The organism is Palleronia pelagia, from assembly GCF_900110115.1.
In the GTDB taxonomy this organism is placed as follows: domain Bacteria; phylum Pseudomonadota; class Alphaproteobacteria; order Rhodobacterales; family Rhodobacteraceae; genus Palleronia; species Palleronia pelagia.
In genome coordinates this window covers 167,762-279,658 of record NZ_FOCM01000006.1, presented here as the reverse complement: position 1 = coordinate 279,658, position 111,897 = coordinate 167,762, and the positions used below count along the sequence as shown (strand labels likewise).

General features: G+C 68.2%; 111 protein-coding genes (1 of these 111 running past the window's edge). 64 read left to right on the top strand and 47 right to left on the bottom strand.

The genetic code is table 11. The features are described from left to right. The 5 genes from BMX96_RS14310 to BMX96_RS14290 form a co-directional block, all read right to left on the bottom strand. On the bottom strand, positions 1–885 hold the 5' portion of the coding sequence (locus BMX96_RS14310) for a glycerate kinase type-2 family protein (protein ID WP_091846109.1). 390 nt of this gene lie to the left of the window's left edge; the window shows 885 of its 1,275 coding nt (coding positions 1–885); the start codon lies at positions 883–885; the stop codon falls past the left edge of the window. A gap of 3 nt (positions 886–888) precedes the next feature. After that, positions 889–2,190, bottom strand: a complete 1,302-nt coding sequence (gene preA, locus BMX96_RS14305) for an NAD-dependent dihydropyrimidine dehydrogenase subunit PreA (RefSeq protein WP_091846108.1) — start codon at positions 2,188–2,190, stop codon at positions 889–891. 56 nt (positions 2,191–2,246) lie between these two features. Next, a complete protein-coding gene (locus BMX96_RS14300) occupies positions 2,247–3,035 on the bottom strand; it encodes an Fpg/Nei family DNA glycosylase (protein ID WP_091846107.1) in 789 nt (262 codons plus the stop codon). Beyond that, positions 3,028–4,398, bottom strand: a complete 1,371-nt coding sequence (locus tag BMX96_RS14295) for an NAD(P)-dependent oxidoreductase (RefSeq protein WP_091846106.1) — start codon at positions 4,396–4,398, stop codon at positions 3,028–3,030. The genes BMX96_RS14300 and BMX96_RS14295 overlap by 8 nt, the downstream gene beginning before the upstream one ends. 95 nt (positions 4,399–4,493) lie before the next feature. After that, positions 4,494–5,774, bottom strand: a complete 1,281-nt coding sequence (locus BMX96_RS14290; protein ID WP_091846105.1) for an NAD(P)/FAD-dependent oxidoreductase — start codon at positions 5,772–5,774, stop codon at positions 4,494–4,496. Between the two features lie 82 nt (positions 5,775–5,856). Between BMX96_RS14290 and BMX96_RS14285 the strand changes: the two genes are divergently transcribed. Then, positions 5,857–7,215: an ABC1 kinase family protein gene (locus BMX96_RS14285; protein WP_091846104.1), complete on the top strand. Its 1,359-nt coding sequence runs from the start codon at positions 5,857–5,859 to the stop codon at positions 7,213–7,215. 32 nt (positions 7,216–7,247) lie between these two features. Here the strand turns inward: BMX96_RS14285 and BMX96_RS14280 are convergent, their stop codons facing one another. From BMX96_RS14280 to BMX96_RS14260, 5 genes are all read right to left on the bottom strand, one after another. Next, positions 7,248–7,799, bottom strand: a complete 552-nt coding sequence (locus BMX96_RS14280; RefSeq protein ID WP_091846103.1) for a PqiC family protein — start codon at positions 7,797–7,799, stop codon at positions 7,248–7,250. Position 7,800: 1 nt separating this feature from the next. Beyond that, the gene (locus tag BMX96_RS14275) at positions 7,801–10,656 is read right to left on the bottom strand and encodes a PqiB family protein (protein WP_091846102.1); all 2,856 of its coding nucleotides are present in this window, start codon (positions 10,654–10,656) and stop codon (positions 7,801–7,803) included. Then, complete coding sequence (locus BMX96_RS14270; RefSeq protein ID WP_073128045.1) at positions 10,653–11,291, bottom strand: paraquat-inducible protein A; 639 nt, start codon at positions 11,289–11,291, stop codon at positions 10,653–10,655. The genes BMX96_RS14275 and BMX96_RS14270 overlap by 4 nt, the downstream gene beginning before the upstream one ends. Then, the gene (locus BMX96_RS14265; RefSeq protein ID WP_091846101.1) at positions 11,258–11,896 is read right to left on the bottom strand and encodes a paraquat-inducible protein A; all 639 of its coding nucleotides are present in this window, start codon (positions 11,894–11,896) and stop codon (positions 11,258–11,260) included. The genes BMX96_RS14270 and BMX96_RS14265 overlap by 34 nt, the downstream gene beginning before the upstream one ends. A gap of 121 nt (positions 11,897–12,017) precedes the next feature. Continuing rightward, entirely contained in the window at positions 12,018–13,016 is a 999-nt protein-coding gene (locus BMX96_RS14260; RefSeq protein WP_091846100.1) for a calcium-binding protein, read from the bottom strand. A 264-nt stretch (positions 13,017–13,280) separates the two neighbouring features. On the opposite strand from BMX96_RS14260, the gene BMX96_RS14255 reads away from it, so the two are divergent. The 4 genes from BMX96_RS14255 to BMX96_RS14240 all read left to right on the top strand — a co-directional run bounded on the left by BMX96_RS14255 (position 13,281) and on the right by BMX96_RS14240 (position 18,870). Beyond that, the gene (locus tag BMX96_RS14255; RefSeq protein ID WP_091846099.1) at positions 13,281–14,243 is read left to right on the top strand and encodes a TAXI family TRAP transporter solute-binding subunit; all 963 of its coding nucleotides are present in this window, start codon (positions 13,281–13,283) and stop codon (positions 14,241–14,243) included. A gap of 224 nt (positions 14,244–14,467) precedes the next feature. After that, positions 14,468–17,110 carry a TRAP transporter permease gene (locus BMX96_RS14250; protein WP_091846098.1) on the top strand — a complete coding sequence of 881 codons (2,643 nt, stop codon included), beginning with the start codon at positions 14,468–14,470 and terminating at the stop codon, positions 17,108–17,110. Between the two features lie 13 nt (positions 17,111–17,123). After that, complete coding sequence (locus BMX96_RS14245) at positions 17,124–17,546, top strand: universal stress protein (RefSeq protein WP_091846097.1); 423 nt, start codon at positions 17,124–17,126, stop codon at positions 17,544–17,546. After that, positions 17,530–18,870, top strand: coding sequence for an aspartate aminotransferase family protein (locus BMX96_RS14240; protein WP_091846096.1), 1,341 nt, complete (start codon positions 17,530–17,532; stop codon positions 18,868–18,870). Before BMX96_RS14245 ends, BMX96_RS14240 begins: the two co-directional genes overlap by 17 nt. Positions 18,871–19,081: 211 nt before the next feature. Here BMX96_RS14240 and BMX96_RS14235 read toward each other — a convergent pair whose 3' ends face one another. Then, positions 19,082–19,318, bottom strand: a complete 237-nt coding sequence (locus BMX96_RS14235) for an Lrp/AsnC ligand binding domain-containing protein (RefSeq protein ID WP_091846095.1) — start codon at positions 19,316–19,318, stop codon at positions 19,082–19,084. Between the two features lie 112 nt (positions 19,319–19,430). Here BMX96_RS14235 and BMX96_RS14230 point away from each other — a divergent pair, with 112 nt between their 5' ends. Beyond that, positions 19,431–20,174 (top strand): SDR family NAD(P)-dependent oxidoreductase, encoded by a 744-nt coding sequence (locus tag BMX96_RS14230; protein WP_091846094.1) that lies wholly within the window; start codon positions 19,431–19,433, stop codon positions 20,172–20,174. Next, entirely contained in the window at positions 20,174–21,370 is a 1,197-nt protein-coding gene (locus BMX96_RS14225) for a pyridoxal phosphate-dependent aminotransferase (RefSeq protein ID WP_091846093.1), read from the top strand. Before BMX96_RS14230 ends, BMX96_RS14225 begins: the two co-directional genes overlap by 1 nt. On the opposite strand, the gene BMX96_RS14220 is transcribed toward BMX96_RS14225, so the two are convergent. Continuing rightward, on the bottom strand, positions 21,365–22,165 hold the full coding sequence (locus BMX96_RS14220; RefSeq protein WP_091846092.1) for an endonuclease/exonuclease/phosphatase family protein: 801 nt from the start codon (positions 22,163–22,165) through the stop codon (positions 21,365–21,367). The genes BMX96_RS14225 and BMX96_RS14220 overlap by 6 nt on opposite strands. Before the next feature lie 25 nt (positions 22,166–22,190). After that, on the bottom strand, positions 22,191–22,436 hold the full coding sequence (locus tag BMX96_RS14215; RefSeq protein WP_073128034.1) for an accessory factor UbiK family protein: 246 nt from the start codon (positions 22,434–22,436) through the stop codon (positions 22,191–22,193). Positions 22,437–22,532: 96 nt separating this feature from the next. Here BMX96_RS14215 and lgt point away from each other — a divergent pair, with 96 nt between their 5' ends. The 5 genes from lgt to BMX96_RS14195 all read left to right on the top strand — a co-directional run bounded on the left by lgt (position 22,533) and on the right by BMX96_RS14195 (position 26,351). Continuing rightward, entirely contained in the window at positions 22,533–23,423 is an 891-nt protein-coding gene (gene lgt, locus BMX96_RS14210; RefSeq protein ID WP_091846091.1) for a prolipoprotein diacylglyceryl transferase, read from the top strand. Then, positions 23,420–24,496: a class I SAM-dependent methyltransferase gene (locus BMX96_RS14205; RefSeq protein ID WP_091846090.1), complete on the top strand. Its 1,077-nt coding sequence runs from the start codon at positions 23,420–23,422 to the stop codon at positions 24,494–24,496. The genes lgt and BMX96_RS14205 overlap by 4 nt, the downstream gene beginning before the upstream one ends. Beyond that, a complete protein-coding gene (gene pgeF, locus BMX96_RS14200; protein ID WP_091846089.1) occupies positions 24,486–25,244 on the top strand; it encodes a peptidoglycan editing factor PgeF in 759 nt (252 codons plus the stop codon). Before BMX96_RS14205 ends, pgeF begins: the two co-directional genes overlap by 11 nt. Before the next feature lie 116 nt (positions 25,245–25,360). Then, positions 25,361–25,495, top strand: a complete 135-nt coding sequence (locus BMX96_RS20085) for a hypothetical protein (protein WP_269085888.1) — start codon at positions 25,361–25,363, stop codon at positions 25,493–25,495. An 88-nt stretch (positions 25,496–25,583) separates the two neighbouring features. Beyond that, on the top strand, positions 25,584–26,351 hold the full coding sequence (locus BMX96_RS14195) for a Hint domain-containing protein (protein WP_091846088.1): 768 nt from the start codon (positions 25,584–25,586) through the stop codon (positions 26,349–26,351). 76 nt (positions 26,352–26,427) lie between these two features. Here BMX96_RS14195 and BMX96_RS14190 read toward each other — a convergent pair whose 3' ends face one another. Then, complete coding sequence (locus BMX96_RS14190; protein WP_073128031.1) at positions 26,428–26,928, bottom strand: Lrp/AsnC family transcriptional regulator; 501 nt, start codon at positions 26,926–26,928, stop codon at positions 26,428–26,430. A 179-nt stretch (positions 26,929–27,107) separates the two neighbouring features. Here BMX96_RS14190 and trxB point away from each other — a divergent pair, with 179 nt between their 5' ends. The 3 genes from trxB (at position 27,108) to BMX96_RS14175 (ending at position 30,758) form a co-directional block, all read left to right on the top strand. Continuing rightward, positions 27,108–28,109, top strand: a complete 1,002-nt coding sequence (gene trxB / locus BMX96_RS14185) for a thioredoxin-disulfide reductase (protein ID WP_091846087.1) — start codon at positions 27,108–27,110, stop codon at positions 28,107–28,109. Positions 28,110–28,174: 65 nt separating this feature from the next. Next, positions 28,175–28,630, top strand: coding sequence for an AMP-binding enzyme (locus BMX96_RS14180; RefSeq protein ID WP_330220647.1), 456 nt, complete (start codon positions 28,175–28,177; stop codon positions 28,628–28,630). 76 nt (positions 28,631–28,706) lie between these two features. Continuing rightward, positions 28,707–30,758, top strand: coding sequence for a bifunctional sulfate adenylyltransferase/adenylylsulfate kinase (locus BMX96_RS14175; protein WP_091846139.1), 2,052 nt, complete (start codon positions 28,707–28,709; stop codon positions 30,756–30,758). 48 nt (positions 30,759–30,806) lie between these two features. On the opposite strand, the gene BMX96_RS14170 is transcribed toward BMX96_RS14175, so the two are convergent. The 9 genes from BMX96_RS14170 to BMX96_RS14130 form a co-directional block, all read right to left on the bottom strand. Further along, positions 30,807–31,898, bottom strand: a complete 1,092-nt coding sequence (locus tag BMX96_RS14170) for a mandelate racemase/muconate lactonizing enzyme family protein (RefSeq protein ID WP_091846086.1) — start codon at positions 31,896–31,898, stop codon at positions 30,807–30,809. Positions 31,899–31,972: 74 nt separating this feature from the next. Next, positions 31,973–34,000: a M3 family metallopeptidase gene (locus tag BMX96_RS14165; RefSeq protein WP_091846085.1), complete on the bottom strand. Its 2,028-nt coding sequence runs from the start codon at positions 33,998–34,000 to the stop codon at positions 31,973–31,975. A 64-nt stretch (positions 34,001–34,064) separates the two neighbouring features. Further along, positions 34,065–34,832 (bottom strand): amino acid ABC transporter permease, encoded by a 768-nt coding sequence (locus BMX96_RS14160; protein WP_091846084.1) that lies wholly within the window; start codon positions 34,830–34,832, stop codon positions 34,065–34,067. Further along, on the bottom strand, positions 34,833–35,621 hold the full coding sequence (locus tag BMX96_RS14155) for a transporter substrate-binding domain-containing protein (RefSeq protein WP_175481753.1): 789 nt from the start codon (positions 35,619–35,621) through the stop codon (positions 34,833–34,835). A gap of 72 nt (positions 35,622–35,693) precedes the next feature. After that, on the bottom strand, positions 35,694–36,725 hold the full coding sequence (locus BMX96_RS14150; RefSeq protein WP_091846082.1) for a HesA/MoeB/ThiF family protein: 1,032 nt from the start codon (positions 36,723–36,725) through the stop codon (positions 35,694–35,696). Further along, a complete protein-coding gene (gene dut, locus BMX96_RS14145; protein ID WP_091846081.1) occupies positions 36,725–37,198 on the bottom strand; it encodes a dUTP diphosphatase in 474 nt (157 codons plus the stop codon). The genes BMX96_RS14150 and dut overlap by 1 nt, the downstream gene beginning before the upstream one ends. Next, positions 37,195–38,418: a bifunctional phosphopantothenoylcysteine decarboxylase/phosphopantothenate--cysteine ligase CoaBC gene (gene coaBC, locus BMX96_RS14140; protein ID WP_091846080.1), complete on the bottom strand. Its 1,224-nt coding sequence runs from the start codon at positions 38,416–38,418 to the stop codon at positions 37,195–37,197. The genes dut and coaBC overlap by 4 nt, the downstream gene beginning before the upstream one ends. Positions 38,419–38,461: 43 nt before the next feature. Then, positions 38,462–39,274, bottom strand: coding sequence for a ChaN family lipoprotein (locus BMX96_RS14135; protein WP_236737079.1), 813 nt, complete (start codon positions 39,272–39,274; stop codon positions 38,462–38,464). Next, the gene (locus tag BMX96_RS14130) at positions 39,271–40,149 is read right to left on the bottom strand and encodes an RNA polymerase factor sigma-32 (RefSeq protein ID WP_091846079.1); all 879 of its coding nucleotides are present in this window, start codon (positions 40,147–40,149) and stop codon (positions 39,271–39,273) included. The genes BMX96_RS14135 and BMX96_RS14130 overlap by 4 nt, the downstream gene beginning before the upstream one ends. Before the next feature lie 118 nt (positions 40,150–40,267). On the opposite strand from BMX96_RS14130, the gene cobU reads away from it, so the two are divergent. From cobU to BMX96_RS14110, 4 genes are all read left to right on the top strand, one after another. Next, complete coding sequence (gene cobU, locus BMX96_RS14125) at positions 40,268–40,792, top strand: bifunctional adenosylcobinamide kinase/adenosylcobinamide-phosphate guanylyltransferase (RefSeq protein WP_091846078.1); 525 nt, start codon at positions 40,268–40,270, stop codon at positions 40,790–40,792. Further along, entirely contained in the window at positions 40,789–41,355 is a 567-nt protein-coding gene (locus BMX96_RS14120; RefSeq protein WP_091846077.1) for a histidine phosphatase family protein, read from the top strand. The genes cobU and BMX96_RS14120 overlap by 4 nt, the downstream gene beginning before the upstream one ends. 59 nt (positions 41,356–41,414) lie before the next feature. After that, positions 41,415–42,098, top strand: coding sequence for a glutathione S-transferase (locus BMX96_RS14115; protein WP_091846076.1), 684 nt, complete (start codon positions 41,415–41,417; stop codon positions 42,096–42,098). Positions 42,099–42,171: 73 nt separating this feature from the next. Continuing rightward, on the top strand, positions 42,172–43,680 hold the full coding sequence (locus BMX96_RS14110; protein WP_091846075.1) for a YifB family Mg chelatase-like AAA ATPase: 1,509 nt from the start codon (positions 42,172–42,174) through the stop codon (positions 43,678–43,680). A 5-nt stretch (positions 43,681–43,685) separates the two neighbouring features. On the opposite strand, the gene BMX96_RS14105 is transcribed toward BMX96_RS14110, so the two are convergent. The 3 genes from BMX96_RS14105 to BMX96_RS14095 are packed head-to-tail and all read right to left on the bottom strand — an operon-like array spanning position 43,686 to position 45,435. Beyond that, positions 43,686–44,792 (bottom strand): class II histone deacetylase, encoded by a 1,107-nt coding sequence (locus tag BMX96_RS14105; protein ID WP_091846074.1) that lies wholly within the window; start codon positions 44,790–44,792, stop codon positions 43,686–43,688. Next, positions 44,789–45,037 (bottom strand): hypothetical protein, encoded by a 249-nt coding sequence (locus tag BMX96_RS14100; RefSeq protein ID WP_073128007.1) that lies wholly within the window; start codon positions 45,035–45,037, stop codon positions 44,789–44,791. The genes BMX96_RS14105 and BMX96_RS14100 overlap by 4 nt, the downstream gene beginning before the upstream one ends. Positions 45,038–45,069: 32 nt before the next feature. Continuing rightward, positions 45,070–45,435 carry a thiol-disulfide oxidoreductase DCC family protein gene (locus BMX96_RS14095; RefSeq protein WP_091846073.1) on the bottom strand — a complete coding sequence of 122 codons (366 nt, stop codon included), beginning with the start codon at positions 45,433–45,435 and terminating at the stop codon, positions 45,070–45,072. A gap of 75 nt (positions 45,436–45,510) precedes the next feature. On the opposite strand from BMX96_RS14095, the gene BMX96_RS14090 reads away from it, so the two are divergent. Both BMX96_RS14090 and BMX96_RS14085 read left to right on the top strand, forming a co-directional pair. Beyond that, positions 45,511–46,248: a M48 family metallopeptidase gene (locus BMX96_RS14090; RefSeq protein ID WP_091846072.1), complete on the top strand. Its 738-nt coding sequence runs from the start codon at positions 45,511–45,513 to the stop codon at positions 46,246–46,248. 94 nt (positions 46,249–46,342) lie between these two features. Then, positions 46,343–46,624, top strand: a complete 282-nt coding sequence (locus BMX96_RS14085) for a hypothetical protein (RefSeq protein WP_091846137.1) — start codon at positions 46,343–46,345, stop codon at positions 46,622–46,624. A 33-nt stretch (positions 46,625–46,657) separates the two neighbouring features. On the opposite strand, the gene BMX96_RS14080 is transcribed toward BMX96_RS14085, so the two are convergent. From BMX96_RS14080 to BMX96_RS14040, 9 genes are all read right to left on the bottom strand, one after another. After that, a complete protein-coding gene (locus BMX96_RS14080) occupies positions 46,658–48,289 on the bottom strand; it encodes a thiamine pyrophosphate-binding protein (RefSeq protein ID WP_091846071.1) in 1,632 nt (543 codons plus the stop codon). After that, a complete protein-coding gene (ade, locus tag BMX96_RS14075) occupies positions 48,286–49,992 on the bottom strand; it encodes an adenine deaminase (protein ID WP_091846070.1) in 1,707 nt (568 codons plus the stop codon). The genes BMX96_RS14080 and ade overlap by 4 nt, the downstream gene beginning before the upstream one ends. A 42-nt stretch (positions 49,993–50,034) precedes the next feature. Further along, on the bottom strand, positions 50,035–51,060 hold the full coding sequence (locus BMX96_RS14070) for a Gfo/Idh/MocA family protein (RefSeq protein ID WP_091846069.1): 1,026 nt from the start codon (positions 51,058–51,060) through the stop codon (positions 50,035–50,037). 22 nt (positions 51,061–51,082) lie between these two features. Further along, complete coding sequence (locus tag BMX96_RS14065; protein WP_091846068.1) at positions 51,083–52,321, bottom strand: aminopeptidase; 1,239 nt, start codon at positions 52,319–52,321, stop codon at positions 51,083–51,085. Between the two features lie 54 nt (positions 52,322–52,375). Further along, positions 52,376–53,239, bottom strand: a complete 864-nt coding sequence (locus tag BMX96_RS14060; protein ID WP_091846067.1) for an HpcH/HpaI aldolase/citrate lyase family protein — start codon at positions 53,237–53,239, stop codon at positions 52,376–52,378. Positions 53,240–53,263: 24 nt separating this feature from the next. Next, the gene (locus BMX96_RS14055) at positions 53,264–54,193 is read right to left on the bottom strand and encodes an ornithine cyclodeaminase family protein (protein WP_091846066.1); all 930 of its coding nucleotides are present in this window, start codon (positions 54,191–54,193) and stop codon (positions 53,264–53,266) included. Positions 54,194–54,287: 94 nt separating this feature from the next. Then, positions 54,288–55,466 carry an acyl-CoA dehydrogenase family protein gene (locus BMX96_RS14050; protein ID WP_091846065.1) on the bottom strand — a complete coding sequence of 393 codons (1,179 nt, stop codon included), beginning with the start codon at positions 55,464–55,466 and terminating at the stop codon, positions 54,288–54,290. Positions 55,467–55,482: 16 nt separating this feature from the next. Beyond that, a complete protein-coding gene (locus BMX96_RS14045) occupies positions 55,483–56,232 on the bottom strand; it encodes an SDR family NAD(P)-dependent oxidoreductase (protein WP_091846064.1) in 750 nt (249 codons plus the stop codon). After that, the gene (locus BMX96_RS14040) at positions 56,225–56,683 is read right to left on the bottom strand and encodes a MaoC family dehydratase (protein WP_073127995.1); all 459 of its coding nucleotides are present in this window, start codon (positions 56,681–56,683) and stop codon (positions 56,225–56,227) included. The genes BMX96_RS14045 and BMX96_RS14040 overlap by 8 nt, the downstream gene beginning before the upstream one ends. A 117-nt stretch (positions 56,684–56,800) precedes the next feature. Between BMX96_RS14040 and BMX96_RS14035 the strand changes: the two genes are divergently transcribed. Continuing rightward, on the top strand, positions 56,801–58,000 hold the full coding sequence (locus tag BMX96_RS14035; RefSeq protein ID WP_091846063.1) for a CaiB/BaiF CoA transferase family protein: 1,200 nt from the start codon (positions 56,801–56,803) through the stop codon (positions 57,998–58,000). Between the two features lie 7 nt (positions 58,001–58,007). Here the strand turns inward: BMX96_RS14035 and BMX96_RS14030 are convergent, their stop codons facing one another. Together BMX96_RS14030 and BMX96_RS14025 are read right to left on the bottom strand one after the other, a co-directional pair. Next, positions 58,008–58,712: an FG-GAP repeat domain-containing protein gene (locus BMX96_RS14030; RefSeq protein ID WP_091846062.1), complete on the bottom strand. Its 705-nt coding sequence runs from the start codon at positions 58,710–58,712 to the stop codon at positions 58,008–58,010. After that, positions 58,712–59,035 (bottom strand): 2Fe-2S iron-sulfur cluster-binding protein, encoded by a 324-nt coding sequence (locus BMX96_RS14025; RefSeq protein WP_073127992.1) that lies wholly within the window; start codon positions 59,033–59,035, stop codon positions 58,712–58,714. Before BMX96_RS14025 ends, BMX96_RS14030 begins: the two co-directional genes overlap by 1 nt. A gap of 120 nt (positions 59,036–59,155) precedes the next feature. On the opposite strand from BMX96_RS14025, the gene BMX96_RS14020 reads away from it, so the two are divergent. Together BMX96_RS14020 and BMX96_RS14015 are read left to right on the top strand one after the other, a co-directional pair. Then, a complete protein-coding gene (locus BMX96_RS14020; protein WP_073127991.1) occupies positions 59,156–59,554 on the top strand; it encodes an OB-fold nucleic acid binding domain-containing protein in 399 nt (132 codons plus the stop codon). A 75-nt stretch (positions 59,555–59,629) separates the two neighbouring features. Beyond that, entirely contained in the window at positions 59,630–60,157 is a 528-nt protein-coding gene (locus tag BMX96_RS14015) for a peptidoglycan-binding domain-containing protein (RefSeq protein ID WP_091846061.1), read from the top strand. Between the two features lie 6 nt (positions 60,158–60,163). Here the strand turns inward: BMX96_RS14015 and BMX96_RS14010 are convergent, their stop codons facing one another. The 4 genes from BMX96_RS14010 to BMX96_RS13995 form a co-directional block, all read right to left on the bottom strand. Then, on the bottom strand, positions 60,164–61,165 hold the full coding sequence (locus BMX96_RS14010; protein ID WP_091846060.1) for a nuclear transport factor 2 family protein: 1,002 nt from the start codon (positions 61,163–61,165) through the stop codon (positions 60,164–60,166). A gap of 139 nt (positions 61,166–61,304) precedes the next feature. Then, positions 61,305–62,186, bottom strand: a complete 882-nt coding sequence (locus BMX96_RS14005; protein WP_073127988.1) for a carbohydrate ABC transporter permease — start codon at positions 62,184–62,186, stop codon at positions 61,305–61,307. Between the two features lie 3 nt (positions 62,187–62,189). Continuing rightward, on the bottom strand, positions 62,190–63,212 hold the full coding sequence (locus BMX96_RS14000; protein WP_091846059.1) for a carbohydrate ABC transporter permease: 1,023 nt from the start codon (positions 63,210–63,212) through the stop codon (positions 62,190–62,192). A gap of 69 nt (positions 63,213–63,281) precedes the next feature. Beyond that, positions 63,282–64,520, bottom strand: a complete 1,239-nt coding sequence (locus tag BMX96_RS13995) for an ABC transporter substrate-binding protein (protein ID WP_214606854.1) — start codon at positions 64,518–64,520, stop codon at positions 63,282–63,284. A gap of 238 nt (positions 64,521–64,758) precedes the next feature. Between BMX96_RS13995 and BMX96_RS13990 the strand changes: the two genes are divergently transcribed. The 12 genes from BMX96_RS13990 to BMX96_RS13935 all read left to right on the top strand — a co-directional run bounded on the left by BMX96_RS13990 (position 64,759) and on the right by BMX96_RS13935 (position 74,924). Further along, positions 64,759–65,811: an ABC transporter ATP-binding protein gene (locus BMX96_RS13990; protein WP_091846057.1), complete on the top strand. Its 1,053-nt coding sequence runs from the start codon at positions 64,759–64,761 to the stop codon at positions 65,809–65,811. Further along, a complete protein-coding gene (locus tag BMX96_RS13985) occupies positions 65,808–66,296 on the top strand; it encodes an ester cyclase (RefSeq protein ID WP_091846056.1) in 489 nt (162 codons plus the stop codon). The genes BMX96_RS13990 and BMX96_RS13985 overlap by 4 nt, the downstream gene beginning before the upstream one ends. 4 nt (positions 66,297–66,300) lie before the next feature. Beyond that, entirely contained in the window at positions 66,301–67,605 is a 1,305-nt protein-coding gene (gene hisD / locus BMX96_RS13980; RefSeq protein ID WP_091846055.1) for a histidinol dehydrogenase, read from the top strand. After that, complete coding sequence (locus tag BMX96_RS13975; RefSeq protein WP_091846054.1) at positions 67,602–68,255, top strand: hypothetical protein; 654 nt, start codon at positions 67,602–67,604, stop codon at positions 68,253–68,255. The genes hisD and BMX96_RS13975 overlap by 4 nt, the downstream gene beginning before the upstream one ends. Continuing rightward, positions 68,252–69,016 (top strand): SDR family NAD(P)-dependent oxidoreductase, encoded by a 765-nt coding sequence (locus BMX96_RS13970; protein WP_091846053.1) that lies wholly within the window; start codon positions 68,252–68,254, stop codon positions 69,014–69,016. The genes BMX96_RS13975 and BMX96_RS13970 overlap by 4 nt, the downstream gene beginning before the upstream one ends. Further along, entirely contained in the window at positions 69,013–70,029 is a 1,017-nt protein-coding gene (locus BMX96_RS13965; RefSeq protein ID WP_091846052.1) for a LacI family DNA-binding transcriptional regulator, read from the top strand. Before BMX96_RS13970 ends, BMX96_RS13965 begins: the two co-directional genes overlap by 4 nt. Continuing rightward, positions 70,017–70,991: a nuclear transport factor 2 family protein gene (locus tag BMX96_RS13960; RefSeq protein WP_139210108.1), complete on the top strand. Its 975-nt coding sequence runs from the start codon at positions 70,017–70,019 to the stop codon at positions 70,989–70,991. The genes BMX96_RS13965 and BMX96_RS13960 overlap by 13 nt, the downstream gene beginning before the upstream one ends. Positions 70,992–70,995: 4 nt before the next feature. Continuing rightward, positions 70,996–71,445 (top strand): SRPBCC family protein, encoded by a 450-nt coding sequence (locus BMX96_RS13955; RefSeq protein ID WP_175481752.1) that lies wholly within the window; start codon positions 70,996–70,998, stop codon positions 71,443–71,445. Then, positions 71,442–72,392 (top strand): cupin domain-containing protein, encoded by a 951-nt coding sequence (locus tag BMX96_RS13950; protein ID WP_091846049.1) that lies wholly within the window; start codon positions 71,442–71,444, stop codon positions 72,390–72,392. The genes BMX96_RS13955 and BMX96_RS13950 overlap by 4 nt, the downstream gene beginning before the upstream one ends. Next, positions 72,392–73,024 (top strand): class I SAM-dependent DNA methyltransferase, encoded by a 633-nt coding sequence (locus BMX96_RS13945; protein ID WP_091846048.1) that lies wholly within the window; start codon positions 72,392–72,394, stop codon positions 73,022–73,024. The genes BMX96_RS13950 and BMX96_RS13945 overlap by 1 nt, the downstream gene beginning before the upstream one ends. 96 nt (positions 73,025–73,120) lie before the next feature. Then, complete coding sequence (locus BMX96_RS13940) at positions 73,121–73,771, top strand: HAD family hydrolase (RefSeq protein WP_091846047.1); 651 nt, start codon at positions 73,121–73,123, stop codon at positions 73,769–73,771. 37 nt (positions 73,772–73,808) lie between these two features. Next, complete coding sequence (locus BMX96_RS13935; protein WP_091846046.1) at positions 73,809–74,924, top strand: cobalamin-independent methionine synthase II family protein; 1,116 nt, start codon at positions 73,809–73,811, stop codon at positions 74,922–74,924. A 37-nt stretch (positions 74,925–74,961) separates the two neighbouring features. Here the strand turns inward: BMX96_RS13935 and BMX96_RS13930 are convergent, their stop codons facing one another. Further along, the gene (locus BMX96_RS13930) at positions 74,962–76,278 is read right to left on the bottom strand and encodes a GH1 family beta-glucosidase (RefSeq protein ID WP_214606855.1); all 1,317 of its coding nucleotides are present in this window, start codon (positions 76,276–76,278) and stop codon (positions 74,962–74,964) included. 135 nt (positions 76,279–76,413) lie between these two features. Next, entirely contained in the window at positions 76,414–79,863 is a 3,450-nt protein-coding gene (smc, locus tag BMX96_RS13925; protein ID WP_091846044.1) for a chromosome segregation protein SMC, read from the bottom strand. Between the two features lie 330 nt (positions 79,864–80,193). Here smc and dprA point away from each other — a divergent pair, with 330 nt between their 5' ends. After that, positions 80,194–81,600 (top strand): DNA-processing protein DprA, encoded by a 1,407-nt coding sequence (gene dprA / locus BMX96_RS19970; RefSeq protein WP_407944670.1) that lies wholly within the window; start codon positions 80,194–80,196, stop codon positions 81,598–81,600. A 639-nt stretch (positions 81,601–82,239) separates the two neighbouring features. Next, the gene (gene topA / locus BMX96_RS13915; protein ID WP_091846043.1) at positions 82,240–84,975 is read left to right on the top strand and encodes a type I DNA topoisomerase; all 2,736 of its coding nucleotides are present in this window, start codon (positions 82,240–82,242) and stop codon (positions 84,973–84,975) included. Here the strand turns inward: topA and BMX96_RS13910 are convergent. Then, positions 84,972–86,060 carry a Hint domain-containing protein gene (locus BMX96_RS13910; protein ID WP_091846042.1) on the bottom strand — a complete coding sequence of 363 codons (1,089 nt, stop codon included), beginning with the start codon at positions 86,058–86,060 and terminating at the stop codon, positions 84,972–84,974. The two genes, topA and BMX96_RS13910, sit on opposite strands and share 4 nt — an antisense overlap. Before the next feature lie 157 nt (positions 86,061–86,217). On the opposite strand from BMX96_RS13910, the gene BMX96_RS13905 reads away from it, so the two are divergent. From BMX96_RS13905 to BMX96_RS13880, 6 genes are all read left to right on the top strand, one after another. Next, positions 86,218–86,934 carry a CoA transferase subunit A gene (locus BMX96_RS13905; RefSeq protein WP_091846041.1) on the top strand — a complete coding sequence of 239 codons (717 nt, stop codon included), beginning with the start codon at positions 86,218–86,220 and terminating at the stop codon, positions 86,932–86,934. Next, positions 86,934–87,557: a 3-oxoacid CoA-transferase subunit B gene (locus tag BMX96_RS13900; RefSeq protein WP_091846040.1), complete on the top strand. Its 624-nt coding sequence runs from the start codon at positions 86,934–86,936 to the stop codon at positions 87,555–87,557. The genes BMX96_RS13905 and BMX96_RS13900 overlap by 1 nt, the downstream gene beginning before the upstream one ends. A gap of 79 nt (positions 87,558–87,636) precedes the next feature. Then, a complete protein-coding gene (locus BMX96_RS13895) occupies positions 87,637–87,927 on the top strand; it encodes a GNAT family N-acetyltransferase (RefSeq protein ID WP_091846039.1) in 291 nt (96 codons plus the stop codon). A gap of 88 nt (positions 87,928–88,015) precedes the next feature. After that, positions 88,016–89,017: a lysylphosphatidylglycerol synthase transmembrane domain-containing protein gene (locus BMX96_RS13890; RefSeq protein WP_091846038.1), complete on the top strand. Its 1,002-nt coding sequence runs from the start codon at positions 88,016–88,018 to the stop codon at positions 89,015–89,017. Beyond that, positions 88,998–90,305, top strand: coding sequence for an FAD-binding protein (locus tag BMX96_RS13885; protein WP_091846037.1), 1,308 nt, complete (start codon positions 88,998–89,000; stop codon positions 90,303–90,305). The genes BMX96_RS13890 and BMX96_RS13885 overlap by 20 nt, the downstream gene beginning before the upstream one ends. Continuing rightward, positions 90,302–91,036: an SDR family NAD(P)-dependent oxidoreductase gene (locus BMX96_RS13880; protein WP_091846036.1), complete on the top strand. Its 735-nt coding sequence runs from the start codon at positions 90,302–90,304 to the stop codon at positions 91,034–91,036. The genes BMX96_RS13885 and BMX96_RS13880 overlap by 4 nt, the downstream gene beginning before the upstream one ends. Positions 91,037–91,393: 357 nt before the next feature. Here the strand turns inward: BMX96_RS13880 and BMX96_RS13875 are convergent, their stop codons facing one another. After that, positions 91,394–92,242, bottom strand: coding sequence for a lytic transglycosylase domain-containing protein (locus BMX96_RS13875; protein ID WP_407944669.1), 849 nt, complete (start codon positions 92,240–92,242; stop codon positions 91,394–91,396). Between BMX96_RS13875 and BMX96_RS19670 the strand changes: the two genes are divergently transcribed. The 16 genes from BMX96_RS19670 (at position 92,241) to BMX96_RS13800 (ending at position 104,419) form a co-directional block, all read left to right on the top strand. Further along, the gene (locus BMX96_RS19670) at positions 92,241–92,489 is read left to right on the top strand and encodes a hypothetical protein (RefSeq protein WP_175481751.1); all 249 of its coding nucleotides are present in this window, start codon (positions 92,241–92,243) and stop codon (positions 92,487–92,489) included. The genes BMX96_RS13875 and BMX96_RS19670 overlap by 2 nt on opposite strands. Positions 92,490–92,559: 70 nt before the next feature. Continuing rightward, positions 92,560–92,757 (top strand): Flp family type IVb pilin, encoded by a 198-nt coding sequence (locus BMX96_RS13870; RefSeq protein ID WP_091846035.1) that lies wholly within the window; start codon positions 92,560–92,562, stop codon positions 92,755–92,757. A 241-nt stretch (positions 92,758–92,998) separates the two neighbouring features. Continuing rightward, positions 92,999–93,196, top strand: coding sequence for a Flp family type IVb pilin (locus BMX96_RS13865; RefSeq protein WP_091846135.1), 198 nt, complete (start codon positions 92,999–93,001; stop codon positions 93,194–93,196). Positions 93,197–93,300: 104 nt separating this feature from the next. After that, positions 93,301–93,495, top strand: a complete 195-nt coding sequence (locus BMX96_RS13860) for a hypothetical protein (RefSeq protein ID WP_091846034.1) — start codon at positions 93,301–93,303, stop codon at positions 93,493–93,495. Between the two features lie 199 nt (positions 93,496–93,694). Beyond that, a complete protein-coding gene (locus tag BMX96_RS13855) occupies positions 93,695–93,892 on the top strand; it encodes a pilus assembly protein (RefSeq protein WP_073127958.1) in 198 nt (65 codons plus the stop codon). A 107-nt stretch (positions 93,893–93,999) separates the two neighbouring features. Then, on the top strand, positions 94,000–94,212 hold the full coding sequence (locus BMX96_RS13850) for a hypothetical protein (RefSeq protein WP_091846033.1): 213 nt from the start codon (positions 94,000–94,002) through the stop codon (positions 94,210–94,212). 151 nt (positions 94,213–94,363) lie between these two features. Next, positions 94,364–95,215, top strand: a complete 852-nt coding sequence (cpaB, locus tag BMX96_RS13845) for a Flp pilus assembly protein CpaB (RefSeq protein WP_091846032.1) — start codon at positions 94,364–94,366, stop codon at positions 95,213–95,215. Positions 95,216–95,413: 198 nt separating this feature from the next. Further along, a complete protein-coding gene (locus BMX96_RS13840) occupies positions 95,414–96,862 on the top strand; it encodes a type II and III secretion system protein family protein (protein WP_091846031.1) in 1,449 nt (482 codons plus the stop codon). A 5-nt stretch (positions 96,863–96,867) separates the two neighbouring features. Next, positions 96,868–97,536, top strand: coding sequence for an OmpA family protein (locus tag BMX96_RS13835; protein ID WP_091846030.1), 669 nt, complete (start codon positions 96,868–96,870; stop codon positions 97,534–97,536). Between the two features lie 190 nt (positions 97,537–97,726). Next, entirely contained in the window at positions 97,727–98,986 is a 1,260-nt protein-coding gene (locus BMX96_RS13830; RefSeq protein WP_091846029.1) for a CpaE/TadZ family protein, read from the top strand. A gap of 14 nt (positions 98,987–99,000) precedes the next feature. Beyond that, a complete protein-coding gene (locus BMX96_RS13825; protein ID WP_091846028.1) occupies positions 99,001–100,476 on the top strand; it encodes a TadA family conjugal transfer-associated ATPase in 1,476 nt (491 codons plus the stop codon). Positions 100,477–100,481: 5 nt separating this feature from the next. Next, positions 100,482–101,447 (top strand): type II secretion system F family protein, encoded by a 966-nt coding sequence (locus BMX96_RS13820; RefSeq protein WP_073127951.1) that lies wholly within the window; start codon positions 100,482–100,484, stop codon positions 101,445–101,447. A 10-nt stretch (positions 101,448–101,457) separates the two neighbouring features. Continuing rightward, positions 101,458–102,435, top strand: a complete 978-nt coding sequence (locus BMX96_RS13815) for a type II secretion system F family protein (protein WP_091846027.1) — start codon at positions 101,458–101,460, stop codon at positions 102,433–102,435. 7 nt (positions 102,436–102,442) lie between these two features. Beyond that, entirely contained in the window at positions 102,443–103,006 is a 564-nt protein-coding gene (locus tag BMX96_RS13810) for a tetratricopeptide repeat protein (protein ID WP_236737077.1), read from the top strand. Positions 103,007–103,045: 39 nt separating this feature from the next. Continuing rightward, positions 103,046–103,900 (top strand): tetratricopeptide repeat protein, encoded by an 855-nt coding sequence (locus BMX96_RS13805; protein ID WP_091846026.1) that lies wholly within the window; start codon positions 103,046–103,048, stop codon positions 103,898–103,900. A 21-nt stretch (positions 103,901–103,921) separates the two neighbouring features. After that, a complete protein-coding gene (locus BMX96_RS13800; RefSeq protein ID WP_073128092.1) occupies positions 103,922–104,419 on the top strand; it encodes a prepilin peptidase in 498 nt (165 codons plus the stop codon). Here the strand turns inward: BMX96_RS13800 and BMX96_RS13795 are convergent. Then, positions 104,395–106,047 (bottom strand): hypothetical protein, encoded by a 1,653-nt coding sequence (locus BMX96_RS13795; RefSeq protein ID WP_091846025.1) that lies wholly within the window; start codon positions 106,045–106,047, stop codon positions 104,395–104,397. The two genes, BMX96_RS13800 and BMX96_RS13795, sit on opposite strands and share 25 nt — an antisense overlap. Before the next feature lie 128 nt (positions 106,048–106,175). On the opposite strand from BMX96_RS13795, the gene BMX96_RS13790 reads away from it, so the two are divergent. After that, positions 106,176–107,483, top strand: coding sequence for an ATPase (locus BMX96_RS13790; RefSeq protein ID WP_091846024.1), 1,308 nt, complete (start codon positions 106,176–106,178; stop codon positions 107,481–107,483). An 18-nt stretch (positions 107,484–107,501) separates the two neighbouring features. Here BMX96_RS13790 and BMX96_RS13785 read toward each other — a convergent pair whose 3' ends face one another. Then, positions 107,502–108,152 carry an NAD(P)-dependent oxidoreductase gene (locus tag BMX96_RS13785; RefSeq protein ID WP_175481750.1) on the bottom strand — a complete coding sequence of 217 codons (651 nt, stop codon included), beginning with the start codon at positions 108,150–108,152 and terminating at the stop codon, positions 107,502–107,504. Between the two features lie 65 nt (positions 108,153–108,217). On the opposite strand from BMX96_RS13785, the gene BMX96_RS13780 reads away from it, so the two are divergent. Genes BMX96_RS13780 through BMX96_RS13770 form a run of 3 tightly spaced genes read left to right on the top strand, consistent with a single transcriptional unit; the run spans position 108,218 to position 111,772 of the window. Then, positions 108,218–110,665 (top strand): ligase-associated DNA damage response DEXH box helicase, encoded by a 2,448-nt coding sequence (locus BMX96_RS13780; protein WP_091846022.1) that lies wholly within the window; start codon positions 108,218–108,220, stop codon positions 110,663–110,665. Between the two features lie 37 nt (positions 110,666–110,702). Then, positions 110,703–111,371 carry a ligase-associated DNA damage response endonuclease PdeM gene (pdeM, locus tag BMX96_RS13775; RefSeq protein WP_091846021.1) on the top strand — a complete coding sequence of 223 codons (669 nt, stop codon included), beginning with the start codon at positions 110,703–110,705 and terminating at the stop codon, positions 111,369–111,371. Next, positions 111,368–111,772 (top strand): PaaI family thioesterase, encoded by a 405-nt coding sequence (locus BMX96_RS13770; protein ID WP_091846020.1) that lies wholly within the window; start codon positions 111,368–111,370, stop codon positions 111,770–111,772. The genes pdeM and BMX96_RS13770 overlap by 4 nt, the downstream gene beginning before the upstream one ends. Positions 111,773–111,897: the final 125 nt, after the last annotated feature.

Below are 111,897 nucleotides of genomic sequence, written 5' to 3'. Positions count from 1 at the left end.
GCGCGCGATCGCGGCGTGAACCTGGCCCACGTCCCGCGCCTCGCCCTCGATGGCGTCCGACAGGATCACGGCGTCGTAGCCCGCTTCGCGCGCCCGCGCCACCGCGGCTTCGAGCGAGATGCTGGCCGAGGCGACCACATGGACCTCGTTCCCCGCGAATACGTCGTCGCCCGGCGCTGGCGCGCGGGCGGCGCCGGTTTCCAGGTGGCCGCGGATGATCTCGGGCAGGTCGATCCCGTAGCTTTCGATCAGCGCGCGGGTCTCTTCCAGCGTGACAGCCGACGGTACCGTGGGCCCCGACGCGACCTCGGCCGGATCGTCGCCCGGCACGTCCGACACGACCAGCGACACGACCCGCGCCGGATGCGCGGCGGCGGCGAGGCGCCCGCCCTTGATCCGGCTGGCGTGCTTGCGGATGGCGTTCATCACGCCGATGGGCGCGCCCGAGGCCAGAAGCGCCTCGTTCAGCGCGCGTTCATCGTCGAGGTCCATCCCCTCGGGCGGCATCGGCAAAAGGGCCGACCCCCCGCCGCAGATGAGCGCGACGACCAGGTCGTCCGGACCAAGCCCTGACACCGCGTCCATCAGCGCCCGTGACGCCTCGAGACCGGCCGTGTCGGGCACGGGATGCGACGCCTCCATCACCCGGATGCGGCCTGCGTCGGTGGCGTAGCCATAGCGCGTGACGACGACGCCGGTCAGGTCGTCCTCCCACGCCGCGTCGAACGCCGCCGCCAGCTGCGCCGCGCCCTTGCCGCAGCCCACCACGACCGTGCGTCCCTTGGGCGGCGCGGGCATGGCGCGTGCGATGGCGCGGGCGGGGTCCGCCGCGGCGACGGCCGCGTCGAACAGCTCCGTCAGCAGACGGCGGTCGGCGTCATCCACCCGTCACTCCGCTGCTTGCGCCGCGGGGTTGTTCGGGTGCGTCGTCCAGTTGGCATAGTCGCCCACGGTCTTGCCGGTGCGCGGGTCGACTGCGCCCTTGGGCAGCTCTTCCATGGTGATGCAGTTCTCGACTGGGCAGACATCCACGCACAGGTTGCAGGCCACGCATTCCTCGTCGATCACGGTGAAGGTGCGGTCGGGCGACATGGCGATGGCCTGGTGGGACGTGTCCTCGCAGGCGGCGAAGCAGCGACCACACTTGATGCAGTCGTCCTGGCTGATCCGCGCCTTGGTGACGTAGTTCAGGTTCAGGTACTGCCAGTCGGTGACTTTGGGCACCGCGCGGCCCACGACCTCGGCGACCGAGGCGTAGCCCTTTTCGTCCATCCAGGCCGACAGGCCCGCTTTCATCTCTTCCACGATGCGGAAGCCATAGGTCATGGCGGCGGTACAGACCTGCACGTTGCCCGCGCCGAGGCTCATGAACTCGGCCGCGTCGCGCCAGGTGGTGATCCCGCCGATGCCGCTGATCGGAAGGCCGTGGGTTTCGGGATCACGGGCGATCTCGGCCACCATGTTCATGGCGATGGGCTTCACCGCCGGGCCGCAATAGCCGCCATGGCTGCCCTTGCCGTCGATAGAGGGCTCGGGCGACATGGTGTCGAGATTGACAGACGTGATCGAGTTGATCGTGTTGATCAGGCTGACCGCGTCCGCACCGCCGTTCTTCGCCGCCTGGGCGGGCTTGCGGATGTCGGTGATGTTGGGGGTCAGCTTCACGATCACGGGGCGGTCGTAATACTGCTTGCACCAGCGGGTGACCATTTCGATGTATTCGGGCACCTGCCCCACCGCGCTGCCCATGCCGCGTTCGGCCATGCCGTGGGGGCAGCCGAAGTTCAGCTCGATCCCGTCGGCGCCCGTTTCCATCACCCGCGGCAGGATCGCCTTCCAGGCGCTTTCCTCGCAGGGCACCATGATCGACGCGATCAGCGCGCGGTCGGGATAGTCCGACTTCACCCGCGCCATTTCCTCGAGGTTCACCTCGAGCGGGCGGTCGGTGATGAGTTCGATGTTGTTCAGTCCCAGAAGCCTGCGGTCCGCGCCCCAGATCGCGCCGTAGCGCGGGCCGTTCACGTTGACCACGGGCGGGCCCTCGGCGCCCAGCGTCTTCCACACGACACCGCCCCAGCCGGCCTCGAAGGCGCGGCGGACGTTGTATTCCTTGTCGGTGGGCGGGGCCGAGGCCAGCCAGAAGGGGTTGGGGCTCTTGATGCCCACGAAATCGGTCGTCAGATCAGCCATGTCAGGCCCTCCCGTTCATCAATTCAGAACGCGCCCCGGATCCGGGCCGCGCAGTATCACCCCCCGGTCTGGTGGTCCGGGCAGAAATAGGACGTGCGCCCACCCACCTTCGTCTTCCCGATGGCGCCGTCGCAGATCCCGCAATCGGCACCCTCGTCACGGCGGTGGATCAGCCAGTCGGCGGGCAGCTTCGAATAGACGGCATCGGTGTCCACCACGGCCTTCAGCGTGTCGCCGACGACGCCGTGCAGTTGCCCGATCCGGCCCGCGTCCAGGTCGCAGGCCCGCGCATCGGGCAGGATCCCCGCGCGATAGAGCGACTCGTCCGCCCAGAGGTTGCCGACGCCGGCCAGCTTCGATTGCGCCAGCAGGGCGGATTTGACCGCCCCGCGCGTCCCGCCGATCACGTCGGCGAACGCGTTGTCGCCGATGGTCAGCGCATCTGGGCCAAGCCCGCGTTCGGCCACGTAATCCTCGACACCCTCGACTACGACGATCTCGCCGAACTTGCGCGGATCGCGGAAGGTCAGGCGGGTGCCGCCCTCGAACGCAACCGTCAGCCGGATGTAGTCGGCGTCGACCTCGTCCGCGTCCATGACGCGGATCGATCCGGCCATGCCAAGGTGGATCATCATCCAGGGTCCGCCCTGCGTGCCCGCGAAGATGAACTTGCCGTGCCGCGTGGCGGTGGAGAATTGCGTGCCCGTGAACCGGTCCAACGCCGCGCGGTCGGGCAGGTCCATATGCGTGATGTCGTCGCCGTAGGTCACCGCCTCGATCGTGCGGTTGAGCGCGCCGCGTTCGATCCGGCGGCGCGCGGCCTCGACCTCGGGAAGTTCAGGCACGCGCCGCTTCGCCGATCACGGCGCCGGTTTCGGGCGCCGCGACGCCCATGAGCGTCGCGTGGATATCCTCGGCCGCATCGCGCCCCTCGGCCACCGCGACGACGGTCAGATCGTCGCCCGGCGTGCAGTCGCCGCCGGCCCAGACACCTTCGACCGAGGTGCGGCCGGCGCCGGTCACGGCGATCTTGCGGCCGTCGAGCGCGAGGCCCTCGAAGGTCAGCGTCTGGCCGATGGCCTTGAACACCTGGTCGGCGGGCAGGCGCAGCGTCTCGCCCGTGCCCTTGAGGCCCGATCCGTCGTCGGCGGTGTATTCCAGCTCGATCTCGGCGGCCGCGCCGTTGCCATGGATCGCCACCGGCTGCGCGTTGCAGATGATGCGCACGCCCTTCGACGTGGCCAGGTCCTGCTCGAATTCCGAGGCGCCCATGCGGTCCTTGCCGCGACGATAGGCGATGGTCACGTTCTCGGCGCCCAGCAGCTTGGACTGCACGGCGGCGTCCACCGCCGTCATGCCGCCGCCGATCACCACCACGTTGCGGCCCACGGGCAGCTTGGCCAGGTCGTCGGCCTGGCGCAGCGCGGCGATGAAGCCCACCGCGTCCTGCACACCGTCGCGCTCGGCCCCCGGCGCGTCGAGATCGTTCACCCCGCCAAGGCCCACGCCCACGAAGACGGCGTCGAACTCGGCCTTCAAACCGTCCAGCGTGATGTCGCGGCCCAGCGCGTGGCCGGGCTTCAGCTCGATCCCGCCGATCTGGCACAGCCAGCCGACTTCGCGCGCGGCGAAATCGTCGGTGGACTTGTAGGCGGCGATCCCGAACTCGTTCAGCCCGCCGGGCTTGTCCTTGGCATCGTAGAGCACGACATCATGCCCGCGCATGGCCAGCCGGTGGGCGCAGGCCAGGCCCGCAGGCCCGGCGCCGACCACCGCCACGCGCTTGCCCGTCGCGGGTGCGCGGTCGAAGGGGTGGCCTTGCCGCGCCATCACGCTGTCGGTCGCGTGGCGCTGAAGCCGGCCGATCTGCACCGGCTTGCCCTCGGCCGCCTCGCGCACGCAGGCGCCTTCGCACAGGTCCTCGGTCGGGCAGACCCGCGCGCACATGCCACCAAGGATGTTCTGGTTCAGGATGGTGCGCCCCGCGCTTTCGGGCTGGCCGTTGGCGATCTGGCGGATGAACAGCGGGATGTCGATCTCGGTCGGGCACGCGGTCACGCAGGGCGCGTCGTAGCAGAAATAGCACCGGTCGGCGGCGACGCGCGCCTCGTGCATGTCCAGCGGCGCGTGCAGGTCGGCGAAGTTCTCGGCGATCTCGTCGGCGGACAGGCGGCCTGCGGCGATACCGGGGGTCAGGGGGTTGGACATGCGCGCTCCTCAACGGCTGGTTCGGGATCGAGCTTTGCACGAAAAATTTTTTTATCAAACGGTAAATTTTGGGCAGGATGTGAACGGCCCATTGGCTAGCCCCTCCCCCGCCGCAGCATCGCCGTCGCGTGCACGGCGCCGGCCCCCAGCTCGAACGCGGCGGCCCGGCCGCGCGCGAACGGTTCGTCGTGCGAGGGCACGGGCGTCAACGGCAAGTGGGCGGGATCACGGGCGAGCAGGGCCCGCGCGGCCAGCGTGCCGAACGCGGTTCCGGGCCCGATGCCCCGGCCGGAATAGCCGAACACGGCCAGCGCCTCCGGCCCGAACGCCACGATTTTCGGAACGTGGTCGCCGGTCATCGCGATGCGCCCCGACCACGCATGGGCGAAGGGCAGGTGGGCGGCCTCGGGGAACAACGCGGCGAGCTTGCGGCGCGCCCAGGCCCGGTGAATGCGACCGCCGGGCAGCGACAGGTCGCCGATCCCGCCGAGGATCAGACGGCCCGCGCCGTCCACCCGGAAACTGCTCATCACCCGCGCGGTGTCCCAGCAGCCCTCGCCCCCGGGCAGAATCCGGTCCCGCAAGTCCTCGGGCAGCGGATCGGTGGCGAATTGCGAGTAGCCCACCGTGACGAAGCGCGGGCGCACCGGCCCGCTCAGGTCGCGGTGATAGGCGTTGGTGGCCAGAAGGACGGCCCGCGCGGTGACGGTGTGTCCGCTGACCTCGAGCCGCCAATCCTCCCCCTGGCGGGCGATGCGGCGCACCGGGCTTTGCACGTGGATCTCCGCCCCGGCGGCGGCCGCCGCGCGCGCCAGGCCGCGGGCGTAGGCCAGCGGCTGGATCGTGCCCGCCCGCGGATCGAACAGCGCCCCGGCAAGGCCGGTCGCGCCGGTGCGCCGGGCGGTCTCGTCCGAATCCAGCAGCCGCAGCGGCGCCCCCAGCCGGTTGCCCTGCGCCAGCCGGTCGCGCAGTCCGTTCAACGCCCCGGGCGCGTGGGCGCAATGAAGCGTCCCCGCCCGCCGCGCCGCGCAGTCGATGCCGTGGCGGTCGATCAGGTCGAACACCCGGTCCGGCGCGCCCGCCAGCAGGTCGACCAGCCATCCGGCCTCCTCCGCGCCGATGGCGTCGGCGATGGCGTCGGGCGGCAGCCAGAGCCCCGCGTTCACCAGCCCCACGTTGCGGCCCGATCCGCCGTCGCCGATCTCGCCCGCCTCGAACAGGGCAACCGATGCGCCCTGCCCCGCGGCCTCGAGCGCGGCGGAACAGCCGGTGAAACCGCCGCCGATCACCGCCAGGTCGACGCGCATATCGGTTTGCAACGACGTGCCCGGCGCGGGTTCGGCGCTGCTGTCGTGCCAGAGCGTGTCGGGCGGCATGGCGGGCTCCGGGGCTGCGACCGTTTGCGGCTGGCGGGCCGCGTGGTCCGGGATAGATCAGTGCCAGACCACAGGAGACCCTATGTCCGAGGATTTCAACGGCAATACCGGGCGCGCCGTGCCCGCCGACCGGCTATCGCGCCTGTTCGGCATGGGCCGCATGTCCGGTGGCATGGCGGGCCGGGCGCTGGCCTCGGGCGCGGGACAGGTGGCGCGCGGGCGGCGCCCCCGGCTGAACGACCTGTTGATGACGCCCGCGAACGCCAAGGCCCTGACGGACGAGCTGTCGCGCATGCGCGGCGCGGCGATGAAGGTGGGGCAGCTCATCTCGATGGAGACGGCGGACCTGCTGCCGCCCGAGCTGGCCGCGATCTTCGCCCGGCTGCGCGCCGACGCGGACCCGATGCCGCCGAAACAGCTACGCCGGGTGCTGGAGGACAACTGGGGGTCAGACTGGCAGAAGCGGTTCCGCCGTTTCGACGTACGGCCCATCGCGGCGGCCAGCATCGGGCAGGTGCACCGCGCGCAGACGAAAGACGGGCGCAACCTGGCGATCAAGGTGCAGTATCCCGGCGTGCGCGGCTCCATCGACAGCGACGTGCGCAATATCGGCGGGCTCATGCGGATGCCGGGCGTGGTGCCGCGACAGATGGATCTCTCGGGGCTGCTGGACGACGCGCGACGGCAGCTGCACGAAGAGGCGGATTACATCCGCGAGGCCGAGGCGCTGGAACGGTTCCACGGGCTGCTGGGCGACGATCCGGAGTTCGTCGTGCCCCGTTTGCAACCGGACCTGTCCACGCGCGACATCCTGGCGATGGACTACATCGAAAGCCAGCCGCTCGACGCGGTCGAGACGGGACCGCAGGAGACGCGCGACACGATCGCCGCGCGACTGATCGCGCTGGTTCTGCGCGAACTGTTCGACCTCGGCTACATGCAGACCGATCCGAACTTCGCCAATTACCGCTGGCAGCCCGACACCGGCCGGATCGTGCTGCTCGATTTCGGGGCGACGCAAGCGCTGTCGCCCGCGTTGGTCGCCGCGTACCGCGCGCTGATGGAGGCCGGTTTCGCTCGCGACCGTGCCGCCGAGAGCACGGCCATGCAGGCGGTGGGCATCTTCGGCGCGGATGATCCCACGCGCCACCGCGAGACCATCCTCGACATGTTCGAGACGGCATTGGAGCCGGTGCTGAGCGACCGGCCCCACGATTTCGCCGGTTCGGACCTGCTGGGCCGGCTGCGGCGCAAGGGCATGTCCATCGGCGCCGAGCGCGATTTCTGGCACGTGCCGCCCACCGAAACCCTGTTCGTGCAGCGCAAGGTGGCCGGCACCTACCTGCTGGCCGCGCGGCTGGGGGCCAACGTGGCCCTTCGGCCGATCGTCGAGCGGTTCCGCCAGGCGCAGGACCGGCGGGCCGGGAAGCCGCCCCTTTAGGTATTTCTGGAAAGATGAAGAGGGTCGGAGCCCTAGAGCCCGTCGCGCGCGATCATCCGGGCCAAATCGTCGATGACCCGGGCCTTGGCGGCGGCGATGGCCGTGGCATTGGCCGCGGCGTAGGGCGCCGACAGGTCGAAGCGGCGCGCGGTGTCGCGGCGGGTCCCGTCGGGCGAGGCCACGAAATACTGCCCCGCGATGCGGAACTGGCCGTCCGCGCCCGCCAGCGCGCGCGAGAAGCGCACCTCGACCCGGGCCGCGGGTGGTTCGTAGAACGGCCAGGGCTCGGCCGCGACGCGGGCGCGGGTCAGCCGGGCCAGGCCAAGCGCGAGGCCCTCGGTAAAGGCCCGCTCGGGGTCGTCCGCCCAAAGCAGGTTGTCGTCGCTGACCAGCGCGCCGGTCTCGTCCTCGACGAAGATCACCTCCTGGCTGGCATAGGTGGGCAGCGACACGTCGCGCACCTCGACCGATCCCGAAGACACCGCGATGCGGTCGGTCTCGGGCACCGGTGGCAGCTCGTAGCGCAACGGCGTGCCACCGCATGCGGCGAGCGTCAGGACGAGGGCAAGGGAGATACGGGTCATGTCAGCGTCCAAACAGCAGCGAGTTGGGGGAACGTTCGATCTGGCGGGCGAGCGAGTCGATGGACTGGGCCGCCTCCTGCACTTCGCGCAGGGTGGCGCGGGCCTGCGAGCCCAGCTGGCCATTGGCCTCGTAGCCCTGCAGAACCTCGCCCGACTGCACCAGCAGGCGCGACGTGGTGGTCAGCAGCGCGGGCAGCTGGTCGGCGGCGCGGCGGATCGCGTCGGCGGCCTGCTCGGCCGAGGCCATGGTCTGGTTCGCGTTCTCGATAAGCCCGCCGTCCTGGATGGTGATCAGCACGCGCTGCACCTCGTTCAGGGCATCGGCCAGGGCGCCCGGCAGCCGCTGGGTATCGTCGCTGGACACCAGCGTGTTGGCCGAGGCCACCAGCTCGGACACCTGCGCCGACAGCTCCTGCACCGGGATGGTCGCCGCCTCGGAGGACAGCGTTTCCAGGTCCTCGGCGATGCGGTTGGCCCGGTCGATCAGCTCGGGCGTCTGGTCCGTGGCGTTGGCGACCGAGGTGGCCGCGCGCTGCGCCTCGGTCAGGACCTCCTGAAATTGCAGGGTCAGGTCGGTGACCGAGGTCTCGGCGGTGGCGAGCGTCCGGGTGGCCTGTTCGAGCAGCCCCGACTCCTCGATCTGGGCCAGCGTGTCGCGCAGGACGAACAGCGTGTCGTTCACCTCGCCCGGGAGCGCCTGCACCTCGGCGCCGGCGACCAGCGTGTCGATCCGGCCCACCAGGCTTTCGGCATTGGCGACCACGTCGCCCAGGGGCATCTCGTTCACGCTGCGCACCAGGGCCGCCACTTCGGCGGCCGCGGTGTCGGCCGTGGACAGGACCTGCGGCAGGTCGGCGGTGGCCTCGGTCACGGCCGCGGCCGCACGCTCGGCCTCGGCCAGCGCGGATTGCAAATCGGCGGTCAGGTCGGTGAGCGCACCCTCGGCAGTGGCCAGCGTCTGGGTCGCCTGGGGCAGAAGCCCGCTTTCCTCGACCTGGGTGAGCGTGTCGCGCAGGACGGCAAGCGTGTCGTTCACCTCGCCCGGAAGCGCCTGCACCTCGGCGCCCGTGATCAGCGTATCGATCCGCGCGATCAGGTCGTTCACGTTGTTCACCGCCACGTCCAGCGGCAGCTCGTTCACCGACACCACCAGTGACTGGACCTCCTGCGCGACGCCATCCGCGCTCTGGACCAGTTGCGGGAAATCGGCGGTCGCGACCACGACAGCGTCGGCGGCCTCCTCGGCCGCGGCCAGCGCTTCGGTCAGTTGCTCGACCGCGCCGGCGGCCTGAAGCTCGGCCACGACGCCACGCAGGTCGGTGGCGGTTTCGTTCAGGGTGATCATCAGCTCGTTCGCCTGGTTCGGGATCGACTGGATCCCGTCCGAGGCGATCAGTCCCCGCACGGCGGCCAGAATCCGAAGGATCTCGTCCGGGGTTTCCTGCACGCCGTCATCGTTCACCAGTCGCGTGACCGACGACATGAGCGAATTCGCGTTGTCCAGAAGCTCTTCGATGGGCAGCGCATTGATGCGGTTGAACACGCCCTGCGCCGTATCGGTGAAATCCGACAGGTCGGGCGCGATCGACGGGATCTGCGGATAAGGTTCGGCGTCGAAATCAAGCTCGGCGTCGGCCTGCGACTGGGTCTCGACCAGCGCGATCTGCAAACCGCCCAGGATCGAGGCGGATTGCAGCTGCGCCCGCAGCCCGCGCGCCACGGCGAAATCGAAAAAATCGTAGACGTCGTCCTCGGTGGCGCCGCCTTCCAGGCCAAGCTTGCCGGGCCGGATCTCGATCGTCGTCAGCAGGCGGATGTCACGGTCGCCGAACCGCGCCTCGTCCACGAGACCCGTCAGCGCGGTGACCGAGCCCACGACGATGCCGCCAAAATCCACGTCGGCGCCCTGCTCCAGCCCCGGCACGCTTTCTTCGAACACGATGGACAGGTTCACCGGCTCGCCGTCCGAACTGTCGGAAAAGACCGAGCTGCGGGCGGTTTCCTCGTCGCCAAACAGGCGGAAGACCGTGTCCTCGGCCACATGCTCGCCGCCCGAGACGGGCGTGTCGAAGCTGATCCCGCCCGAGACCAGCGAAGCCAGGGACGACACGCTCAGCTGCGCGCCCTGCGCGCCGAAACTGAAGGTGAAGCCCGAGGTGTCCCAGAACCGCGTGGCGGTCGAGATCAGGCGCGACTGCGGCGCCTGCACGAACGCGTCGGCGATGACCGACGCGCCATCCTCGCTCAGACGCAGGTTGGCGATCTGCCCGACCGAGATGCCGCGGTAGTAGATCTCGGTGCCCTCCGACAGGCCCTCGACCGACTGGCCCCGCAGCTGGAACGACACGCCGTCGCGGCCGTAAGGCGCCAGCGGCGCCTGGGGGCGTCCGTCGAAGCGGGACTGCGGCGCGCCGATATCGCTGTCCCAGCTGGCCTCGATGTAGACGCCGCTCAGAACGGTATCGAGCCCCGACACGCCGCGCGCCGAGACCTCGGGCTTGACCACCCAGAACTCGGCATCCTCGTCCAGGTAGGCGGCGATTTCCTTGTCCATGCGGATCTGGGCCACGACCTGTTGCAGGTCCTCGGTGAAATCCAGCGCCTCGACCACGCCCACCGCCACGTCGCGATAGCGCACTTCGGTCTCGTCGGTGCTGATGCCCGATGCATCCTCGAAGACGACCTCGATCAGGGGGCCCCGGTCGTTGACGTTCTGCCAGACCACCAGCAGCGACACGATCAACGCCAGGATCGGCACCAGCCAGACGATCGAGACACGGTTCAGGATCGACCGCTTCGCGCGACGCATTTCGGGCTCGGCCGCACCCGGCGACTCGGGGGAATTGCTGTCACTCATCTCGCGCGGGGGTCCTCGTCGGTGTCCCAGATCATCCGGGCGTCGAAACTCTGGGCGGCCAGCATCGTGAAGATCACCGACAGCGCGAAGGTGAAGGCGGCGGGGCCAGGATTGATGGCTGCCGCTACGTTTAGCTGTACCAAGGCCGACAGAATGGCAACAACGAAGACGTCTATCATGGACCAACGGCCGATGAATTCCACGAATTCATACAATTTGTGGCGGCGATGCGGCTCCATCGTCAGGGGCTTGGCGACCGAGTAGGCCAGCCAGCCGATGGCGATGAACTTGCCAACCGGGATCATCACAGACGCGATGAAAATGATGAGCGCGATGCCCACCGCACCGTGCAGCGCAAGGTCCAGCGCGCCCTCGACGATGGTCGACTCGGTCTCGGTGAACAGCACGCGCGTGCGCAGCATCGGATAAAGGTTGGCGGGGATGTAGCAGATGATGCCCACCGTCAGCCACGCCCAGACCCGCTGGAGCGATCGGTAGTCGCGCGACCTTAAGTCGCTGCCGCACCGGCCGCAGACATCGGTGCCGGCGGGCCAGACGCGGGTGCAGCGGGTGCAGGCGACCAGCCCCGCGCGCCGGGCGCTTACGAGCTTTTCTTGTCTTCCAGCGTCTTCCATATGGTCCATCTGCACATCGATCCGTCCTGCAGCACGATCACCACCACCAGCGCCGCGAACATGAAGAAGGCCGGTCCGTAATCCACGCGGGCAAGGTCGCTGACCTTCACCAGCGCCACGGCGACCCCGATGACGAAGATCTCTGCCATGGACCACGGGCGCAGGTCCTCGGACCAGCGGAACGCGGCGCGGGCACCGGGCCACGGCTTGCGCCCGAAGGCCAGCGGCCCCAGCACGTAGATCACCAGCGCGGCCCGCAGCACAGGGATCAGCACGATCAGCGCAGCGGTGGCGAAGGACAGCGCCACCATCCAGCCGCCATCCATGAAGGCCAGGGCCGAGTCGAAAACCGACGCCGCATTGGAAAAGCCCTGCGCGTCGATCGACAGGAACGGGAAGAAGGTCGCGCCCAGCATCAGGATCATCACCGTCAGGGCCAGCGCGATGACCCGGATGAACGCCCCGTCCTTCGGGGCGATCAGCACGTGGTGGCACCGCGAGCAGGTCACCCGCTCGCCTATTCCGGGCATGCGCGCATGATAGAGCGTGTCACAGACAGGGCAGGCAATCAGCTCGTCCAGGTCTTCGGTCCGGTCTTGCGGCATGGTTCAACAGGTCCAGTCGGGCGTAGGGTGGCAAGTTGGCCGCCAATTCCGAACGTTATAACCGGCACCTGCCGAAAGGCCACCCGCGCAGCGATCACCATCCTGCACGGGCGGAATCGCCTCAGAAGGCCACTTCGTCCTGTTCCACGACGGCGATGTCACCAAGACCCAGCCTCTGCGCCACGCCCTGCAGCAACAGCGTCGCGCCCGAGCCCAGGTCGATCTCGACGCCAGCCTCTGTCAGGCGCTGGGTGTCGATATAGCTTTCCAGGCTGTTCTCGGCCTCGGCGCCAGGCGGGAAGAACAGCAGCACGAAATCCTCACCCACGGTAAAGTCGGTGACCGTGATCTGCGCGCCGGGCGCAACGTCTTCGCCACTTTCGGCCATGGCGAATACATCCAGCCCCAAGCCGCCCGTGCCGGTGTCACCGCCTTGCAGCAGCAGCAAGTCGTCGCCGCGTCCGCCCTGAAGGGTGTCGGGCGCCATGTCCTCGACGAATTGGGATCCGCCGCCCTGGTCCAGCGGAACATCAAGGTCGCCGCCGTAAAGATAGTCGTCGCCTTGCGCGCCATTGATGAAGTCGGCGCCGGCACCGCCGACCAGGAGATCTCCGTCGGTCGACCCGGTGATACGGTCGTCACCCGCGTCGCCGTTCGCGGCGAAGAATTCGCCTTCAATTCCGGCGATGGTGTCGTTGCCGTCGCCGCCGGTGACGTAGTCGAAGGGCGGATTGGGGAGAATCGCATCACCGTTCGCATCCGTCTCGAACGGCGTATCGGGCGAAGTCGGCGCGCCCGGGATCAGCAGGTCGTTGCCCTGCCCCCCGTCGATCCGGTCCCAGCCCTCGCCGCCGTCGATCCGGTCATTGCCCGGCCCGCCGAAGAGGCTGTCGTCACCGGTGCCCCCTTCGACCGTGTCGGCGCCCGCATCCGCATCGATGCGGTCGTTGCCGCCCAGACCGAGCAGAAGGTCGTTGCCGGTGCCGCCTTGCAGGACATCCGCACCGTCTGTCCCCTCCAGATCACGGTCGGCGTCGCGCGGCTCCGGGTCGTCGTCGCCATCGAAAATCGCAAAGCCAAGAACCGCCAGAAGCCCGGCGGCGAAAACAACCCCGATCATTCCAAAAATCCCCCACGGATCAACTGCTTATGCTAGTGGGCAAGTCTCGATCCACGTCAAGAGAATTCGGTGGCGGTTTCCGAAACGCCGGGCGCGCGTTTGGAAACAATCGTGCCGTCGGGCATGCCAGACAGGCAGTGCGCTCCGGGTGGCAGCCGAAACCAAGGACTTGCCCACCGGGAAAACTCTGCCATCCTTAAGGGTATCGGGGCGCGCCAGAAGGCGGGCCCCCTGAAAAAGACGTAAGCGAAACAGGGAGACACCATGTCCTATCTCAGAACAGCTGCCATCGCCGCCCTGACCGTCGGCCTGGCCGGCCCCGTGGCCGCGCAGGAAGAGACGTTCATCACCATTGGCACCGGCGGTGTGACCGGCGTCTACTATCCCACCGGCGGCGCGATCTGCCGGCTGGTGAACCGCGGCCGCGCCGACCACGGCATCCGCTGCTCGGTCGAATCGACCGGCGGCTCGGTCTTCAACGTGAACGCCATCCGCCAGGGCGAGCTGGAATTCGGCGTCGCCCAGTCGGACGTGCAGAGCCAGAGCTATAACGGCGAAGGCCAGTTCGAAGAAGCCTTTGAGGGCCTGCGCGCGGTGTTCTCGGTCCACCCCGAGCCCTTCACCGTCGTCGCCCGTGCCGGGGCCGGCATCGAGACCTTCGACGACCTGGAAGGCAAGCGGGTCAACATCGGCAACCCCGGCTCGGGCCAGCGCGCGCTGATGGAGCGCCTGATGGCCGAGAAGGGCTGGACCACCGACGACTTCGCCCTCGCCTCCGAGCTCCAGGCCGCCGAGCAGAGCCAGGCGCTGTGCGACAACAACATCGACGCGATGGTCTACTCGGTCGGTCACCCGTCCGGCTCGATCCAGGAAGCCACCACCGCCTGCGACTCGGTCCTGGTCGAAGTGGCCGGCCCCGAGGTCGAGAAGCTGGTCGAGGAAAACGGCTACTACCGTGTCGCCACCATCCCCGGCGGCATGTATCGCGGCAATGACGAGGACACGCAAACCTTCGGCGTCGGCGCGACCTTCGTCACCTCGGACGCGGTCAGCGAAGACGTGGTCTACGAGGTCGTGAAGGCGGTGTTCGAGAACATCGACCAGTTCCGCAGCCTGCACCCGGCTTTCGCCAACCTCGAGCCCCAGCAGATGGCCAATGACGGCCTGTCGGCGCCCATCCACCCGGGTGCCGCGCGCTACTACGAGGAAGCCGGCCTGGCCGAGTAAGGCGCGCCGCGACCTTCGACACTTCCTGCAAGGGGGCGACTTCGGTCGCCCCCTTTCGCGTTCCGGAGAGGCGCCCAAATAACCGGCACCGGCGAAAAACACCCGCGTCTTCCCTGTGAGCCTTGTTTTGCGGTCCCTTTTCCCTTCCGGTCACGTCTTTTGACGTTAAGCTTAACGAGTCGCGCCCAGAACGAAGGCGCGAGACAGGGAAAGAGGGACCACACATGGCCGATCAGCAGAGCAGTGACCGCCAGTTCACGGACGAGGAACTTCAGGATCTCGTCGCCTCGTCGGATGCGGGCGCGCGCACGCCCAATGCGAAGGGCGTCGCGCTTCTGATCGGGGGGCTGTCGCTGGCCTGGTCGCTGTTCCAGCTCTGGATCGCGCAGCCGCAGCTGTGGTTCGGCGGGTTCAGCTGGGTCACGGTCCTGAACTCGTCCCAGACGCGGCCGATCCACCTGGCCTTCGCGCTGATCCTCGCCTATCTCTGCTATCCCGCGTTCAAGTCCAGCCCGCGCGACCGCGTGCCGCTGGCTGACTGGGTGCTCGGCATCGTGGCGACGGCTTGTGCGCTCTACGTGTTCTGGTTCGCCGACTACCTGGCCGAGACCGCACGCTCGGGCCTGCCGACACAGACGCAGGTCATCATCGGCTCCATCGGTATCGTCCTGCTGCTCGAAGCCTCGCGCCGCGCCCTGGGCCCCGCGCTGACCATCGTCGGCGCGATCTTCCTGGCCTACGCCTATTTCGGCGAGGGCTGGCTGATTCCCGACCTCATCGCGCACGAGGGCCTGTCCTTCACCGCGCTCATCAACGCGCAATGGCTGGATACGGCGGGTGTCTTCGGCATCCCGCTGGGCGTGTCGACGGCCTTCGTGTTCCTGTTCGTGCTGTTCGGCTCGCTGCTCGACAAGGCCGGCGCCGGCAACTACTTCATCCAGCTCGCCTTCGCGGGGCTCGGCCACCTGCGCGGCGGACCGGCCAAGGCGGCGGTCGTCGGATCGGCCATGACCGGCCTGATCTCGGGCTCGTCCATCGCCAACGTGGTGACGACCGGCACGTTCACGATTCCCCTGATGAAGCGGGTGGGCTTCACCAGCGAACAGGCCGGCTCGGTCGAGGTGGCCTCGTCGGTGAACGGCCAGATCATGCCCCCGGTCATGGGCGCCGCGGCCTTCCTGATGGTGGAATTCATCGGCATTTCCTACGTGCAGGTCATCAAGCACGCCTTCATCCCTGCCGTGATCTCGTACATCGCGCTGGTCTACATCGTCCACCTCGAAGCGCTGAAGAAGGACATGAAATCGCTGGGCGAAGGCGCCTCGCTGCTGCGCATGGCGCTGAACTTCGCCATCGGCTTCGCGATCTTCGGCGCGGGCTTCACCGCCCTGATCTACCTGCTGAACGGGCTGAACGCCGTGGTGCCGTCGCTGGTCGCGCCCATCGCCATGATCGGGCTCGGCGTCGTCTATGTCTACCTGGTGTGGGTGGCCGCGCGTCAAACCGATCTCGACCCCGAAACGCTTGAAGAAAAGGGCGGCGAGATCAAGCTGCCCAAGGTGGCCGATGTCTGGAAGACCGGCCTGCACTACGTGCTGCCGATCCTTGTCCTCGTCTGGTTCCTGATGGTCGAACAGCAAAGCCCGGCCAAGTCGGCTTTCTACGCCACCGCGCTGATGCTGTTCATCATCATCACGCAGAAACCGCTGAAGGCCATGTTCCGCAAGGGCGAGTCGGTCGCGGCCGCGACCTCCGAAGGGTTCTATGACCTGATCGATGGCCTGATCGCCGGCGCGCGCAACATGATCGGCATCGGCGTCGCGACCGCCGCCGCCGGTATCATCGTGGCGACCGTGACGAAGACCCCGATCGGCACCGAACTGGCCGCGCTGGTCGAACAGCTGTCGGGCGGCGTGCTGATCATCATGCTGGTGCTCGTCGGCCTCTTCAGCCTCGTGCTGGGCATGGGCCTGCCGACGACCGCGAACTACATCGTGGTCAGCTCGCTGATGGCGGGCGTCGTCGTCAGCCTTGGCGCGCAGGAAGGGCTGATCGTGCCGCTGATCGCCGCGCACCTATTCGTGTTCTACTTCGGCATCATGGCCGACGTGACACCACCTGTGGGCCTGGCCAGTTTCGCGGCAGCCGCCGTGTCGGGGGGCGACCCGATCAAGACCGGCTTCACCGCGTTTTTCTACAGCCTGCGGACGGTCGCCCTGCCCTTCCTGTTCATCTACAACCCGACGCTGATCCTATACGGCGTCGACCTGGGCACGACGGCGGGCATCCTGCAGGCGTTGTTCGTCTTCATCGTCGCGACCTTCGCCATGCTGCTGTTCGCCGCCGCGACGCAGGGCTATTTCCTGGCCAAGTCCAACATCTTCGAGTCGATCCTGCTGCTGCTGGTGGCCTTCACCTTCTTCGTGCCGAACTTCTGGCTGAACCAGGTGAGCCCGCGCTTCGCCGACATTCCGCCCGCGCAGTTCGAGCAGGCGCTGGCCGATGCCGAACCGGGATCGCGGATCCGGGTGAGGATCTCGGGGCCGGACTTCAATACCGGCGACATGACCGAGACCACGCTGCCGATCGATGTGGCCGAGGGCGACCCCTCGACCCGCGTGCAGGAAACGGGCCTGATGCTGCGCCCGGGCGAGACCGAGGGCGCGCTGGAAGAGCCTATGTTCGGCACCAGCGTGCAGGAGCAGCTGAGCAATTTCGACTTCTACGCCGACGACCCCGTGCGCATCAGCCAGGTGCTGGCCCCGCGTGACCGGATGCCGGCGCAGATCTTCTACATCCCCGCATTGCTTGTGCTGGGCCTGGTGATCGTGTTGCAACGCCGCCGCCAGACCAAACCCGCCTTCTGATAGGGATACATCCATGTCACAGACCATCCTGCTGCCCGTCGATCTGTCCTCGTCCCCCTCGTGGGAACACGCGCTGCCCAAGGCGCTGGAGATGGCGAAGGGCGGCACGCTGCATGTCGTCACGGTCATCCCGAACTTCGGCTCGTCGATGGTGGGCGGCTATTTCTCCGACAACTTCATGGAGCAGGCCCTGCACGAGATCGGCGAGGATCTGACCAAGTGGGTCAACGCCAACATCCCGTCCGAGCAGGACGTGAACCCCCACGTAGTGCACGGCCGTATCTACGAGGAGATCATCAAGGCGGCCGAAAACCTGGACGTGGACACGATCGTCATGGGCACGCCGCCGCATCACATGACCGAGTACCTGCTGGGCCCCAACGCGGCCCGGGTCGTGCGCCACTCGAAGAAGTCGGTCTATGTCGTCCGCGGCTGACAGCGCGGTCTTCGGCCGCTCCTCCGCCACGCTGCCCACGGCGAGCCACGGCGAGGGCGTCTACCTCTACGACACCGACGGGCGGCAATACCTGGACGGGTCCGGCGGCGCGGCGGTGTCGTGTCTGGGCCATTCGGACGAGAAGGTGCGCGCGGCCATCCACGGGCAGCTGGACAAGCTGGCTTTCGCCCATACCGGATTCTTCACCTCCGAGCCGGCCGAGCGGCTGGCCCGCAAGCTGGTCGACAACGCGCCGGGCGACATCGCCCGCGCCTACCTGCTGGCCGGCGGGTCCGAGGCGGTCGAGGCCGCGCTGAAACTCGCGCGCCAGTATTTCCTGGAGATCGGCCAGTCGGGCCGCCACCGCGTCATCGCACGGCGGCAGAGCTATCATGGCAACACGCTGGGCGCGCTGGCGGCCGGCGGCAATGCCTGGCGGCGCGAGAAATACGCGCCCCTGCTGATCGAAGTGAGCCACATCGCGCCCTGCTTCGCATACCGCGAAAAGCAAGCGGACGAGAGCCTCGAAGCCTATGGCCAGCGCGCCGCGAACGAGCTCGAGGCCGAGATCCAGCGGCTGGGTCCCGACAGTGTCATGGCGTTCATCGCCGAGCCCGTGGTGGGTGCCACGTCGGGTGCGGTCGATCCCGCGCCCGGCTATTTCAAGCGCATCCGCGAGATCTGCGACACCCACGGCATCCTGCTGATCCTCGACGAGGTGATGTGCGGGATGGGGCGGACGGGCAGCCTGTTCGCCTGCGAGCAGGATGCCATCGCCCCCGATATCGTCACTATCGCCAAGGGCCTCGGCGCGGGTTACGCGCCCATCGGCGCGATGCTGGCCTCCGAGCGAATCTACCGCGCCATCGCCGACGGCTCGGGCAGTTTCCAGCACGGCCACACCTATCACGGCCACCCGCTGGCCGCCGCCGCCGGGGGCGCGGTGCTGGAACGGCTAGTGGATGACGGGCTGGTCGCAGGCGTCCACGGCAAGGGCGACCGGCTGGTTCAGGCGCTGCAGGCGCGGTTCGGTCAGCATCCCCATGTGGGCGATATCCGCGGTCGCGGCCTTTTCCGCGGGGTCGAGCTGGTCGAGAACCGCGAGACCAAGGCCCCGTTCGAGCCGAGCCGCAAGATCAACGTGAAGGTCAAGAAGGCCGCCATGGCCGAAGGCCTGATCTGTTATCCCGCGGGTGGCACGGTCGATGGCAAATCAGGCGACCACATCCTGCTGGCCCCGCCGTTCATCATCAGTGACGACCAGATCGACGAACTGACCGACAAGCTGGGCCGCGCCATCGACACCGCCATCGCCGCGGCCTGATCGCCGCCCCGCCACGGGCTTGCGCGCGGGCATGCAGGCGGTCCTCAGAGGTATTTGAAGACCAGTGATGAAAGCGACCGCCGCGCCGTTTCGGGCGGTGTTCTGCCTGCTAGCGTTGCACCGTGAGTATTTGAAGACCAGTGATGTGGAATTGCGCCTCGTCGGTCGGACAGGAGCCGCGACGGGAGCGACAGGGTCGGCCGCCGCCGGATCAGAAGGCCCGGAAGGTCAGGGTCGTCAGCGTCCGCTCGATCCCATCGATATCCAGCAGGTGATCGTTGATGTACTTGCCCACGTCCTGGCCCTTGGGGATGTAGAGCTTCATCAGCAGGTCGAAATCGCCCGAGGTCGAGTAGAGCTCGGATTGCAATTCGCGCAGGACGATCTCTTCGGCCACCTTGTAGGCCGTGCCGGGCCGGCACCGGATCTGGACGAAGACGCACTGCATCGGTTGGCTCCTTTTCCCTGGTCGCGGCATTTGACCATTCGCGCGCCGGGGTGACCAGCCCCCTTCCATGCGCCCGCGGAATGGTATTTGGTATACCAAAAGGAGGCACCAGATGATGACATTCGATTTCGAGGGACAGACAGCGGTCGTGACGGGCGGCGCGCAGGGGATCGGGCTTGCCGTGGCGCAGGTCCTGTCGAGCGCCGGCGCGAAGGTCGCCCTGTGGGACCGCGACGCCGACCTGGTGGCCGAGGTCGCCCGCAGCATGGACGGCTGCGAAGGCTTCGGCGCGGACGTGGCCGACTGGGACAGCGTGTCGGAGGCCATGGCCGCGACCGAGGACGCGCTGGGCGCAGTGTCGATCTGCGTGAACTCGGCCGGGATCGCGGGCAGCAATTCGCCGCTGGCCGATTACGATGTCGCCGAGTTCCAGCGCATCGTGAACGTGAACCTGATGGGCACCTTCCACGTCAACCGCGCCGTCGTGCCGGGCATGCGCAAGGCGGGCTACGGGCGGATCGTCAACATCGCCTCCATCGCCGGGAAAGAAGGCAACCCCAACGCCAGCGCCTATTCCTCGTCGAAGGCCGGCGTGATCGGGCTGACCAAGTCACTGGGCAAGGAGCTGGCCGACATGGACATCGCCGTGAACTGCGTGACGCCGGCCGCCGCGCGCACCCGCATCTTCGACCAGATGAGCCAGGAACATATCGACTACATGCTGTCGAAGATCCCGCGCGGCCGGTTCCTGGAGCTGCCCGAGGCGGCGCAGATGATCGGTTTCCTGTGCTCGCGCGAGAACAGCTTCACCACCGGGGCGGCGTTCGACCTGTCGGGCGGGCGGGCCACCTACTGATGACGTTCCAGCCCGATTTCGCCCCGTCGCTGTCGCGGCTGGGCACAGAATCCGCGTTCGAAGTGTTGGCCCGCGCCGCCCGCATGCAGGCCGAGGGGCACGATGTCATCAACCTTGGCATCGGTCAGCCCGATTTCCGCACGCCCGACCATATCGTCGAGGCGGGCCGCAAGGCGCTGGCGGACGGCGCCCACGGCTACACGCCCGCCAACGGCCTGCCCGCCCTGCGCGAGGCGGTGGCGGCGGATCTCGAGGCGCGGCACGGGCTGGGCGGCGACACGGCGGTTCATCCCGACAGCGTGGTGGTCCAGCCGGGCGGCAAGCCGACCATGTTCTTCGCCTGTCTCATGTTCGGACGCCCGGGGGTCGAGATCCTGTATCCAAACCCGGGCTTCCCGATCTACGAAAGCGTCATCAACTACACCGGCGCGACACCCGTCCCCATCGCCCTGAAGGAAGAGAACGGCTTCGCCTTCGACGCCGACACGGTGCTGGGCCAGATCACCGACCGCACGCGGCTGATCATCATCAACTCGCCCGCCAATCCCACGGGCGGCGTCACGCCGAAGGCCGAGATCGACAAGCTGGTCGCGGGCCTGCAGGACCACCCGCACGTGGCGCTGATGTCCGACGAGATCTATTCCCAGATGCTGTATGGCGGGCGGGCGCACGTCTCGCTTCTGAGCTACCCCGAGATCCGCGACCGGCTGATCCTGCTGGACGGCTGGTCCAAGACATACGCCATGACCGGCTGGCGGCTGGGCTTCGCGATCTGGCCCGACAGCATGGTCGATCACGTCACGCGGCTGTGCATCAACGACCATTCCTGCGTGAACGCCGCCACCCAGCACGCGGGGATCGCCGCGCTCAAGGGGCCGCAGGACGCGGCGCGGGACATGGTGGCCCAGTTCGACCGGCGCCGGACGCGCATCGTGGAATTGCTGAACGCCGTGCCGGGTATGCGCTGCGCCGATCCGGGCGGGGCCTTCTATGCCTTCCCGAATATCGAGGGCACGGGCCTGTCGGCGCGGCAGGCGCAGGACCTGTTCCTGTCCGACGCGCATGTCGCGACCGTGGCGGGCACGTCGTTCGGCGCCCATGGCGAGGGCTACCTGCGCTTCAGCTACGCGAACTCGATGGAGAACATCAAACGGGCGATCGAGCGGATCGGAACGCTGCTGGCCGACCGCTCATAGCTCCAGCTCCAGCGGGCAGTGGTCCGACACCTCGGGCGCGCGGACCACGTCGAACCGGCGCACGGCATCGGGATCGTCCACCAGCATGTAATCGGCGAATTTCCCGGGCTTCGTGTAATGCGAGGTCCGGGTGCCGTCATGCCCGCCAGCCGTCACCAGCTCGGTCACGCCGTCGGCGCGCAGGATTTCGAGCGTCTCGCTGTCCGGCAGAACGTTGAAATCCCCGCAGACCACGCGCCGGTCGCCGGGGCGCGACAGCTGGCGCGACATATCCCGCAGGCGCGCTGCCTGCGTCGCGCGTTCGGGCGTGTCCATCTTGCCGGCCAGATCGCGCAGCCCGTGCATGTGCACGACGCTCACCGACCGGCCGAGATCGCCATCATGGACTCGCACGCCGTGGGCGCTGCGCGAGCGGGGATGCTCGCCGTAGCCGTCGTGCGCGTAATCCTTGTGAACGAAGCCCTGGACCTGCCCGATGATGGGCCGCGCCCGGTGCACGAACGTGGCCAGCCCCCAGAACGACGGGATCGCCGTCTCGCCCTGCCACAGAACACCGCGCGCGGCGGGGCAGAAGACGGCTTGGTGATCCGGCAAGGCCGCGCAGAAGTCGCGAAAGAAATTCGCGCGCTGCGGCAGGACGTGATCGCCGTCCCGGTAGGTCAGCCAGTCGGCGTCGGTATCGGGCGAATGCACGACCTCCTGCAGGCACAGGATATCGGGCGGCGCCTCCGCCAGCCACGGCAAGAGGTGGTCATGCAGCGTGCCGCCCCAGCCATTGAGACAGGTGATGCGCATCGGCCGGAACGGTCCCGCGAAAGGCTCAGTCGCCCTTGCCTTCCATCGCGTCGAGCCGCGCCTTCAGCGCGGCGTTCTCTTCGCGGGCCTTCTGGGCCATGGCGCGCACGGCGTCGAACTCCTCGCGCGTCACGAAATCGCGATCGGCCAGCCAGCGGTCGATCATGCCCTTCATGGCTGTCTCGGCCTCGTCCCTCGCGCCCTGGGCCACGCCCATGGCGTTGGTCATCAGCTGGCTGAGGTCATCGAACATCTTCGAGCGGGTTTGCATGGCGGCGGTCCTTTCGCGTGCTTTCACCCGATATGGCCCCGGCCGCGCGGATTCTCAACCTTGACACTTCCCGCACCCTCGGGCTCAACACCGGCCATGGTTTTCGCGATCCCCTTCCCCGACATCTCGCCCGAGATCTTCTCGATCGACCTGGGTGGGTTCACCTTCGCGCTGCGCTGGTACGCGATGGCCTATGTGGTGGGCATCCTGTTGGGCTGGCGCTTGGCGGTGATGGCCGTGCGGCGCGATCCCCTGTGGGCCGGCGACCGCGCACCGATCGAACCGGGCCGGGTCGAGGACCTGATCACCGCCGTGATCCTCGGGATCCTGATCGGCGGGCGGCTGGGGTTCGTCCTGTTCTACCAGCCCGGATATTACCTGGCGAACCCCGCGCAGATCCCCGCGATCTGGCAGGGGGGCATGTCGTTTCACGGCGGGATGCTGGGCATGGCGGCGGGCGCCGCCTGGTTCGCCCGGCGCAACGGGATGGCGTGGATGTCGGTGCTGGACCTCCTGGCGCTCGGCACGCCGCCCGGCCTGCTGCTGGGGCGCATCGCCAACTTCATCAACGCCGAGCTGTGGGGGCGGCCCACCGACCTGCCCTGGGGCGTGATCTTCCCGGGCCCCGCCGCGCAGGATTGCCCCAGCGTCACCGGCCCTTGCGCGCGGCACCCCTCGCAGCTCTACGAGGCGGGGCTGGAGGGGATCGTCCTGGGCGGGCTGATCCTGCTGGCCGTGTTCGCGTGGCGCTGGCTGAAGCGGCCGGGCCAAGTCACGGGCCTGTTCCTCATGGGCTACGGCGCGGCGCGCATCTTCGTCGAGCTCTTCCGCCAGGCCGACGCGCAGTTCATCACCCCCGACAACCCCATGGGATACGTGGTTCAGATCGGCGCTGCGGGCCTTTCGATGGGACAGCTCCTGTCGCTGCCCATGGTGGCGCTGGGCGCGGCCTTCTGGCTGCGCGCCCGGACGCGGGCGGCCGCATGACGACACCGCTGGCCGAGCGTCTCGTCCGCCAGATCCACGCCACCGGGCCGATCACCGTGGCGGATTACATGACCGCCTGCCTGATGCACCCCGAGCATGGGTACTACACCACCCGCGATCCGCTGGGCGCCGCGGGCGATTTCGTGACCGCGCCCGAGATCAGCCAGATGTTCGGCGAGCTGGTGGGCCTCGCGCTGGCCCAAGCGTGGCTGGACCGGGGCGCCCCCGAGGCGGTGCTGGTCGAGCTCGGACCCGGGCGCGGCACGCTGATGGCGGACCTCCTGCGCGCCACGCGTGGCGTTCCCGGCTTTCGCGACCGCGTGAAGGTCTTGCTGGTCGAGGGATCCCCCCGTCTGCGCGCCGCGCAGGCCGAAACCCTGAAGGATTCACCGGTCGAGTGGGTCGATACCCTGTCAGACCTTCCACCCAAGCCGATTTTCCTCGTCGCCAACGAGCTGTTCGACGCCCTGCCCGTCCGCCAGTTCCTGCGCGACGGCGACCTGTGGCGGGAACGGCTGGTCGCGGTGCGCGGCGGCGCGCTGGCCTTCGGTCTCAGCGACCCCGCGCCCATGGCGGACCTGGCGCCCCGCCTCGACGACACGGCCGACGGCGACATGGTCGAAACCTCCGGCCCCGCCCGTGCGCTTGCGGCCGAGATCGGTGGCCACGTGGCAGACCACGGCGGCACGGCGCTGATCGTCGATTACGGGGCGGAAAGGTCGCTGGGGGACACGTTCCAGGCTCTGCGCGCGCATCGGAAGGTCGATCCGCTCGCCACCCCCGGGCAGGCCGACCTGACCGCGCATGTGGATTTCGGGGCGCTGGCGGACGCGGCCCCCTGCGCGGCGACTGCGGCGGTGCCGCAGGGCGTCTGGCTCGAGCGGCTGGGCATAACCGCCCGGGCGCAATCGCTGGCGCGCGGTCTCACCGGCGAGGCGCTCGACACCCACGTGGCCGCGCACAGGCGGTTGACCCACCCCGACGAGATGGGCACCCTTTTCAAGGTGATGGCCTTGCACGATGCTGCGGGTCCGCCTCCCGGTCTTGATCCCTTCGTGCCAGATGACGCTTGAAATCCTCACCTCCGACCTCCTGCAGCCCTTCCGCCACGGCTTTTTCACCCGGGCGGGCGGCGCGTCGTCGGGCGTGTTCCACGGGCTGAACTGCGGGTACGGCTCGTCCGACCAACACGATATCGTGCGGATCAACCGCGACCGCGTGGCCCACGCGATGGATGTGGCGCCACCGGCGCTGACAGGGGTGCACCAGGTCCATTCGCCCCGCGTCGTGCATGTGGACGAGGTCGACCCGACGGCCCCGCCCGAGGCCGACGGCATCGTCAGCACCCGCGCCGATCGGGCCATCAGCGTGCTGACCGCCGATTGCATGCCGATCCTTCTGGGCGACCCCGAGGCCAGCGTCGTCGGCGCGGCCCATGCCGGCTGGCGCGGCGCGCTGTCCGGCGTGATCGAGGCGACGCTCGACGCCATGGAGGCGGCCGGCGCCCGGCGCGAACGGATCGCCGCCGTCATCGGCCCCAGCATCAGCCAGGCATCCTACGAGGTCGGCCCCGAGATGTTCGACGACATCACCGCCGACGCCCCCGAGACGCAGCGCTTCTTCGCCGCGGGCGCGGGCGACAGGATGCAGTTCGACCTGCCGGGATACGGGCTCTGGCGGCTGCGGCGCGCAGGGGTGGGGCAGGCCGAATGGGTGCGCCACTGCACCTATGCGGACCCGGTGCGTTTCTTCTCGTATCGTCGCTCCACGCACCGGCAGGAGGCCGATTACGGCCGCCTGATCGCGGCGATCCGGGCCTGACACGGCGCACGGGACGGCACGGTCTCACCGCCGAATGGTCGCCCAGACGTCCAGAAACCGCCCCAATTGACCCGCATCTTTTCAAGGCAAACCGGCTCGATGAGCCACTTGAAAGGATGCCCCAGATGACCAAGCGCCGCTGGCTCGCCGCCGCCATCGCCGAATCCAAGAAGCCTCAGCCCACGCCCGCGTTCGCGCGCGGCGCCCGGAGCGACCGCAAGGCGGTCCCCGCCCTGCGCGCCAGCGCCTGAGGCCCGACGCGCCGCCCCGCCGGGCGGCGTTTTCATCCCGACCGTTGCCCGCGCCTGTCGCGGCGTCCGACAACAGCCAGGAGGGTTCATGGCCAGCCTCGACACCAATACGCCGCCGCACGCTTTTCCGCCCTCGAACAAGCCGTGGACGGTGCGCCGCCAGAGCGCACCAGAGCAGATCATGCCGCCGCTGACCCAGCGCTACCAGGTGGCTTGGCTCGACAGCGCGGGACAGGTCCAGGATTTCGTGCGCATGGGGCCGCAGGTGCCCTTGTTCACGCAGGCCTTCACCGCGCTGGTGCGCGGCGCGCTGCTGAACACGCCGAACGGGCCCATCGCGGTCGAGGATGCTTATCCCGGGCTCGAGATCGTGACCGAGAAAGGCGTGATGCAACTGGCCTGGGTGGGCAGCCACACCGTCCTTCCCGGCGCGCGGGGCAAGCCGCTCTACCGTCTGCCGGTGGATGCGCTTGGGGTTGGGCGCCCGACGCCCGACCTGATCCTCGGCACGGCCGCCCGGATCGTCACCCGCCGCTCGGTGCTGCAATCGCTGATCGGCGCGGACGAGGCCTTGGTCCCCATCGGGGGGCTGGTCGACGGGCAAAGCGTCATCCAGATCACGCCCCTGTCCGCGGTGCAGTGCTATCACCTTGGCTTCGCACGGCACGTGACCTTCAAGGTCAACGGGATCGAGCTGGAAAGCGTGCATCCCGGCACGCTCGACCCCGCCATGGGCCACGAGATGCAGCGCTTCTACATGTCGATGTTCCCGCACCTGAACTCGGCCCGCGATTTCGGCAAGCTCGCCATGACACGGCTCGCCGAGCACCAGGTGGCCGACCTCGTGGCCGCCTGACGCCCTGAAATCTACTCGTTTAGGGATCGAGGGCCGGCCACGCGTCGGCCCTTTGTCTTTGGGGGAACGGCCCGCCTCAGGCGGTGCGCGCCAGCCGATCTTCCAGCACGTCGAAGGGCACGCCCGGCGCGTCCTTGGCCACCCGGATGACCAGCGATGTCTTCACGCTGCCCACGTTCGGCGCGCTGGTCAGTTGCGACGTCAGGAACGCCTGGAAAGTCGACAGATCGGGCGCCACGCATTTCAGGATGAAATCGACCTCGCCGTTCAGCATGTGGCATTCGCGAACCAGCGGCCAGTCGCGGCAGCGCGCCTCGAAAGCCGACAGGTCGGCCTCAGCCTGGCTTTGCAGACCCACCATGGCGAAGACCTGCACCTCGAACCCCAGGCCCCGCGAATCGACCTTCGCGTGGTAGCCCTTGATGAAGCCCTGCTCTTCCAACGTGCGCACCCGGCGCAGGCAGGGCGGCGCGGAAATGCCCACGCGCTTGGCCAGTTCGACATTGGTCATGCGCCCGTCGGCCTGCAATTCCGCAAGGATCAGTCGGTCGATCGCGTCAAGCTTGTGCCCGGCCATGTCATCCTCGCCGCTATTTTCTGAGACTTACGTTTGCCTTACGCTCGGCGCAATATTATTTCAAGAGCGCGCAACATTATTCGGCACATTCGCGTCACCTGCCGAACGACGCCGGGGGTTTCGGCCCGACCGGTCTGCGCCTATATCCCTGTAAACCACAGATCCGCAGGAGCGTTCCGATGGCCGACACCCGCCACGTAAAAGTTCTGATCATCGGCTCGGGGCCCGCGGGCTATACCGCCGCCGTCTATGCCGCGCGCGCGATGCTGGCCCCGGTGCTGATCCAGGGCCTCCAACCGGGCGGCCAGCTGACCATCACCACCGATGTCGAAAACTGGCCGGGCGAGTCGTCGATTATGGGTCCCGACCTGATGGTCCGGATGGAAGCCCACGCCCGCGACACCGGCGCCGAGATCGTGTCGGACTACGTTACCTCGGTCGACCTGTCCAAGCGTCCCTTCACCGCCACCTGCGACAGCGGCGATATCTACACCGCCGACGCGCTGATCCTCGCCACCGGCGCGCAGGCCAAGTGGCTTGGTCTGCCGTCCGAGGACGAGTTCAAGGGCTTCGGCGTGTCGGCCTGCGCCACCTGCGATGGCTTCTTCTATCGCGGTCAGGAGGTCGCCGTTGTCGGCGGCGGCAACACCGCCGTGGAGGAGGCCCTGTTCCTCACCAACTTCGCTAGCAAGGTGACCCTGATCCATCGCCGCGACACCCTGCGGGCCGAGAAGATCCTTCAGCACCGACTGCTGAACCACCCCAAGGTCGAGGTTCTGTGGGACCACCAGCTGGACCATGTCTATGGCGCCGACAGCCCCAAGGGCGTTGAGGGCGTCGCGGCCAAGCACGTGGAAACGGGCGAGATCACCAAGGTGCCGGTCACGGGCGTCTTTATCGCCATCGGCCACGCGCCCGCGTCCGAACTGGTGGCCGACCAGCTCGAAACCCATCACGGCGGATATGTCGTCACCAAACCCGACAGCACCGAGACGTCGATTCCCGGTGTCTTCGCCGCGGGCGACCTGACCGACCATGTCTACCGCCAGGCGGTGACCAGCGCCGGCATGGGTTGCATGGCCGCGCTCGAGGCCGAGCGCTTCCTGGCCGCGCAGGGCGAGGACAGTGGCAAGGTCGAAACAAACCCGCTGGGCTATGGCGCTGAAGTTCCGGCGGAGTAACCTGGCCAGGGCCAATACGTTTTAAGACGCGCTTTGGGGGGCACGCGGACAACGCTGCCCCCTTTTTGCATCTGTCCGATGGCGGAACGATCAGCTACGCCGCCTTCGTCGGCCGCGCGAAGGGTCTCATCATCTCGGGAGGCTACAACGTCTACCCGAACGAGCTCGAGGACCTGCTCGACCTTCAGCCCGGCGTGCTGGAATCCGCCGTGGTCGGCGCACCGCATCCCGACTTCGGCGACACGCCGGTGGCCTTCCTCGTGCCCGAGGGCGACGGGCCGGACATGGCGTCGATCGAGGCGACGGTGCGCGACCGGCTGGCCCGCTACAAGCACCCGCGCGCTACGCCGTCATCGACGCCCTGCCGCGCAACACCACGGGCAAGGTTTATAAAGCGGCGTTGCGGAGTCGCGCCGCCGAGGGCTGAGCCGGAAACAATCGGACACGAGGCGCGGCACCGGTTCCTTGCGCGCGGCAGGACTCCGATGATTTCGGTCAGACTCAAGTTTGTTCTTTCGTGAACGCAAATCTTTCCGTATGCGTTCAAGTGTGAACGAACTTTGTGAGTCGCCCGTGCCCACCGCAACCAAACCCGTGATGACCGACGCCGATGCGGCGCTGTTCCAGTTGCTGCGGCAGCTGGATCTTGCCCCCGCCGCGTCCCAGCGGGCCACCGCGGCCGCGCTCGGCGTCAGTCTTGGCCGGCTCAACGCCCAGATCAAGGACGCCGTCTCACGGGGCTTCATCCGCCTTGACCAGCGCGACAGCGCCGACCGTCGCCAGCGGGTCGCTTATGGCCTGACGGCGAAAGGAGCGGCCGAAAAGTCCCGGCTCACCGATCTCTTCCTTGCCCGCAAATTCGCAGAATACGACGCGCTTCACGCCGAGCTTACGGGCGCGTCCAGCAAGCTTGTCCCGAACCTCAACAGGATATCTCCCATGCAAAGCAACCTGTCCCCCATCCCCGAGCTGTTCGTCTCCTACGACAGCGCCCAGAAGCTGAAGACCGAGGCGGGCGAGCTGACCAGCCACGACCTGAGCCCGCGCCAGATCTGCGATCTGGAACTTCTGATGAATGGCGGCTTCGCGCCGCTGAAGGGTTTCCTGGGCGAAGAGGATTATAACAGCGTCGTCGACACGATGCGGCTGGCCGACGGCACACTCTGGCCCATGCCCATCACGCTGGACGTGTCCGAGAAGTTCGCCGACGGCATCGAGCTGGGCCAGGACATCGCCCTGCGCGACCAGGAAGGCGTGATCCTCGCCACCATGACCGTCACCGACAAGTGGGTGCCCAACAAGGCCCACGAGGCCGAGAAGGTCTTCGGCGCCGATGACGACGCGCACCCCGCCGTGAACTACCTGCACAACAAGGCCGGCGCCGTCTACCTGGGCGGCCCCGTCACCGGCATCCAGCAGCCCGTGCATTACGACTTCAAGGCCCGCCGCGACACCCCGAACGAGCTGCGCGCCTATTTCCGCAAGATGGGCTGGCGCCGTGTGGTGGCGTTCCAGACGCGCAACCCGCTGCACCGCGCCCACCAGGAGCTGACCTTTCGCGCCGCGCGTGAGGCGCAGGCCAACCTGCTGATCCACCCCGTCGTGGGCATGACCAAGCCCGGCGACGTCGATCACTTCACCCGGGTGCGTTGCTACGAGGCGGTTCAGGACAAGTACCCGGCTGCCACAACGACCATGTCGCTGCTGCCACTGGCCATGCGTATGGCCGGCCCGCGCGAAGCCGTGTGGCACGGGCTGATCCGCAAGAACTATGGCTGCACCCACTTCATCGTCGGCCGCGACCACGCGGGACCCGGCAAGAACTCGGCCGGTGACGACTTCTACGGCCCCTATGATGCTCAGGACCTGTTCCGCGAGCACCAGGACGAGATGGGCATCGAGATGGTCGACTTCAAACACATGGTCTACGTGCAGGAGCGCGCCCAGTACGAGCCCGCGGACGAGATCGCGGACAAGGACAACGTCACCATCCTGAACATCTCGGGCACCGAGCTGCGCCGCCGCCTGCGCGAAGGCCTGGAAATCCCCGAATGGTTCAGCTTCCCCGAGGTGGTGAAAGAACTGCGCCGCACGTCGCCGCCCCGTTCGCAGCAGGGCTTTACCGTCTTCTTCACCGGTTTCTCGGGCAGCGGCAAATCCACCATCGCCAACGCGCTGATGGTCAAGTTGATGGAGATGGGCGGCCGCCCGGTGACGCTGCTGGACGGGGACATTGTCCGCAAGAACCTTAGCTCGGAGCTGGGCTTCTCGAAGGAGCACCGCGACCTAAACATCCGCCGCATCGGCTATGTCGCGTCCGAGATCACCAAGAACGGCGGTATCGCCATCTGCGCGCCCATCGCGCCCTATTCGGCCACCCGCCGCGCGGTGCGCGAAGATATCGAATCCTTCGGCGCCTTCGTAGAAGTCCACGTCGCCACGTCGCTGGAGGAGTGTGAGCGCCGCGACCGCAAGGGGCTCTACAAGCTGGCGCGCGAGGGCAAGATCAAGGAGTTTACCGGCATCTCGGACCCGTATGACGAGCCGAAGAACCCCGAGCTGCGGCTGGATACCGAAAGCGTGGATGTCGACAACTGCGCCCACCAGGTCCTGCTGAAGCTGGAAGCCATGGGCCTGATCGCCGCCTGAACTGGCCCTGGCCGGTGATCCCGCCGGCCCGATAAACGCTGCGGCGGCCTACGCTTCGTGGGCCGCCGCAAGCTTTTCGCGGTCGAACGTGACCCCGATGCCCGGCACGTCCGGCGCCACCGCCAGCCCGTCCTCCAGTGCCAGGGGGCGATGCGTGTAGCGGTCGATGGGAAAGCTGTGCGCCTCGAGCCAGCCCGCATTGGGCTGGGCCGAAACGAGGCTGACATGCAGTTCCTGCATCCCGTGGGAACAGGCCGGGATGCCGTGTTGCTTTGCCAGCGCGGCGACCCGCAGCCACCCGGTGATCCCGCCGCAATTACTTGCATCCGGCTGCACATAGCTCAGCCCCGCCTCGGCGAAGGCGAATTCGAACTCGTGGATCGTGTGCAGGTTTTCACCCATGGCCAGCGGCATGCCCGTCTCGGCCGCGATGCGCCCGTATCCCTTGTAGTCGTCGGGGATAGTCGGCTCCTCGAACCACATGAGATCCAGCGGCTGGAACGCGCGCGCCGCGGCAATGGCCTCCTCCACGCTCAGGGCATAGTTGGCGTCGGCCATCAGAGGACGGTCCGGCCCCAGCATCGCGCGGATGGCGGTCAGCCGCGCCAAGTCGTCTTCCAGTTTCGGGCGCCCGACCTTGATCTTGATGGCGGTGAAGCCGTGCGACAGGTAGCCCTCGGTCTGGCGCTGCAATTTCTCAAGCGTGAAATTCAGATCGATCCCGCCCGCGTAGGCATGGCAGCGGTCGGCGTGCCCGCCGGCCATCTGCAACAGCGATTGCCCGCTGCCCCGCCCCTTCGCATCCCACAGCGCGATATCCACCGCCGAGATCGCGAAGCTCGCCACCCCGCCACGCGCGACGTAATGCATGTGCCACTGCATGGCATCATGCAGCGCCTCGGGGTCGGCGCCGTCCTGCCCGACGAGCCACGGCGCGAGATCGTGCTCGATCATCGCCAGGATGGAATGGCCGCCGCGCCCGCCGGTATAGGTGTAGCCCGTCCCTTCCGAGCCGTCGTCCAGCCGCACGGCCGCGGTGACCAGGTGGAAATGGCTGTGGGCGCCGTGCTTGGCGTCCTCCAGCACCTCGTCCAGCGGGATGTTGTACAGGCGGGCGTCGACCCCGGTGATCTTCGGCATGGTGGCCTCCCTCGCGCGTTGGCCAAGCCTAGGCGCGCGGCGGCCCGCGCACCAGAGCCGTTACCGCCCCGCCGTCAGGCCGCGTCGTCCAGCCCCCTGCCCTTCAGCAGCGCGTCGACCCCGGGCATCCGCCCGCGAAACGCGACATAGGCCTCCTGCGCGTCCTGGCTGCCGCCGGCGCTGAGGATGTGACGTTCCAGCTTCTGCGCGGTCTCGGCGTCGAAGGGGCCGCCCGCTTCCTTGAAGGCGGCGAAGGCATCGGCATCCATCACCTCGGACCACATGTAGCTGTAGTAGCCGGACGAATACCCGTCGCCCGAGAAGACATGGGCGAAATGCGGCGTGGCGTGGCGCATGCCGATGGCGCGCGGCATCTCGATCCCGTCCAGCACCTCGGCCTGGAACGCCATGGGATCCTCGGGCGCCTCGCCGGCGTGGAACTCGAGATCGACCAGCGCCGAACCCACGTATTCGACGGTGCTGAAGCCCATGTCATAGGTGTTCGCGGCCAACAGCCGGTCGAGCATCTCGCGCGGCATCGCCTCGCCCGTCTCGGCGTGGGTGGCATATTTCTCGAGCACCTCGGGCACCTCCAGCCAATGCTCGTAAAGCTGGCTGGGCAGTTCGACGAAATCCCGCGCCACGCTGGTGCCGCTGATCGACTCGTAGGTCACGTCGGACAGCATCTGGTGCAAGGCATGGCCGAACTCGTGAAACAACGTACGCGCATCGTCGTAGCTCAGCAGCGCGGGTTTGCCCTTGGGCGGCTTGGCGAAGTTGCAGACATTCATCACGATGGGCCGGATGTCGCCCGCCAGCTTCTGCTGCGACCGCATGGCCGAACACCACGCACCCGACCGCTTCGACCCGCGCGCGAAATAGTCACCGAGGAAGATGGCCATGTGCCGCCCGTCGCGCGTGACCTCCCACGCGCGGACATCCGGGTGGTAAAGCGGCACGTCCACCGGCGCGAATTCCAGCCCGAACAGGCGGTTGGCGCAATCCATCGCCGCCTCGATCATCCGGTCGAGTTGCAGGTAGGGCTTCAGCGCGCTGTCATCGAGATCGTGTTCCTCCGCGCGGCGCTTTTCCGAGTAATAGCGCCAGTCCCAGGGCTCGAGCTCGCCGTTGACGCCGTCGTTGTGCATCATCGCGGACAGGCGCTGCTGGTCCTCGACCGCCTTGGCGCGCGCGGGCTCCCAGACCTTCATCAGCAGGTCGCGCACCGCTGCGGGCGTGCCCGCCATCTCGGTCTCGAGCTTGAACTCGGCGAAGCTGTCATAGCCGAGCAATCCCGCCCGTTCCTCGCGCAGGGCAAGGATCTCGGCGGCGATGTCGCGGTTGTCGGTGGAACCGCCATTGGCGCCGCGCGCTGTCCAGGCGCTATGGGCGGCCTCGCGCAGGTCGCGGCGGGACGAGAATTGCAGAAACGGCACGATCAGCGACCGCGAGAGGGTGATGACCGGACCCTTGCGGCCCTTCTCCTCGCCCGCGGCGCGCGCGGCCTCGACGAGCCACTCGGGCAGCCCGTCCAGGTCGTCGTCGCCCAGTTCCATCACCCATTCGCGTTCATCGGCCAGCAGGTTCTGGCTGAACTGGACGCCCAGCGCGCCCAGCCGTTCCATGACCTGCGCCAGTCGGTCCTTGGCGATGCCGTCCAGCTCGGCGCCGCGGCGCACGAAGGACCGGCGGGTCAGATACAGCAGGCGCGCCTGCTCGTCGGTCAGGTCCAGCGTATCGCGGTCCTGCCACAGCGTCTCGATCCGGGCGAACAGCGCCACGTTCGACGCGATTTCCGAGCCGTAGGCCGACAGCTTGGGCGAAAATGCGCGGCTCAGCGCCTCGCGCCGGTCGTTCGCGTCGGTTCCCGCCAGCGTGTAGAAAACGCCCAGCACGCGGCCCAACGTCTCGTCCGCACGCTCCAGCGCCTCGATCGTGTTGGCGAAGGTCGGGGCCGCGTCGCTGTCGGCGATGGCGGCCACGTTGGCGCGCGCCTCGTCCAGCGCGGCATCCACCGCCTCTTCGAAGTGATCGTCGGTGATGTCGCCGAAGGGCGTCATCTCGTACGGCGTGGTCCAATCTTGCAAAAGGGGGTTCGTCACGTATCGGCTCCTGATCGGGGTCTGTGACAAGAGCTATGGTGCAACGCGCCGCTTGGCTACCCCGTCAGGGCTTGCGGTTCAGTTGCCGCTCGAGCCGTCTGAGCAACAACGACAGCCCGATGGTCATGGCGAGGTACAGGAACGCCACGACGTTGTAGGTCTCGAAATAGCGGAAGTTCCCGGCGGCGGTGACCTTGCCCAGTTGCGTGATGTCCAGCACGCCCAGCACCGAGACGAGGCTGGAATCCTTGATCATCGCGATGAAGTCGTTGCCCAGCGGCGGCAGGATCGTCTTGATCGCCTGGGGCAGCACGATCAGCCGGAACCGCTGCCACGAGCTCAGCCCCAGCGCCTTGGCCGCTTCGATCTGGCCGGGATCGACGCTCAGCAATCCGGCGCGGAACACCTCGGCAATGAACGCGGAATAGCCGATCACCAGCGCGAGGATGGCCCGCCAGATCAGCGGGAAGTCACGGGTGCGCGCCTCGGGCAGGCCGATGAGGTTCCAAAGTTCGACCAGGAACGGCGCCAGCACGAAGGCCACATACAGCAGCAGCACGAGTATCGGGATGCCGCGCACGATCTCCACGTAGAAGCGCACGGCCTGCCGCACCACCATCCAGCGCGCCGTCGATCCCAGCGCCAGCAGCAGGCCCAGCAGCGACGCCAGCGCAAAGCCCACGACCGTGACGAACAGCGTGATCGCCACGCCCCGCGACAGGGTCGTCAGGACCTGCGAATACAGATCGTCCGAGACGATCCGCCACAGGAAATAAAGCCCGAGGGCAGAGGCGGCGACCAGCCACCACGGGAAGTCGCCGCGCGTTTGCACCTATTGGCCCAGGGGCGTGTCGACGAACCACTTCTGGTTCAGCGCCTCGATCGTCCCGTCCTCGCGCATGTCGGCGATGGCGGCGTTGATCGGCGCGACAAGGTCACTGCCCTTGGGGAAGATGAAGCCGAAATCCTCGGTCCCGAGCTTTTCGCCGATGATCTCGAGCGCACCGTTGGAGGCCGCGACGTAGCCCTGCCCGGCCGTGCCGTCGGTCAGAACCAGGTCGATATCGCCGATCCGCAGGGCCTGCACCGCCGCACCGAAGGTCTCGAACAGGCGCATGCGGGGGTTCTGCTCGTCCCCGTCCAGCACCTCGTAGATGCCCACGTAGAAGGGCGTGGTGCCCGGCTGGGTGCCGATCAGCAGGTCCTCGTTCGCGGCGAATTCCTCGGCCGTGGAAAACCGATCCTCGCCCGCGGCCACCAGCATCACCATTTCCGAGCGCATGTAGGGATCCGAGAAATCCACCACCTCGGCCCGGTCGTCGCGGATGGTGATCCCGGTCATTCCCATGTCGTACTGCGCGTTCGAGATGGCCGGGATCATCGCGTCCCAGCTGGTGTTCTCGTAGCTGACATCGATGTTGATGCGCTCGGCGATCTCGGCCATGGCGTCGTATTCCCAGCCCACGGCCTCGCCCGTGCTGGGCTTGATGTATTGCAGCGGCGGATAGGCGTTTTCGGTCACGACGACGACTTCGCGACCGTCGAGGTCAGGCAGGTGCGACCCGGCAAGGGCGGGGACGGCGAGCACGCCAAGGGCGGCGGCAAGAATCACGGGTTTCATGGGCGTTCTCCTGAATGGCATTGGGCGATCAGACCGCGCATGGCGGTGGGCTGCAACCCCGCCGCGCGCCGATCACGTCTTGCCGCAGACGGCGCAGTCGGCCCGGCGCGACAGGGTGATCGTCCGGTTCTCGACGTAAAGCGCGTCGTGGATCGCCATGCGCCCGCGCAGGGGCTCGCCCGCGCCGGTCAGCACCTTCACCGCCTCGGACGCCATCATCGACCCGACGATCCCCGGCAGCGGACCCAGCACGCCCGCCTCGGCGCAGGTGGCCGACTGGCCCGGCGCCGGTGCCTTGGGGAAAACGCACGCATAACAGGGCACGTCGCCGCGCCCTTCGAACACCGACACCTGCCCCTCCCACGGGGACAGCGCACCCGAGACCAAAGGCACGCCCGCCGCGACGCAGGCCGCGTTGACCGCCCGCCGCGTCCCGAAATCATCGCAGCCGTCCAAGACGAGATCGTAGTCGGCGACAAGGTCACCGGCGATGTCCGCGTCCAGGCGCCGGTGATACGGCTTCACCTCGACAAAGGGGTTCACCGCCTTCATCGCGGCCTCGGCCGAGACCACCTTGGGCATCCCGATCCGCGCGTCGGCGTGGATCACCTGGCGTTGCAGGTTGGTGGCCTCGACGCGGTCGTCGTCGATGACCCCGATGGTGCCCACGCCAGCGGCCGCGAGGTACAGCATCGCCGGGCTGCCAAGACCACCCGCGCCGACCACCAGCACCCGCGCCTGTTTCAGCCGCTTCTGTCCCGTGCCGCCGATCTCGCGCAGCACCACGTGGCGGGCGTAGCGATCCAGCTCGCCCGGGGCGAAGGTGCCGGTGGGCTGCTCTTTCGGGCGGTTCTCGGGCCGGACACGCTTGCGCAGACGGCTGAGACCCAACCCGTAAGCTGCGACCAGCGCGCCGATGCCGCCCACCACCAGCCATTCGCCGGTGGAGCCGCCCAGCAGTTGACGAAGCGGCCCGGGAATCAGCGTCAGCGCCAGCACGGTGACGTAAAGCAGGCCCAGCAGCAGAAGGCGCGGCTGCGTCGGCCATCCCTTGCGCCCGGTCCACCACCACAGCGCGCCCGCGATGATCAGGACGATGAGCATCAGTCGACCCCTGTGGATCCGAAGCCGCCCGTGCCGCGATCGGTGTCGTCGAGGCTGTTGGTCTCGGTGAACCCGGCCTGCACCACCGGCGCCACCACCGCCTGCGCGATCCGCATGCCGTGGGTGATCGTGACCGGCGTGGCCCCGAGGTTGACCATCAGCACCCCGACCTCGCCCCGGTAGTCGGCATCGACGGTGCCAGGCGTGTTCAGCAGCGTCAGGCCATGCCGCAAAGCGAGGCCCGAGCGGGGACGGATCTGCATCTCGAACCCGTCGGGCAGCGCGACGGCCAGCCCGGTGGGCACGAGCGCGCGCTCCATGGGGCCAAGGCTCAGCCCCTCGTCGCGCGCCGCGGCCGGAAAGTTGGCGCGCAGGTCGGCACCCGCTGCCCCGGCGCTGGCATAGTCTGGCAGCGCGATGGCGGGGTCGGCGGTGCCGAGCCGCCATATTCTGACGTCGATCCTGTCGGTCATTCCGCCGCCGACCCTTGCGCCTGGCCGACAGAAAGGTGGTCCGCGATGCGCTGCGCCAGCTTCCGCGCCACGGCGGCCTTGCTGTCGCGCGGCCAGGCCTCGGCGCCGTCCGCCGAGATCAGGGTCACCGCGTTCTCGGTCCCGCCCATGATCCCCGTGCCCTCGGACACGTCGTTGGCGACGATCCAGTCGCAGCCCTTGCGCAGGCGCTTGGCGGTGGCGTGTTCGATCACGTTCTCCGTCTCGGCCGCGAAGCCCACCACGAGCGCAGGTCGATCCGCGCCCTTGGCGGACACGGTGGCCAGGATGTCGGGATTCTCGGCCAGCGCCAGTTGGGGCATACCGGCGGGGCCCTTCTTCATCTTCTGCGCGGCGGCACCGGTGACGCGCCAGTCGGCCACGGCCGCGGCGAAGACGGCCGCGTCGGCGGGCAGCGCGGCCTCGACCGCGTCGAGCATCTGCTGCGCCGTTTCCACGGCGATCACGTCGACACCCTGCGGCGGCGCGGCTGTCGCGGGCCCCGTGACGAAGCTGACCCGTGCGCCCAGGTCCCGCAGCGCGGCGGCGATGGCGCTGCCCTGCGCGCCCGAGGACCGGTTGGCGATGTAGCGGACGGGGTCGATGGGCTCGTGCGTCGGGCCCGAGGTGACGATCACGTGCCGCCCAGACAGCGGCCCGCCGCCCAGGCGCGTCTCGATCGCCGCGATGATCTCGGGGACCTCGGCCATGCGACCGGGGCCGTATTCGCCGCAGGCCATGCCGCCGGCGTTCGGGCCGACGCGGGCGATGCCGTCCGAGGCCAGCGTGGCCAGGTTGCGCTGGGTGGCCGGATGCTCCCACATCCGGACATTCATGGCCGGCGCGACCAGGACCGGCGTGTCGGTGGCCAGCAGCAGGGTCGATGCCAGGTCGTCCGCGTGCCCCTGCGCCATCTTCGCCATCAGGTCGGCGGTGGCGGGCGCGACGACCACCAGGTCGGCCACGCGGCTCAGCTGGATATGCCCCATCTCGGCCTCGTCGGTGAGGTCCCACAGGTCGGAATAGACCTTGCGCCCGGCCAGCGCGCTGATCGACAGGGGCGTGACGAATTCCGCGCCCGCCCGGGTCAGCACCGGCGTGACCTCGGCGCCCCGGTCGCGCAGGCGGCGGATCAGGTCGAGCGTCTTGTAGGCGGCGATTCCGCCACCCACGATCAGGAGAATGTGCTTGCCGTCCAGCATGTCGGCGTGACCCTAGGCCGGGGGGGCGATGGCGTCCAGCCGCTCAGCGCAGCGCATCGCAGGGATCGCCGCGATGGGACAGGTCCACCGCGAAGGACAGGCGCGTGTCGAAGGGCATGGCCTCGTCATCCGGCAGGACCTGCCCGATGGCGTGCACCGTGACGTCCGGATCGGCCGCCCGCAGGTACGCGGGCACCCCCCAGTCGGTCCGCGCGTGGCCGTTGCCGGTGATGACCGCGACCGGACCGCCGGTCTCGTTCAGCGCGGTCAGCGCCGTGCGCGCCAGCACGGCGTCGCGCAGGCGCTGCACCTCCACCATGCCGGGAAGCATCTCGGGCGGCATCAGCCCGCAATGGGCGCGGTCCTGCAGATCCTCGCGCAGCGTCTGCTCTTCCAGCGGAAGGTCCAGATCCAGCAGGAAACGCTCCGCCCCGTCGCCGAAGACCGCCGCCGCCCCTTGGGACACGGCGCGCGAAAGGTCATCGCGCGGGACTTCGGCACCGTAGATGCGCGCCTCGCCAAGCGCCGTGAAGATCGGATGATAGCTCGGGAAATCGGGCCAACCCCGTTCTTCCCAAGCCAGCGCGGCGCCCAGCGCCTCGGTCTCCGCCCCGCGCATGTCCTCGGCGATTTCGGCAAGCTCGGGCGGCAGCATCTCGAAAACGACCGCCGCCGGTGCCATGCGGGTCACCCACGCGGACTGGTTTTCATGGTGCAGCGCGATATCGTGCAACTCGCCCATCACCACGATATCCGCGTCCAGCGGCACATCCGGCGCGTTCTGCGCCTGCGCCGCCGCAACGGAAAAGGCCGCCCCGAGGAACAGGGCGGCCCAAATCGAACGTGTCGCGTTCACGCGAGGAAGTGATGCACTTCGGCGGACTGGGTCTCGAGCGACTTGCGCATCTTCTGGAATGCCGCCGCTTCGAGTTGGCGAACCCGCTCCTTCGACAGGCCCAGCTCGGTGCCGAGGCTTTCCAGCGTGCGGGCCTGATCGCGCAGCTTGCGTTCGCGGACGATGAACTGCTCGCGCTCATTCAGCTGGCCCATGGCATCCACGAGCCATTCGCGCAGGGTGTCGATGTCCTTGCGGTGGCTGACAGTCTCGTCAGCCTGTGCACTATCGTCTTCCAGCGCGTCGATCCACTGGCGGCCCTCGTCCTCGGTCGACTGGGTCGCATTCAGCGAGAAGTCGGACCCGGCCAGGCGGCCTTCCATCATCTCGACGTCGTGCAGCGGCACACCGACCTCGACTGAGATCATGTGGCGCATCTGGTGGCGATCGAGCGGTTCGCCCCGGGCCGCGGCTTCGCGCTCGAGACGGGCCTGCACGCGACGCAGGTTGAAGAAGAGCGACTTTTGGCTGCTGGTCGACCCCGTCCGCACCATGGACCAGTTGCGCATCACGTAGTCCTGGATCGACGCCTTGATCCACCAGACGGCGTAGGTCGAGAAGCGCACGCCCCGGTCGGGGTCGAACTTGTCAGCGGCTTTCATGAGGCCGAGGCCGGCCTCCTGGATCAGGTCGTTCATCGGCGCGCCGTAGCGGCGGAACTTCGCGGCCATCGAAATGGCGAGGCGCATATAGGCGGTGATCAGGCGATGCAGGGCGGCTTCATCCCGCTCGTCCCGCCACGCGTAGGCGAGCTTCAGCTCGGTCTCGGCGTCCAGCAGCTCGGCTTGCATCGCGCGGCGCGAAAGTGTCTGGTCGGAAAAGCCATCGAATGCCATTCATCAATCTCCCAGTGGTCTTCGTCCTTGGCTGGGCATGTGCGAACGGTGCATTTGTTATCTTTTCACATAGCCCTATGATCTCCAGACGCCGCGTCACGAAGAAAGTTCCGTTTTTTTGTTGCCAAGACTCACTTTCATTCTAGGCGGCGCGGCCTCGGGTAAGTCCAACTATGCGGAAACATTGGCAAAAGGGTGCGACATTCTGCGCATCTACATGGCCACCGCGCAGGCCTTCGACGACGAGATGACCCAGAAGATCGCCCGTCACCGTGCCGCGCGCGCCGGCGACGGATGGCAGACGATCGAAGCTCCGCTGGACCTGCCCGCCGCGCTGTCCGAAACCCCGCCGGGCGCGCTGGTCCTTGTGGACTGCCTGACCCTCTGGCTGTCGAACGTCATCCTGGCCAAGCGGGACGAGGCGGCGAATTGCGACACGCTGATGGCCGCGCTGTCCGCACATCCGGGACCGCTGATCGTCGTGTCGAACGAGACCGGACAGGGCATCGTGCCCGACACCCCGCTGGGCCGCCGGTTCCGCAACGCCCAAGGCCGTCTGAACCAGCGTGTCGCGGCCGAGGCCGACCTGGCCGTCCTCGTGGCCGCCGGGCTGCCGATGGTGCTGAAGGGCGCGCTACCGTGAGCGTCCTCTGGTGGATCCGGCACGGGCCGACCCACGCCAAGGGAATGGTGGGCTGGACGGACCTGCCCGCTGACCTTTCGGACGCCAACAGGCTGAAACGGCTGGCCGAGACGCTGCCGGACGCGCCCGTGATCTCGTCCACGCTGGACCGCGCGCGCGCCACCGCCGACGCGATCCAGGGCAACCGCCCGCGCCTGCCCGACGACCCGGACCTGCGCGAGATCCATTTCGGCGACTGGGAGATGCGGACGCATGACGACGTGTCGGCCGAAGATCCCGACCGCATCCGCGCCTTCTGGGACCAGCCCGGCGACAACCGCCCGCCCGGCGGCGAAAGCTGGCACGACCTTCAGGCGCGGGTGGATGCCGCCGCCGACCGGCTGCTGGCGCGGGGCGGCGACGTGATCGTGGTGGCCCATTTCGGCGCGATCCTGACGCAGTACCAGCGTGTCGCCCGGCTGCGGACCACGGACGCGTTCGCCCAGCGGATCGAGAACCTGTCCCTGTCGCGGTTCCGCTATGCTGATCCGGCCGAGATTCAGGCGATCAATCACCACCCGTGACGCCCCCGCGCACCATTGGGAATTTGCGCGGCGCGCTCGCCCGGCCCTAAGCTCGTCCCATGACACACACGCTTTTCCTGGCCGATCCCGGCTTTTCCTCATGGTCCATGCGCGTGGGCCTTCTGGCGTTCCGCTTCGCCCTCCCGGTCGACATCCGCTGGCTCGAGATCTACGGCACCCCGCCGCTTGCGCAGCAGATCGGCCACCCCCCGGCCCGCACGGTGCCGTTCCTGCTCTGCGATGACGGGGCCGAAGTGGCCGAGTCGCTGGCCATCGCCGAGGAACTGGCGGCAAGGTTCCCCGACCAGCCCCTGTGGCCAGCGGATCCGAGACGGCGCGCGCTGGCGCGCAGCCTCGCGGCCGAGATGCACGCGGGCTTCGCCGCGTTGCGGTCGCACTGCCCGATGTGCCTGCGCACGGCCTATGCCGAGGTCGAGTTGCCCGAGAAAGTGGCCGCCGACCTCGCGCGGCTCGACGTGATCTGGTCGGACGCGCTCGCGCGCTCTGGCGGCCCTTGGCTGGCGGGCGACTATTCCATCGCGGACGCGTTCTTCGCGCCCGTCGCGGCGCGGATCGCCGGCTATAGCCTGCCCGTCGGAGAAACGGCACGCGCCTATGTCGACGCCCACCTGGCCGAGACGGCCTTCCGGCGCTGGCGGCAACTGGGGCTCGAGCGGGGCGCCGCGCTCGAAGACAGCGTCTATCGCCAAACCTGGCCGCGAATCGACTGGCCCGCGGCCTGAGCGCCCTCGGGCGTTAACCTTTCATCAACCGCCTCGCGCCATGGTTAACCTCGGTTAACGGGAAAGGGTTGAGATGGTCGCCAGCGCCTTCACGGTGGCGTTCGAAGGGATCGAGGCCCGCCTGGTCGAGGTGCAATGCGCCGTAGCGCCCGGTCTGCCCGCCTTTTCGGTCGTGGGCCTGCCCGACAAGGCCGTCTCCGAGGCGCGCGACCGGGTGCGCGCCGCGTTGGAGACCATGTCCATCGCGCTGCCGCCCAAGCGGATCGTCATCAACCTGGCCCCCGCCGACCTGCCCAAGGAAGGCAGCCATTTCGACCTGCCCATCGCGCTCGCCATCCTCGCGGCACTGGACGTTGTGCCGCGCGATACCGTGGCCGAGACCGTGGCCCTGGGCGAGCTGTCGCTGGACGGTCGCCTGACCGCCGTGGTTGGTGCGCTGCCCGCCGCCATGGCCGCGGCCGAATGCGACCGCACGCTGCTTTGCCCCGCCCCCTGCGGCGCCGAGGCGGCGTGGGTCGGCGCCACGACGGTCATCGCGCCGCCGACGCTGGCTGCCGCGATCCAGCACCTGACCGGGCAATCCCCGCTGAATCCGGCCGAGCCGGGCGAAGTCACCGACGGCCCCGCCCTGCGCGACCTGTCCGACGTGAAGGGGCAGGAACGGGCCAAGCGCGCGCTGGAAATCGCGGCCGCCGGGCGACACCACCTGATGATGGTCGGCACGCCCGGATCGGGCAAGTCGATGCTGGCCCAGCGTCTCTCGGGGATCCTGCCGCCGCTGACGCCGGCCGAGGCGCTGGAGACGTCGATGATCCATTCGCTGGCGGGCCTTATCAGCGATGGCGGCATCAGCCGCACCCGCCCCTTCATGGAGCCGCACCACACCGCGTCCATGCCCGCCATCGTGGGCGGCGGGAAGGGTGCGAAGCCCGGCCAGATCAGCCTCGCCCATAACGGGGTCCTGTTCATGGACGAGTTCCCCGAATTCGCGCGGCCCGTGCTGGAGACGCTGCGCCAGCCGATCGAGACCGGCGACGTGGTGATCGCGCGGGCCAACGCCCATATCCGCTATCCATGCAAGTTCCTGCTGGTGGCCGCCGCGAACCCCTGCAAATGCGGCTACCTGCCCGATCCGGCCCGCGCCTGCGCCCGCGTGCCCGAGTGCGGTGCGGATTACCTGGGCCGGATCTCGGGGCCGCTGATGGACCGGTTCGACCTGCGGGTCGAGGTGCCGCCGGTGGCCTTCGCCGATCTCGACGCCGCGCCCGGCGGCGAAAGCAGCGCCACGGTGGCGACGCGCGTCGCGGCGGCGCGCAAGGTGCAGGACGACCGGTTCGCCGGGCATGATGGCGTGCGCCAGAACGCCGACGCCACGGGTGCCGTGCTGGATGCGTGCTGCGCGCTGGACGCTGAGGGGCGCAAGATGATGACGGCGGCGGCGGACCGCCTGGGCCTCAGCGCACGGGGCTATCACCGTGTGCTGCGGGTGGCGCGCACCATCGCCGACCTGGACGGCGCCGACGCCATCGCGGGGCCGCACCTGGCCGAGGCGCTGTCCTTCCGCCTGACCGGCGTGGGCTGAGCGCGCTAGCCGTCCAGCGTGTGGGCCAACCCGTCGATCCAGCTGTCGGTGAAGGCGTCGAACGCTGCCCCGGGCTGCTGGCCGGTGATGCGCGGATGCATGGGGTCCGCGGCCTCGATCCCGCTGCCCGCCAGCGCGCCGATGGCCGCATGGCCGCAGAACGGCACATGCACCTCGGAATAGCCGCCCTCGTGCACCAGCACGAGCCGTCCGTCGCAGACCCGGTCGGCCAGCGCCATGGCCCGACGGGTCAGGTCCCCGAAATCGGCCGCCGACAGCATCATCCGGCCCAGCGGATCGACACCGGACGCGTCGAACCCGCAGGCGATCACGATGGCATCCGGCGCGAAGTCGGCGACCTGCTGGTCCACCAGCCGATCCCAGGCCGACAGGTAGGCGTGGCGGCCACCGCCCGGCGGCAGCGGGATGTTGCGGTTGAAGCCCTCGCCCGCGCCACGCCCGCGATCCGCCGCGTCGCCGGTGTCCAGCGGGTAGTTGCGATCCTGGTGCAGCGACACCGTCAGCACGTCGTCGCGGTCGTAGAAAATCGCCTCGGTCCCGTTGCCGTGATGCACGTCCCAGTCGATGACGGCGATGCGCTTGGCCAGCCCTGCGGCCTGCACGGATTCGATGGCGATGGCGATATTGGCCAGCAGGCAGAAACCGTTGGGCCAGTCGGGCAGGCAGTGGTGCCCCGGCGGACGCGACAGGGAATAGGCGTTGCGGATGTCGCCCTTCAGCACGTCGGTCAGCGCCGCCTTGGCCAGCCCGGCCGACAGCGACGCGATCTCGAACCCGCCGGGGCCGAAAGGTGTGCGCAGGCCCAGCTCGCCCCCGCTGGCATCCGACAGCCCCTTGAACTTCTGCAGGAACGCTTCGGGATGCACCCGCGCCAGGTCTTCCCAGGTGGCCGGCGGGGCCGATTGGCAGCGCAGCTCGGCCGCCAGGCCGGTTACATCCAGCAGCGCCTTCAGCCGACGCTTGGACTCGGGCCCCTCGGGCAGCCCGCCCGCCGCAAGCGGCTGCACCAGCCCACCCACGGGGGACAGGAAGGCGTAGTTGCCGCCGCCGTGCCAGAAGCACCGCTCGTCCCAGTAGAACCCCGTGGTCATGCTCCGGACGTCGCCTTGAGGTTCAGCCGATAGGCGCCCTCCGGCAGGTCCAGCGCGGCGGCGAGGTCGCGGACCTGCGCCAGCGACAGGGTCACCGTGCGGACCATGTCGGTGCGCGGATCGACCTGTTCCAGGGTCACGCAATCGTCGAAGGCATTCACGACCACATCCTCCTGCCGGTGGGCCGCGGCCTCGTCGACCAGGGTGATGACGGTGGCGTCGAAATCGTGCTCGATGGTAAACATGACCCCACGCTAGGACAGCGTGCCGCCGGGCGCTAGCGGGTTTGTCGACGTTTGTGCATGGCGAAGAGGATCGGCGCGAGGACCCGATTATAGACCCATCCCGCGACGGGCCGGATCACCGGCCGGTCGATCAGCCGGGCGAGCCAACGGGTCTTCGGCAGCTCGCGCCAGATCACCAGAAAGGCGTCCACGCCCGAGATCAGCTCGCCGTCCCGTACCACGTGCAGACGCTTGGCCGCCTGGTCTTCGGTCAGGTCGAACCGGCGCAGGTCCATGTGGTTGAGGTCCTCGAACCGCAGATCGGCCCCCGCCGCACGCGCCTGCCGCTGGTAGGACCGGACCTCGGGTGCGCAGATCGGGCAGGCGCCATTGTAGATGACAAGGGGTGTTTGGTTCATACTCTTACAGATAGTGGCCGTCGCTCTGCGAAAACGTGACTGGTCGCCGCAGCCGGCAGAGTTATTCTCCGCTTCATGCCTATCGTTCGCCACGCCCGCCAAGTTCTTGTCGCCGCCCTGCTCGCCCTCGCCGGGTGCGGCGAACTCGTCATCATGCAGCCCGGCCCCGAGCCGGGCGGCCCCGTCCAGGCGCCGGCGCCGCAGGCTCCGCCTTCGGGGGTCGACGCCAGCCGCGCACGGACCTTCCAGGCGGTGGTGAACCGCGTCATGCCCATCGCCCAGCAGGAATGCCGCACGCGGACGCGGGGCGTGCGCTGCGACTACGCCGTGGTCGTGGATGACCGGCCGGGCCTGCCTCCCAACGCGTTCCAGACCTTGGGTCCCGGGGGGCAACCCGTTGTCGGTTTCACCCTGCCGCTGATCCAGACCGCCGCAAACGCGGACGAGATGGCCTTCGTTCTGGGACACGAGGCCGCACACCATATCGAGGGCCACATCGCCCGCGGCCAGGCCTCGGCTGCGACGGGCGCGGTGCTGGCCGGTGCGCTCGCCACGCTTGGCGGCGGCGACGCGGTGACGATTCAGCGAGCACAGAACCTGGGGGCCTTCTACGGGTCGCGCCGGTTCTCGAAGGATTTCGAGCTCGAGGCCGACGCGCTGGGAACCATCATCACGCAACGGGCGGGCTACGACCCGGTGCGCGGCGTGGCCTATTTCAACCGGGTGCCCGATCCCGGCAACCGGTTCCTGGGCACCCACCCCCCGAACGCGGATCGCATCGCGCTGGTCCGGCGGGTTGCGGCCGGTCAGTGATGCACCGGTCATCCCCCGCGTGGTTTCCGGCTGACCTCGGGCGCGACGAGATGCTAGCAGGGGAGAGATCCCCGCCAGCATGATGGAGCCGACCATGTCCCGCCTTGCCCCCCTCGCCCTGCCCCTGCTCGCCGCCTGCGTGATGCAGCCTGCCACGCCGGTCGAGCTGCCGCTGATGGGCGGCTACCGCGATGCCGCGGACCAGTGCCGCCGCGTGGGCGAAAGCGACTACACCAACCAATTCCTGGATGACGCCGCCGACCTGGTCGCCTGCCCCGCGGGCGCCGAGAACCTGGGCGTCTTCGTGACCGAGACCGGCGCGATCGAGGTCAACCGGGTCGGTGGCTTCGTGCTCTATACCGTGCCGCGCCGCTGATCTCATACCGAAGAAAGGTCTGGCTGCGCGGCCTCACTCGGGGAGTTCCAAGGTTGTCGAAAGCGCCTTGGGCGAAACCTTGAGATCCAGCAGCGCCGGCGTCCCGGCCGCGCGGGCGGCGGCGAAGGCCTCGGCGAACGCGGCATCGGTTTGCACGGTAGCGCCGAAGGCACCGTAGGCGCGGGCCAGCGCAGCGAAATCCGGGTTGACCATGGCGGTACCCGAGGGGCGGCCGGGGTAGTGGCGGTGCTGGTGCATCCGGATCGTGCCGTAATGGCCGTTGTTGACCACCAGCACCACCACGTTCGCGCCATACTGGCATGCCGTCCCGAATTCCTGGCTGACCATCTGGAAGCACCCGTCGCCCGCAAGACAGATCACGTCGCGATCGGGCGCGTGCAGCTTGGCCGCGATCGCGGCGGGCAGGCCATATCCCATTGAGCCCGAGGTCGGCGCCAGCTGCGTGCGCCAGCCACGGAACCGGTAGTACCGGTGCAGCCATCCGGCGTAATTGCCCGCCCCGTTGGTCAGGATCGCGTCGTCGGGCAGCGTGTCGTTGAGATGGGCGATCAGCCGCTCCATCTTCAGATCGCCGGGTGTCTCGACCGGCTCCTGCCATGCCTCGTAGGCGGCGCGGGCGGCCTTCACCTGGTCGCCGCGATCCTTGTCGGGCGCACGGGCGGCCTCGGCCAGTTGCCGGATGATGGCGGCGACGTTGCCGGTCACCGCGATCTCGGGGCGGAAGACGCGCCCGATCTCGGATGGGTCGTTGTAGATATGGACCAGCCGCTGCGCGGGCACGGGCGGCACGACGCGGGAGTAGCCGCCCGACGTGATCTCGCCCAACCGTGTGCCCAGCGCGACCAGCAGGTCGGCCTCCTTCACGCTCGCCTCGAGCTTGGGATTGATGCCCAGCCCCACGTCGCCCGCGTAGTTCGGGTGGCGGTTGTCCAGGTAATCCTGGCAGCGGAAGGACGCGCCCACAGGGATCTGCGCGTGCGCCGCGAAATCGCCCAGCGCGCGTGCGGCGTCGCCGGTCCAGCCGCCCCCGCCCACGATCAGGAACGGGTTTTCGGCCGCCGCCACGGCGTCGATCACCCGCGCGACCTGGTCCTCTGGCGCGCCGCCCTGCGGCAGGATCGCGGCCGGGGTGGCCTCGGCATCGGTCTCGGCCGACAGCATGTCCTCGGGCAGGGCCAGGACCACCGGTCCGGGGCGCCCCGCCTGCGCCACGTGAAAGGCGCGCGAAACGTATTCCGGGATGCGGTCGGTCTGGTCGATCTCGGCCACCCACTTGGCCAGCGGGCCGAACATGGCGCGGTAGTCGACCTCCTGGAACGCCTCGCGGTCGCGCTGGTCGCGGGCGACCTGCCCCACGAACAGGATCATGGGCGTGCTGTCTTGCATCGCCACGTGCACGCCCGCCGAGGCATTGGTCGCGCCGGGGCCGCGCGTGACGAAGGCCACCCCCGGCGTGCCCGTCAGCTTGCCATGCGCCTCGGCCATCATCGCGGCGCCGCCTTCCTGCCGGGCCGTCACCGTGTCGATCTCGGCATCGTAGAGCCCGTCGAGCGCGGCGAGAAACGACTCGCCCGGCACGCAGAAGACGCGGCTCACGCCCTGCGCATGAAGGCAATCGACCAGCAGCTGTCCGCCGTGTTTCATGGAATGATCTCGAATTTCAGCACGTCCACCAACCCGCGGTCGGTGATCTTCAGCGACGGGATCACCGGCAGGGCGAGGAAGGCCAGTTGCAGGAAGGGTTCGTTCAGGGTGACGCCCAGCGATGTCGCGGCGGCCCGCAGATCGATCAGCCGGTCCCGCACATGCTCGAACGGTTGGTCCGACATGAGCCCGGCAATGGGCAGCGCCAGTTCGGCAAGGATCTTGTCGCCATCGGCCACGACGAAACCGCCCTCGATCTCGGCCAGCCGATTCGCGGCCAGCGCCATGGCGTCGTAATCGACCCCCACGCAGGCGATGTTGTGGTGGTCGTGGCACACGGTCGACGCGATGGCCCCGCGCGTCATCCCGAAGCCGCGCACGAAGCCGGTCGCGATGTTACCGTTCCGCCCGTGCCGCTCGATCACCGCGATACGCGCGAGGTCGCGCGCCGGGTCGGGCCGCTTGTCGCCATCGCGGACGGCCACCGCCTCGGTCAGGTGATCGGTCAGGATCTGCCCCTCGCGGATGCCGATGACGGGCGTTTCCTCGCGGTTGGCCGTCGAGCGGAAGCTTTCCGCCACCAGCCTCGGCGCCTTGACCGAACCGCGGCCGATCCCGGGCAGGCCTTCCCGCCCGTCGAAGGCACGGTCGTCCACCACCCGGCCACCGGCGATCACCAGCCGCGCGTCACACGACTCGAGCGAGCCGACCGCCACGATATCGGCGCGCTTGCCGGGGGCGATCTGGCCCCGGTCCTTCAGCCCGAACGCCTCGGCCCCCGACAGCGACGCGGCGCGGTACGCGGCCAGCGGCGAAGTGCCCAGCGCGATCAGCCGCCGGATCATGTGGTCCAGGTGTCCTTCCTCGCCGATATCCAGCGGGTTGCGGTCGTCGGTGCACAGGCACATGTAGGGTGCGGTGATGTCGGTCAGCAGCGGCTGCAAGGCCTCCAGATCCTTGCTGACCGAACCTTCGCGGATCAGCACGCGCAGGCCTTTCTGCAACTTCTCGCGCGCCTCGGCGGCGCTGGTCGCTTCGTGCTCGGTCCGGATGCCGGCGGCGGCATAGGCGTTCAGGTCGCGCCCCGACAGAAGCGGGCAGTGCCCGTCCATGTGACCGTCGGCGAACAGCCGCAGCTTGGCCATCATCCCGGGATCGCGGTGGACGACGCCGGGATAGTTCATCACCTCGGCCAGGCCGATACCGCTGGGGTCGCCCATCAATTCGGCGATATCCTCAGCCGACAGCTCGGCGCCCGCCGTTTCCATGTCGGTCGAGGGCACGCAGGACGACAGTTGCACCCGCAAATCCATCAGCGTCAGCCGCGCCGCCTGCTGGAACCAGCGGATGCCCCCGGCCCCCAACACATTGGCGATCTCGTGCGGGTCACAGATGGCGGTGGTGACGCCGCGCGGGGTCACGCAGCGGTCGAATTCCAGCGGCGTGACCAGGCTGCTTTCCACGTGCAGGTGGGTGTCGATGAAGCCCGGCACCAGCGTCAGGCCCGTCACGTCGATCACCTGCGCGGCGTCGTAGCTATCGCAGGTGCCCACGATCCGGTCACCCGCGATGGCCACGTCGCCGTCCAGCAGGTCACCGGTCACCAGGTCCAGCACCCGCCCCCCGCGCAGGACGGTGTCGGCGGGCGCGTCGCCGCGGGCCTGGGCGATGCGCGTTTCGAGGTGCGGAAGGGGATCGGTCATGGCCCCAGATGGCCCCCTTGGCGCGGGCTTGTCCAGCCCATCTCAGGGCGCCGGACGCTCGACCCCGCCGGACCGGGTCGCGCGGATCAGCGCGTCGAGCGCGGCCAGTGTCGCCAGCCCCTCGGCGCCCGAGCAGACCGGTGACGCGCGGCCCGCGATCACGTCCGCGAAATTCCGCGCCTGCGCCACCAGCGGATCGGGCGTGGCGCGCGTCAACGTCTCGCGCCGGATCGGGGTCATCCAGTCGCGGCGGCCACCGTCGTCCCACAGTTCGCCGCGCGGCAGGGCGAGCGATCCGTGGGTGCCCCCGATCCAGAGCGCGTTCTGGTCGGTCGGCGGATAGGCGGGGTTGTCGTGGCTGGTCATCTCCCAGCTCCACGGCCCGACGATGGCGTCGGAGATCTGGGCCGTGCAGATCACGCCGCTCTCGAACGTGATAAGCGCGGCAGCGTGATCCTCGTTCTCGAACCCGCGCACCCAGTTCGACGCGATTGCCCGCACGCTTCCGACCTCGCCCAGCAGGAAGCGCAACAAATCGAGATCGTGGATCAGGTTCACCAGCAGCGGCCCCGCCCCCGGCGCCCGCCGCCAGGCCGTGTCGAAATAGCCGTCGGGCTTGGCGATCCAGAACATCGCGTGGGCGGCGACGGGCGTGCCCAGCGCGCCGGCCGCGATCCGTTCCCTGGCCGCGGCAACGACGCCCTGGTGCCGCCGGTAGTGGCCGGTCAGGACCGGGACGCCCGCCGCCTGCCCGGCGGCGACGATGGCGCGCGCGTCCGCGACGGTCGCGGCCAGCGGCTTTTCCACCAGCACCGGCACGCCGGCGGCGATGCAGGCCAGCGCGCCGTCGCGGTGGTGGGTGTTCGGGGTGGACAGGATCACGCCATCCGGCCGGGTCGCGAGGGCCGCGGCAAGATCGGCGTGATGCGGCACGCCATGGCGCGCGGCGATATCGGCGGCGGACGGGTCCGGATCGATCACCGAGTGAACGGGGATGCCCGCCAGACGCAGGGCGTCCAAATGGCGCGTGCCGATCAGCCCGGCGCCGGCCACGGCGATCCGCGTCACCGGTCCGCCCTGCCGAAGTGTGTCACGCCCATTCGCCCTTGCGGAAGACCGGCACCTTGCTGCCGTCGGCACGCACGCCGTCGATATCCGTCTCGGGTCCGCCGATCATCCAGTCCACGTGGATCATCGAGCTGTTGCCGCCCGCCTTGGCGACGTCTTCCTCGCTCATGGAGTCGCCGTCGAGGAAGCACTTGGAATAGCACTGCCCCTGCGCGATGTGGCAGGCCGCGTTCTCGTCGAACAGCGTGTTGTAGAACAGCAGACCCGATTGCGAGATGGGCGAGCCGTGGGGCACCAGCGCCACTTCGCCCAGCCGCCGGGCGCCATCGTCGGTATCCAGCAGCTTCTCCAGCACCGCCTGCCCCTTGGTCGCGCTGACCTCGACGATGCGGCCCTCGCGGAAGGTGGCCTCGATCCCGTCGATCAGCGTGCCCTGGTGCGACAGCGGCTTGGTGGCGCGCACCCGGCCCTCGGTCCTGGCGGCGTGGGGCGTGGTGAAGACCTCTTCGGTGGGGATGTTGGGGTTGCAGACGACGCCGTTCTGCGCGCGCGACGCGCCGCCCATCCATTCGTGCCCGTCGGCCAGCCCCACGGTCAGGTCCAGACCCGGGCCGCTGTACTGCAAGGCGTCGAAGCGCTGGTCGTTCAGCCACGCCGTCCGCTCGGCCAGCCGGGCGTTGTGCGCCTGCCAGTTGGCGACGGCGTTCTCGTCCGACACGCGCGAGGCTGCGAAGATGGCCTCGGCCAGCTTCGTCTGCGCCGCGTCGGGGTCGAGATCGGGGAACATCCGCATGGCCCAGGCGCGGCCCGGCCACGCGAGGATCGACCAGTTGATCTTGAAGTTCGAAATGTGGCTCAGCGCGGGCTTGTAGGCGATCGAGTTCGCCTTGCCGGCGCGCGACACGCGCTCGGGGTCCTCGTCGGCGGTCAGCATCGGGTCGTCGCCGACGATGGCCATGCGCGCCGCGCCGTTGCCGAACGCCTCGGCCATCCCGCCGTAAAGCCAGTCCGGCGCGCGGTCGAAGCTGTGATCGCCCGCCTCGCGGTAGCGCGCCAGCGTCACCTCGGGGTCCGACAGCAGCGGCGTGACCAGCCCGGCGCCGGCGCGGTAGGCCGCGGCCGTCACCCGCCGCACCAGCGGCAGCGCCTCGGCGGGCGCGGTCAGGATCAGGTCCTGGCCTTCCTGCAAGTTCAGCCCGACGCGGACCGCCACGTCGGCCAGCCGGTCAAGCTGGACATCGTCGATTGCCGGATTGGACATTGGGGGCTCCTTCATGTGGGTATGGCGCATAGGTCGCGCCGGGGCGCGGTGGCGTCAAGCCCGCGCCGCGTCGCGCAGCGCCAGGATCCGCCGCGCCGCGCGCAGGTGCGGCTGGTCGATCATGCGTCCGTCCAGCTGCGCCACTCCCGCCTTTCCGTCCAGCGCGGCGACCACCCGCTCGGCCCAGTCGACCTGCGCCGCGGTCGGGGTGTAGGCCTCGTGGATCGCCGCGACCTGCGCCGGGTGGATGGCCAGCTTGCCCGCGAAGCCCAGCGTCATCGCCGCCGCAGCCTCGGCCCGCAACCCGGCGTCGTCGCGGAAATCGGTGAAGACGGTGTCGATGGCCGCGACCCCGGCGGCGCGGGCCGCGAACAGCATCGTATCGCGCGCGAGCAGGAACGGGCGCAGGAAGGCCCCGCCCTCGTCCCGGTTGGCCAGCGCGCCCAGGTCGGCCGCCAGGTCCTCGGCCCCCCACGCCATGGCGTAGAGGCTTGGATGCGACCAGTCGGCATGGGCGAGGTTGCGCACGGCGCGGGCCGTCTCGGTGGCGATGACGACGATCGGCAGATCCGTCCCGCCGCCATGGCCGTCGATCATCGCGGCCAGCGACGCGATATCCTCGGCCCCCTCGCATTTCGGCAGGACGTAGCCGTCCGGCCCGCCCCCAACGGTGGCGGCCACGTCGGCGTCCGTCCGCCCGGTGTCGAGCGCGTTCACCCGCACCCAGCGGCCGGCCCCGGTCACGGGTGCGGCCAGCGCCTCTGCCGTCCTCGCGCGGGCGGCATCCTTGGCGTCCGGCGCGACCGAGTCCTCGAGATCGAAGATCACCGCGTCGGCGCCCGAGCCCAGGGCCTTCTCCATCTTGCGCGCGCTGTCGCCGGGCGCGAAAAGCCAGGATCGGGGGCAGGTGTCGGTCATGGCTCTGGCTCCTTCCCGCGCGGCTCAGCCGATGGCGCGGGCGATGTAGTCGGCGATCATCAGGTCCATATGCGCCCCGCCGCCGTTCTTGAACACGGTGATCTCATCGTCGGCCCCACGCCGCGCCGCCCCGGGCTGCACGAGGTCGTAGAAGTCGCCCAGCACGTCCGTGGCATCGATAACGCCCGCGGCGATGGGGATCGTCAACTCGCCGATATGGCCGATCGTGGTGTCGCGGCTGTCGACGAACAGGCGTCCCTTGCGCATCAGCGCGTCGTCGGCCTCGCGCATGTCGGCGCGGAAGGCGCCGATCAGATCCACGTGGGTGCCGGGCCGCACGAACTCGCCCTTCAGGACGGGTTGGGTCGCCATGGTCGCGGTCGAGACGATGTCGGCCTCGGCCAGCGCGGCGGACAGATCTTCGGCCACCCCGGGCGGGATGGGTGCGTCCTTCATGTCGTCTGCGAGGTCTCGCGCCTGCTCGGGCCGGCGGGCCCAGAGCGTGATGCGCTCGAGCCCCGGGAAGACGGCGGCATACGCGTGGATGAGGCTTCGCGCGACGGTACCGGCCCCGACGATCAGCAGGTGCCGGCTGTCCGGGCGCGCCAAGAGGCGGGCGCCGAGGACCGAGTCGGCGGCGGTCTTGAACTCGGTCACCAGCTTGCTGTCGATCAGCGCGGTGACCGCCCCGCTGTCGGGATCGAAGACCGTCATCGCCCCCTGGACCGACGGCAAACCACGGCCCGGGTTGCCCGGCATGACGCTGACCGCCTTCACGCCGTAGCCAAGCCCGGGGATGAAGGCCGCGCGGGTCAGAAGCGTGCCGTCCGAGGGACCCAGGAAGATGTCCCCCAGGTCGGCGCGCGGCCGTTCGTGGCCCGCGCGGATCGCCTCGACCGCGTCCGGCCAGGTCAGGCGCGCGGCGGCGTCGTAGGGAATGAAGGGCGGGGCCATGGCTATTCCTTTCAGGTGGCGGGATGATCGCGGATCGTCTCGGGAAGATCATCCGCGATGATCCTCGGCAGATCGTCGGGCAGGATCCGGCGCGTCACATCCGTTTGGCGACCTCTTCCAGCATCACCTCGGTCGCGCCGCCGCCGATGGATTGCACGCGGGCGTCGCGGGCCATCCGCTCGATCGCCGTGCCGCGCATGAATCCCATGCCGCCGTGGAACTGCACGCAGTCATACATGACCTCGTTCACGAGCTCGCCCGCCAGCGCCTTGATCATCGAGACCTCGCGGGTCTGCTCTTCGCCGCCCGCCATCCGCGCGGCGGTCGCATAGACCATCTGGCGGCACGCCTCGACCCGCGCGGCCAGCATCGACAGCCGCTGCCGGATCGCCTGCTTGTCCCACAGCGGCGCGCCGAAGGCCGTGCGCTGCTTGACCTGCGCCACCGTCAGCTCCAGCGCCGCCTGCGCCTCGCCCATGGCCATGGCGCCGAGGACCAACCGTTCGTTCTGGAAGTTCTTCATGATCTCGTAGAAGCCACGCCCCCGCGCGCCGAGCATCGCATCCGCCGGCACCCGCGCGCCCGCGAAGCTCAGCTCGGCGGTGTCCGAGCTCAGCCAGCCGTGCTTGTCCAACGCGCGGGAAACGGTGAAGCCGGGCGTTCCCTTTTCCACCAGGAACATGCTGACCGACTGGCTGGGCCGCGCGTCGGGATCGGTGCGCGCCGCGACGCAGTACACGTCCGCATGGACCCCGTTGGTGATGAACAGCTTGGTGCCGTCCAGGACCCAGTGGTCGCCGTCGCGGCGCGCGGTGGTGCGGATGCCCTTCACGTCGGACCCGGCACCGGGTTCGGTCACTGCGACGGCGCTGATCGCGTCGCCCGAGATGCAGCGGGGGATCCAGTCCTGCCGCTGCGCCTCGCTTCCCGCGTTGAAGATGTGGACCGACGCCATGTCGGTATGGACCAGCGCCGTGATCGCCGCGCCCGAGAAGGTCGAGCGGCCAAGCTCCTCGGCCCAGACAACGGTGGCGCGTTCGTCCAACCCCGCGCCGCCCAGGCTATCGGGATAGCGGATGCCGAAGAAGCCGAGCTGTCCCATCCGGCGAAGCACGTCGCGTGGGACCATCCCGGCCTCTTCCCACGCGTCGCCGTGCGGCTTGATCTCGGTCTCGACGAAGCGGCGCACCTGGTCGCGCAACATGCGGTGGGTGTCGTCGAAGAAGACGGGGCTGTTATTCGCCGTCTCGAACGTGCCGTGGTCCTTGGCCATGCGCGGCCCTCCTTTGCTACAGGGCGGAGATGCCGCCGGTCACCGATATGGCCTGCCCGGTGATGCGCCGCGCGCCGGGACCGGCCAGGAACACCGCCAGGTCGGCCAGGTCCTGCGGCTCGGCCACGCCCAGGCTGGCCATGGACTCGGCCTTGGCGAACAGCTTGCCCGCGAAGGCATCGCCCATCAACCGGTCGTAAAGCGGCGTGCCCCGCACGATCGACGGCGTCAGGGTGTTGGCGCGGATGCCCGCGCGCTTGCCCTCGACGGCCAGCCCGCGGGCGAACTGGATAATCGCCGCCATGGCCGCGCCGATGGCGGTCTCGCCCGGTGTCGGGATCTTGCCCGCGTCGGACGCGACGAGGATCAGGCTCCCGCCCCCGGTCGCCGCCATGTGGTCGAAGGCCGCGCGCGCCGGCAGGATGACCGGGGCCAGCGTCCCCGTCAGGTCGCCCATGACCTCGGCCAGCGGCGTGTCGCGCTGGAGCCGGGGCATCGGGTCGCCGCCCGCCGAGGACCAGAGCGTGTCGAGCCCGCCCATGGCCGATGCCGCCTCGGCCACCATGCGCGCCGACTGCTCCGGATCCGCCGCGTCGCCCGTGACCACGTGGCAGTCCAGCGCGCGCGCCGCCTCGGTCGCGCGGTCGGGGTTGCGCCCGGCGATGGTCACCGTGGCGCCAGCCGCCCGCATCGCCCGCGCCGCGGCCAGCCCCAGCCCCGAGCTTCCGCCCACCAGCAGCGCGCGCCGTCCCGCCAGATCAGCCATCGGCGGGCCGTTTCTTCATCAGGGCCGCCCGCTCGCAGGTGCCACACAACACGTCGTCCTGGTTGAAGCACTCGTGGCGCAGCGTGACGATGCCGTCGTTCGGGCGCGACGCGCTTTCGCGTTTGCCCAGGACCGTGGTGCGGATGCGGATCGTGTCGCCCTCGAACAGGGGATGGGGGAACTTCACCTTCTCCATCCCCAGGTTGGCGACCGTGGTGTTCAGCGTGGTGTCGTTGACGCTCATCCCCACCATGCAGCCCAGCGTGAACAGCGAATTCACCAGCGGACGCCCGAACTCGGTCGCCTGTGCCGCGTGGTGATCGATATGCAGCGGTTGCGGGTTCATGGTCAGCAGCGAGAACCACTGGTTGTCGGCCTGGCTGATCGTGCGCCGCCATTCGTGATCGAAGACCTGGCCTTCCTCGAACTCGTCGAAATACTGTCCCGGCATGCGCCCCTCCCCGACTGTGCCCGGGTTGCAGCCTAACCGGGCCGGGCGGCGATGGAAGGGCCCGCGCGCGATTTTCGGGGTCGCGCAGGCGGCGCGGGCGCGGCTAGGCTCGGCGGCATGGAGCAGTCGACCGGTCCGCTGGCGGGCGTGAAAATCATCGAGATGACGGGCATCGGACCGGTGCCCTACGCCGCCATGGTGCTGGCCGACCTGGGCGCGCAGGTGATCCGCATCGACCGGCCCGGCGGGTATCCATCGCTGGGCGACGGTCTCGATTTCTCCGCGATGACGCAGGCCGCGATCTTCTACCGTTCGCGCCCCATGGTGCAGGTGGACCTGAAATCGCAGGCCGGACGCGACCTGATCCTACGGCTGGCCGGCGACGCCTCGGCGCTGATCGAGGGGTACCGCCCCGGCACGATGGAACGGCTGGGCCTGGGACCGGACGCGTGTCACGCGCGGAACCCGGCGCTGGCCTATGTGCGCGTGACCGGCTGGGGCCAGGACGGCCCCATGGCGGGAATGGCCGGACATGATCTGAACTACCTCGGGCTGTCGGGCGTGCTGTCGCTGTTCGGGCGCGACGGGGCGCCCCCGCGGGGGATGCCGCCGCTGGTGGGCGACATGGCGGGTGGGGCGCTGTTTGCCGTGATCGGGCTGCTGTCGGCGGTCATGCAGGCGCGGGCCACCGGGACGGGCCAGATGGTGGATGCCAACATCGTCGACGGCTCGGCGAACCTTGCTTCGCTTGTGACCGCACTCGGCGCGGTCGGCACGGCGGGCGCTGCGATGCCGGGCGCGGGTCCGCTGGATGGCGCGCGGCATTTCTACCGCACCTATCAATGTGCCGACGGGGAATGGCTGGTCGTGGGCGCGATCGAACCCGCCTTCCGCAAGGTCCTGCTGTCCCGCCTCGGCCTCGAATCCGAGCCGCGCATGGTGGCGGCCCGGCCCGAGGACGATGCCCATTGCGCCGACGTTCTGGCGCGGATCTTCCGGCAGAAGCCGCGCGATCACTGGGTGGCCCTGTTCGACGGCAGCGATGGCTGCGTGACGCCGGTCCTGTCGCAGTCCGAGGCGGCGGCGCATCCGGCCAACCGCGCGCGAGACGTGTTCACGCGCATCGACGGGGTGACACAGCCCGCACCCGCCCCGCGCCTGTCGCGCACCCCCGGTGCCATCGGACGGTCGCCGGCCGAGGCCGCCCGGCCGGATACGCATGCGCTGTCCGGCTGGGGGCTGTCGGAAGACGACGTGTCACGACTGCGGGAACAGGGCGCCTTCGGGTCCGCGGACGACGACGACGGGGCGGCGTGAGCGCCGTCTAGCCGCAGGCGCGGCGCGGGGACAGGTCGTCGCGTCCCCGGATCAGGCCACGATCCCTGATGGCGAAGCGGGCGCCGTCCCATGTCACCGCGCGGGCCCGCCGCCAATCGGCATCGGCCAGCAGCATCACCATGCGCCCATCGTCGCACCGGGCAATGCCGCCCGAGATCCAGTCGTCGCCGATACGGTGGTTGGTGAGGCCCGCATGGCGCGCGACCTCGACCAGGCGGTCGCCCGCGCGGCGCAGGATCACCAGGGTCTTCGCAAGGTGGGGCCGGTCGATATAGGCGATTTCGACCTGCCCATCCCCGTCGAGATCGGCGGCGCCCAGCGGGGCCAGCCAGCGGTTCCTGCGGCCGATGAAGTCGTTCGCCGCGATCAGCCCGTCCGCGCCGTAGACCGACAGGCGCGCGCCGCGGGCGATGTCGGTCTCGATCACCAGGACCTCGGACGCGCCGTCGCCGTCGAGATCGACCAGCCGCGGCGCCAGGTCCTCGAACACGCGGGTTTCGGGCAGGGTCACGGTGATCCGGCGACCGGTTTCGGTCCGCATCTCCAGCGCGCCGTATTCCACTGCGTCGCCCAGCACCGCGTGGTCATAGCGTGTCGTGGGGTCGGTGAACCGGGCCGCGGCAATCCCCTCGGCCCCGGCAGGCGCGGCAGCGGCCAGCGCAAGGGCCAGCACCGCCGCCGCGCGCCGCATCAGATCTGCTTTTCCGGCATCTGCACGACGAGACCGTCCAGCGCGTCGCTGACCTTCAACTGGCAGGTCAGGCGCGAACGGTTGGCGTCGGGCTCGTAAGCGAAATCGAGCATGTCCTCTTCCATGTCCTGGCGGGGCGGCAGCTTGTCGACCCACTCCTCGGCCACGTAGACATGGCAGGTCGAACAGGCGCAGGCGCCGCCGCAATCGGCCTCGATCCCGGGGATACCGTTGTCGCGCGCGCCTTCCATCACGGTCAGCCCGTTGGGCACGTCGACCACGTGCTCCTTTCCGCCGTGTTCGATATAGGTGATTTTCGCCATTTGCGCGGTCTTCCCATGCTGTTCCTACGGTTGCGCCATAGGTAGGCTTTCGCCCTGCCGAGGGCCAGAAGCGATTTGACGATCTTGGCGCGGCGCGCTCGATGTTCTATAATTGTTCCCATGCCCGATTTCGCCCCCCGCCCCGACGACTGGCCGCGCCCGCCGGCCTGCATCCCGCACGGCATGCTCGACCGCGCCCCCAACGGCGCGCGGGTCGCGGTGGCGGGGCTGGTCCTGGTGCGCCAGCGGCCCGGCACGGCCCACGGGGTCATCTTCATCACGCTCGAGGACGAGACGGGGACCTGCAACGTCATTGTCTGGAAAGCGCTCTACGAGACGTTCCGCCGCGCCGTCATCGCGGGGCGCTGCCTGCGGGTGACCGGGCGGCTGCAACGCGAGGGCGGCGTGACCCATGTCATCGCCGAGGTGATCGAGGATATCAGCTGGATGCTGGACGACCTGCTGCGCACGGAAGACACATCCGCCGCCGATCCCGCGCCGGTGGCCGCTGGACGCTAGGATCGGCCGGCGATCCACGCTAGCGTGCTGCCGATACGGACCCGCAAGAGGCCCGCCGAGCAGATGAGATCCTTGTTGACCCCCCTGGCCCTGTGCCTTGGCCTGTCCGCCTGCGGCGCGGGCGGGGTCGGCGTGTCGCGCTTCATCGAACCCGCGCTCGAGGCGACCGGCAGCCAGCGTATCGCCACCGACCGCCCGCGCGCCTGCCACAGCCGCGACGACACGCCCGCGGTGATCGAGACCATTACCCAGCAGACCGCCCTGCCCCCGCGCCGCCGGCCCGACGGCACGCTCGAGGACGGCCCGCGCTACCGCACCCAGACCTCGCAGCGGATCGTCAGCGACCGCAAGGAAATCTGGTTCGAGACCCCGTGCCGCGAGGAATGGACGCCCGAGTTCATCCTGTCGGTGCAGCGCGCGCTGATCGTCCGCGACCTGCTGGAGGGGCCACCCTCGGGCGAGATCGACGCGCCCACCCGCGCCGCGATCCGGCGCTTCCAGGCCAGGCAGGGCATCGACAGCGACACACTGAGCGTGGCCGCGGGCAAGCGATTGGGTCTCATCGTCTACGACCGGGCCGAGGCGCTGCGCCAGGCGCCCTGATTTTCCTCAGACCGTCGGCACCAGCGCGTCCAGCCCCAGCACGTCCACGCCCTGCATCGCCAGGAAATGGGGCATGTCGATGAAGATCCAGTTCTCGGCCAGCCTGTCGCCCGCGCGGCGATAGATATCGACGACCCGCATGTCGGCGCGCGTCACCCCGTCGCCCGGCACGCCCATGAAGGCGCCCGAATTTGTCAGCGACAGGTTGGGCCAGCCGAAGAAACCGCCATAGCTTCCTTCGGCCAGACGCGCCACGTGACCATTGAAGACGCGGTCCGACAGGTGCGTGCGGAACGGACGCTGGTGCTGCTCGATGTAGCGCGGGATGGTGTAGGTCGCGCCGATCCCCTCGGGGCCCCACCAGATCATGTCGTCGTGCCAGGTCTGCGCCAGTTCCTGTTCGGGCGTCTCGAACCGCGCGCGGGTGTTGATGTCGCCGATCATCCGCTCGATCAGGTCGAGGGTCTCTCGCCCTTCGGCCGGGTCGGCGTCGCGGTAGAGCAGCCCGTCATGGGTCAGCGGGCCGGGCTGGACCAGGTGCTGCGCCGTCTGCTGGGGCAACGGGTTCAGGCCAGCCTGCCGCGCCAGGTGCAGCAGGTCGCAGAAGAACGCGGTCTCGGTGATTCGGCCGTTCTCGACGCGGTTGAACTCGGCATAGCGCAGCATCGCGATCTTGCGGCTGGCGGGGATCGTCAGGAAGGGCTGGTCCAGCAGCCCCATGAGATGGCCCATCTGGACGACCCAGACACCGCCCGTGGCCCGGTCAGAGTGGCCCGCGAAGAAGATGTCGGGCCGCCGTTGCAGCCGCGGCATCGCGGTCAGAAGCGGCTGCCAGAGCGTCTCGGCCACGTCGCGCGCGCCGCAGCGCGATTCGAACGGGCGCACGCCGCGCCAGAGCCAGTCGGGCGCCGTTCGCTCGGACAGGATTTCGGCGACCGTCTCGGGCGTCGCCCGGGACAGGGCGTCGTAGTGATCGAGGACCAGGGCCTTTTCCGCCTGGAAGGACATCACGGAACCCTTCGCATGCGCCCACGCGCGACCGTGGGCGGTGCGACACTAGCGCGCGGCGGCGACACGATGAAGCACCGATTTCGCATGGCGGCCATGGGGATGTGTAATGGCCGCGTCGCGGCGCAGGTGCGCGGCCTCAGCCCTTCACCGCCCCCGCGGTCAGGCCGCTGACGATCTGGCGCTGGAAGAACATGATCATCACGAACAGCGGCGCGGTCACCGACACCACCGCCGCCACGGCGAACATGACGTTGCCCTTGGTCTGCGTGGTGCCGAGGAAGCTGGCGATTTTCGGCACCATGGTCTGGTTCTCCTTCGACAGGACCAGCGCGGTGATGGCGAAGTCGTTATAGGCCAGCAGGAACGAGAACAGGGCCGTGGTGATGACCCCCGGCCACATCACCGGGACGATCACGTGCCGGAACGCCTGGAACCGGGTGCAGCCGTCGACCATGGCGCTTTCGTCCAGGTCCTTGGGGATGTTGTTGAAGAAACTGTGCAGCATCCACAGCGTGAACGGCTGGTTGATCGCCACCAGCACGATAATCGCCGTGGGCAGATGCCCCCAAAGGTTCCAGTCGAAGAACACCGGAAGGTACCCCGACACCAGCGTGATCGGCGGCATGGCCCGGAAGATCAGCGCGATGATCAGGAACCAGAACGCGTAGCGGTAGGTCGACCGCGACAGCGCATAGGCGCCCAGCGTGCCGAAGGTGAGCGAGATCATCACCGTCGCCGCGCAGACGATCAGCGTGTTCAGCGCGGCGCGCCAGAATTCTTCCTGAACCCACGCGCCGTAGTAGCCCTGCCCGGTGAACAGGTCCCCGGTCTCGGCCCGGGTCCGCGTGCCGAAGATCGCGTTGGCCCAGTCGGCCTTGGAGAAGAAATCACCCTCGACCTTGAACGACCCCCAGACCGTCCAGAGGAACGGGAAGGCCGCCATCACGACCCAGACCACGAGGAAGAAGATCAGCAGCGCCTGCAGCGGAAGGGGTTTGCGAAAGGCCTTGGACGCCATGGCTTATTTCCTGGTGAAATCGCGGTAGGTGCGCACGATGACCGGCGACAGCAGGATCGCCACGCCGATGATCGTCAGAAACGACGTCGCGGCGGCCGAGCTCAGCTGCCGCGTCTCGCCCGACAGGTCGTTGTAGATCGCCCAGCTGAGCGACGTGGCATGGGCCTGCGCCGAGAAGCTGACGATGGGTTCGAACACGCGGAAATTGTCCATCAGCTGGATCAGCGCGATGAAGGTCGTGATCGGCAGCAGGTGCGGGATGACGACGTAGCGGATCCGCTCCCACCGCGAGGCACCGTCGACCATCGCGGCTTCCAGAGTGTCCTGGTTCACTGTCTGAAGCCCCGCATAGTAGACAATGAAGGCGAACGGCGCGCTGTGCCAGACGCCGTAAACCATCAGCATCGTCCACATGAGCGGCGTCGACGCCTTCACGGACAGGTCGGGATCATCCGCCAGCACTTGCATTGCCGAGCCGATGATCCCCCGCGCGTCCAGCATCCAGAACAGCACGAGGCTGCCCACCAGCGGCGTGATGATGAAGGGCAGCAGCGACACGAAGATCAGCGGCCCGCGGATCGCCCGCGCGGCCGAGTTCACCGCCACGGCGATGACGAACCCCAGCACGATGGTCAGCGGCGTGACCACGAAGGTATAGGTCAGGGTGAAGGCGATGGCCTTGTAGAACGGTAGGTTCAGCAGGCGGTCGAAGAACGCGCCCAGTCCCGCGCTTTCGCGCCAGAGTTGCGCGACCTCGGACAAGGCCAGGTGCCCGCGGTCGAAATAGACGCCAAGGCCCACGAACCGGCCCAGCGGCTCGGCCTCGCGCAGGGCGGCGGTCGCCTCCTGGTCGATGGAGGTTGTGGTCTGGCAGCCGAACGGCCCGCAGTTGCGGACCTCCTTGATGACCTGCTCGTGCTCGGTGAAGACCGATTGCAGCAGCACCGACAGGATCGGGAAGAAGATGAACAGGAGCATCGCGATGCTCGACGGCAGGACGAACCAGAAGAAGCTCTTGTGTTTCATGGCGGGTCGTCCTTGCCGGGGGTGGCGGGGCGTGCGCGTGGCCGCCCCGCCGGATCGTCCGGGGCGCGTTTAGTTCAGGAAGCCTTTTTCCTGCGCGGCGGCCGTGTAGGCGGCCTCGATGTCGGACAGCGCCTGCTCGGCCGTCTCGTTGCCCTGCAGGTAGTCGGCGATGTTGTCGCCCAGCGCGGTGTGCAGCAGTCCCTGGTAGGGCAGCATCGGGTAGGGCTGGGTGCCCATGCGGGTCGCGGCCAGCACGCCCTCGTTCACCGGCGCGGGCTCGTAGCCGTCGATCAGCCACACGGCCTCGCCCATGGTCTTGTCGTTCAGAAGCGCGGGCGACGTGGCATGGGCCAGCGCCTGGAAGGTCGCGGCCGCGTCCTCGTCGCTGATGTTCTTGGCGACGGTCCAGCCGTCCCACCACAGGGTCGAGGCCGGGATATCGCCGCCATCGACGGTCAGCGGCGGCGCCACCTTGGTGTTCTCGTAGACCTGCGGCTCCGAGCCTTCCTCGTCCATCAGCACGCCCGAGCGCGAGCCCCACATGTTCATCAGCGCGACGTTGCCCGCTTCCCACTCGGCGCTGGTCGCGTTCGAATCGTGGGTCAGGTAGTCGGGGTTCATGTACTCGCTCAGCGCCTTCAGCATCTCGAGCGTCTTGACCCCCGCCTCGTTGTTGATGGCGACCTGGGGCGTGCCCGCCTCGTAGAACTGGCCGCCATGGCCGAGATACATGTTCACGAATTCCTCGGCGAGGTTCCAGCCGGCGGCATAGGCGCCGCCCAGCGGGTTCTCCATGATCCCCTGCTCGCGGATCATCTCGGCCGCTTCCAGCACTTCTTCGTAGGTCTCGGGCACGTCCACGCCGATCTGCTCGAGCACGTCGGCGCGATAGACCAGCGTCTGCGCGTTCGCCATGAAGGCGATGGCCATGACCTGCCCGTCGATGGTGATCTTCTGGAGGTCGGGAATGTCCTGCCCGTACTCGGCGATCAGGTCGTCCAGCGGGCGGATCACGTCCTCGTTGATCAGCGCGACGATGGACGAGTTGGCGATGATGGCGCTGGTGTATTCCGCCGGGTTTCCGCTCATGCCGGCGACGTTGATCTTCTGGTGGTCGGCGGTCAGGTTGGCGCTGGCCTCGGTGCCCTCGCCCATGCACTCCTGCGCCAGGGCGGCGACGGACTGGATGGCGGGAAATTCGTTGCCCACGAGGGACAGGCGGCCCTCGGTCACGGGGCAATCGGCCAGCACGGCGGTGCCGGTCACGGCCAGCACCGATGCCAGGGCGGTGGTTTTCATGAAGCTCATGGTATCGGGTCTCCCTAGATGGTTTCGCGCCCGGTGACCCCGGGTCTTCGGTGTTTCAGCTCGGACGCGCGCGCGAGGCGCGGCAAACTTGCATACGCTTGCAAGTAAGGGCGACCGGGCGGCCACTTGGCAAGACCAAATTTCTCACGTGAGTGCGAAATTCCCCTTGGAATAGGGTTGCCGCAGTCAAATTGCCGCGGCTAAGGTGCTTGCAAACGTATGCAACACCGGGTGCGCCGTGGCCGAGATACAGCTGAAGAACGTGCACAAGCGCTGGGGCGATTTCGTCGGCGTGGCGGATTTCAACCTGACCATCGCGGACCGCGAATTCCTGGTGTTGCTGGGACCGTCGGGCTGCGGCAAGACCACGACCATGCGCATGATCGCGGGGCTCGAGGACGTGACCAGCGGCGACATCCTGGTCGACGGGCGGCGGATCAACGATCTCGACCCCAAGGACCGCGACGTGGCCATGGTGTTCCAGTCCTACGCGCTCTACCCGAACATGGATGTCTACGAGAACATCCGCTTCCCGCTGAAGGTGCGAAAGACCAACGAGGCCGACCACGACGCCGCCGTGCGCCGCGCCGCCGAGATGGTCGAGCTGACCGATTTCCTGCACCGCCGCCCCAAGGAGCTTTCGGGCGGCCAGCGCCAGCGCGTGGCCCTGGCCCGTGCCATCGTCCGCACCCCCAACGCGTTCCTGATGGACGAGCCGCTGTCGAACCTCGACGCCAAGCTGCGGGTCAGCACCCGCGCGCAGATCAAGAACCTGTCCCACGAGCTGAAGGTCACCACGATCTACGTCACCCACGACCAGATCGAGGCGATGACGCTGGCCGACCGTGTCGTCGTGATGCAGCGGGGCGTGATCCAGCAGGTGGGCACCCCGACCGAGATCTACGACAACCCGTCCAACACCTTCGTCGCGGGCTTCATCGGCAGCCCGGCCATGAACCTGATGGACGGCACCCTGAAGGACGGCACGTTCGAGGCCGACAAGGTCCGCATCCCGGGCCTGACCGGCCCCGACGGACCGGTGACGCTGGGCTTCCGGGCCGAGGACGCGACGCTGGCCGAGGACGGGCAATTACGCGCGTCGATCTACTCGCTCGAACTGCTGGGCGAGGCGACGATGGTCACCATGCGCGCGGGCGGCACGCTGGTTTCGGTCAAGGCCGACAAGGACTACCGCGCCGAGATCGGGACCGAGGTGTCGGTGTCTATCCCGCCGGGCATCTGCCACCTGTTCGACCGCGACAGCGGCGAACGGCTGGGGACGAACCGATGAGCGGGCGGGACGCGAGATCGCAGGCCACGCTCGACGCGGTGAAGCGGATGGAAGACGGGCTCGCCGCCGGCGAGAACGACATGACCCGCTATTTCCACGGGGACTTCCTGTGGCGCGGCAACCAGGGCTGCGGCACCAAGCGCGGGGTCGAGGAATTCCGCCGCAACTGGCAACTGCCGCTGCGCGCGGCCTTCACCGACCGCGACTACAGGACCGAGCATTTCATGGCCGACGGCGACTGGGCCGCCTGCTGGGGTCATATCGAGGCCACGCATTCCGGCACCTTCATGGGCATCCCCGCCACCGGCAAACGCGTGAGGATCCCGTACATGGATTTCTGGCGCGTCGAGGACGGGCGCATCGCCGACAACCCCGTCTCGGTCGATTTCGCCGCCGTTTGCGCGCAGCTGGGCCGGGACGTGTTCGACGGCCACGGCTGGGAAGCCTTCGACGAAGGCCGCGCCACACCGTCCGAGCCGGAGTAAACCGATGGAATATCTGAAGACCGCCAAGTCCCAGTCCGAGCGCGCCGATGACGACGCACAGGTGCGCGCCACGGTCGAGGCGACCCTGCGCGAGATCGAGACGCGCGGCGACGCCGCCGTGCGCGAGTTGGCCGCGAAGTTCGACAACTACACGCCCGAATCGTTCCGGCTGAGCCAGTCGGACATCGACGCCCTGATGGCCGAGCTGTCCGAGCAGGAGTTGCACGACATCAAGTTCGCGCAGGAGCAAGTGCGCAACTTCGCCCAGGCCCAGCGCGACACCATGCTGGATCTCGAGGTCGAGCCGCTGCCGGGCGTCATCCTGGGTCACAAGACCATCCCCGTGCAATCGGTGGGCTGCTACGTGCCCGGCGGCAAGTTCCCCATGGTGGCCAGCGCCCACATGTCCGTGGCCACGGCCAGCGTCGCGGGCGTGCCGCGCATCGTGGCCTGCACCCCGCCCTTCAAGGGCAAGCCCAACCCGGCCGTGATCGCCGCCATGCACTTGGGCGGCGCGCACGAGATCTACGTGCTCGGCGGCATCCAGGCGGTGGGCGCCATGGCGCTGGGGACCGAGACCATCGACCACGTCCACATGCTGGTGGGTCCCGGCAACGCGTTCGTCGCCGAGGCCAAGCGCCAGCTGTTCGGCCGTGTCGGCATCGACCTGTTCGCCGGCCCGACCGAGACGCTGGTCATCGCCGACGATACCGTCGATGCCGAGATCTGCGCCACCGACCTGCTGGGCCAGGCCGAGCATGGCTACAACTCGCCCGCCGTCCTGCTGACCACCTCGCGCAAGCTGGCCGAGGCGACGCTGGCCGAGATCGACCGCCTGCTGGCGATCCTGCCCACCGCCGACACCGCCAGCGCCTCGTGGCGCGACTACGGCGAGGTGATCGTCTGCGACGACCACGACGAGATGCTGAAGGTCGCCGACGACATTGCGTCCGAGCATGTGCAGGTCATGACCGACCGGGACGATTGGTATCTCGAGAACATGACCTGCTACGGCGCGCTGTTTTTGGGGCCGCGCACCAACGTGGCCAATGGTGACAAGGTGATCGGCACCAATCACACGCTGCCCACGAAGAAGGCCGGGCGCTATACCGGCGGTCTCTGGGTCGGCAAGTTCCTGAAGACCCACAGCTACCAGAAGATCCTGACCGACGAGGCGGCCGCGATGATCGGCGCCTACGGGTCGCGGCTGTGCATGCTGGAAGGGTTCGTCGGCCATGCCGAGCAGTGCAACCTGCGCGTCCGCCGCTATGGCGGTCGCAACGTGCCTTACGGCGAGGCCGCGGAATGAGACGCCGCCCGCGAAGTTACACCGCGCTGGAGGATCTGGGCCGCGTGCGGCTGTCGCGCCATTTCTTCCTGCGCGACTTCCTGTTCTCCGAGATCGGGTGCTTCTACGGGCAGGCCAACATCCCCGACGATCCCGACCTGCTGGTCACGGCCGGCACCCGGCTGTGCGTGGAGTTGCTCGACCCGCTGGTCGAGACCTTCGGCCCGATCCACGTGCGGTCGGGCTATCGCTCGCCCGACCTGAACCATTTCGGCGCGACCGAGGTACGGCCGCAGAAATGCTCGCGCAACGAACTGAATTACGGCGGCCACATCTGGGACCGGCGCGACGCGGACGGCGCCATGGGGGCGACCGTCTGCATCGTTGTGCCGTGGTTCGCGGATGGCTACGCGCGGGGGCGTGACTGGCGCGACCTCGCCTGGTGGATCCACGACCACCTGCCCTATTCCGAGCAGCAGTTCTTCCCCAGGCTCGCGGCCCTGAACCTCACCTGGTCCGAGCGGCCGAAGCGCAAGATCGCCAGCTACATCGCGCCGCGCGGCACGCTTCTGGCGGCGGGTGACGCACCGTCCGAACCCACGGCCGCGCGCGCGGCCCGCTATGCCGATTTCCCGCCCTTCCGGGGCATCCATTACCCGGAGGCCGCATGACCCTGCCCCGCACACCGTCCTTCCGGATCGATGGGCGCCGCGCTCTGGTGGCCGGCGCCTCCTCGGGCATCGGCGAAGGCTGCGCCGTGGCGCTGGCCGAGGCGGGCGCCGAGGTGACGCTGGTCGCCCGCTCGGCCGACAATCTCGACGCCCTGGCAACCGAGATGCGGGCCGAGGGCTGGCGGGCCGAGACTCTGCCGCTCGACATCACAGACATCGACGCGACGGCACGGGCAGTGGTCGAACGCGGCCCCTTCGACATCCTGGTGAACTCGGCCGGGTTGGCCCGCCACAGCGCGGCCACCGACACCACGGCGCAGGATTTCGACGCTGTCAGCCAGCTGAACATCCGCGCCGCCTATTTCCTGACGCAGGCCGTGGCGAACGGCCTTCTGGCGGCGGACAAACCGGGCAGCCTCATCAATATCTCGAGCCAGATGGCCCATGTGGGCGGGATCGACCGCGCGGTCTATTGCGCCACCAAGCACGCGGTCGAGGGCTTCACCAAGTCCATGGCGATCGAATGGGGCCCCAAGGGCATCCGCGTGAACACGATCTGCCCCACCTTCATTCGCACGCCCCTGACCGAGCCCACCTTCAGCGACCCCGAGCGGGTGGCCTGGGTGCAATCCAAGATCAAGCTGGGGCGCGTCGGCAAGGTCGAGGACATCATGGGCGCCGTGGTCTACCTGGCGTCGGACGCGGGCGCGCTGGTCACCGGGACGTCGCTGCTGGTCGACGGGGGGTGGACGGCGGAATGAACAGCCAGGTCACATCGCTGGACGTGGCCCGGCTGGCCGGTGTCAGCCAGTCGGCGGTCAGCCGCGTGTTCTCGGGCGCCTCGGCCAGCGCGGCCACCGCCCAGAAGGTCCGCCGCGCGGCCGCGGAGCTGGGCTATCGCCCCAATCCCTGGGCCCGGGCGATGATCACCGGGCGGTCGGGCATCATCGGGCTGGTGGTCGCCTATTTCGACAATCCGTTCTACCCGGTCGCGCTGGAACTGCTGTCGCGCGCGCTGAAGGCCGAGGGTTACCGCATCCTCGTCTTCACCGTCGGCAACAGTCCGTCCGAGATCGAAAGCGTCATGGACGAACTGACGGCCTATCGCGTGGACGGGATCATCACCGCGTCGGTTGCGATGACCAACGACCTGACCGACCGCTGCGCGCAGGCGGGCATTCCCATCGTCCTGTTCAACCGCGGGCAGGACGGGGTCGGCCTGTCCTCGGTCACCTCGGCCAATGACGCGGGCGCGCGGCAGGTCGCGCGGTTTCTCGTCGCGGGCGGGCACCAGCGGATCGCCCACGTGGCGGGGTGGCAGCAATCCTCGACCGGGCGCGACCGCCTGCTGGGCTTCGAGGCCGGGCTGGCCGAGGCGGGGACGGCGCCGGTCGCCGTGATCGACGGTCTTTACGACCGCGACGCGGCCCGCGCGGCCACGCTGGCGATGATGGACACAGCGACGCCACCCGACGCCATCTTCGTCGGCAACGACCACATGGCCTTCGCCGTAATGGACACGCTGCGCCACGAGATGGGGCTGTCGGTGCCGGGCGACGTGTCGGTCGTCGGCTTCGACGACGTGCCCATGGCCGCCTGGCCCGCCTACGACCTCACAACCGTGCGCCAGCCGGTGCGCCGCATGGTCGATTCCACGGTCGAGACGCTGGTGGCCCAGATCGCCGAGCCCGACCGCGCCCCGCAATCGATCCGGATCGACGCCGCGCTTGTCCTGCGCGGCTCGGCCCGCTGCCCCGAAGGATGGACCGAATGAGCTATTCCGCACAGTTCGCCGATTTTCCCAGCTACATCATCGGCATCACCAAGCAGATCTGGGAAGACCGCGGGATCGAGACGCTGAACCGCTATTACAGCGACGACATCGTCGTGCGCTCGCCCATGGGGATCCAGCGCGGCAACAAGGCGGTGATCGCCTCGACCATGGCCACCGTGCACGAATTTCCGGACCGCCAGCTTTTCGGCGAGGACGTGATCTGGTCCAACGATCCCGCCCACGGGCACCTGTCGTCGCACCGGCTGATCACCACGGCGACCCATACACGCGACGGGCAGTTCGGCCCGGCCACCGGCCGCGGCTGGACCGTGCGCGTCATCGCCGACTGCGCCGCGCGGGACGAGACGATCTACGACGAATGGCTGGTGCGCGACTATGGCGGCATCGTCCGCGCCCTGGGGATGGACCCGCGCGCCTATGCGCAAGGCCTGATCGAGGCCGAGGGCGGCCCGGGCAGCGCGACCATGCCGTTCCGGCCCGAGGACGACATCGACGGCGGCTACCACGGGCGCGGCAACGACAACGCCTGGGGCGAGCGGTATGCCGCGACCCTGACCCGGATCATGGAGGCCGACTTCGCCCACATCCTCAAGGGCTATGACCGCGCGGTGATCGGCGACTACGCGGGTGGGCTGGCGACGCTGGGCCGCGAGGACGCGACCGGGTTCTGGGTCGGTCTGCGATCGTCCTTTCCCTCGGCCACCTTCACCATCCACCATCGGATCGGGATGGAGGGCGACATGCTGCCCCCGCGCGCCGCGATCCGCTGGTCGCTGGACGGGACCCACGACGGCTGGGGTGCCTTCGGCCGGCCCACCGGCGCGCGCGTCCACGTCATGGGGATGAGCCATGCCGAGTTCGGACCCTGGGGCCTTCGGCGCGAATACGGCTACTACGACGAAATCGCGATCTGGAAGCAGATCCTCCTGGCACAGGGATGACGCCATGGGGCATTTCACCGTCCACCTGACCCGGGATTTTCTCGCGCCGCCCGAGACGATCTTCGCGGGCTGGACGAACCCCGACTGGCACGCCCGGTTCGAGACGCCCGAGGGATCGGGCATGCGGCACGAAGGGTATGACACCCGCGCCGGCGGCACCGAGATCGTCGCCATCGAGCACGAGGGCACACGCATCGGAGAGATGATCGACGAGATCCGCGTCTGCGACCCACCCCATCGCCTGCTGGTCCAGGGCCGCGGCGTCTTCGGCGGCGCCTGCCGGATGACCATGCAGACGCTCGTGGAGTTCGAACCGCACGGTGACGGCACGCGGATGCACTGCACCAGCCAGATCGCCGCGCTCGACGACCAGCCCACCGAGGCGCAGGTGACCGAGGGCTGGACCACGATGCTCGACCGTTTCGAGACCCTTCTGAACGAGGACGCAACATGACCACCCCGACGACCGTCCGCTACGGCGAACTGATCCCCTGCAAGACCGCCTTCATCGACGCCCACACACCCGGGTCGGACCAGAAGGAGAACTTCACGATCATCGGCGGCGGCGTGAGCGAGGCCGCCGACCAGCACGTCCACATAAACGAACCCCACGGGTTCAATATCGGCGCAGCCGGTCAGCCGCCGCGCTGCCGAAACTCGCTCCATTCCCACCGCACGGCCGAGGTGTTCTTCGTCCTGTCGGGCCGTTGGCGGTTCTTCTGGGGCCGCTGGGGCGACGCGGGCGAGGTGCTGCTGGAACAAGGCGACATCATCAACATTCCCACCGGCATCTTCCGCGGGTTCGAGAACGTGGGCACCGATTACGGGATGATCATGGCGATCCTCGGCGGGGACGACGCGGGCGGCGGCGTCATCTGGGCCCCGCAGGTGATCGAGGACGCGCGCGACCATGGGCTGGTCCTGGGCGAAAACGGCAAGCTCTACGACACCAAGAAGGGCCAGACCCTTCCCGAGGGCGTGAAGCCCATGCCGGTCCTGACCGACGACGAGCTCGGAGCGTTCGAAGAGCTGACCCCGATGCAAGTCGTGGGCTGGGGCGTGCGCCGCTACAACGACATGGCCGCGCTGGCCAAGGACCGCGCCTGCAAGGTGATCGGCGAGAGCGGGATCATCCGCGACAAGCCGGGCTTCGACGTCGACCTGCTGACCCGGTCCTCGGCGCGCGAGGAGATGCACCAGCACGACCGGCCGTCTGTCCTGATGCCGGTGCGCGGACACTGGCGAGTAAACTGGCCCGGCGGCTCCGAGGTGATCGCCCCCGGCGACACCATGTCGGTGCCCGCCGACCTGCCCCACAACGCGCTGCCGTCCATGACGGGCGAGGCCGCGCTGTACCACGTGGTCGCCACCGACGACCCGGCGGGACCGTCGATGCGCTGATGACGGCGGCGGCGGACCTGGACAGCCTCGCGCGGCGGACGGGCGCGGTCTACGCGGCCCACGCGCACGCCTTCGACCGGGACCGGTCGCGGCACCTGGCCGAGGCCGGCTGGCTGCAACGCTTCGCCGCGCCCCTGCCGCCCCGTGCCCGCGTGCTCGACCTGGGCTGCGGCACCGGCGCGCCCGTCACCGGCTGGCTGCGCCGTCGCGGGATGCGGGTCACCGGGGTCGACATCGCGCGCCCCATGCTGGCCATCGCCCGGCGGCGCGGCCCGGTCGCGCCCCTGCGGTCGGGCGACATGCGCACGTTCGTTCCAAGACAAAAGGTCCACGGCATCCTTTCGTGGAACGGCTTCTTCCACCTGCGCCCGCTGCAGCAGGCACGGTGTTTCCGTCGCCTCGCGCGGCTGCTGCGCCCGGGTGGCCGGCTGATGCTGACCGTCGGCCCGGTGGCCGGCGAAACCACGGGCCGCGTGGCGGGAGAGGAGGTCTACCACGCCAGCCTCTCCCCCCGCACCTACCGGCGACTGTCCCGGCAGGCGGGCCTGGTGGTCGAGAGTTTGACCCTGTCGGACGCGACCTGCGGCGGGCACAGCGTGCTCCTGGCCCGCCGACGCCGGGGGCCGGCATGACCCGGCGCATGGCGGCAGACACGCGATCCGGCGGAACAATCCCGCGCGCCTGCGCGCTGGTCGGAGACTCAACGCATCCCCGACCGGAGCCCCCATATGCCCGCCTTCCTTATCGGATCGATCGGCGTACTCGCCGAAACCTCGCACCTGCAACGCGACGCCTTCAACCTCGCCTTCCGCGAGGCGGGGCTGGACTGGCACTGGAGCGAGGACGCCTATGCCGCGATGCTGACCAGATCCGGTGGGGCGCAGCGCATCCGCGACTATGCCGACAACCGCGACCAGCGCCTGGACGTGGGCCAGATCCATCGCCGCAAGACCGAGATCTTCTGCGACAAGCTGGCCGAGGGCGTGCCCCTGCGCGAGGGCGTGGCCGACACGCTGGACGAGACGCGCGCCGCCGGCTGGCGGCTGGGCTTCGTGACCACGACATCGGCGGCGAATGTGGACTGCGTTCTGGACGCGACGGGCCTGTCGCGCGGCACCTTCGACACCGTCGTGACCCGCGGCGACGTGGTCCAGTCCAAGCCGGCGCCCGATGCCTATTACCGCGCGCTGGCCGCGCTCGACTGCACCGCGGACGGATCCATCGCGATCGAGGACAATCCGGACGGCGTGACGGCGGCGAAAGACGCCGGGCTGACCTGCTTCGCCCTTCCGGGCCGGATGCACGCGCAGTCGAACTTCGCCCATGCCGACATGGTGCTGGACCGGTTGGCACCGGCGGTTGCCACACGATCAAGCTAGGCCCCGCGTGGCGGGGCGCAGGAAAAGGACCCCGACCATGACCCTTGCCACCCACGTTGGATCGCTGCCGCGCAGCCAGAAGATCGTCGACTTCATCTTCGCCCGCGAACGCGGCGAACCATATGACCCCGCCGATTTCGACGCCGCCATGGCCGAGGGCGTGGATTACGTGGTGCGCCGGCAGGTCGAGGCCGGCATCGACATCGTCAGCGACGGCGAGACCAGCAAGATCAGCTACGCCACCTACGTGAAGGACCGCTATACCGGCTTCGACGGCGACAGCCCCCGCAACGCGCCCGCGGACCTGAAGCAGTTCCCGACCTTCCTCAAGCGCCTAGCCGAAGGTGGCGGCACCCCGAAATACGCCCGTCCCATGTGCGTGGGCGAGGTGAAGTCCAAGGGCCAGGGCGAGCTCGAGAAGGACATCGCCAATCTCAAGGCCGCGATGGACGCGCACGGCGCCACCCGCGGCTTCATGAACGCGGCCAGCCCCGGCGTGATCTCGCTGTTCCTGCAGAACGCGCATTACAAGACGCGGGATGCCTACCTGGCCGCGCTGGCCGACGCGATGAAGGCGGAATACGAGACCATCGTCGGCGCAGGGCTGGACCTGCAACTCGATTGCCCCGACCTGGCGCTGTCGCGTCACATGCTGTTCAACGACCTGAGCGACGCGGACTTCGTGAAGGTAGCGCAGTCCCATGTCGAAGCGCTGGCCCACGCGCTGTCGGATGTCGACCCGGCCAAGGTGCGCGTTCACATCTGCTGGGGCAACTACGAGGGCCCCCATGTCTGCGACATCCCCATGGCCAAGATGTTCGACACGCTGATGTCGGTGCCCGCGCGCTATGTGCTGTTCGAGACGTCGAACCCCCGCCACGGCCACGAATGGTCGGTCTTCCGCGACCGCAAGGCCGACATCCCCGACGACAAGGTGCTGATCCCCGGCGTGGTCGACACCACCACCAACTTCGTCGAGCATCCCGAGCTGGTGGCCGAGCGCACCCGCCGCTTCGTCGATATCGTTGGGGCCGAACGGGTCATCGCCGGCAGCGATTGCGGGTTCGGCACCTTCGCCGGCTTCGGCGCGGTGGATCCGGAAATCGCCTGGGCCAAGCTCGCCTCGCTGGCCGAGGGCGCCCACGCGGCCTGATCGCCGGCGCCGGGTTCGCAGCCCGGCGCCGCGCCATTCAGCCGATCGCGTCCTTCAGCGCGTGATACGACGCCTTCGGGATCCGCTCCTGCGTGTCGTAATCCACGTAGACGATCCCGAACCGCTTGTCGTAGCCGAAGGACCACTCGTAGTTGTCCAGCAGCGACCAGGCGTAGTAGCCGCGCACCGGGGTGCCCTCGCCGATGGAGCGCAGGACCGATTTCAGGTGATCGTCGAAATACCGCACGCGCACCGGGTCCTTGACTGCGCCGTTGTCGAGATGGTCGTCCCCGGCCATGCCGTTCTCGGTAACGATCAGCGGCGTGTCCTGCGTGTACTCGCGCGCGATGCGGCTCAGCAGGTCGCCCAGGCCCTCGGGATAGATCTCCCATCCCATGTCGGTCTTGGGCAGCGGGCCGGGCACGTCCTCGAAGGCGGGCCAGACAGCGCCCGGCAGATCGCGCAGGGTGGTGCGGGTGTAGTAGTTCACGCCCAGCCAATCGATCGGCGCCGAGATCGCCGCCATGTCGTCCTGCCAGCCCTCGGGCATGTGCGCGCCCAGCCCCTCGAGAATATCGTCGGGGTACTGCCCCTTGGTGATCGCCTCGAGGAACCAGCGATTGTGGATCCCATCGAACCGGCGCGCGGCGTCCGTGTCGGCGTCGGTGTCCGGCTTGGGCCAGGCGAAGTTCAGAACGATGCCCGCGTCGGCCGTCGAGCCGCAATCGCGGATCGCCTTCATGCCTTCGGCGTGGGCAAGGTTGATGTGATGCATCGCGCGCGTCGCGGTGCGGATGTTGCGCACCCCCGGCGCGTGAAGCCCCAGGAAATGCGATAGCCACGCGACGCACCACGGCTCGTTGATGGTGGCCACGGCCTGCACCCGGTCGCCCAGCCGATCCATGACCGCGCGGGCGTAATCGCCGAAGGCCAGCGCGGTGTCGCGGTTCGACCAGCCGCCCCGGTCGGCAAAGACCTCGGGCAGTTCCCAGTGATAAAGCGTCAGCGACGGCTTCAGCCCGCGTGCCAGCGTCTCGTCCACCAGCTTGTCGTAGAAGGCCAGCCCCTCTTCGCTGACCGTGCGCCCGTCGGGCATCACGCGGGTCCAGGCGGACGAGAACCGGTAGGTGTCGAAATTCCCGTCCCTCACCAGGTCGAGGTCGGTGGCATAGCGGTTGTAGTGGTCGCAGGCCACATCGCCGTTCTCGCCATTCACCACGTTGCCCAGCGTCGCGGCGTAGCTGTCCCAGTGGGACCGGCCCACGGTGCCGTTCCGCGTGCCCTCGATCTGGTAGGCGGCGGTGGCGACGCCGAACTCGAAACCTTCGGGGAAGTCTTTCCGGGACATCGACAGTGGCATGGGGACCCTCCAATTTGCGGCGTGCCCCACACCTGCAGCCCGGACGCCGCTTGTCAACGCGGTCCCGCACCCCTTCATCTTTCCGAAAATACCTCCGGGGTGTGGGGGCTGGCCCCCACCGCGGCCGGGTCAGGCGACCATCTGTTCCGCCTTCTTCAGGTCGACCGAGACCAGCTGCGACACGCCCTGCTCGCCCATGGTCACGCCGAAGAGGCGGTCCATCCGCGCCATGGTCACCGCGTGGTGGGTGATGATCAGGAACCGCGTCTCGGTCTGGCGCGTCATCTCGTCCAGCATGTCGCAGAACCGCGTCACGTTGGCGTCGTCCAGCGGCGCGTCGACCTCGTCCAGCACGCAGATCGGCGCGGGGTTAGCAAGGAACACGGCAAAGATCAGCGCCATGGCCGTCAAGGTCTGCTCGCCCCCCGACAGAAGCGACAGGGTCGACAGCCGCTTGCCCGGCGGGCAGCACAGGATCTCGAGCCCGGCATCCAGCGGGTCGTCGGATTCCACCAATTCCAGCCGCGCCTCGCCGCCACCGAAAAGGTGCGTGAACAGCATGGCGAAGTTGCTGTTCACCTGTTCGAACGCCGTCAGCAGACGCTCGCGCCCCTCTCGGTTCAAACCGGCGATGCCCTTGCGCAGCTCGGCGATGGCGGCCTCGAGGTCGGCCTTCTCGTTGACCAGCGCCGCGTGCTCGGTCTCGACCTCGCGCGCGTCCTCTTCGGCCCGCAGGTTCACCGCGCCCAACCCGTCGCGCTGGCGCCGCAGCTTGGCGAGCTCTTCCTCGACCGCGTCCGCCGGGGGTAGCTCGTTCGGCCCGGTGTCGAGCGTGTCGCGCAGCTGCTCCGGCGTACGCTCAAGCACTTCCTCGATGCGGGCTTCGGCGGCCTGAACGGTTTCGCGCGCCGCGTCGCTCCGCGCCTCGGCGCTGGCGCGGGCCTCGCGCGCGGTGCCAGCGGCGCGCTCGGCGTCCCGCTCGGCCTGGGCGGCGTCGCGCAGAACCGTCTCGCCCTCGGCCAGCGCGTCGGACGACGCCGTGCGCCGCGCCTCGGCCGCCTCGATCCCGCTGGCCAGCTCGGCACGCTTGGCGGCAAGCGTCTCGGGAACGGCACGGGCCTCGGCCAGCTCGGCCTCGGTCTCGGCGTGGCGACGCTCGACCTCGGACAGGCGGGCGCCCGCGTTGTCCAGCCGGTTGCGCCAGCCGCCCAGGTCCTTGTCGATGGCGGCCAGCCGCCGGGCACGATCCTCGCCTTCGCGCTTCAGCTCGTCATGGGCGGACCGGCGCGCCATCATGGTCATGCGCGCGGCCTCGACCGTCATCTTCACGTCCTCGACGCGGGCGCGCTGCTGGGACAGGTCGGCAAGGCCCTCGAGGGCGCGCTCGGCCTCGGTCACCGCGCGCCGCGCCGCCATCGCCTCGTCATCGTGACGGGTCACGGCAAGGCGCGCGGTCTCGAGCTTGCCCTCGGCGAAGGTCCGGTCGGCCTCGGCCCGGCTCAGGCGACGGCCCAGGTCGGCCACCCGCGCGTCGGCCTCGCGCCGGGCCTGCCGGGCGTCGCGGTCGGCGGCGGTCAACTGGTCCAGCCGTTCGCGCAGGGCGTCGTGGGTCGCCTTGGCCTCGGCCGCGCGCGACTGCAGCGCCGCCAGGTCCTTGCGCAGCCCTTCCAGCCGGTTCACCTGCTGAAGCCGCAGCGCCGCCGCCGACGGCGCATCCGCCGCCGCCGTGACGTATCCGTCCCACCGCCAGAGATCACCGGCCGTGCTGACCAGCCGCTGTCCCGGCGCCAGCCGCGGCTGCAGCCGCGCCGCATCCTCGGGTGCGACGACGCCGACCTGCGCCAGCCGGCGCCGCAGCACGTTGGGCATGCGGACGTGGCCGGACAGGGGCGAAGCGCCCTCGGGCAGGGCCTGCGGCGCGGGATAGTCCGGCAGCGCGTGCCAGCCCGAGCCCTGCGACACCACCGGCGCGCGCAGGTCGTCGGCCAGCGCCGCGCCCAGCGCCGCCTCGAAACCGGGATCGACCGACAGGCTGTCCATCACCTGCCCGCCCTCGGCCGTGTCGCGGGCCACGAGCTTTTCCAGCGCGGCCGCCTCCGCGCCCAGCGCGCCCAGCTCGCCCTCGATCTCGGACCGGGCGGCGCGGGCATCGGATTCCTGCGACTGCACCTTGGCGCGGGCGTCCTCGGCTCCGGCCAGCGCGGCTTCGGCCCGTGCGGCAAGGGCCTGCGCCGCATCTTGCTCGGCGGCCGCCTCCTCCTGGGCCCCGTGGGCATTCTCCAGCGCCGCCTCGGCCTCGGAGACCGAACCGCGCGCGGCCTCGGCCCCGCGTTCGGCCCGCTCCAGCGTTTTGCGCCCGTCGGCCACCATGCGCTCGGCCGACTGGTGTCGGGCCGCCAGCCGGGCCACGTCCTCGGTCAATTGCGCCAGGGCGGCCTCGCGCTCGGACAGGACGGCACCCGCAGAACGCGCCTCCTCGGCGGCCCCGGCGAGGTCCCCCTCGAAGCCGTCCGCCGCGCGGACAAGCTCGGCGCGTTCCTGCTCCAGCTGCGCGATGCTGTCGCCCGCGTCGGCGTTCAGGGCCCGCTCCCGCTCGGCATCGCGGGACAGTTGGTCGAGCCGCTTCGACAGGGTTCCGATCGTGCTGTCGGCACGGCGGATCTGCTCGTCCAGCGTGCCACGCTCGACGCCCAGACGCTGAACCAGCGCGGCGGCGATGGCGTCCTCCTCGCGCAGCGGCGGCAGGGCGGTCTCGGCGGCCTCGCGGGCGCGGGCGGCCGCGACCGCGGCGCGTTCGGCGCGCGCGGCCTCGGTCACGTGGCCCGACAGCGCGGCCTCGGCATCGGCCCGCGCGGCGTCGGCATCGCGCCAGCGGATATAGAGAAGCAATCCCTCGGCCTGCCGCAGCCGCGCGCCGATCTCGCGGTACCGCGCAGCCTGCTTCGCCTGACGGGCCAGCTGTGCCAGCTGCGCCGCCAGGTTTTCGATCACGTCATCGACGCGGGTCAGGTTGGATTCGGCACCCTTCAGCTTCAGCTCGGCCTCGTGCCGCCGCTGGTAAAGGCCCGAAATGCCCGCCGCCTCTTCCAGAATCCGGCGGCGCGCCGTGGGCTTGGCGTTGATCAGCTCGGAAATCTGGCCCTGCCGGACCAGGGCGGGCGAATGCGCGCCGGTCGAGGCATCGGCGAACAGCATCTGCACGTCCCGCGCCCGCACGTCCTTGCCCGCCGCCTTGTAGGCCGAGCCCGCGTCGCGGGTGATGCGGCGCACGATCTCGATCTGGTCGTGCTCGTTGAAGGCGGCGGGCGCCAGCCGGTCCGCGTTGTCGATATGCAGCGAAACTTCGGCGAAATTGCGCGCCGGCCGGCTGGAGGCGCCGGCGAAGATCACGTCTTCCATCCCGCCGCCGCGCATGGCCGTCGGGCGGTTCTCGCCCATCACCCAGCGCAGCGCCTCAAGCAGGTTCGACTTGCCGCAACCATTGGGCCCGACCACGCCGGTCAGCCCGTCGTGGATGACCAGGTCGGTCGGGTCCACGAAGGATTTGAAGCCATTGAGTCGAAGTCGGGTAAATCGCATGGGAGATCCGGTCCGGCGGGAATCGGGGCCAGTGTCCGGGCCAGGGGGCTGGGCTGTCAAGCAAGAGCCCCAAAATCCGCCGAGCGTTTGCAGCTTATCCACAAGATATGGGGGCCGCGTCCAGATATGCAGGCGCCGTACCCAAGCGACGCGCCGCAAGACCGACCGCGCCCGCGAATGCTGCAATAGAAGAAAATTCACCGGGCTTAACAGATGGATAGCAAAAAGCGCTGCTCCGCCCGCCCGCCATTAAGACACGCTTAACCATCCGGCACGCACAGTCCTCGTGCAATTGACGGAGCCAGGACGGTCTTGGATTTATTCCCTTCCATCACCCCCCTCACCCCACCCCACTCCGAGGAAGAATGGCTCGACTGGCTCCGTCTCTTGCGCTCACGCCGGGTGGGCGTCAGCACCTTTTTCCGCCTCATGACCGAACACGGAAGCGCCGCCGCGGCACTGGACGCGCTGCCGGCCATCGCCACGGCCGCCGGTGTGTCGGACTATGCGCCCGTCGGCCGCGACAGCGCCGCGGACGAGCTGCGGCGCGGCCGTCTCGCCGGTGCGCGACTGATCGCCTGGGGCAGTGACGCGTATCCCCCTGCGCTGGCCGACATCCCCGACCCGCCACCCCTGCTCTGGGCACTGGGCCGACCCGCGATGATGGCACAGGCCACCGTGGCCATGGTCGGCGCGCGCAACGCGTCGTCGCTGGGGCTGCGCATGGCGCGGTCGATGGCCGACGGGCTGGGGCGCGAGGGCATCGTGACCGTTTCCGGCCTTGCCCGCGGCATCGATACCGAGGTTCACAAGGCCACGCTGGCCACCGGGACGATCGCCGTGATGGCCGGCGGGGTGGACGTGGTCTATCCGCCCGAGAACGCGGTGCTGGCACGCGAGATCGAGGAGCATGGCCTGATCCTGTCGGAACAGCCCATCGGCCTGAAGCCGCAGGCGCGGCACTTCCCGCGCCGCAACCGGTTGATCGCGGGCCTGTCGCGCGGCGTTCTGGTCGTCGAGGCGGCGGCGAAATCGGGCAGTCTCATCACCGCGCGCGACGCCCTGGACCAGGGCCGCGAGGTCTGGGCGGTGCCCGGCCACCCGTTCGACGCCCGCGCCGCCGGCTGCAACATGCTGATCCGGGACGGTGCCACGCTGGTACGCGGTCCACGTGATATTGCCGAAGCGCTGGCTGCCTTGCCCGCGCAAAGCGTCGCGGCGGCGGTACCGGCCGATGAAGACGCGCGCAGGACCACGGACCCCGTTGTGGCGGGGGCGACAGCGGTGGATCGGAACGCCCGGGCTCAGACAGAACAATCCAACACGGAGGAGGCGCCACGATCCGCATCGAATGGCTCCGGTGCCGACGAGCGCGCGACTGCGGATCCTGATCGCTCTGAACAGGCGATCTCCCCGGCAGCGACGGGAAAGGCAACATCGGAAGACACGGCACCGCGACCGGACGCCTCGCTGGGTGCTCAGCAAGCTGATCGGAAGGCGAAACACGCTCGCACCGCCGCGGAGATACCGCAAAACCGGCCGGCGCCGAGAAGCCTGTCCGAGACCGCGGCCCTCCACCAGCAGATCCTCGACCGGCTGGGGCCGTCACCCACCTCGGAGGACCAGCTCATCCGCGATCTCGGCCAATCCACGTCGCGCGTCACCGCCGAGATCGTGACCCTGGAACTCGACGGTCGCATCCTGCGGCAACCCGGCGGGCTGCTGAGCCGGGTCTGACCAACCAGATCCAAAGTGTCCGATCAGCGAAGAATGCCATCGCGGAGGAAACGAAACCGCGCAGGGCAACAGAGGCTCAGGCTGCACGGGCGCGCGAGCCGCGACGTCGTTCAGGCGATCATCGGTGTGCAGCGGGATCTGGCCGTCGTGACGGAGCAGAACTGAACGAGCGACCGAAGTAAGGCGCACACCATCGGCGTCGAGGACCTGGGCCCAGAAGACCGACTCACTGGTCCAGCGAGGCCGACCATGGACCACCTTTATTCCACCGTTCACATGCGCGCGAACCTGCGGCAGGCCACGAGGTCGCGTGGCGCGCCTCGCTGCAGGGTCCGGCCGCACCAGCAATTTGCGCCATCCCATACGCACGGACTGAAAGGCGCCAAGGACCCGCGTCCGCAGTGACAAACAGGGCCGAAAGGATGCGCTTCGCTGTAGGGTCAACAGCCTATCAGCGAGGTTGAGACGCTGGCGCCACGCTATCCGCTTCGGGCCATCCGACGCCTCCACCGCCCAGCCGCCGCACACCCGATTGCGACTTGCGCCGCGCCGCCCCCGGGCCTAGGCCGATTGACAAGCCGTGGGCCGACCCCACATTTTGCGCCGCCACATCCCGCGTCGCGTGAGCAAGGAAATTTCATGCCGGTCGTCGTCGTCGAATCGCCTGCCAAGGCCAAGACCATCAACAAGTATCTCGGTCCCGATTACACCGTGCTGGCCTCGTACGGGCACGTTCGCGACCTGCCGCCGAAGGATGGATCCGTCGACCCCGAGCACGATTTCGACATGAAGTGGGAGATCGCGAGCGACAGCAAGAAGCACGTCAAGGCGATCGCCGACGCGCTGAAGGACGACAACGCGCTGATCCTCGCCACCGACCCCGACCGCGAGGGCGAGGCGATCAGCTGGCACCTCCAGGAGGCGCTGAAGAACCGCAAGGCGATCAAGAAGGACACGCCCGTCAGCCGGGTTGTCTTCAACGCGATCACCAAGTCCGCCGTGACCGAGGCGATGAAGAACCCGCGCCAGGTGCACGAGCCGCTGGTCGAGGCGTATCTCGCGCGCCGGGCGCTCGACTATCTCGTGGGCTTCAATCTCAGCCCCGTGCTCTGGCGCAAGCTGCCCGGCGCGAAATCGGCGGGCCGGGTGCAGTCGGTCTGCCTGCGCCTGATCGTCGAGCGCGAGATGGAGATCGAGGCGTTCCGGCCGCGCGAATACTGGCAGGTGAAGGCCCTGCTCACGACGCCCCGTGGCCAGGATTTCGAAGCGCGCCTGACCACCCTTGCCGGCAACAAGCTGGACCGCTTCAGCCTCCAGAACGAGACGCAGGCCGAAATGGCCGTGCAGGCGGTGACGTCGCGCAAGCTCAAGATCGACTCGGTCGAGGCGAAGCCCACGACCCGCAACCCCGCGCCCCCCTTCATGACGTCGACCCTGCAGCAGGAAGCCAGCCGCAAGTTCGGCATGGGCGCGCGGGCCTGCATGTCGACGGCGCAGCGGCTGTACGAGGCCGGGCACATCACCTACATGCGGACCGACGGCATCGACATGGCGCCCGAGGCCGTGACCGGCGCGCGCGACGCCATCGCCCAGCGCTATGGCAAGGACTACGTGCCCGGCAGCCCGCGCATCTACAAGAACAAGGCGAAGAACGCGCAGGAAGCGCACGAATGCATCCGGCCCACCGACATGACCAAATCGGTCGACGATCTGGACATCCGCGACGGCGACCAGCGCAAGCTTTACGACCTGATCTGGAAGCGGACGCTGGCCAGCCAGATGGAAGCCGCCAAGATGGAGCGGACGACCGTCGACATCGCCGATTCCGACCGCCAGGTCGTGCTGCGCGCCACCGGCCAGGTCGTCACGTTCGACGGCTTCCTGCGCGTCTACGAGGAAGGCCGCGACGACGTCACCGACGAGGATGACAAGCGCCTGCCCCAGATCATGGAGGGCGAGACCGCCGCGTTCTCGAAGGCCGGCCTGCAAGGCGATTTCGCCAAGGCCGACAAGCGCGATGACGTGGTCGCGGACGAGGCCCCGGGCATGCGCAGGAACGGCAGCGCGGTCCTGTCCGAGAACGCCGCCGTGCTCGCGACCCAGAGCTTCACCCAGCCGCCGCCGCGCTACACCGAGGCGACGCTGGTGAAGCGGATGGAGGAGCTCGGGATCGGGCGGCCGTCGACCTATGCCTCGATCGTCACCACGATCCAGGACCGCGAGTATGTCCGCAAGGACGGCAACCGGCTGATCCCCGAGGACAAGGGCCGGCTGGTGATCGCCTTCCTCGAGAACTATTTCCGCCGCTACCTAGAATACGACTTCACCGCCGACCTCGAAGACCAGCTCGACCACGTGAGCGCGGGCGACCAGGACTGGAAGGATCTGCTGTCGCGGTTCTGGCGCGATTTCTCGGCCGCCATCGCCGAGACGTCCGAACTGCGCATCACCGATGTGCTGGAGAAGATCAACGAGGTGCTCGAGCCGCACCTGTTCCCGCCGAACCCCGATGGCAGCGACCCGCGCCTGTGCCCCAATTGCGGCGCCGGGCGGCTTTCGATGCGCACCGCGCGGTCCGGCGGGGCGTTCATCGGCTGCTCGAACTATCCGGAATGCCGCTATACCCGGCCCTTCGGCCCGCCCGACCCGGAGGCCGAGAAATCGGCGATCCCGCCCGAGGGCAAGCTGCTGGGCGAGGACCAGGGCGACGAGATCCGCGTCTTCAAGGGCCGGTTCGGCCCCTACGTCCAGCGCGGAGAGGCAACCGAAGAGAACAAGAAGCCGCCGCGGCAGTCGGTGCCGAAGGACTGGCCCCCGGAAGAGCTCGAGCTCGAGCGCGCCGTGATGCTGCTTTCGCTGCCGCGCGAGATCGGGCCGCACCCCGAGGACGGCGTGACCGTCTGGGCCAATATCGGCCGCTACGGCCCCTACCTCAAACACGCCGAAAGCACGTCGGACCGGGGCGGGACCAACGCCAACCTGGAAACGCTCGACGATGTCTGGACCGTGGGCATGAATCGCGCCGTGCAGCTTCTGGCCGAAAAGAAGGCCAGCCGCGGCGGGCGCGGCCAGGCGGCGGCGCCCCTGCGCGAGCTGGGCGAGCATCCGCAGGCCGGCGGCCCCGTGAACGTGATGAAGGGCAAATACGGCCCCTACGTGAAATGGGAGAAGATCAACGCGACCATCCCCGACACGATGGATCCCGAGGACATCACCATCGACCAGGCCGTGGTCCTGATCGAGGAACGCGCGGCCAAGTCCGGCAAGAAGGTGACCCGCGCCAAGAAGGCGGCGCCGAAGAAGTCCGCGGCGAAGAAGTCGACGGCGACCAAGAAGAAACCGGCCGCCAAGAAGACAGCGAAGAAGACGGACTAGGCGCTTCGCGCCTGGTCCTGCTCCGGATCCGGCACCCAGAGCGGATCGCCGCTCCTCCGGTGTTGACCGATCAGTTTTCGGCAGACCCGTCCCGAGGGGATCGGCCGCGCCGGCTCCATCGGTGTGGTAACGGGCAGGCGTCTTCCGATGGATGCTGCGGCAACCGGTCCGATCAGGAAGCTTTCCGTCTCGCATCCCTCGGCGACAACGATCTCGTGCCGATCGAAGAGAATGTGGAAATAGCACACGGACGTCATGCCCTTTTCCACAGCGACGCCGGGCAGCCCCGCCAGCCGGATCGCGGGAACCAGGACTTCCGCGCGCCCGGTGGCGGACATGACCAGTTGCGATCGCACCAGAATTCGATGCTGCCGCGACACCAATAGATCCCGCTCGGGGCAATCTTCCCCCAAAGCTCCGGCCCGGATCCGGATCGGCCGACGCGCGCCCTGCGCGGAGTGGTGCGATCGGCGCACCCAACGCACGGGCCGCGCTCCGTGGTCTCGGGTCAGGACGAGATCGCCGGCACGCAGATATTCGACCGGAACCGCGCCCTGCGGGGTGAGCAAACGGCTCCCTGCCGCGAAGCAGGCGACGAAGGCATCGGGTTCGGCCGCCGTGTTCAGCCCGGAAAAGGTATCCTGCAGCACCGAGTCGATGTGGATCGACCGAATGGGCGCATCATTCAACGGGTCATTCCCGGCCGATCCCGCAACGTCCGGAACGAAGAACATCCGCCCCGAGACGTCCTGAACCAGACCGATATAGGTCTGTGCAGTCGAACCATTCGTGTAGGTGATGGTGATGTTGTAGGCGGTCGTGCTGTCCAGCGTCTGGAGCACGCCATCATAGCGCAGCCCCTCACCTGCCGGGCTGTTTCCCAGATCATTGTCCGAGATCTGCCCGTTGGAATTCGAGTCGACCATGGTCAGCGAGACGAGATTGTTGTCGACCAGCGGTGCGGCGGACGATCCGAAGGTCGTGCCCACGAGGTCGGCCGCGTTCTCGGTACGGGAATTGCTTTCGGTCGGATCAAGATCCGCCCGCACCCCGAGATAAAAGGCTTCGACTATCGTGTCGGGCAATTAAGCCCCTCCGCACTGCTCAGCGCGCTTTAATCCGACAAGGTTAATAACAAGTTAAGATCTCTCGGCACGGGATTTGACACTGCGTGACCCTCAAGTCATATCCGAAGGGACCGTGCCGCTTGGGCGCGGGCCGCGCGAAAGAGGGTTTCCAGAAATGAAGAAAGTCTACGGATCGGCCAGCGAGGCGCTCGACGATCTATTGCACGACGGCATGTTCATCGCGGCGGGCGGTTTCGGTCTCTGCGGCATTCCCGAGCTTCTGCTGGCCGCCATCCGCGACGCGGGCACGAAGGATCTGACCTTCGCGTCCAACAACGCGGGCGTCGACGATTTCGGTATCGGCATCCTGCTGCAGACCAAGCAGGTCAAGAAGATGATCAGCTCGTACGTGGGCGAGAACAAGGAATTCATGCGCCAGTACCTGTCGGGCGAGCTGGAGCTCGAGTTCAACCCGCAGGGCACCCTGGCCGAGCGGATGCGCGCCGGCGGCAGCGGCATCCCGGGCTTCTACACCAAGACCGGCGTCGGCACCCAGATCGCCGAGGGGAAAGAGCACAAGGACTTCCCCACCGGCCCCGACGGCGCGGACGAGACCTACATCATGGAGCGCGGCATCGTTGCCGATTTGTCCATCGTGAAGGCGTGGAAGGCCGACGACACCGGCAACCTCGTGTTCCGCAAGACCGCGCGCAACTTCAATCCGCCCGCCGCCATGTGCGGCAAGGTCTGCGTGGCGGAAGTCGAGGAAATCGTCCCACGCGGCAGCCTCGACCCCGACACCATCCACCTGCCCGGCATCTACGTGCATCGCGTCATCCAGGGCGAGCACGAGAAGCGGATCGAACAACGCACCGTGAGGGAGAAAGCCTGATGCCCTGGGACCGCAACCAGATGGCCGCCCGCGCGGCGGACGAGCTTGAAGACGGCATGTACGTGAACCTCGGCATCGGGATCCCGACGCTGGTCGCCAACTACGTGGGCGACAAGGACATCACGCTGCAATCCGAGAACGGCATGCTGGGCATGGGCCCCTTCCCCATCGACGGTGAAGAGGACCCCGACCTGATCAACGCCGGCAAGCAGACCATCACCGAGCTGCCGCGCACCAGCTATTTCGACAGCGCCACCAGCTTCGGCATGATCCGCGGCGGCAAGATCGCGGCCGCCATCCTCGGCGCGATGGAAGTGGCCGAAAACGGCGACCTGGCGAACTGGATGATCCCCGGCAAGCTGGTCAAGGGCATGGGCGGCGCGATGGACCTAGTGGCCGGTGTCGGCAAGGTCGTCGTGGTCATGGACCACCAGAACAAGGCGGGCGAGTCGAAGCTCTTGAAGGAATGCACCCTGCCGCTGACCGGCACGGGCGTGGTCGACCGCATCATCACCAATCTCGGCGTGCTCGACGTAGTCGAGGGCGGCCTGAAGATCGTGGAATGCGCCGACGGCGTGACCGAAGAGCAGATCCGCGACGCCACCGAAGCGACCATCGTCTGATGCGTCTTGCGCCGCCGCCGGGCCCCGATCCTCGCGGGCTGGCGGCGGCGCGGCGCGTGGCCATAGGCCGGGTCGCGACATGAGCGGCTTCGACATCCGCCGCGAGGTCGAAGGCACCAAGGGCCGGTACGTCCTGCACCACCAAGGGCACGTGGCCGAGCTGACCTATTCGATCCTGTCGTCCACGCACATCATCGCCGACCATACCGGCGTGCCGGACGCGCTGCGCGGCACGGGGGCGGGCGTCGCGCTTGTCACGCGGCTGGTCGAGGATGCCCGCGCCGGCGGCGTGAAGATCACCCCGCTCTGCCCCTTCGTGAATGCACAACGGCGGCGTCATCCCGATTGGGCGGACGTCTTCGCCGTCTAAGGCGGCCAGGGATTTGCGGGTACCGTTTACTGGCGCGAAACGATTCCATAATGTCGTCTCAATTTACGCGTAAGCCGCAACCATGAGCATGGCCCGCAAGAAAGCCTTTTCCCGTGTCCGTTGGTCTAGCCGACAACGAGACCGCATCATCCTGGTAGCCTGCGTTGTCGTGGTGGCCATCGGATTGGTCGGCCTTGTGCGCGCCACCGGCTGGGAAGAGGTTCGCGCTCAGATCGCAGGGCTCAGTCCGATGCAGTTCGTCGGGCTGCTCGCGCTAAGCCTCGTGAATTACCTTTTTCGCGGGATCCGATGGCATCTCTTCGCCCGAAGGCTGGGACTGGATACCCGATTTGGACAGAACCTGCGCCACTTCCTCGGCGGCTTCGCCATGTCGGTCACGCCTGGCCGCGTCGGCGAATTGGTGCGCATGCGCTGGATCGGGCGGGAAACCGGCTGGCCCGTGGAACGGACGGCACCGCTAGTGCTGATCGACCGTGCGTCCGACTTGTCCGCGATGGGGCTTCTTCTGGCGCTGGCGCTGACCTTCTCCACCGGAGTGATCGTTGGTGCCCTGCCCGTCGCGGCGCTGGCCGTGGCCGGCGCTGTCATCGTGACGCGCCCCGCATTGCTGGCCCGCCTGGCGATCTGGGCCTACGGGGCCACAGGGGTTCTGCCGCGCCTTTTCGTACGGGTTCGCCGGGCCGCACAATCCCTCGCCCGGTTCAGCCATCCCGCCACCTTGATCTTCGCATCCATTCTTGGCCTCATCGGCTGGGTGGCCGAGGGCTTTTCCTTCTGGCTGCTGCTGGGGTGGATGGGCGCCGACATCGACATGTGGACAGCCATGGCGATCTTCATCTTCTCGACCCTTGCCGGCGGGCTGACCGGCGCGCCCGGCGGGATCGGCGGGGCCGAGGCCGCGATGATCGCGCTTCTGGTCGCGCGGGGTGTTCCGCTTGAAGTCGCGCTGCCCGCCACCGCCGTCATCCGCGTGACCACGCTGTGGTTCGCGATACTCATCGGTCTCGCCGTGTTCCCGCACGCCGAGGCCCGGTCACGAAAGGGTGCCCATGCCGTGGAAACAGGCTGACTGGTCGGGCTGGGGCCGCGCGCTGACGGCCAGCGGGCAATTGGCCCGGCCGGAGCGTCAATCGACCCTCGCCGCGCTGATGCGCGACACGCCCGCCCCCGCAATCGGAAGCTGCCGATCCTACGGCGATGCCTGCCTCAACGACGGTGGCCGGGCGGTGCGGACGACCCGGCTGGACCGCGTTTTGTCCATCGATCCCGAAGCCGCGACGGTCACGGTCGAGGCGGGCGTCACCCTGGGCGATCTCACCCGGCTGCTTGCGCCCCGGGGGCTGTTGCCCGCCGTCCTGCCCGGCACCGGCTTCGCCACGGTGGGCGGGGCCATCGCCATGGACGTGCATGGCAAGAACCACCACCACGCGGGATCCTTCGGACAGCACGTGCTGTCGCTGCGGCTGCTGACACCCGGCGGCCCGGTCGAAGTCACGCCCGGCTCGGACCTGTTCGCGGCGACTGTCGGCGGATTGGGTCAGACCGGCATCATCGCCGAGGCCACGCTGCGCGTTCTGAAGTGCAAGGGCGACGTCATGGTGGTGACCGAACGCCGCGTGCCCCGCTGGGATGATTTTCTGACGGCGCTCGACAGATCCGACGCCAGCTATTGCGTTGGCTGGATCGACGCCACCGCGACGGGCGATCGGCTGGGCCGGGGCATCCTGGAAGAGGGCGAGACCGGCGCGGGCCTGATCCCGCCACCCGGGCGCGCCCGCCGCGTCCCGTTCGACGCGCCTTCAGCCGCGCTGTCGCCCCCGGTGGTACGCGCCTTCAACGCCGCCTACTACGGCCGCGTCCCGCGCGGCGGCCGCACGGTGGTGCGCCGGATCGGCGAGTACTTCTTCCCGCTGGACCGGATCCATGACTGGAACCGCCTTTACGGCAAGCGCGGATTCCACCAGTTCCAATGCGTGGTCCCGGTCGCGGCCGCGCCCGCCCTTCGCCAGATGCTGGAACGCATCGCGCACTCGGGGCTCGCCTCGCCGCTGGCCGTGCTCAAGCGCATGGGACCGGGCCGCGCCGGTCACCTGTCCTTCCCGATGGAGGGCTACACCCTGGCCTGTGATTTCCGGAACACGCCCGACGCCGTGGCCTTGATCGAAACGCTCGAGGACGCGACGCAGGAGGCCGGCGGACGGGTCTACCTAGCCAAGGATGCCTTGGCGACGGGCGCTGCCGTGCGGTCCATGTATCCCGACCACGGCGACTGGCTGCGCGAGGTTGAGCGGGTCGATCCCGAGGGCACCATGACGACGGACCTCGTGCGCCGGCTGGGACTGAGGGACGCGGCATGAGCGAGACCTGGATCCTTCTTGGCGCGACGTCATCCATGGCCCGCGCCATGGCACGCGAACTGGCCGGCTCGGGCGCGACGCTGATCCTCGCCGGGCGCGACATGGACGACCTGCGGGCCACCGCCGCCGACTGCACCGCCCGCGGCGCCGTATCGGCCCGCGCGATGCGGTTCGACGCGCGCAACCCCGAGAGTTTTCAGCCCATCATCGACGCGACCGATGGCGACAACATTGTAAACTGCGCCGTCTTCGTGGGCTCGATGCCGCCGCAGGACAGGATCGACGCCGACCCATCGCTTATCGACGGCGTGGTGATGGACAGCTTTACCGGCCCGGCGCGGTTCCTCCAGATGCTCGCCCCGCGGATCGAGGCCAACGGAGCGGGCACCATCGTCGGCGTGGGGTCCGTCGCGGGCGACAGGGGGCGGGTCGGCAACTATGTCTACGGGGCCGCGAAAGCCGGCTTCGCCACCTACCTGTCGGGCCTGCGCAATCGCCTGACCCGCGCGGGCGGGCACGTGGTGACGGTCAAGCCGGGCTTCGTCGACACCGCGATGACCTGGGGGATCGAGGGCATGTTCCTGGTCGCCCCGCCCGAGGCCGTGGCCCGGTCCATCCTGCGCGCGGTGGATCGCAAGCGCGACGTGATCTACACGCCGTTCTTCTGGCGTTTCATCATGGCGATCATCCGCGCGATCCCCGAACGGGTGTTCAAGAAGCTGTCGATCTAGGCGCAGTTCGCGGCCTATCCCAGCCACTCGGCACACAATCCGGCGGACCAGAACATCAGGCTGGGGGTGATCAGCAGCAAACCGATGCCCGTCCGGTGACGCCGCGCGAAGACAATCGGGGCGCAATCCGTCTGACCCTGCGCGCCACTTCCACCATCCGCATGGCGAAAGCGATATGGGCGGCAGGGTCGGCCGCAAGATGCAGCGCGTCTCGCAATGCGCGGCAGGCTGGTCGCCGACCGGGTAGAGCGGGAAGACCACTACCGCATGACCGCGCCCATCCCCGCCCAGAACGACTCCAGCAACAGGTCCGTGCGCAGGTAAGTGCCGTCGATGTCCAGCACCAGCGGCGAGTCGTCAGCCGTTGCTGGCAACGCGGTTGTCGACGAAGACGCAGCCGTCGCTGACCAGCATGGGCGGCGTCAGGCACAGCCCACGGGCCACCTGGAACGCGGCCAGCACCTTGGGCACGTAGCCGCGCGTCTCGGAATAGGGCGGCACACCCGCGTGGCGCGTCACCGCGCCCTCGCCCGCGTTGTAGCCCGCCAGGACCAGCAGCGGATCGCCCTCGAACTCGCCCATCAGCCAGTCGAGATAGGCGATCCCGCCACGGATGTTGTCCTGGGCCTCGGTGCTGTCATGGACCCCGAAGCGGCGCGCGGTGTCGGGCATAAGCTGCATCAGCCCCTGCGCGCCGGCCGAACTGACGGCGTCGACCTTGCCCGACGATTCGACCGCCATGACCGCAAGCGCCAGAGCGGGCGAGACCTTGGTCCCGACGCTGGCCGCCAGGATGTCGCGCCCGTGGCGCTGCGCCAGCTTGCGCAGGTGGTCCAGCCGGTATTGCGGCGCACGCACGCCGGAGGGCGGACGCGCCAGCACGGCAAGCGCGCTGTCGACACCGGCGGCCCCTGCCCCGCCCGGCGGCACGTGGTCCCAGAACCAGGCATAGGCGCGGGTCTTGGGCGCATCCGGCGTCGATGGCGCGGCGTCGGGGGTGGTCTCGGGTTTGGCGGGTTTCTCGGGCGCCGGTGGCGGCCATTGCTCCGACGGGTCGATCTGCACGGTGATGCGCTTCTTCGTGCCCGGCGCGGGCGGCTTCATCCGCTTGAAGGTGAAATCGGGAAAGGGCGGAGGGTCACCCGCATGGGCGGGCGACACGGAAAACAGCGCCGCCATCAGCGCCGCGATCACGGGAACTCTCATGCTCGAACCTGCCAAGGTCAATTATCGTTGTTTGGCCGCCAGTCTGAAGACGACCGCCTTCCAGGAGAAGCACGGCGCGCGCAATCGGGGCCATTTTGCGCGAGGCGTCACCATTTTGCCCCAAGGCCGCGGGTCACGTCGCCGGAAACCCGCGAAACGGGTTCCCGTCGCGCCCGATCATTGTGGCAAACATTTCCAGAAATGGGCCAGCTGCCGCCAGATTCACGCCGAATTCTTCCAGCATTAACCACTTTGGACCGGACCGGCATGCGCCGTGACGGCACTCTCGCAACGTGCAACAAGTAAGGCTGTGTAACATGAAACTTTTCAAGCTCGCCAAGACCTTCCGCAATGACGAAGACGGCGCCGTGACCGTCGACTGGGTCGTGCTGACCGCCGCCATCGTCGGCCTCGGCATCGCCGTGCTGTCCTCGGTGACCAGCGGCACCAAGACGGTCACCCAAGCCGTGTCGAGCCACCTGAACGGCACCACCGTCACCACCACCTTCCCGTAAGGCGCGGACCGGTCATCCGACTGCGACGCCGAGGCAACTGGGCCGCCGGTCATCCCGATCGGCGGCCCGGTCACGTCGTGAACTGATCCAGGTCACGCGGGTGCCCTTCGCAGATTTGCCGCAAAATGCCACCGACACGGTCATATTGCTGCCCTGTGCGACAGTCATGGTGCCCCCACTCGAACAGAGCGTGATGTTCTGGTCGGGATTTCGGAACCAGAGCATCAAACAGGATCAAACCATGAAATTCTTCAAGCTCGTCAAGACCTTCCGCAACGACGAAGACGGCGCTGTGACCGTCGACTGGGTCGTGCTGACCGCCGCCATCGTCGGCCTCGGCATCGCCGTGCTGTCCTCGGTGACCAGCGGCACCAAGACGGTGACGCAAGCGGTGTCGACCCACCTGAACGGCACCACCGTCACCACGACCTTCCCGTAAGGCCGACGCCTGCCAATCCATGGCGGCGGGGTGCGCCCTTGCCGCCATGGCCGAGCTTCCGACGCCGCCGAACGGCGACCGACACCGCGCAAAGGATCAATCCCATGACGCTGTTCAAATCAATCAAGCGCTACAACGAGAACGAAGATGGCGCCGTCACCGTCGACTGGGTGGTTCTGACCGCCGCGATCGTCGGTCTCGGCGTTGCCGTGCTTGCCTCGGTGACCAGCGGAACCAAGACGGCGACACACAACGTCTCGAACAAGCTGACCAGCACCAGCGTGACCAAGGCCTTCTAAGTCCCGCACGCAAGGCACCATGCAGAAGGCCGCCCCAGGGCGGCCTTTTCCTTTTACGCAACCACCGGATGCGCCTGTCCCGCAAAGCCCTTGCAAAGGCCACGGACGCGGCGGCGTTCGGCCCCCGTTTGGACAGATTCGGTCGACAATCTCGGTAAACAGGCGACGACCGCCAAGCCAAACCCGAAAGGACCATGACATGAAATTCTTCAAGCTGACCAAGACCTTCCGCGACGACGAAGACGGCGCCGTGACCGTTGACTGGGTCGTGCTGACCGCCGCCATCGTCGGCCTCGGCATCGCCGTGCTGTCCTCGGTGACCAGCGGCACCAAGACGGTCACCCAGGCCGTATCCACGCACCTGAACGGCACCACCGTCACCACGACCTTCCCGTAAGGCGCGGCCCACGCGGCTCGCCGGCCGAACCGGGGCCGCGCCCACCAGATCGGGGGCGCGGCCCCGTCACGTTCGACGGAATCCCGAAGCAGAGCAGGAAGACGACTATGCCTCATCCATACACCACCCAATTCGCGCGCGACGAGTTCGGCGGCGCCAGCCTGGATTGGAAGGTCCTGACAGCCCTGATCTGCGGCGTCGGAATCGCCGTTGGCGCCACGGTTTACGAGGGCGCCGAAGCGCCGTCCGGCGACATCCAGGCAACGCTGTCAGACGAGAGTCTGCCCGACCAGATCTTCCCGGGCCGGGCCATCGATTGACGAAACAATCCCGTCCGAACCGCGGCAATCGCCTTAATGATGCACGAATGGCATCATTTCGCCGCAATCCCACGCGACACTAGGACAGTATTTGGGTCACCCGCCCGCAGAACCGCGCGCCGGGGGCCAGACGACGAAAAGGGGGTTTCCCATGCGACTCGTATTCGGATTGGTGCTGATGCTGGGCCTCGGCCTGGCCGGCTTCGCGGTCTACATGGCCAAGGATTACATGGCGGCGAACCAGGCCGCGTTGGACGCGCAGCGGGCGAACCAGGGCCCCGCGATTCAGACGCAGCCGGTCTTCGTCACCACGCGCGCCGTCAATTACGGCGAGCGGCTGACCCAGGAAGACATCAAGCTCGTGGCCTTCCCCCAGGAAGCGATCCCCGAAGGCGCGTTCAGCACCGCGGAAGAGATGTTTCCCCAGGGCGTGAACATCGAACGCAGCGTCCTGCGCTCCATGGAACAGGGCGAAGCCGTCCTGGCGGTCAAGGTCACCGAACCGGGTGAAGATGCGGGCGTGTCCGCCCGGCTGTCCCCCGGCAAGCGGGCCTTCGCGATCAGCGTCGATGTCTCCTCGGGCGTTTCGGGTTTCCTGCGTCCCGGCGACCGAGTCGACGTCTACTGGACCGGCACCGTGAAAAGCTCGGGTCCCGAGCGTCAGGACGTCACCAAGCTGATCCAGAGCGGCGTGAAACTGGTCGCCATCGACCAATCCTCCGATGAAGACCGCTCGGGCGCCACCGTGGCGCGCACGGTCACTGTCGAGGCCACCCCGCGCGACGTCGCGGCCCTGGCCCAGGCCCAGAGCACCGGGCGACTGTCGCTGGCCCTGCTGGGAACCGAGGACGACAGCGTGGCCGAGGCCGTCGAGATCGATCAGCGCGAACTGCTTGGCATCGTTGAAGAAAAACGGGTCGAGGTGAAGGAAGAGCAGGTCTGCACGATCCGCACCCGTCGGGGCGCCGAGGTGATCGAGATCCCGATCCCCTGCACCAACTGATCGATATGGCGGCGCCCGGCGGCGCGCATCAGACAACAGATCAAAGGCGCGGCACCCGGTCACAGGTGTTGCGCCTTTCGCACATCAAGACCTTCGCGCAAAGCCCTGATTCTTGATCGAGAATGGCTTTGCGCGCATGGTGCGTCAAAAGACGGGCAAAAAGACCTGTCCCATCCGTGACTCAGAGAGGCAGGTCACATGAGCATCAGACAAATCTGCAAGGCGGCGTGCGTCGTGGGCCTGGTGGCCCTGTCGCCGGTTCTTCTTGCCACATTCGCACACGCCCAGGCGCTGCGCGTCATGCAGGGCACGGCAGCGTCCGAGCTGCGGGTGCCCATGAACCGCGCGGTGGTGGTCGAATCGGACCGGCCCTTCGCCGAGCTCTCCATCGCGAACCCGGCCATCGCCGATATCTCGACCCTGTCGGACCGCACCATCTACGTGCTGGGCAAGGCACCGGGTCGCACCACGCTGACCCTGCTGAACGCCGAGGGTCGGCTGATCACCAATGTCGAGGTGCAGGTCATCCCCGACGTGGGCGAGTTCAAGGAGCGGCTGACCCAGATCCTGCCCAACGAACAGATCGAGGTGCGCACCGCCAATGACGGCATCGTGCTGTCGGGCACCGTGTCGTCCGTCACCGCGCTGGACCGGGCGCTGGACCTCGCCAACCGCTACGCCCCCGACCGGGTATCGAACCTGATGATGGTGGGCGGCACGCAGCAGGTCATGCTGAAGGTCCGCTTCGCCGAGATGAGCCGCTCGGTCTCGAAGGAACTGTCAAGCTCGGTCGCGCTGGGCGGTGACGTCTCGGGCGGCGACGTGGGCATCCTGGGCTCCAACGGCGTCCTAAACGACGGCAACAATGCAACCAACATCCTGACCGGCCAGGGCTTCGTCGGCGACGACAACGCCGAGGGATCGTTCGCCATCGGCTTCGGCGCGGGCAGCCTGCGGTTCGCCGTCCTGCTCGAGGCGCTGGAAAGCAAGGGCGTCGTGCGCACCCTGGCCGAACCGAATCTCGTCGCCCTCTCGGGGCAGCGGGCGTCGTTCCTGGCGGGCGGGGAATACCCGATCCCGGTGGCCAGCGGCGACAATGCCATCCGAATCGAGTACAAGCCCTTCGGCGTCGAGCTGGACTTCACCCCGCGCGTGCTGGGCAACGATGCCATCAACATCGAGCTGACGGCCGCCGTGTCGGGCCTGGACCCGACCATCGGCATCCAGCAGTCGGGCTTCTCGATCAACGGCTTCTCGCGCCGCGAGAGCAAGACCACGATCGAGCTGCGCGACGGCGAAAGCTTCGCCATCGCCGGCCTGCTGCAGGACGACTTCCGCGACCTCAAGGGCCAGGTCCCATGGCTGGGCGACGTCCCGGTTCTGGGCGCGCTGTTCCGCTCGGCCGAATACGAGCGCGAGCAGTCCGAGCTGGTGATCATCATCACCGCGCACCTCGTTACCCCGGTCCGGGGCGAGGCGCTGGCCCTGCCCACCGACCGCGTGGTGGTCCCGTCCGAGCGCGAGTTGTTCCTCTTCGGCGACGTGGTGGGCGGCAAGCGCCGCGCCAGCAATGCGCCCAAAGCCGGCCCCGCGGCCGAAGTGGCGAAACAGGACTTCTCGGGGTCCTACGGATACGTGATGGAGTGACCCCGATGACGCGCACGATCCTCCTGGCCTCGGCCGCTGCACTGACGCTCACCGCCTGCGGCGAGGTCGGCTACAAGGCCCGCACCCTCTGGGCCACGCCCGCGGGCGCGGACCTGGACGAAGGCCGTTTCGGCAACGCCGTGGTCAACAACATGGCCGTCCAGTCCGGCGACATCAGCCAGATCGAGGGGCTGAACAACCGCTTCTCGAACGAGGTCGCGTCGGTCGTGAACTTCGGTTTCGACAGCGCGACGCTGAGCCCGGAGGCCCGGGCCACCGTCGCCCGGCAGGCCGTGTGGATCCGCCAGTTCCCCGAGGTCACCTTCCGCGTTTACGGTCACACCGACCTGGTGGGATCGGACGCCTACAACAAGGCGCTCGGCCTGCGCCGCGCCCAGGCCGTCGTGCGAGAGCTCGTTCGCAATGGCGTGAACGGCGATCGGCTGGCCGCGCTTGTTTCCTTCGGGGAAACACAGCCGCTGATCGTGACCCAGGGCCGCGAGCGGGCGAACCGCCGCACGGTGACCGAGGTCTCGGGCTTCGCCGGGGGTCGGTCGACCCTCATGAACGGCAAGTATGCTGAAGTAATCTTCCGCGAATACGTGGAAAGCGCCGAGCCGGACTTCGCCTATAATGATTCCGGTCTCGAATCGATCGAGGGTGCGGGACAGTAAACAGCGCCGGGCGTCTGTTCTCGCAAGTCGGATAATTACGATATTTCCGTCTCAATGTCGCCCCACTTGAACGGCATACCCTAACCAAGGAGCCACCACGTCTTGCGGGTGGCAAAGGGCAAAGATCGGCACCCTCGCGCGCCACGGCCGCGATGGTGTCAGCCCGGATCTTGGTAAGGGACGTGAGTTCATGACGACCGCAACAGCGCAAGCCGCCGAGCCTGCCCCGATCCAGGCCTGCACCGTCTGTCGAGACGTTCAGAATTTCGACCTGCTGATCGAGGACATGGAAGCGGAACTGGGCGAGGCCTGGGGCGACCTGTCCTACGCCGACGCCGCGATATTTCTTGGCCAGCCCGAAGCGGAGCAGCTCGAGTTCATCGCCATCGCGATGGACGAGGAGGACGAGGACCAGATCGGCGCGATCGCCGATCTCGTGACCGCCGCCGCCGAGCGCGACGTGAAGGTCATCGTCATCGCCGAGGAAGTCAGCCCGATGGTCCTGCACCAGCTGCTGAAGCTCGGCGCCGCAGAATTCGTGCCCTACCCCCTGCCCGAAGGCGCGCTGCACGAGGCGATCGAGCGTCTGCGCACCCCGCCCGCGCCGCCCGCCGAGGCCGCGACGCCCGAGGCGCCGGCCGAGAACGTCACCCGCCTGAAGGCCACCGGCGACCGCGAAGGCGTCATCATGCCGGTCCAGTCGCTGGCCGGCGGCACCGGCGCGTCGACATTCGCCGTCAACCTGGCGTGGGAGCTGGCGAACGTCGACAAGGACAACGCCCCGCGCGTCTGCCTGATCGATTTCGACCTGCAGATGGGCGCCGTCGCCACCTATCTCGACCTGCCCGCACGCGAAGCCGTGTTCGAGCTGCTGCAGAACACCGAGAGCATGGACAGCGAAAGCTTCATGCAGGCGCTTCAGCCCTTCAACGACAAGCTGCACGTCCTGACCGCCCCGGCCGAGATGCTGCCGCTGGACCTGGTCACCCCCGAGGATATCGAACGCATCGTCGACGTGGCCGCGTCGAATTTCGACTACGTGATCGTCGACATGCCCTCGACCGTGGTGATGTGGACCGAAACCGTCCTGTCGAAGGCGCATGTCTATTTCGCGCTGATGGAGCTGGACATGCGTTCGGCCCAGAACGCGCTGCGCCTGATCCGGGCGCTGAAGGCCGAGGATCTGCCGGTCGAGAAGCTGCGCTTCGTCCTGAACCGCGCGCCGAAATTCACCGACCTGTCCGGCAAGAGCCGCATGAAGCGGCTGGCCGAAAGCCTGGACATCTCGTTCGAGGTGCAGCTGCCCGATGGCGGCCGCCCCGTGACCGAAGCCAACGACCAGGGAACGCCCCTGGCCGAAACGGCGAAGAAGAACCCGCTGCGCCGCGAAATCCAGAAGCTCGCGGCGTCGGCGCATGAATTGAGCCGCAGCGCGGCCACCGGAAACTGAAGGGGCTCTGACCGATGTTCTCCCGCTACAAGAAAACCCCCGCCACCAAGGTCGAAAGCGACGCGGCGCCCGCGCCGCTGGCCAAGGCCGCGACCAAGCTGGCCAAGCTCGAACCCGTGGATGCGCCCGCCGCGGCCAAGCCGCAGGCCAAGGCGACGGCCAACCGCCCCGCCAAGGCCGCCCCCGCCCGGGCCGAGCCGGTGGACAAGGAAAAGCGGCGCAAGGAACGGCTGTCGGACATCAAGGTCAGCCTCCACAAGGAGCTGTTGGACAACCTGAACCTGTCGGCGCTGGAAACCGCGTCGGACCAGGACCTGAAATCCGAGATCAACGAGATCGTCAGCGAATCGCTGAACGAGATGGGCGTCGTGCTGAACCGCGAGGAACGCACTACGCTGAACCAGGACCTGTTCGACGAGGTGAAGGGCCTCGGCCCGCTCGAGACGCTTCTGAAGGACGACTCGGTCAACGATATCCTGGTGAACGGGCCGCAGCAGATCTTCGTCGAACGAAACGGCAAGCTGCAGCTGACCGACATCACCTTCAAGGACGAACGCCACCTGCTGCGCATCATCGACAAGATCGTCAGCGCCGTGGGCCGCCGGGTGGACGAATCGAACCCCTACGTCGACGCCCGCCTGGCCGACGGGTCGCGTTTCAACGCCATGGTCCCGCCCATCGCGGTGGACGGCTCGCTGGTCTCGATCCGTAAGTTCAAGAAGGAAAAGCTGGCCATCGACGACCTGGTGAAGTTCGGCGCCTTCACCGAGGAAATGGCCCTGTATCTCGAAGCCGCGGTCAGCACCCGGCTGAACGTGATCGTGTCGGGCGGTACCGGCTCGGGTAAGACGACCACGCTGAACGCCTTGTCGTCCTTCATCGATAACTCCGAACGCATCCTGACCATCGAGGATACCGCCGAACTTCAGCTGCAACAGACCCACGTGGGCCGGATGGAAAGCCGCCCTGCGAACGTCGAGGGCAAGGGTGCGGTCAGCCAGCGCGACTGTCTGAAAAACGCGCTGCGGATGCGCCCCGACCGCATCATCGTCGGCGAGACGCGGGGCGAGGAAGTCATCGACATGCTGCAGGCCATGAACACCGGCCACGACGGGTCGATGACCACGATCCACGCGAACTCCGCCCGCGACGGCGTCAGCCGCCTTGAGAACATGATCGCCATGGCTGGGATCGAGATGCCGCTGAAGGCCGTGCGCTCGCAGATCAGCTCGGCCGTGAACCTGATCGTGCAGGCCAGCCGCCTGCAGGACGGCTCGCGCCGCATGACCTCGATCACCGAGATCACTGGCATGGAAGGCGACGTCATCTCGATGCAGGAGATCTTCCGCTTCAAGCGCGTCGGCCTGACCCCCGACAACAAGATCATCGGACATTTCACCGCGACCGGCGTGCGCTCGCATTTCTCGGATCGCTTCAAGATGTGGGGCTACAACCTGCCCCACGAGATTTTCGAGCCTTTTCAGGGATAGACAAGATGCTCAGCGCTGAACCCGTCATCTACGGCCTGATTTTCGTGGCCGTCCTCGTGCTGGTCGAAGGGATTTACCTGACCGTCTTCGGCAAGTCGATCAGCCTCAACAGCCGTGTGAACCGCCGGCTGGAAATGCTCGAGAAGGGCAAGGCCCGCGAACAGGTCCTGGACCAGCTCCGCAAGGAGATGAGCCAGCACATGCAAAGCCAGAAGGTGCCGCTGTATTCGCTGCTGGCGGTGAAGGCGCAGAAGGCCAACATCGCCTTTACGCCGACGCAGCTGGTCATGGTGATGGTGGTCCTGGCGACCGTGGCCTATGTCGGCCTGACGCAGGCGACCGAGGCCTCGACCCCCATCCGCATCGCGGTTTCCATCGCCATGGGCGTGGGCGGCGTCTTCGTCTGGGTGAACAACAAGGCCAAGAAGCGCATGGCGCTGATCGAGGAACAGCTGCCCGACGCGGTCGAGCTGATGGTTCGGTCGCTGCGCGTCGGTCACCCGTTCAGCAGCGCGCTGGCGGCGGTGGCCAAGGAAACGCCCGACCCGCTGGGGTCCGAAATGGGCGTCATCGCGGACGAATCCGCCTACGGGCGCGACGTGGGCGAGGCCCTAAAGGCCATGGCCGAACGGCTGGACATGCAGGACCTTCGCTTCCTTGCCGTGGCGGTCACCATCCAGCAGCAATCGGGCGGCAACCTGGCCGAAGTGCTCTACGGCCTGGCCAAGGTGATCCGGTCGCGCTTCAAGCTGTTCCGCCGCGTGAAGGCCATCACCGCCGAGGCCAAGTGGTCCGGCATGTTCCTGTCGGTCTTCCCGCTGGGCGCGCTGGTGATGATCAACGTGATCCAGCCCAACTACTACGACGACGTGAAGGAGACGGCGTATTTCATCCCCGCCTGCCTGGTCGTCGCCGCCTTCCTGGTCGCCAACATCTTCGTGATGAAGGCGCTCGTGAACATCAAGGTCTGAGGAACCCGCCATGGAATTCGTCATGGACATGCTGGTGCAGCGTTTCGGGCCGATGGGGCCGCTCTTCGCTGTGGGGGGGCTTGGCTTCCTGCTGATCCTGCTGACCCTGCCCTTCCTGCTGCAGAAGAAGTCCGACCCGATGGACAAGTTCCGCGACAGCGTGAAGGCGTCGAAATCGGGCGGCAAGAACGGCCCCGCGCTGCGCATCGGCGGCAAGCACGACAAGCTCGAAAAATACTCCAACTTCCTCGAACCGCAGAACGAGGAAGAATACTCGGCCATCCGGATGAAGCTGATCCGCGCCGGGTATCGCGGCAAGAACGCGGTGCGCACGTTCCACTTCGCGCAGTTCGCGCTGGGCATCGGTCTGCTGATACTGGGCGTGATCTACACCGTGGTGAACAACGGCATGGGCGCCGAGGTCACGACCCGCACGATGGTGCTGTCTACGCTGATCCCCGGCTTCGTCGGCTACTACGCGCCGAAATACTGGGTCACCAAGCGGATCCAGGAAAGGCAGGAGCAGATCGTCAACGGCTTCCCCGATAGCCTGGACATGATGCTGGTCTGCGTCGAGGCGGGACAGTCCATGGACCACTCGATCGCGCGCGTCTCCAAGGAAATCCGCGCCGGCTACCCCGCGCTGGCGGACGAGTACGCGATGGTCAGCCACGAGATCAAGGCGGGCAAGGACAAGACCACCGTGCTCAAGGACATGGGCGAACGGGCCGGCGTGTCGGACGTGTCGAACTTCGTCACGGTGCTGATCCAGTCCGCCGCCTTCGGTACGTCCGTGGCCGAGGCGCTGCGTGTCTACGCGTCCGAAATGCGCGACAAGCGGGTCATGCGGGCCGAGGAAAAGGCCAACACCCTGCCCACCAAGATGACGCTGGCCACCATGATGCTGACGGTGCCGCCGTTGCTGATCATCTTGCTTGGACCGTCGATCTATAACATTGTCGAGACGCTGGGAAAGATGAGCCTCTGAGGACGACTTGACGCGCGTATCGGCGATTTTGCCACTGATCTTCCTGGCCGCCTGTTCCGATACGGGCGGCCAGTCGCCGTTTGGCGGGCAGGTGTTTGCCCCCGATGCCGTGGACCGGTCCACCGACAGTGTCGATGGCCTCGTGGTCGGACACCGGCTGATGGCTGCCGGCGAATACGAGCTGGCCCTGAAGGCCTACCTGCGCAGCGCGGCGGACCGCGGCACCACTGTCGAAGTGCTGTCCGCCCTGGGCTCGGCCAACCTGCGGCTGGGGCGGCTGGGCCAGGCCGAGCGCCTGCTGCGCCAGGCCGTCGATCAGGACCCGACGCATGTGCCGGCCCTGAACAACCTGGGCGTGGTGCTGATGGAAACCGGCCAGGTGGCCGAGGCCAGCCAGATCTTCCGCGCCGCCTTCGCGGCCGATAGTGGCGAAAGTGACGACATCCGCGCAAATCTGACCTTGGCGCTCGCCAAAATGGAACAGTCGTCCTATTCTGCTCCGGAAAATAATGATTTCGCATTGGTGCGACGCGGTGGCGGATCCTACCGGATCATCGCGACGGACGGATAGCGGAACGGCAAGAGCAGGTAAAACAAGGACGCAGGCACCATGCGCCATCCCATTATTCTGTCGCTCTGCATCTGCGGGGCGCTGGCAGGCTGTGGCGCGCGATCGGACAAGGCCGAAGTCGAGCGCGCGCTGAAAGAAGTCAACGTCATCGACGAAAGCAACCTCAGCGACATCATGCTGACCGTGGCCGACCCGAACGAGGCGGTCGCCTATTTCCGGAAATCGGCGGGCGCGAATCCCGACCGCATCGATCTTCAGCGGGGCCTGGCCTCGTCCCTGATCCGGGCCAAGAAGCCCGACCAGGCCGCCGCCGTCTGGGCCCGCGTGGCCGAGATGAAGGGCGCCACCCACGAGGACCGGCTGTCGCTGGCCGACGCACTGATCCGCGCGGGCGACTGGGACGCGGCCGAGGCGCAGCTGAACCAGCTGCCCCCCACCGTCGAGACCTTCCGCCGCTACCGGCTGGAGGCGATGATCGCCGACGGACACAAGCAGTGGGACAAGGCCGACAGCTTCTACCAGACGGCCGTGAACCTGACGTCGAAGCCGGCGGGCGTGCTGAACAACTGGGGCTACTCCAAGCTGACCCGCGGATCCTACGGCGAGGCCGAGAAACTGTTCTCCGAGGCGCTGAGCCATGACGGCAGCCTCTTCACCGCGAAGAACAACCTGACGCTGGCCCGCGGCGCCCAACGCAAGTACGAGCTGCCGGTGGTCCAGATGAGCCAGACCGAGAAGGCCCAGCTTCTGCACACCTTGGGGCTGGCCGCGGTCAAGCAGGGCGACGTCTCGATCGGGGCGGGGCTTCTGCGCGAGGCGGTGGACACCCATCCGCAGCATTTCGACGTGGCCGCCCGCGCGCTGGCCGCGCTGGACTCGAACGTCGCCAACTAGTCCGTGAACGGGCTGGCCGACATCGCCGAGGCGCTGATGCTGCCCGACCGGGCGGCGCTGGCCTTCCTCCCCTTCGTCACGCCCATCTGCATCTGGGTGGCGTGGTCCGACATGGCGCGGATGAAGATTCCGAACAAGGCGGTGATGGCGCTGTTCCTCGTCTACCTGCTGATCGGCCCGCTGGTCCTGCCGCTCGAGCTTTACGCCTGGCAGTTCCTGCACCTAGCCGTCGTGCTGGTCGCCGGGTTCGTTCTGAACATGGGCGGCGCGCTGGGGGCGGGCGACGCGAAGTTCGCCGCCGCCGCCGCGCCCTTCGTGCTGCTGCCCGACGCGCTGACGCTGCTCTACCTGTTCGCGGCGATCACGCTGGCGGCCTTCGCCACCCATCGCCTGGCCCGCGCGACCCCCGCGATCCGGTCCCGCACACCCGAATGGGTCAGTTGGACATCGGCGAAGTTTCCCATGGGGCTCGCTCTCGCGCCGGCGTTGTTGTTCTACCTGGTGTTGGCCGCGATCTGATCGGGCTCGGCCTGCTTGTCGTAGAGGATGAACAGGTCGGTCCGGAGACGTTCGCGCAGCGTGTATCCCATCTCGTCGATGGCCGTGACGATATCCGCCCGGGTCTGCGAGTTCACGGCGCAGAGCGGGACCAGCACCATCTGCGCGTCCTCGATCCCAGGCGCCCCGCCATAGCGCCACGGCGCCCCGCCCTTCAGCGGTTGCAGGTCGTCGGAATACATCCACAGCGCGCTGAGCAGATCGGCCACCAGCACCCGCGCGTTCGGCCCGATCCCGGCTTCTTCCAGCTGCCGCGCGGCGGTATCGAACCACGCCACAAGGCCGTTATGCAGCGAGCATTCTGCGATCTCTTCGCCCCCGACGATGGTCAGATCGGGACGCTCGGCCAGTGACGCGAATTTCTCGAGGTCCTCGGACACGTCCTCACCCGCGATCTGCAGGTTCACCTGGAACACGCGGCGGGTGTCGGTGAAGAAATCGTCATGCTGGTCCGAACGCGGGAAGACGGTGGTAAAGTCCTCGGTCGTTTCCGAGAAATGGCGCAAGGGGCTGTAGGCCAGGTTGAAGAACGAGGGCAGCGACGCGACCAGCAGCGCGGCCCCGACCATGCCCAGCGACAGGCGCAGGTCCCAGCCCCACGGGTTTCGCGTTCCGGCGGCCGGCAGGGTCATCAGCACCACCAGCGCGGTGACCAGCATCCATTGCGGATCGTTTCCGAAGTTCTGGTAGGTGACATAAACGAAGCCCGGGACCAGGCACAAAAGCCCCAGCCCCAGCGCCGCGAAGCCCGATTGCCGCAGGAACACCACCGCAGCCAGCGCGACGAGGTGCCCGCCTATGAACAGCGGCCCGGTCACCACCTGGTCCAGCGCAAGGCCCGGGTTGGTCCGGATGTCGCTGCCGGCGGTGGTCAGGACATCCTGCGCGTAGGCGGGCCAGATGCCCACCCCCGCGATGCCGGTGAAGACCGCCAGCGCGGCCAGGGTCACTGCCACGCCCCAGCCCAGCGCGGCCCACTGCCCGCGCGCGATCAGCAGCACGATCAGACCGGGCGCCAGCGCGACCACGTAGGTCACCTTGATCAGCGCCAGCGCCGCCATGGGCAAGCCCAGCGCGGCGGCGTCCCACGCCACCGACCGGCGCAGCGGCGGCAGCATGCCCACGGGCAGCATGATGAAGGCCAGCGCCCAGGCCCACCGATTGTAGTGCATCGAGATCGAGATGTTCGAGATCGACTCGCCATGCACCAGCGCGAGAGCGAAGGTCATCACCAGAAGGATGTAGAGATACGCGAGCGGGCCGCGAAACCGGCTGAGCGCGACCCAGACCGCAAGCGGGGCCAGCGCCACGGCAAGCGAAAGCTGTCCCAGGTGCACCGCCATGCCGAAGCCCGCCCCCGCCTTCACGAACACCGCGATGGGCCAGAACGCCAGCATCCCGATGGGCGTCATGAAATCGAGATGCGGCCATTGCCCGTCTGCCACCCGCAGGATGATCTCGGTCAGGTGCAGCATGTCGCCTTCGTAGCGGTCCGCGAACAGGCCGCCCTTCAGCAGCGACAGCCCCGCCATCACCGCGATCAGGGCCGCGCACCACAGCGCCAGCTTTACGGTGTGTGCGCCAGTCATTCCCATCCCTCTCCCTATCTTCGCCACAATGGGCGGCGATGCTCCGTGTCGGATCCAGTCATAGCGCCCCCTATTGTCCGAAATATGGAAACGATGGGGCGGCCCCGAGAAAAGAGGCACCAGAGCCCATGAACATGACCACGCCCGGCGTGATGGCGCCCCCCGTCCCCAAGACGCTGGACGACATGCTGCTGTCGCCGGTGATGATGCGGGACATCCTGCTGAAGACCATCTTCCGCACCAACGCGGCCGAGACATCGGAAATCGCCAAGCGCATCTGCCTGCCCGTGGCCGTGACGCAGGAGCTGATCGACATCGCGCGCCGGCAGAAGCTGATCGAGGCCATGGGCAGCCTGCACGCCGGAGGCTCGGGCGAGATGGCCTACCAGCTGAGCGATGCGGGCAAGTCCCGTGCGCTCGAGGCGCTGGGCCAGTCCGAGTATTTCGGCGCCATGCCCGTGCCGCTCCAGGTTTACCGCGAACAGGTGAAGCGCCAGTCGATCCGCAATATCGCGATCACGCGTCAGCAGCTGCTGGGCGCCATGGGGCACCTGGTGCTGCCCGACGATCTGATCGACAATCTGGGCCCCGCAGTGGGTTCGGGTCGGTCGATCCTGATGTACGGCCCGCCGGGCAACGGTAAATCCTCCATCTCGAACGGCATCCGCGACGCGCTGGGCGACAAGATCTACGTGCCCCGCGCCATCGAATACGCGGGCCAGGTCATCACCGTCTACGACCCGATCGTGCACACCGCCGCAGAAGACCACGAGGACGACCCGACCTCGCTGCGCCGAAAGACGCGGTTCGACACGCGCTACGTCATGTGCGACCGCCCCACTGTCATCACCGGCGGCGAGCTGCGGCTGGACATGCTGGACCTGAACTACAACGAGGTCGCGCGCACCTACCAGGCGCCGCTGCAGCTGAAGTCGACGGGCGGCGTCTTCATCGTCGACGACCTTGGCCGTCAGGAGGATCCGCCGCAGGCGCTCATCAACCGCTGGATCGTTCCGCTGGAGGAGAACAAGGACATCCTCGCGCTTCAGTCCGGCGAGAAGTTCGAGGTCCCGTTCGACACGCTGGTGATCTTCTCGACCAACTTCCACCCCAACAAGATCTTCGACAAGGCCGCGCTGCGCCGGATCTTCTACAAGATCAAGATCGACGGACCGAACCAGAAGGACTTCCTCAAGATCTTCAGCATGGTCGCGAAGAAGCGGAAGATGCCGCTGGACGAATCCACGCTGATCCACCTGCTGAAGAACAAGTATCCCGAGATCGACAACGTCTACGCCAATTACCAGCCGATCTTCCTGATCGACCAGATGATCTCGATCTGCAATTTCGAGGGCATCCCGAACCAGATGAGCCCCGAGCTGATCGACCGGGCCTGGGCGAACATGTTCGTCGAGGAATCCGACATCCAGCACTGATCCCAGCGCGGGACGTTCTTACCGGCCCAGCGCGTCCATCGCCCGACCGACCGCGACCGGGCCATCGGTCAGCTCGATCATCTCCTTGGTCAGCCAGGGGCGGTCCAGCACGGCGTGGATCGCGCGGGCCACGTTGCCGCGCGCCACGTCGCCATAGGTGATGCAGCGTCCCGCCGTCACCTGACCGTCGCCGTCCTCGTTCTGCAGCGTGCCGGGCCGGATCAGCACCCAGTCCAGGTCCGTGGCCGTGATCGCCACGTCGGCGCGCTTCTTCTCGGCCATGTAATGCTCGAAGGTTTCGGACAGGTCGCGGTTGCGGCCCGCTTCGGGGAAGACGGACACCACGACCAGGCGCCGAACGCCCTGCGCCTCCATCGCGCTGGCCAGGACGATCGCCGCGTCGCCGTCGATGGCGGTGGCAAGGTCCTTACCCGCGCCACCGGCGCCGGCCGAGAACACGGCGGCGTCCATGCCGGTCACGAGATCGGCGAAGTCACCCGGGCCCATTTCGGTCAGGTCGCCGAAATGCGGCGTCACACCCTGCCGCTGCAACCGCTTGTCGTCGCCGTCGCTGTGCCACAGCCCGTGGACCTCATGCCCGGCCTCGATCAACATGGGCAGAAGCCGCGATCCGACGCCGCCGGTGGCGCCAATGACCAATATCTTCACCGCGTTCTCCTTTTGCCGCAGGGTGCTGCATGGCGAATGACGCGGTTCGCCCCTAGGTTCCGTTCATGACCGCCCTGCCCCCCCGTTTCACCGACTGGTTCGCCTCGCGCGGCTGGCAGATCCACCCACACCAGCAGGACATGCTGGACCGCGCCGCCGATCCCGCGCTGCTGCTGATCGCGCCGACGGGCGGCGGCAAGACGCTGGCGGGATTCCTTCCCACGCTGGTCGAGCTGTCCGAGGGCGCGCATGAGGGGTTGCACACGCTGTATGTCTCGCCGCTCAAGGCGCTCGCCACCGACATCAAGCGCAACCTGACGACCCCGGTAACCGAGATGGGCCTGCCCGTGCGGATCGAGGATCGCACCGGCGACACATCGGCCACGCGCAAGAAACGCCAGCGCGCCGACCCGCCGCATATCCTGCTGACCACGCCAGAAAGCCTGGCCCTGCTGACCAGCTACGAGGACGCGCCGCGCATGTTCGCGGGGCTGAAGCGCATCGTGGTGGACGAGATCCACGCGCTGAGCGAATCGAAGCGCGGCGACCAGCTGATGCTGGCGCTCAGCCGCCTGCAGGCCCTATGCCCCGGGCTGCGCCGCGTGGGGCTTTCCGCAACCGTGGAAGACCCCGCCGCCATCGCCAGCTTCCTGGCGCGCCACCCCGATCCGTGCGAGATCCTCTATGCCGATCCCGGCCCGGACCCCGACATCGCCATGCTGGAAACGGATGCCGCCCCGCCCTGGTCCGGCGGCGGCGGTCGCTACGCCATTCCCGCGGTGCTCGAACAGGTGCGCAAGCACAAGACCACGCTCATCTTCCACAACACCCGTGCACAGGCCGAGATCTTCTTCCACGAGCTCTGGCTGCAGAACGAGGACGCGCTGCCCATCGGCATCCACCACGGCAGCCTCTCGCGCGAGCAGCGCAACCGCGTCGAGCAGGCCATGGTCGCGGGCGAGCTGCGCGCCATCGTCTGCACCGGCTCGCTCGACCTCGGGATCGACTGGGGCGACGTGGACCTGGTCATCCAGATCGGCGCACCGAAGAACGTCAAGCGGCTGGTACAGCGGATCGGGCGGGCCAACCACCGCTACAACGCGCCGTCGAAGGCGCTGCTGGTGCCCGCCAACCGGTTCGAGGTTGTGGAATGCGTCGCTGCGTTGCAGGCGGTGAAAGAGCGCGATCTCGACGGCGACCCGCGTGGCCCCGGCCCACGCGACGTGCTGTGCCAGCACATCCTTATCCGCGCCGCGGCCGGCCCCTTTGCGGCCGACGATCTTTACGCCGAAGTGTCCAGCGCGGGGGCCTACGCAGGCCTGACCCGGGCGCAGTTCGACGCCTGTCTCGATTTCGTGGCGACCGGTGGCTATGCCCTGCGCGCCTACGACCAGTGGAAGCGGCTGAAGCAGGACGAGGATGGCCTGTGGCACCTGCGCGACCCGCGCGCGGGCCAGCGCATCCGGCAGAATATCGGCACCATCATGGACACCGACCTGCTGAAGGTTCGGCTGAAGAACCGGCGCGGCGGCACGCCCCTGGGCGAGATCGAGGAGGGCTTCGCCGCCACGCTGACCCCCGGCGACACGTTCCTCATGGGCGGGCAGATCGTCCGCTACGAGGGCCTTCGTGAAATGGTGGTCGAGGTCACCCGCCGCGCGGATCGCGAACCCAAGATCGCGACCTTCATGGGCACCAAGTTCGCCACATCGACCCAGTTGAGCGAGCGGATCCTGCGCATGTTCCGGCAGGACGACTGGCCCGAGTTGCCGAAAGACACCCGCGACTGGCTGCACCTGCAACGCGAGCGCAGCCAGCTGCCGCAGACCGACCGGATCCTGATCGAATCGTTCCCCCATGACGGACGTGAGCACACCTGCGTCTACGGTTTCGCCGGGCGCAACGCGATGCAGACGCTGGGCCTGCTGCTGACCGCACGGATGGAGCAGCAGGGCCTCCATCCCATGGGGTTCGTCGCCACCGACTACGCCACGCTGATCTGGGGGTTGGATACACTGGTGCACCCCGAGCCGCTGTTCGACCGCGACGACCTGCGCGAGACGTTCGAGACATGGCTGGCCGGCAACGCCGTGATGAAGCGTACGTTCAAGCAGTCGGCGGTGATCTCGGGGCTGATCGAGCGCACGACCCGGGGCCAGCGCAAATCCGGCAAGCAGGCCACGTTCAGCGCCGACATCCTTTACGACGTGCTGCTGAAATACGATCCCGACCACCTGCTGATGGATATCACGCGCGAAGAGGCGCTGAAGGGCCTGGTGGATTTCGGCAGGATCGAGGACATGCTCATGCGCACGGCGGGCCGCGTCGACCACGTGGTCCTGGACCGGGTGACGCCGCTGGCCGCCCCCCTTTTCCTCGAAGCGGGGCGTGTCCCGGTCGAAGGCGCCGCCACCGAACGGCTGCTGGCGGAAGAGGCCGCGCGGCTCATGGACACCGCCGGGCTCGACATGGATCCGGGGGCGGAAAAACGGCACTGGCGGGTGCCATACTGACTTGCCGCACCCGCCCCGGTTTGGCTAAGAACGAAGAATGAACTTCATCCAGATCGATCTTTGCGGGGCGCGGCTGCATGCCCACGGCTCGGGCGCGCTGCACTGGCCCGAGGAGGGGCTGCTGGTCGTGTCGGACCTGCACCTGGGCAAGTCCGAGCGGATCGCCCGCCGTGCTGGCCAGATGCTTCCCCCCTACGAGACGCGCGACACGCTCGCCCGGCTGGAAGGGGACGTGGCGCAACTGGACCCCGCCCGGGTGATCTGCCTGGGCGACTCCCTTGACGACGACGCGGCGACCGCCGGGCTCGACGCCTCCGACCGCGCCGCCATCAACCGCATGCAGGGCGGACGCGACTGGACGTGGATCGCGGGCAACCATGATCCCGCGCCCAGCGACCTTGGCGGCAACGCCGCGCAGGTGGTGCAGATAGGGCCGCTGTTGTTCCGCCATATCGCCACCCCCGCGCGGGGCGAGATCACCGGCCACTACCATCCGAAGGCGCGGCTGGGCCTGCGGGGCAAGGCCGTATCGCGGCCCTGTTTCCTGGTGGACCGGCGGCACATGATCCTTCCGGCCTATGGCACATTCACCGGCGGGCTGTGCTGGCGGACCCCGCATCTGCGCGGACTGATGGGCGCAGATGCGCGGGCTGTCCTGACCGGGCCGCACCCGGCACAGGTGCCTCTGCCCCGGATGGCCGCGTGAGCCCCGAGGACATCCGCGCCAATTTCGGCCGTCAGTCGATGATGGCGACCCTCGGCGCGGACCTGAGCGATGTCTCGCCCGGTCGCGTGACGATCACTGCGCCGATCCTGCCCGGATCCCGTCAGCAGCAGGGTTTCGGCCACGCGGGCCTGACCTTCGCCATCGGCGACTCGGCAGCCGGTTACGCGGCGCTTTCGAAGATGGAAGACGGTCAGGACGTCCTGACCACCGAGATGAAGATCAACCTGCTCCGCCCCGCACAGGGGGACCGCCTGGTCGCCGTGGGCGAGGTGGTGAAGCCGGGACGCCGCATCACCGTCGTACGGGCGACGGTCTGGGCCGAAACGGACGACCGGCGCGTCGAGATCGCGCTGCTCCAGGGAACGATGCTGCCGGTCTGACAACCCGGTCTTCGGGCATGAAAAAGGCCGCGCCCGAGGGAAAGGGAAGGCGCGGCCTTTCATTTCGGCCGCTTTCACGGCCGTTGCTGGAAATGGATCAGATGAGCGCGAAGGTCGCCAGGGTC

Excerpts from the sequence above, each read along its gene's own strand:
- preA (WP_091846108.1), bottom strand. The coding sequence starts at position 2,190 with ATGGCTGATCTGACGACCGATTTCGTGGGCATCAAGAGCCCCAACCCC.
- BMX96_RS14295 (WP_091846106.1), bottom strand. The coding sequence starts at position 4,398 with ATGTCCAACCCCCTGACCCCCGGTATCGCCGCAGGCCGCCTGTCCGCC.
- BMX96_RS14290 (WP_091846105.1), bottom strand. The coding sequence starts at position 5,774 with ATGCCGCCCGACACGCTCTGGCACGACAGCAGCGCCGAACCCGCGCCG.
- BMX96_RS14285 (WP_091846104.1), top strand. The coding sequence starts at position 5,857 with ATGTCCGAGGATTTCAACGGCAATACCGGGCGCGCCGTGCCCGCCGAC.
- BMX96_RS14280 (WP_091846103.1), bottom strand. The coding sequence starts at position 7,799 with ATGACCCGTATCTCCCTTGCCCTCGTCCTGACGCTCGCCGCATGCGGT.
- BMX96_RS14275 (WP_091846102.1), bottom strand. The coding sequence starts at position 10,656 with ATGAGTGACAGCAATTCCCCCGAGTCGCCGGGTGCGGCCGAGCCCGAA.
- BMX96_RS14270 (WP_073128045.1), bottom strand. The coding sequence starts at position 11,291 with ATGGAAGACGCTGGAAGACAAGAAAAGCTCGTAAGCGCCCGGCGCGCG.
- BMX96_RS14265 (WP_091846101.1), bottom strand. The coding sequence starts at position 11,896 with ATGCCGCAAGACCGGACCGAAGACCTGGACGAGCTGATTGCCTGCCCT.
- BMX96_RS14260 (WP_091846100.1), bottom strand. The coding sequence starts at position 13,016 with ATGATCGGGGTTGTTTTCGCCGCCGGGCTTCTGGCGGTTCTTGGCTTT.
- BMX96_RS14255 (WP_091846099.1), top strand. The coding sequence starts at position 13,281 with ATGTCCTATCTCAGAACAGCTGCCATCGCCGCCCTGACCGTCGGCCTG.
- BMX96_RS14250 (WP_091846098.1), top strand. The coding sequence starts at position 14,468 with ATGGCCGATCAGCAGAGCAGTGACCGCCAGTTCACGGACGAGGAACTT.
- BMX96_RS14245 (WP_091846097.1), top strand. The coding sequence starts at position 17,124 with ATGTCACAGACCATCCTGCTGCCCGTCGATCTGTCCTCGTCCCCCTCG.
- BMX96_RS14240 (WP_091846096.1), top strand. The coding sequence starts at position 17,530 with ATGTCGTCCGCGGCTGACAGCGCGGTCTTCGGCCGCTCCTCCGCCACG.
- BMX96_RS14235 (WP_091846095.1), bottom strand. The coding sequence starts at position 19,318 with ATGCAGTGCGTCTTCGTCCAGATCCGGTGCCGGCCCGGCACGGCCTAC.
- BMX96_RS14230 (WP_091846094.1), top strand. The coding sequence starts at position 19,431 with ATGATGACATTCGATTTCGAGGGACAGACAGCGGTCGTGACGGGCGGC.
- BMX96_RS14225 (WP_091846093.1), top strand. The coding sequence starts at position 20,174 with ATGACGTTCCAGCCCGATTTCGCCCCGTCGCTGTCGCGGCTGGGCACA.
- BMX96_RS14220 (WP_091846092.1), bottom strand. The coding sequence starts at position 22,165 with ATGCGCATCACCTGTCTCAATGGCTGGGGCGGCACGCTGCATGACCAC.
- BMX96_RS14215 (WP_073128034.1), bottom strand. The coding sequence starts at position 22,436 with ATGCAAACCCGCTCGAAGATGTTCGATGACCTCAGCCAGCTGATGACC.
- lgt (WP_091846091.1), top strand. The coding sequence starts at position 22,533 with ATGGTTTTCGCGATCCCCTTCCCCGACATCTCGCCCGAGATCTTCTCG.
- BMX96_RS14205 (WP_091846090.1), top strand. The coding sequence starts at position 23,420 with ATGACGACACCGCTGGCCGAGCGTCTCGTCCGCCAGATCCACGCCACC.
- pgeF (WP_091846089.1), top strand. The coding sequence starts at position 24,486 with ATGACGCTTGAAATCCTCACCTCCGACCTCCTGCAGCCCTTCCGCCAC.
- BMX96_RS20085 (WP_269085888.1), top strand. The coding sequence starts at position 25,361 with ATGCCCCAGATGACCAAGCGCCGCTGGCTCGCCGCCGCCATCGCCGAA.
- BMX96_RS14195 (WP_091846088.1), top strand. The coding sequence starts at position 25,584 with ATGGCCAGCCTCGACACCAATACGCCGCCGCACGCTTTTCCGCCCTCG.
- BMX96_RS14190 (WP_073128031.1), bottom strand. The coding sequence starts at position 26,928 with ATGGCCGGGCACAAGCTTGACGCGATCGACCGACTGATCCTTGCGGAA.
- trxB (WP_091846087.1), top strand. The coding sequence starts at position 27,108 with ATGGCCGACACCCGCCACGTAAAAGTTCTGATCATCGGCTCGGGGCCC.
- BMX96_RS14175 (WP_091846139.1), top strand. The coding sequence starts at position 28,707 with ATGACCGACGCCGATGCGGCGCTGTTCCAGTTGCTGCGGCAGCTGGAT.
- BMX96_RS14170 (WP_091846086.1), bottom strand. The coding sequence starts at position 31,898 with ATGCCGAAGATCACCGGGGTCGACGCCCGCCTGTACAACATCCCGCTG.
- BMX96_RS14155 (WP_175481753.1), bottom strand. The coding sequence starts at position 35,621 with ATGAAACCCGTGATTCTTGCCGCCGCCCTTGGCGTGCTCGCCGTCCCC.
- BMX96_RS14150 (WP_091846082.1), bottom strand. The coding sequence starts at position 36,725 with ATGCTCATCGTCCTGATCATCGCGGGCGCGCTGTGGTGGTGGACCGGG.
- dut (WP_091846081.1), bottom strand. The coding sequence starts at position 37,198 with ATGACCGACAGGATCGACGTCAGAATATGGCGGCTCGGCACCGCCGAC.
- coaBC (WP_091846080.1), bottom strand. The coding sequence starts at position 38,418 with ATGCTGGACGGCAAGCACATTCTCCTGATCGTGGGTGGCGGAATCGCC.
- BMX96_RS14130 (WP_091846079.1), bottom strand. The coding sequence starts at position 40,149 with ATGGCATTCGATGGCTTTTCCGACCAGACACTTTCGCGCCGCGCGATG.
- BMX96_RS14115 (WP_091846076.1), top strand. The coding sequence starts at position 41,415 with ATGACACACACGCTTTTCCTGGCCGATCCCGGCTTTTCCTCATGGTCC.
- BMX96_RS14110 (WP_091846075.1), top strand. The coding sequence starts at position 42,172 with ATGGTCGCCAGCGCCTTCACGGTGGCGTTCGAAGGGATCGAGGCCCGC.
- BMX96_RS14105 (WP_091846074.1), bottom strand. The coding sequence starts at position 44,792 with ATGACCACGGGGTTCTACTGGGACGAGCGGTGCTTCTGGCACGGCGGC.
- BMX96_RS14100 (WP_073128007.1), bottom strand. The coding sequence starts at position 45,037 with ATGTTTACCATCGAGCACGATTTCGACGCCACCGTCATCACCCTGGTC.
- BMX96_RS14095 (WP_091846073.1), bottom strand. The coding sequence starts at position 45,435 with ATGAACCAAACACCCCTTGTCATCTACAATGGCGCCTGCCCGATCTGC.
- BMX96_RS14090 (WP_091846072.1), top strand. The coding sequence starts at position 45,511 with ATGCCTATCGTTCGCCACGCCCGCCAAGTTCTTGTCGCCGCCCTGCTC.
- BMX96_RS14085 (WP_091846137.1), top strand. The coding sequence starts at position 46,343 with ATGTCCCGCCTTGCCCCCCTCGCCCTGCCCCTGCTCGCCGCCTGCGTG.
- BMX96_RS14080 (WP_091846071.1), bottom strand. The coding sequence starts at position 48,289 with ATGAAACACGGCGGACAGCTGCTGGTCGATTGCCTTCATGCGCAGGGC.
- ade (WP_091846070.1), bottom strand. The coding sequence starts at position 49,992 with ATGACCGATCCCCTTCCGCACCTCGAAACGCGCATCGCCCAGGCCCGC.
- BMX96_RS14065 (WP_091846068.1), bottom strand. The coding sequence starts at position 52,321 with ATGTCCAATCCGGCAATCGACGATGTCCAGCTTGACCGGCTGGCCGAC.
- BMX96_RS14060 (WP_091846067.1), bottom strand. The coding sequence starts at position 53,239 with ATGACCGACACCTGCCCCCGATCCTGGCTTTTCGCGCCCGGCGACAGC.
- BMX96_RS14055 (WP_091846066.1), bottom strand. The coding sequence starts at position 54,193 with ATGGCCCCGCCCTTCATTCCCTACGACGCCGCCGCGCGCCTGACCTGG.
- BMX96_RS14050 (WP_091846065.1), bottom strand. The coding sequence starts at position 55,466 with ATGGCCAAGGACCACGGCACGTTCGAGACGGCGAATAACAGCCCCGTC.
- BMX96_RS14045 (WP_091846064.1), bottom strand. The coding sequence starts at position 56,232 with ATGGCTGATCTGGCGGGACGGCGCGCGCTGCTGGTGGGCGGAAGCTCG.
- BMX96_RS14040 (WP_073127995.1), bottom strand. The coding sequence starts at position 56,683 with ATGCCGGGACAGTATTTCGACGAGTTCGAGGAAGGCCAGGTCTTCGAT.
- BMX96_RS14035 (WP_091846063.1), top strand. The coding sequence starts at position 56,801 with ATGGAGCAGTCGACCGGTCCGCTGGCGGGCGTGAAAATCATCGAGATG.
- BMX96_RS14030 (WP_091846062.1), bottom strand. The coding sequence starts at position 58,712 with ATGCGGCGCGCGGCGGCGGTGCTGGCCCTTGCGCTGGCCGCTGCCGCG.
- BMX96_RS14025 (WP_073127992.1), bottom strand. The coding sequence starts at position 59,035 with ATGGCGAAAATCACCTATATCGAACACGGCGGAAAGGAGCACGTGGTC.
- BMX96_RS14020 (WP_073127991.1), top strand. The coding sequence starts at position 59,156 with ATGCCCGATTTCGCCCCCCGCCCCGACGACTGGCCGCGCCCGCCGGCC.
- BMX96_RS14010 (WP_091846060.1), bottom strand. The coding sequence starts at position 61,165 with ATGTCCTTCCAGGCGGAAAAGGCCCTGGTCCTCGATCACTACGACGCC.
- BMX96_RS14005 (WP_073127988.1), bottom strand. The coding sequence starts at position 62,186 with ATGGCGTCCAAGGCCTTTCGCAAACCCCTTCCGCTGCAGGCGCTGCTG.
- BMX96_RS14000 (WP_091846059.1), bottom strand. The coding sequence starts at position 63,212 with ATGAAACACAAGAGCTTCTTCTGGTTCGTCCTGCCGTCGAGCATCGCG.
- BMX96_RS13995 (WP_214606854.1), bottom strand. The coding sequence starts at position 64,520 with ATGAGCTTCATGAAAACCACCGCCCTGGCATCGGTGCTGGCCGTGACC.
- BMX96_RS13985 (WP_091846056.1), top strand. The coding sequence starts at position 65,808 with ATGAGCGGGCGGGACGCGAGATCGCAGGCCACGCTCGACGCGGTGAAG.
- hisD (WP_091846055.1), top strand. The coding sequence starts at position 66,301 with ATGGAATATCTGAAGACCGCCAAGTCCCAGTCCGAGCGCGCCGATGAC.
- BMX96_RS13975 (WP_091846054.1), top strand. The coding sequence starts at position 67,602 with ATGAGACGCCGCCCGCGAAGTTACACCGCGCTGGAGGATCTGGGCCGC.
- BMX96_RS13970 (WP_091846053.1), top strand. The coding sequence starts at position 68,252 with ATGACCCTGCCCCGCACACCGTCCTTCCGGATCGATGGGCGCCGCGCT.
- BMX96_RS13965 (WP_091846052.1), top strand. The coding sequence starts at position 69,013 with ATGAACAGCCAGGTCACATCGCTGGACGTGGCCCGGCTGGCCGGTGTC.
- BMX96_RS13960 (WP_139210108.1), top strand. The coding sequence starts at position 70,017 with ATGGACCGAATGAGCTATTCCGCACAGTTCGCCGATTTTCCCAGCTAC.
- BMX96_RS13955 (WP_175481752.1), top strand. The coding sequence starts at position 70,996 with ATGGGGCATTTCACCGTCCACCTGACCCGGGATTTTCTCGCGCCGCCC.
- BMX96_RS13950 (WP_091846049.1), top strand. The coding sequence starts at position 71,442 with ATGACCACCCCGACGACCGTCCGCTACGGCGAACTGATCCCCTGCAAG.
- BMX96_RS13945 (WP_091846048.1), top strand. The coding sequence starts at position 72,392 with ATGACGGCGGCGGCGGACCTGGACAGCCTCGCGCGGCGGACGGGCGCG.
- BMX96_RS13940 (WP_091846047.1), top strand. The coding sequence starts at position 73,121 with ATGCCCGCCTTCCTTATCGGATCGATCGGCGTACTCGCCGAAACCTCG.
- BMX96_RS13935 (WP_091846046.1), top strand. The coding sequence starts at position 73,809 with ATGACCCTTGCCACCCACGTTGGATCGCTGCCGCGCAGCCAGAAGATC.
- smc (WP_091846044.1), bottom strand. The coding sequence starts at position 79,863 with ATGCGATTTACCCGACTTCGACTCAATGGCTTCAAATCCTTCGTGGAC.
- topA (WP_091846043.1), top strand. The coding sequence starts at position 82,240 with ATGCCGGTCGTCGTCGTCGAATCGCCTGCCAAGGCCAAGACCATCAAC.
- BMX96_RS13905 (WP_091846041.1), top strand. The coding sequence starts at position 86,218 with ATGAAGAAAGTCTACGGATCGGCCAGCGAGGCGCTCGACGATCTATTG.
- BMX96_RS13900 (WP_091846040.1), top strand. The coding sequence starts at position 86,934 with ATGCCCTGGGACCGCAACCAGATGGCCGCCCGCGCGGCGGACGAGCTT.
- BMX96_RS13895 (WP_091846039.1), top strand. The coding sequence starts at position 87,637 with ATGAGCGGCTTCGACATCCGCCGCGAGGTCGAAGGCACCAAGGGCCGG.
- BMX96_RS13890 (WP_091846038.1), top strand. The coding sequence starts at position 88,016 with ATGGCCCGCAAGAAAGCCTTTTCCCGTGTCCGTTGGTCTAGCCGACAA.
- BMX96_RS13885 (WP_091846037.1), top strand. The coding sequence starts at position 88,998 with ATGCCGTGGAAACAGGCTGACTGGTCGGGCTGGGGCCGCGCGCTGACG.
- BMX96_RS13880 (WP_091846036.1), top strand. The coding sequence starts at position 90,302 with ATGAGCGAGACCTGGATCCTTCTTGGCGCGACGTCATCCATGGCCCGC.
- BMX96_RS19670 (WP_175481751.1), top strand. The coding sequence starts at position 92,241 with ATGCTCGAACCTGCCAAGGTCAATTATCGTTGTTTGGCCGCCAGTCTG.
- BMX96_RS13875 (WP_407944669.1), bottom strand. The coding sequence starts at position 92,242 with ATGAGAGTTCCCGTGATCGCGGCGCTGATGGCGGCGCTGTTTTCCGTG.
- BMX96_RS13870 (WP_091846035.1), top strand. The coding sequence starts at position 92,560 with ATGAAACTTTTCAAGCTCGCCAAGACCTTCCGCAATGACGAAGACGGC.
- BMX96_RS13865 (WP_091846135.1), top strand. The coding sequence starts at position 92,999 with ATGAAATTCTTCAAGCTCGTCAAGACCTTCCGCAACGACGAAGACGGC.
- BMX96_RS13860 (WP_091846034.1), top strand. The coding sequence starts at position 93,301 with ATGACGCTGTTCAAATCAATCAAGCGCTACAACGAGAACGAAGATGGC.
- BMX96_RS13855 (WP_073127958.1), top strand. The coding sequence starts at position 93,695 with ATGAAATTCTTCAAGCTGACCAAGACCTTCCGCGACGACGAAGACGGC.
- BMX96_RS13850 (WP_091846033.1), top strand. The coding sequence starts at position 94,000 with ATGCCTCATCCATACACCACCCAATTCGCGCGCGACGAGTTCGGCGGC.
- cpaB (WP_091846032.1), top strand. The coding sequence starts at position 94,364 with ATGCGACTCGTATTCGGATTGGTGCTGATGCTGGGCCTCGGCCTGGCC.
- BMX96_RS13840 (WP_091846031.1), top strand. The coding sequence starts at position 95,414 with ATGAGCATCAGACAAATCTGCAAGGCGGCGTGCGTCGTGGGCCTGGTG.
- BMX96_RS13835 (WP_091846030.1), top strand. The coding sequence starts at position 96,868 with ATGACGCGCACGATCCTCCTGGCCTCGGCCGCTGCACTGACGCTCACC.
- BMX96_RS13830 (WP_091846029.1), top strand. The coding sequence starts at position 97,727 with ATGACGACCGCAACAGCGCAAGCCGCCGAGCCTGCCCCGATCCAGGCC.
- BMX96_RS13825 (WP_091846028.1), top strand. The coding sequence starts at position 99,001 with ATGTTCTCCCGCTACAAGAAAACCCCCGCCACCAAGGTCGAAAGCGAC.
- BMX96_RS13820 (WP_073127951.1), top strand. The coding sequence starts at position 100,482 with ATGCTCAGCGCTGAACCCGTCATCTACGGCCTGATTTTCGTGGCCGTC.
- BMX96_RS13815 (WP_091846027.1), top strand. The coding sequence starts at position 101,458 with ATGGAATTCGTCATGGACATGCTGGTGCAGCGTTTCGGGCCGATGGGG.
- BMX96_RS13805 (WP_091846026.1), top strand. The coding sequence starts at position 103,046 with ATGCGCCATCCCATTATTCTGTCGCTCTGCATCTGCGGGGCGCTGGCA.
- BMX96_RS13795 (WP_091846025.1), bottom strand. The coding sequence starts at position 106,047 with ATGACTGGCGCACACACCGTAAAGCTGGCGCTGTGGTGCGCGGCCCTG.
- BMX96_RS13790 (WP_091846024.1), top strand. The coding sequence starts at position 106,176 with ATGAACATGACCACGCCCGGCGTGATGGCGCCCCCCGTCCCCAAGACG.
- BMX96_RS13780 (WP_091846022.1), top strand. The coding sequence starts at position 108,218 with ATGACCGCCCTGCCCCCCCGTTTCACCGACTGGTTCGCCTCGCGCGGC.
- pdeM (WP_091846021.1), top strand. The coding sequence starts at position 110,703 with ATGAACTTCATCCAGATCGATCTTTGCGGGGCGCGGCTGCATGCCCAC.